113 protein-coding genes, 6 tRNA genes and 3 rRNA genes (2 of these 122 running past the window's edge) are annotated in these 113481 nt (G+C 57.7%); 84 read left to right on the top strand and 38 right to left on the bottom strand.

The features are described from left to right. The 3 genes from rpoD to rpsU all read right to left on the bottom strand — a co-directional run. On the bottom strand, positions 1 to 132 hold the start of the coding sequence (rpoD, locus tag POF45_RS13130) for an RNA polymerase sigma factor RpoD (protein WP_259497116.1). 1716 nt of this gene lie to the left of the window's left edge; only the first 132 of its 1848 coding nucleotides appear in the window; the start codon lies at positions 130 to 132; its stop codon lies off the left edge, out of view. A 67-nt stretch (positions 133 to 199) separates the two neighbouring features. Then, entirely contained in the window at positions 200 to 2179 is a 1980-nt protein-coding gene (gene dnaG, locus POF45_RS13125) for a DNA primase (RefSeq protein ID WP_282315816.1), read from the bottom strand. Between the two features lie 482 nt (positions 2180 to 2661). Beyond that, a complete protein-coding gene (gene rpsU, locus POF45_RS13120) occupies positions 2662 to 2877 on the bottom strand; it encodes a 30S ribosomal protein S21 (protein ID WP_002551877.1) in 216 nt (71 codons plus the stop codon). Between the two features lie 199 nt (positions 2878 to 3076). Between rpsU and tsaD the strand changes: the two genes are divergently transcribed. After that, positions 3077 to 4102 (top strand): tRNA (adenosine(37)-N6)-threonylcarbamoyltransferase complex transferase subunit TsaD, encoded by a 1026-nt coding sequence (gene tsaD, locus POF45_RS13115; protein WP_282315815.1) that lies wholly within the window; start codon positions 3077 to 3079, stop codon positions 4100 to 4102. A gap of 23 nt (positions 4103 to 4125) precedes the next feature. Here the strand turns inward: tsaD and plsY are convergent, their stop codons facing one another. Continuing rightward, positions 4126 to 4695 (bottom strand): glycerol-3-phosphate 1-O-acyltransferase PlsY, encoded by a 570-nt coding sequence (gene plsY / locus POF45_RS13110; protein ID WP_259497113.1) that lies wholly within the window; start codon positions 4693 to 4695, stop codon positions 4126 to 4128. Positions 4696 to 4769: 74 nt separating this feature from the next. On the opposite strand from plsY, the gene folB reads away from it, so the two are divergent. Beyond that, positions 4770 to 5126, top strand: a complete 357-nt coding sequence (folB, locus tag POF45_RS13105; RefSeq protein WP_259497112.1) for a dihydroneopterin aldolase — start codon at positions 4770 to 4772, stop codon at positions 5124 to 5126. Beyond that, a complete protein-coding gene (folK, locus tag POF45_RS13100) occupies positions 5117 to 5635 on the top strand; it encodes a 2-amino-4-hydroxy-6-hydroxymethyldihydropteridine diphosphokinase (RefSeq protein WP_259497111.1) in 519 nt (172 codons plus the stop codon). The genes folB and folK overlap by 10 nt, the downstream gene beginning before the upstream one ends. A gap of 93 nt (positions 5636 to 5728) precedes the next feature. Here folK and POF45_RS13095 read toward each other — a convergent pair whose 3' ends face one another. The 11 genes from POF45_RS13095 to POF45_RS13045 form a co-directional block, all read right to left on the bottom strand. Beyond that, complete coding sequence (locus POF45_RS13095; protein ID WP_282315814.1) at positions 5729 to 6958, bottom strand: multifunctional CCA addition/repair protein; 1230 nt, start codon at positions 6956 to 6958, stop codon at positions 5729 to 5731. Between the two features lie 63 nt (positions 6959 to 7021). Then, positions 7022 to 8584, bottom strand: coding sequence for a SpoVR family protein (locus POF45_RS13090; protein ID WP_259497109.1), 1563 nt, complete (start codon positions 8582 to 8584; stop codon positions 7022 to 7024). Next, on the bottom strand, positions 8581 to 9852 hold the full coding sequence (locus POF45_RS13085) for a YeaH/YhbH family protein (RefSeq protein ID WP_259497108.1): 1272 nt from the start codon (positions 9850 to 9852) through the stop codon (positions 8581 to 8583). Before POF45_RS13085 ends, POF45_RS13090 begins: the two co-directional genes overlap by 4 nt. 141 nt (positions 9853 to 9993) lie before the next feature. Then, positions 9994 to 11916: a PrkA family serine protein kinase gene (locus POF45_RS13080; RefSeq protein WP_008027052.1), complete on the bottom strand. Its 1923-nt coding sequence runs from the start codon at positions 11914 to 11916 to the stop codon at positions 9994 to 9996. Between the two features lie 296 nt (positions 11917 to 12212). Continuing rightward, positions 12213 to 12542, bottom strand: a complete 330-nt coding sequence (gene glpE, locus POF45_RS13075; protein WP_259497105.1) for a thiosulfate sulfurtransferase GlpE — start codon at positions 12540 to 12542, stop codon at positions 12213 to 12215. Positions 12543 to 12575: 33 nt separating this feature from the next. Continuing rightward, entirely contained in the window at positions 12576 to 13457 is an 882-nt protein-coding gene (locus POF45_RS13070; RefSeq protein WP_259497103.1) for a symmetrical bis(5'-nucleosyl)-tetraphosphatase, read from the bottom strand. Further along, positions 13457 to 13837 carry a Co2+/Mg2+ efflux protein ApaG gene (apaG, locus tag POF45_RS13065; protein WP_259497102.1) on the bottom strand — a complete coding sequence of 127 codons (381 nt, stop codon included), beginning with the start codon at positions 13835 to 13837 and terminating at the stop codon, positions 13457 to 13459. Before apaG ends, POF45_RS13070 begins: the two co-directional genes overlap by 1 nt. A 123-nt stretch (positions 13838 to 13960) precedes the next feature. Then, a complete protein-coding gene (rsmA, locus tag POF45_RS13060) occupies positions 13961 to 14779 on the bottom strand; it encodes a 16S rRNA (adenine(1518)-N(6)/adenine(1519)-N(6))-dimethyltransferase RsmA (protein ID WP_259497100.1) in 819 nt (272 codons plus the stop codon). Next, a complete protein-coding gene (gene pdxA / locus POF45_RS13055) occupies positions 14776 to 15765 on the bottom strand; it encodes a 4-hydroxythreonine-4-phosphate dehydrogenase PdxA (protein WP_259497098.1) in 990 nt (329 codons plus the stop codon). Before pdxA ends, rsmA begins: the two co-directional genes overlap by 4 nt. Next, positions 15762 to 17084 carry a peptidylprolyl isomerase SurA gene (gene surA / locus POF45_RS13050; RefSeq protein ID WP_259497096.1) on the bottom strand — a complete coding sequence of 441 codons (1323 nt, stop codon included), beginning with the start codon at positions 17082 to 17084 and terminating at the stop codon, positions 15762 to 15764. Before surA ends, pdxA begins: the two co-directional genes overlap by 4 nt. Beyond that, positions 17059 to 19869, bottom strand: a complete 2811-nt coding sequence (locus tag POF45_RS13045; RefSeq protein WP_282315813.1) for an LPS-assembly protein LptD — start codon at positions 19867 to 19869, stop codon at positions 17059 to 17061. The genes surA and POF45_RS13045 overlap by 26 nt, the downstream gene beginning before the upstream one ends. Positions 19870 to 19999: 130 nt before the next feature. Here POF45_RS13045 and POF45_RS13040 point away from each other — a divergent pair, with 130 nt between their 5' ends. From POF45_RS13040 to POF45_RS13030, 3 genes are read left to right on the top strand one after another with little or no spacing between them, the layout of a single operon-like run. Continuing rightward, positions 20000 to 21019 (top strand): aminoglycoside phosphotransferase family protein, encoded by a 1020-nt coding sequence (locus POF45_RS13040; protein WP_259497093.1) that lies wholly within the window; start codon positions 20000 to 20002, stop codon positions 21017 to 21019. Beyond that, positions 21016 to 21687: an N-acetylmuramate alpha-1-phosphate uridylyltransferase MurU gene (murU, locus tag POF45_RS13035; protein ID WP_282315812.1), complete on the top strand. Its 672-nt coding sequence runs from the start codon at positions 21016 to 21018 to the stop codon at positions 21685 to 21687. Before POF45_RS13040 ends, murU begins: the two co-directional genes overlap by 4 nt. A 1-nt stretch (position 21688) precedes the next feature. Beyond that, entirely contained in the window at positions 21689 to 22456 is a 768-nt protein-coding gene (locus tag POF45_RS13030) for a TerB family tellurite resistance protein (protein ID WP_259497090.1), read from the top strand. A 128-nt stretch (positions 22457 to 22584) separates the two neighbouring features. Here POF45_RS13030 and POF45_RS13025 read toward each other — a convergent pair whose 3' ends face one another. Then, positions 22585 to 23583 (bottom strand): alpha/beta hydrolase family protein, encoded by a 999-nt coding sequence (locus POF45_RS13025; RefSeq protein ID WP_259497087.1) that lies wholly within the window; start codon positions 23581 to 23583, stop codon positions 22585 to 22587. Positions 23584 to 23656: 73 nt separating this feature from the next. Between POF45_RS13025 and POF45_RS13020 the strand changes: the two genes are divergently transcribed. The 10 genes from POF45_RS13020 to trpE all read left to right on the top strand — a co-directional run bounded on the left by POF45_RS13020 (position 23657) and on the right by trpE (position 36151). Continuing rightward, positions 23657 to 26053, top strand: a complete 2397-nt coding sequence (locus POF45_RS13020; RefSeq protein WP_282315811.1) for a PAS domain-containing sensor histidine kinase — start codon at positions 23657 to 23659, stop codon at positions 26051 to 26053. Positions 26054 to 26172: 119 nt separating this feature from the next. Then, entirely contained in the window at positions 26173 to 26826 is a 654-nt protein-coding gene (locus POF45_RS13015; protein WP_259497081.1) for a response regulator, read from the top strand. A gap of 336 nt (positions 26827 to 27162) precedes the next feature. Then, a complete protein-coding gene (locus tag POF45_RS13010) occupies positions 27163 to 28287 on the top strand; it encodes an ABC transporter ATP-binding protein (protein WP_259497079.1) in 1125 nt (374 codons plus the stop codon). Positions 28288 to 28329: 42 nt separating this feature from the next. Continuing rightward, positions 28330 to 29373, top strand: coding sequence for an ABC transporter substrate-binding protein (locus POF45_RS13005; RefSeq protein WP_259497077.1), 1044 nt, complete (start codon positions 28330 to 28332; stop codon positions 29371 to 29373). 209 nt (positions 29374 to 29582) lie between these two features. Continuing rightward, complete coding sequence (locus tag POF45_RS13000) at positions 29583 to 30830, top strand: ABC transporter permease (RefSeq protein WP_259497075.1); 1248 nt, start codon at positions 29583 to 29585, stop codon at positions 30828 to 30830. Positions 30831 to 30842: 12 nt separating this feature from the next. Then, positions 30843 to 31667 (top strand): ABC transporter permease, encoded by an 825-nt coding sequence (locus POF45_RS12995; protein ID WP_259497071.1) that lies wholly within the window; start codon positions 30843 to 30845, stop codon positions 31665 to 31667. 213 nt (positions 31668 to 31880) lie between these two features. Beyond that, complete coding sequence (locus tag POF45_RS12990; RefSeq protein ID WP_282315810.1) at positions 31881 to 33029, top strand: iron-containing alcohol dehydrogenase; 1149 nt, start codon at positions 31881 to 31883, stop codon at positions 33027 to 33029. Between the two features lie 79 nt (positions 33030 to 33108). Next, positions 33109 to 33783, top strand: a complete 675-nt coding sequence (gene rpe, locus POF45_RS12985) for a ribulose-phosphate 3-epimerase (RefSeq protein ID WP_259497069.1) — start codon at positions 33109 to 33111, stop codon at positions 33781 to 33783. Then, on the top strand, positions 33780 to 34598 hold the full coding sequence (locus POF45_RS12980) for a phosphoglycolate phosphatase (RefSeq protein WP_259497067.1): 819 nt from the start codon (positions 33780 to 33782) through the stop codon (positions 34596 to 34598). The genes rpe and POF45_RS12980 overlap by 4 nt, the downstream gene beginning before the upstream one ends. Positions 34599 to 34669: 71 nt before the next feature. After that, positions 34670 to 36151, top strand: coding sequence for an anthranilate synthase component I (gene trpE, locus POF45_RS12975; protein WP_282315809.1), 1482 nt, complete (start codon positions 34670 to 34672; stop codon positions 36149 to 36151). 171 nt (positions 36152 to 36322) lie between these two features. On the opposite strand, the gene estP is transcribed toward trpE, so the two are convergent. Further along, a complete protein-coding gene (estP, locus tag POF45_RS12970; protein WP_282315808.1) occupies positions 36323 to 38233 on the bottom strand; it encodes an esterase EstP in 1911 nt (636 codons plus the stop codon). Positions 38234 to 38643: 410 nt separating this feature from the next. On the opposite strand from estP, the gene POF45_RS12965 reads away from it, so the two are divergent. The 4 genes from POF45_RS12965 (at position 38644) to POF45_RS12950 (ending at position 41988) form a co-directional block, all read left to right on the top strand. Then, positions 38644 to 39237: an aminodeoxychorismate/anthranilate synthase component II gene (locus POF45_RS12965; protein WP_259497061.1), complete on the top strand. Its 594-nt coding sequence runs from the start codon at positions 38644 to 38646 to the stop codon at positions 39235 to 39237. Between the two features lie 9 nt (positions 39238 to 39246). Then, positions 39247 to 40296 (top strand): anthranilate phosphoribosyltransferase, encoded by a 1050-nt coding sequence (gene trpD, locus POF45_RS12960; RefSeq protein WP_259497059.1) that lies wholly within the window; start codon positions 39247 to 39249, stop codon positions 40294 to 40296. Then, entirely contained in the window at positions 40293 to 41129 is an 837-nt protein-coding gene (gene trpC, locus POF45_RS12955; RefSeq protein ID WP_259497051.1) for an indole-3-glycerol phosphate synthase TrpC, read from the top strand. The genes trpD and trpC overlap by 4 nt, the downstream gene beginning before the upstream one ends. A 160-nt stretch (positions 41130 to 41289) precedes the next feature. Further along, complete coding sequence (locus POF45_RS12950; protein WP_259497049.1) at positions 41290 to 41988, top strand: lipoyl protein ligase domain-containing protein; 699 nt, start codon at positions 41290 to 41292, stop codon at positions 41986 to 41988. On the opposite strand, the gene crp is transcribed toward POF45_RS12950, so the two are convergent. After that, complete coding sequence (gene crp, locus POF45_RS12945; protein ID WP_259497048.1) at positions 41985 to 42629, bottom strand: cAMP-activated global transcriptional regulator CRP; 645 nt, start codon at positions 42627 to 42629, stop codon at positions 41985 to 41987. The two genes, POF45_RS12950 and crp, sit on opposite strands and share 4 nt — an antisense overlap. A gap of 249 nt (positions 42630 to 42878) precedes the next feature. On the opposite strand from crp, the gene POF45_RS12940 reads away from it, so the two are divergent. Next, entirely contained in the window at positions 42879 to 43301 is a 423-nt protein-coding gene (locus POF45_RS12940) for an OsmC family protein (RefSeq protein WP_259497045.1), read from the top strand. Positions 43302 to 43539: 238 nt separating this feature from the next. Further along, positions 43540 to 44334, top strand: a complete 795-nt coding sequence (gene speD, locus POF45_RS12935) for an adenosylmethionine decarboxylase (protein ID WP_259497043.1) — start codon at positions 43540 to 43542, stop codon at positions 44332 to 44334. Between the two features lie 118 nt (positions 44335 to 44452). Here the strand turns inward: speD and coq7 are convergent, their stop codons facing one another. The 6 genes from coq7 to hemJ form a co-directional block, all read right to left on the bottom strand. After that, positions 44453 to 45100 carry a 2-polyprenyl-3-methyl-6-methoxy-1,4-benzoquinone monooxygenase gene (gene coq7 / locus POF45_RS12930; RefSeq protein ID WP_123410512.1) on the bottom strand — a complete coding sequence of 216 codons (648 nt, stop codon included), beginning with the start codon at positions 45098 to 45100 and terminating at the stop codon, positions 44453 to 44455. Between the two features lie 208 nt (positions 45101 to 45308). Beyond that, positions 45309 to 45647, bottom strand: a complete 339-nt coding sequence (locus POF45_RS12925) for a histidine triad nucleotide-binding protein (protein WP_259497033.1) — start codon at positions 45645 to 45647, stop codon at positions 45309 to 45311. A gap of 30 nt (positions 45648 to 45677) precedes the next feature. Then, on the bottom strand, positions 45678 to 46466 hold the full coding sequence (locus POF45_RS12920; RefSeq protein ID WP_259497032.1) for an SDR family NAD(P)-dependent oxidoreductase: 789 nt from the start codon (positions 46464 to 46466) through the stop codon (positions 45678 to 45680). A gap of 61 nt (positions 46467 to 46527) precedes the next feature. Beyond that, positions 46528 to 47505, bottom strand: coding sequence for a DUF805 domain-containing protein (locus POF45_RS12915; RefSeq protein ID WP_282315807.1), 978 nt, complete (start codon positions 47503 to 47505; stop codon positions 46528 to 46530). 75 nt (positions 47506 to 47580) lie between these two features. Then, positions 47581 to 48555 (bottom strand): NAD(P)H-dependent flavin oxidoreductase, encoded by a 975-nt coding sequence (locus POF45_RS12910; protein WP_282315806.1) that lies wholly within the window; start codon positions 48553 to 48555, stop codon positions 47581 to 47583. A gap of 33 nt (positions 48556 to 48588) precedes the next feature. After that, positions 48589 to 49017: a protoporphyrinogen oxidase HemJ gene (hemJ, locus tag POF45_RS12905; protein ID WP_259497025.1), complete on the bottom strand. Its 429-nt coding sequence runs from the start codon at positions 49015 to 49017 to the stop codon at positions 48589 to 48591. Positions 49018 to 49152: 135 nt separating this feature from the next. Here hemJ and argC point away from each other — a divergent pair, with 135 nt between their 5' ends. Next, positions 49153 to 50187: an N-acetyl-gamma-glutamyl-phosphate reductase gene (argC, locus tag POF45_RS12900; RefSeq protein ID WP_259497023.1), complete on the top strand. Its 1035-nt coding sequence runs from the start codon at positions 49153 to 49155 to the stop codon at positions 50185 to 50187. Between the two features lie 168 nt (positions 50188 to 50355). Further along, on the top strand, positions 50356 to 50706 hold the full coding sequence (erpA, locus tag POF45_RS12895) for an iron-sulfur cluster insertion protein ErpA (protein ID WP_007906865.1): 351 nt from the start codon (positions 50356 to 50358) through the stop codon (positions 50704 to 50706). Between the two features lie 76 nt (positions 50707 to 50782). On the opposite strand, the gene POF45_RS12890 is transcribed toward erpA, so the two are convergent. Together POF45_RS12890 and POF45_RS12885 are read right to left on the bottom strand one after the other, a co-directional pair. After that, positions 50783 to 51874: an anhydro-N-acetylmuramic acid kinase gene (locus tag POF45_RS12890; protein ID WP_282315804.1), complete on the bottom strand. Its 1092-nt coding sequence runs from the start codon at positions 51872 to 51874 to the stop codon at positions 50783 to 50785. 3 nt (positions 51875 to 51877) lie between these two features. Further along, positions 51878 to 53296, bottom strand: coding sequence for a peptidoglycan DD-metalloendopeptidase family protein (locus POF45_RS12885; RefSeq protein ID WP_259497010.1), 1419 nt, complete (start codon positions 53294 to 53296; stop codon positions 51878 to 51880). 210 nt (positions 53297 to 53506) lie between these two features. Here POF45_RS12885 and tyrS point away from each other — a divergent pair, with 210 nt between their 5' ends. The 55 genes from tyrS to bfr all read left to right on the top strand — a co-directional run bounded on the left by tyrS (position 53507) and on the right by bfr (position 96027). After that, positions 53507 to 54706, top strand: a complete 1200-nt coding sequence (gene tyrS / locus POF45_RS12880) for a tyrosine--tRNA ligase (protein ID WP_259497003.1) — start codon at positions 53507 to 53509, stop codon at positions 54704 to 54706. A 552-nt stretch (positions 54707 to 55258) separates the two neighbouring features. After that, positions 55259 to 56797 (top strand): 16S ribosomal RNA (locus POF45_RS12875). 82 nt (positions 56798 to 56879) lie between these two features. Next, positions 56880 to 56956: transfer RNA gene (locus tag POF45_RS12870), tRNA-Ile, on the top strand. A gap of 30 nt (positions 56957 to 56986) precedes the next feature. Continuing rightward, a tRNA-Ala gene (locus tag POF45_RS12865) sits at positions 56987 to 57062 on the top strand. Positions 57063 to 57298: 236 nt separating this feature from the next. Then, positions 57299 to 60190, top strand: a 23S ribosomal RNA gene (locus POF45_RS12860). Between the two features lie 168 nt (positions 60191 to 60358). Further along, positions 60359 to 60474: ribosomal RNA gene (gene rrf / locus POF45_RS12855) — 5S ribosomal RNA — on the top strand. The 16S, 23S and 5S rRNA genes sit together here with 2 tRNA genes alongside, the layout of an rRNA operon. A 136-nt stretch (positions 60475 to 60610) precedes the next feature. Continuing rightward, on the top strand, positions 60611 to 61570 hold the full coding sequence (gene birA / locus POF45_RS12850; RefSeq protein ID WP_282315802.1) for a bifunctional biotin--[acetyl-CoA-carboxylase] ligase/biotin operon repressor BirA: 960 nt from the start codon (positions 60611 to 60613) through the stop codon (positions 61568 to 61570). Further along, entirely contained in the window at positions 61560 to 62309 is a 750-nt protein-coding gene (locus POF45_RS12845) for a pantothenate kinase (protein WP_282315801.1), read from the top strand. Before birA ends, POF45_RS12845 begins: the two co-directional genes overlap by 11 nt. Positions 62310 to 62316: 7 nt before the next feature. After that, the gene (locus POF45_RS12840; protein WP_282315800.1) at positions 62317 to 62757 is read left to right on the top strand and encodes a hypothetical protein; all 441 of its coding nucleotides are present in this window, start codon (positions 62317 to 62319) and stop codon (positions 62755 to 62757) included. Between the two features lie 142 nt (positions 62758 to 62899). Next, positions 62900 to 62984: transfer RNA gene (locus POF45_RS12835), tRNA-Tyr, on the top strand. 23 nt (positions 62985 to 63007) lie between these two features. Further along, positions 63008 to 63081 (top strand) — tRNA-Gly (locus POF45_RS12830). 26 nt (positions 63082 to 63107) lie between these two features. Then, positions 63108 to 63183: transfer RNA gene (locus tag POF45_RS12825), tRNA-Thr, on the top strand. A 159-nt stretch (positions 63184 to 63342) separates the two neighbouring features. After that, a tRNA-Trp gene (locus tag POF45_RS12820) sits at positions 63343 to 63418 on the top strand. Between the two features lie 45 nt (positions 63419 to 63463). Then, positions 63464 to 63832, top strand: coding sequence for a preprotein translocase subunit SecE (secE, locus tag POF45_RS12815; protein ID WP_003194658.1), 369 nt, complete (start codon positions 63464 to 63466; stop codon positions 63830 to 63832). A 9-nt stretch (positions 63833 to 63841) separates the two neighbouring features. After that, complete coding sequence (gene nusG, locus POF45_RS12810) at positions 63842 to 64375, top strand: transcription termination/antitermination protein NusG (protein ID WP_007896622.1); 534 nt, start codon at positions 63842 to 63844, stop codon at positions 64373 to 64375. Positions 64376 to 64491: 116 nt separating this feature from the next. Beyond that, positions 64492 to 64923 carry a 50S ribosomal protein L11 gene (gene rplK / locus POF45_RS12805; protein ID WP_003228756.1) on the top strand — a complete coding sequence of 144 codons (432 nt, stop codon included), beginning with the start codon at positions 64492 to 64494 and terminating at the stop codon, positions 64921 to 64923. Next, the gene (rplA, locus tag POF45_RS12800; RefSeq protein WP_007896626.1) at positions 64923 to 65618 is read left to right on the top strand and encodes a 50S ribosomal protein L1; all 696 of its coding nucleotides are present in this window, start codon (positions 64923 to 64925) and stop codon (positions 65616 to 65618) included. The genes rplK and rplA overlap by 1 nt, the downstream gene beginning before the upstream one ends. A gap of 198 nt (positions 65619 to 65816) precedes the next feature. Beyond that, on the top strand, positions 65817 to 66317 hold the full coding sequence (gene rplJ / locus POF45_RS12795) for a 50S ribosomal protein L10 (protein WP_259496991.1): 501 nt from the start codon (positions 65817 to 65819) through the stop codon (positions 66315 to 66317). A gap of 80 nt (positions 66318 to 66397) precedes the next feature. Continuing rightward, complete coding sequence (gene rplL, locus POF45_RS12790; RefSeq protein ID WP_010467258.1) at positions 66398 to 66763, top strand: 50S ribosomal protein L7/L12; 366 nt, start codon at positions 66398 to 66400, stop codon at positions 66761 to 66763. Between the two features lie 220 nt (positions 66764 to 66983). Further along, positions 66984 to 71057: a DNA-directed RNA polymerase subunit beta gene (gene rpoB, locus POF45_RS12785; RefSeq protein WP_259496988.1), complete on the top strand. Its 4074-nt coding sequence runs from the start codon at positions 66984 to 66986 to the stop codon at positions 71055 to 71057. 64 nt (positions 71058 to 71121) lie between these two features. Continuing rightward, a complete protein-coding gene (gene rpoC, locus POF45_RS12780) occupies positions 71122 to 75321 on the top strand; it encodes a DNA-directed RNA polymerase subunit beta' (RefSeq protein ID WP_008145492.1) in 4200 nt (1399 codons plus the stop codon). Positions 75322 to 75537: 216 nt separating this feature from the next. Continuing rightward, on the top strand, positions 75538 to 75909 hold the full coding sequence (gene rpsL / locus POF45_RS12775) for a 30S ribosomal protein S12 (protein WP_002555494.1): 372 nt from the start codon (positions 75538 to 75540) through the stop codon (positions 75907 to 75909). Between the two features lie 118 nt (positions 75910 to 76027). Continuing rightward, on the top strand, positions 76028 to 76498 hold the full coding sequence (gene rpsG / locus POF45_RS12770) for a 30S ribosomal protein S7 (protein WP_002555493.1): 471 nt from the start codon (positions 76028 to 76030) through the stop codon (positions 76496 to 76498). A 30-nt stretch (positions 76499 to 76528) separates the two neighbouring features. Continuing rightward, positions 76529 to 78634 (top strand): elongation factor G, encoded by a 2106-nt coding sequence (gene fusA, locus POF45_RS12765; RefSeq protein ID WP_259496985.1) that lies wholly within the window; start codon positions 76529 to 76531, stop codon positions 78632 to 78634. 30 nt (positions 78635 to 78664) lie between these two features. Beyond that, on the top strand, positions 78665 to 79858 hold the full coding sequence (gene tuf, locus POF45_RS12760; protein WP_007896660.1) for an elongation factor Tu: 1194 nt from the start codon (positions 78665 to 78667) through the stop codon (positions 79856 to 79858). Between the two features lie 157 nt (positions 79859 to 80015). After that, positions 80016 to 80327 (top strand): 30S ribosomal protein S10, encoded by a 312-nt coding sequence (gene rpsJ / locus POF45_RS12755; RefSeq protein WP_003186070.1) that lies wholly within the window; start codon positions 80016 to 80018, stop codon positions 80325 to 80327. An 80-nt stretch (positions 80328 to 80407) separates the two neighbouring features. Further along, positions 80408 to 81043, top strand: coding sequence for a 50S ribosomal protein L3 (gene rplC / locus POF45_RS12750; protein ID WP_003186059.1), 636 nt, complete (start codon positions 80408 to 80410; stop codon positions 81041 to 81043). A gap of 12 nt (positions 81044 to 81055) precedes the next feature. Next, positions 81056 to 81658: a 50S ribosomal protein L4 gene (rplD, locus tag POF45_RS12745; RefSeq protein WP_007896707.1), complete on the top strand. Its 603-nt coding sequence runs from the start codon at positions 81056 to 81058 to the stop codon at positions 81656 to 81658. Further along, complete coding sequence (gene rplW, locus POF45_RS12740; RefSeq protein ID WP_002555488.1) at positions 81655 to 81954, top strand: 50S ribosomal protein L23; 300 nt, start codon at positions 81655 to 81657, stop codon at positions 81952 to 81954. Before rplD ends, rplW begins: the two co-directional genes overlap by 4 nt. Before the next feature lie 14 nt (positions 81955 to 81968). Beyond that, complete coding sequence (gene rplB, locus POF45_RS12735; protein WP_003176423.1) at positions 81969 to 82793, top strand: 50S ribosomal protein L2; 825 nt, start codon at positions 81969 to 81971, stop codon at positions 82791 to 82793. Between the two features lie 16 nt (positions 82794 to 82809). After that, positions 82810 to 83085, top strand: coding sequence for a 30S ribosomal protein S19 (gene rpsS / locus POF45_RS12730; RefSeq protein WP_002555486.1), 276 nt, complete (start codon positions 82810 to 82812; stop codon positions 83083 to 83085). A 13-nt stretch (positions 83086 to 83098) separates the two neighbouring features. Further along, the gene (gene rplV, locus POF45_RS12725) at positions 83099 to 83431 is read left to right on the top strand and encodes a 50S ribosomal protein L22 (protein ID WP_003103908.1); all 333 of its coding nucleotides are present in this window, start codon (positions 83099 to 83101) and stop codon (positions 83429 to 83431) included. A gap of 13 nt (positions 83432 to 83444) precedes the next feature. Beyond that, a complete protein-coding gene (gene rpsC, locus POF45_RS12720; protein WP_003176422.1) occupies positions 83445 to 84131 on the top strand; it encodes a 30S ribosomal protein S3 in 687 nt (228 codons plus the stop codon). A 12-nt stretch (positions 84132 to 84143) separates the two neighbouring features. Beyond that, complete coding sequence (gene rplP / locus POF45_RS12715; protein ID WP_259496974.1) at positions 84144 to 84557, top strand: 50S ribosomal protein L16; 414 nt, start codon at positions 84144 to 84146, stop codon at positions 84555 to 84557. Then, entirely contained in the window at positions 84557 to 84748 is a 192-nt protein-coding gene (gene rpmC, locus POF45_RS12710; protein WP_259496973.1) for a 50S ribosomal protein L29, read from the top strand. Before rplP ends, rpmC begins: the two co-directional genes overlap by 1 nt. A gap of 2 nt (positions 84749 to 84750) precedes the next feature. Next, a complete protein-coding gene (gene rpsQ, locus POF45_RS12705; RefSeq protein WP_003176419.1) occupies positions 84751 to 85017 on the top strand; it encodes a 30S ribosomal protein S17 in 267 nt (88 codons plus the stop codon). 23 nt (positions 85018 to 85040) lie between these two features. Then, on the top strand, positions 85041 to 85409 hold the full coding sequence (gene rplN / locus POF45_RS12700) for a 50S ribosomal protein L14 (protein ID WP_002555479.1): 369 nt from the start codon (positions 85041 to 85043) through the stop codon (positions 85407 to 85409). Positions 85410 to 85420: 11 nt separating this feature from the next. Continuing rightward, on the top strand, positions 85421 to 85735 hold the full coding sequence (gene rplX / locus POF45_RS12695; RefSeq protein WP_003176416.1) for a 50S ribosomal protein L24: 315 nt from the start codon (positions 85421 to 85423) through the stop codon (positions 85733 to 85735). 20 nt (positions 85736 to 85755) lie between these two features. After that, the gene (rplE, locus tag POF45_RS12690) at positions 85756 to 86295 is read left to right on the top strand and encodes a 50S ribosomal protein L5 (RefSeq protein WP_003176415.1); all 540 of its coding nucleotides are present in this window, start codon (positions 85756 to 85758) and stop codon (positions 86293 to 86295) included. Positions 86296 to 86308: 13 nt separating this feature from the next. Continuing rightward, the gene (gene rpsN, locus POF45_RS12685) at positions 86309 to 86614 is read left to right on the top strand and encodes a 30S ribosomal protein S14 (RefSeq protein ID WP_003176414.1); all 306 of its coding nucleotides are present in this window, start codon (positions 86309 to 86311) and stop codon (positions 86612 to 86614) included. Positions 86615 to 86822: 208 nt separating this feature from the next. Further along, entirely contained in the window at positions 86823 to 87215 is a 393-nt protein-coding gene (gene rpsH, locus POF45_RS12680) for a 30S ribosomal protein S8 (protein ID WP_003186040.1), read from the top strand. Between the two features lie 12 nt (positions 87216 to 87227). After that, positions 87228 to 87761, top strand: coding sequence for a 50S ribosomal protein L6 (gene rplF, locus POF45_RS12675; protein ID WP_003176412.1), 534 nt, complete (start codon positions 87228 to 87230; stop codon positions 87759 to 87761). Positions 87762 to 87771: 10 nt separating this feature from the next. Next, positions 87772 to 88122: a 50S ribosomal protein L18 gene (gene rplR / locus POF45_RS12670; protein WP_003186037.1), complete on the top strand. Its 351-nt coding sequence runs from the start codon at positions 87772 to 87774 to the stop codon at positions 88120 to 88122. A 3-nt stretch (positions 88123 to 88125) separates the two neighbouring features. Beyond that, the gene (rpsE, locus tag POF45_RS12665) at positions 88126 to 88626 is read left to right on the top strand and encodes a 30S ribosomal protein S5 (RefSeq protein WP_007943782.1); all 501 of its coding nucleotides are present in this window, start codon (positions 88126 to 88128) and stop codon (positions 88624 to 88626) included. 2 nt (positions 88627 to 88628) lie between these two features. Further along, positions 88629 to 88805, top strand: coding sequence for a 50S ribosomal protein L30 (gene rpmD, locus POF45_RS12660; protein WP_003186033.1), 177 nt, complete (start codon positions 88629 to 88631; stop codon positions 88803 to 88805). Positions 88806 to 88808: 3 nt separating this feature from the next. Continuing rightward, positions 88809 to 89246 (top strand): 50S ribosomal protein L15, encoded by a 438-nt coding sequence (gene rplO, locus POF45_RS12655; protein ID WP_007896782.1) that lies wholly within the window; start codon positions 88809 to 88811, stop codon positions 89244 to 89246. Further along, positions 89247 to 90575, top strand: coding sequence for a preprotein translocase subunit SecY (gene secY / locus POF45_RS12650; RefSeq protein ID WP_003228718.1), 1329 nt, complete (start codon positions 89247 to 89249; stop codon positions 90573 to 90575). It abuts the gene before it with no gap. Between the two features lie 28 nt (positions 90576 to 90603). Further along, positions 90604 to 90720: a 50S ribosomal protein L36 gene (rpmJ, locus tag POF45_RS12645; protein WP_002555468.1), complete on the top strand. Its 117-nt coding sequence runs from the start codon at positions 90604 to 90606 to the stop codon at positions 90718 to 90720. Between the two features lie 130 nt (positions 90721 to 90850). Continuing rightward, positions 90851 to 91207, top strand: a complete 357-nt coding sequence (rpsM, locus tag POF45_RS12640) for a 30S ribosomal protein S13 (protein WP_003186020.1) — start codon at positions 90851 to 90853, stop codon at positions 91205 to 91207. Positions 91208 to 91237: 30 nt separating this feature from the next. Next, on the top strand, positions 91238 to 91627 hold the full coding sequence (gene rpsK / locus POF45_RS12635; protein WP_002555466.1) for a 30S ribosomal protein S11: 390 nt from the start codon (positions 91238 to 91240) through the stop codon (positions 91625 to 91627). Positions 91628 to 91645: 18 nt separating this feature from the next. After that, positions 91646 to 92266 (top strand): 30S ribosomal protein S4, encoded by a 621-nt coding sequence (gene rpsD / locus POF45_RS12630; RefSeq protein ID WP_003210056.1) that lies wholly within the window; start codon positions 91646 to 91648, stop codon positions 92264 to 92266. Positions 92267 to 92288: 22 nt separating this feature from the next. Beyond that, entirely contained in the window at positions 92289 to 93290 is a 1002-nt protein-coding gene (locus tag POF45_RS12625) for a DNA-directed RNA polymerase subunit alpha (protein ID WP_003186012.1), read from the top strand. A 42-nt stretch (positions 93291 to 93332) separates the two neighbouring features. Next, positions 93333 to 93719, top strand: coding sequence for a 50S ribosomal protein L17 (gene rplQ, locus POF45_RS12620; protein WP_007896790.1), 387 nt, complete (start codon positions 93333 to 93335; stop codon positions 93717 to 93719). 239 nt (positions 93720 to 93958) lie between these two features. Then, positions 93959 to 95413 (top strand): catalase, encoded by a 1455-nt coding sequence (locus POF45_RS12615; protein WP_282315799.1) that lies wholly within the window; start codon positions 93959 to 93961, stop codon positions 95411 to 95413. A gap of 149 nt (positions 95414 to 95562) precedes the next feature. Further along, positions 95563 to 96027: a bacterioferritin gene (bfr, locus tag POF45_RS12610; RefSeq protein WP_259496958.1), complete on the top strand. Its 465-nt coding sequence runs from the start codon at positions 95563 to 95565 to the stop codon at positions 96025 to 96027. Between the two features lie 63 nt (positions 96028 to 96090). On the opposite strand, the gene uvrA is transcribed toward bfr, so the two are convergent. Continuing rightward, positions 96091 to 98925, bottom strand: coding sequence for an excinuclease ABC subunit UvrA (gene uvrA, locus POF45_RS12605; RefSeq protein WP_259496956.1), 2835 nt, complete (start codon positions 98923 to 98925; stop codon positions 96091 to 96093). Positions 98926 to 99116: 191 nt separating this feature from the next. Between uvrA and POF45_RS12600 the strand changes: the two genes are divergently transcribed. Both POF45_RS12600 and POF45_RS12595 read left to right on the top strand, forming a co-directional pair. After that, positions 99117 to 100514, top strand: coding sequence for an MFS transporter (locus POF45_RS12600; RefSeq protein ID WP_282315798.1), 1398 nt, complete (start codon positions 99117 to 99119; stop codon positions 100512 to 100514). A 9-nt stretch (positions 100515 to 100523) separates the two neighbouring features. Continuing rightward, entirely contained in the window at positions 100524 to 101054 is a 531-nt protein-coding gene (locus POF45_RS12595) for a single-stranded DNA-binding protein (protein ID WP_259496953.1), read from the top strand. Positions 101055 to 101132: 78 nt separating this feature from the next. Here POF45_RS12595 and POF45_RS12590 read toward each other — a convergent pair whose 3' ends face one another. From POF45_RS12590 to POF45_RS12560, 7 genes are all read right to left on the bottom strand, one after another. After that, a complete protein-coding gene (locus tag POF45_RS12590; RefSeq protein WP_282315797.1) occupies positions 101133 to 102290 on the bottom strand; it encodes a glutathionylspermidine synthase family protein in 1158 nt (385 codons plus the stop codon). 12 nt (positions 102291 to 102302) lie between these two features. Next, the gene (locus POF45_RS12585; protein WP_259496951.1) at positions 102303 to 103031 is read right to left on the bottom strand and encodes a DUF1190 domain-containing protein; all 729 of its coding nucleotides are present in this window, start codon (positions 103029 to 103031) and stop codon (positions 102303 to 102305) included. Between the two features lie 19 nt (positions 103032 to 103050). Beyond that, positions 103051 to 103479, bottom strand: a complete 429-nt coding sequence (locus POF45_RS12580) for a DUF350 domain-containing protein (RefSeq protein ID WP_259496950.1) — start codon at positions 103477 to 103479, stop codon at positions 103051 to 103053. Between the two features lie 16 nt (positions 103480 to 103495). Beyond that, the gene (locus POF45_RS12575) at positions 103496 to 104146 is read right to left on the bottom strand and encodes a YjfK family protein (RefSeq protein ID WP_259496949.1); all 651 of its coding nucleotides are present in this window, start codon (positions 104144 to 104146) and stop codon (positions 103496 to 103498) included. 159 nt (positions 104147 to 104305) lie between these two features. Further along, positions 104306 to 105004, bottom strand: a complete 699-nt coding sequence (locus tag POF45_RS12570) for a PspA/IM30 family protein (RefSeq protein WP_259496948.1) — start codon at positions 105002 to 105004, stop codon at positions 104306 to 104308. Positions 105005 to 105026: 22 nt separating this feature from the next. After that, on the bottom strand, positions 105027 to 105716 hold the full coding sequence (locus tag POF45_RS12565; protein ID WP_409077907.1) for a YjfI family protein: 690 nt from the start codon (positions 105714 to 105716) through the stop codon (positions 105027 to 105029). A 249-nt stretch (positions 105717 to 105965) separates the two neighbouring features. Next, positions 105966 to 106520 (bottom strand): cysteine hydrolase family protein, encoded by a 555-nt coding sequence (locus POF45_RS12560; protein ID WP_282315796.1) that lies wholly within the window; start codon positions 106518 to 106520, stop codon positions 105966 to 105968. A gap of 101 nt (positions 106521 to 106621) precedes the next feature. On the opposite strand from POF45_RS12560, the gene POF45_RS12555 reads away from it, so the two are divergent. The 3 genes from POF45_RS12555 (at position 106622) to POF45_RS12545 (ending at position 109717) form a co-directional block, all read left to right on the top strand. Further along, complete coding sequence (locus POF45_RS12555; protein WP_282315795.1) at positions 106622 to 107617, top strand: GlxA family transcriptional regulator; 996 nt, start codon at positions 106622 to 106624, stop codon at positions 107615 to 107617. Between the two features lie 242 nt (positions 107618 to 107859). Beyond that, complete coding sequence (locus POF45_RS12550) at positions 107860 to 108969, top strand: DUF3182 family protein (protein ID WP_282315794.1); 1110 nt, start codon at positions 107860 to 107862, stop codon at positions 108967 to 108969. After that, positions 108959 to 109717, top strand: coding sequence for an alpha/beta hydrolase family protein (locus POF45_RS12545; RefSeq protein ID WP_259496942.1), 759 nt, complete (start codon positions 108959 to 108961; stop codon positions 109715 to 109717). The genes POF45_RS12550 and POF45_RS12545 overlap by 11 nt, the downstream gene beginning before the upstream one ends. A gap of 141 nt (positions 109718 to 109858) precedes the next feature. On the opposite strand, the gene POF45_RS12540 is transcribed toward POF45_RS12545, so the two are convergent. The 4 genes in view from POF45_RS12540 to POF45_RS12525 are tightly spaced (each overlapping or abutting the next) and all read right to left on the bottom strand, a layout consistent with a single transcriptional unit that may run on beyond the window. Beyond that, positions 109859 to 110845: a lysylphosphatidylglycerol synthase domain-containing protein gene (locus POF45_RS12540; protein WP_282315793.1), complete on the bottom strand. Its 987-nt coding sequence runs from the start codon at positions 110843 to 110845 to the stop codon at positions 109859 to 109861. Continuing rightward, positions 110832 to 112121 (bottom strand): cardiolipin synthase ClsB, encoded by a 1290-nt coding sequence (gene clsB / locus POF45_RS12535; RefSeq protein WP_282315792.1) that lies wholly within the window; start codon positions 112119 to 112121, stop codon positions 110832 to 110834. Before clsB ends, POF45_RS12540 begins: the two co-directional genes overlap by 14 nt. Beyond that, positions 112118 to 112906: an endonuclease/exonuclease/phosphatase family protein gene (locus POF45_RS12530; protein ID WP_282315790.1), complete on the bottom strand. Its 789-nt coding sequence runs from the start codon at positions 112904 to 112906 to the stop codon at positions 112118 to 112120. Before POF45_RS12530 ends, clsB begins: the two co-directional genes overlap by 4 nt. Further along, on the bottom strand, positions 112903 to 113481 hold the 3' portion of the coding sequence (locus tag POF45_RS12525) for a DUF72 domain-containing protein (protein ID WP_282315789.1). The gene runs 348 nt beyond the window's last position; only the last 579 of its 927 coding nucleotides appear in the window; the start codon falls outside the window, past its right edge; its stop codon occupies positions 112903 to 112905. Before POF45_RS12525 ends, POF45_RS12530 begins: the two co-directional genes overlap by 4 nt.

Raw genomic sequence — 113481 nt, 5'->3', positions numbered from 1 at the left:
TTCCACCTGTTCCGGATCTGAAATATCCTCCGGCAGGTGGTCGTTGACCTCCGCGTAAGTCAGGTAACCCTGCTCACGACCAAGTGTGATCAACTCTTTGATACGAGACTGCTGTTGCGCTTTTCCGGACATAACACCCTATCCACTGAAGGTCTTGGCGGGCAAAAAACAAGCCGAGGATTATACCTGAGCTATGACCTCACGCGCCAGTTGAGGTCGGGTTTGATACAGCCATATTGCGTTTTAATAGGTCGCGCATCTGATTTGCGATCTGATTTGCTTCCTCTGCAGTCAATCCTGGCTGCCTTGCCTTTCTGATAAGTACTTCCAGGCTATCCGTGTGTTGACTGGCCGATAACCTAGTAATGGTGTCTAAAAACTGTTGTTCAAGGTTGTCGCCTTCAATCAGCCATTCCTTTTCCGCCAGGGCCTTGAGTAAACGGCCTTGTTCGGTCCCATGCCAGCGAGAGATCAGCTGAATAGAGTTTAGCTTAGGATTTTTCTGTACAGCCCCGATAAGGGCGACCAGCAACTGCGCGTAAGTGTTGCTCTCATTGGCGAAGTGATCGGCGGTTTCTACCTTGCCGGCCAGTTGCGGATGATGAATTAGGGTGCGCAGTGCAATGAGCGTTGGCGCTTCGACAGCAATCGGGGTGCGCGGAGCGTTCTGTCGGTCATGATCACCGCCGCGCTTGCCATTCTTGTCCCAAGGCTTTTTATCCCACTTCTTGCCGCCGGCACCGGGTTTCTTCGGTGTCCATTCCTGCTGCGGCGCATACATTTCCTGTGCCTGCGGCTGATGGTAGTCGCTGTAGTCCGGCATGGCGTCGTAATCGATGCCCGGATCGTAGGCCGGTGGCGCTTCCTGGGGGGCGCTGTGCACCAGTTGGCTCACGGCTTCGCCGCTAAGGCCGGTGATTTCCGTCAGGCGCTGGCGCATCAGGATGCGCAAGTTGGCACCCGGGACTTTATCGATCAACGGCGCAGCAAGGGTGGCCATGTGGGCCTTGCCTTCGAGCGAGCGCGGGTCTGACTCTTCGGTCAGTTGCTGAAAGAAATAATCCGCCAGCGGTTGGGCGTGCTGGTTGATGCGGGCGCGGAAGGCGTCAGTGCCCTCGGAGCGTACAAGCGTATCCGGGTCTTCGCCTTCGGGCAGGAACAAAAAGCGTGCCCGTCGACCGTCCTGCAAGCACGGCAGCGTCGCTTCCAGTGCTCGCCAGGCGGCATTTCGACCCGCCTGGTCGCCGTCAAAGCAGAACAGCACGTTGGGTACGACGCGAAACAGGCGCTTCAAGTGCTCTTCGCTGGTGGCGGTGCCCAGGGTCGCGACGGCATTGCGCAGGCCTTGTTGGGCGAGGGCGATGACGTCCATGTAGCCTTCGACGACGATGATTTCGTCGAGATTGCGGTTGTTCTTGCGTGCTTCATAGAGGCCATAGAGTTCCTGGCCTTTGTGAAATACCGGTGTTTCCGGTGAGTTCAGGTATTTCGGCTTGTCGTCGCCCAGCACTCGGCCGCCGAAAGCAATGATGCGCCCACGGCTGTCGCGGATCGGGAACATCACGCGATCACGAAAGCGATCATAGCGTTTGCCGGTTTCGGCGTTCTCGATCAACAGGCCGGCGTCGACCATGGCCTTTTGTTGCAGGGTGTCGCTGCTCAAATGCTTGAACAGATTGTCCCAGCCAGGCGGGGCGAAGCCGAGGCCGAAGTCGCGGGCGATTTCGCCCGTCAGGCCGCGTCCTTTCAAATAATCCACGGCGGCTTTGCGCGAGGGATGGCTTTTCAGCGCCTGACGGTAAAAGTCGGCGGCGGCGGTGAGCAGCGGGTACAGCGGCGAATCGGTCGGCTGGCGCGGTTTGTGCGGCCGGCCACTTTCTTCGCGGGGGATTTCCATGCCGGCGGCTTTGGCGAGCTCTTCGACAGCCTGGACGAAATCCAGGTTGTCGTGGTCCATCATGAAGCCGAGGGCGTTGCCGCCAGCACCGCAGCCGAAGCAGTAATAGAACTGCTTGTCGGGGCTGACGCTGAAAGACGGGGTTTTCTCTTTATGAAACGGGCAGCAGGCGGTGTAGTTCTTGCCGGCCTTTTTTATTTGCAGGCGCGAGCTGACCACATCGACGATGTCGGTGCGGTTCAGAAGGTCGTCAATGAAGCTCTGGGGAATTAGCCCGGCCATGGCGTTCTCGTCATCTGCGCTGAAAGAGGCCCAAAACGATGGGCTAACGAACGCAGGTCGTTGTTTGAGGCGCGCAAGGTGTGCGGCTCGACCGGTGTCGTAAGCGTTATCGCTGTCGGGGAGTGTATCTGCCGAAATTGCACTGACGTTAATTCCAATCAGTATTCGACTATTTGAAAGTATTGCGCTGAAATCCGCTACGGCCTGTCGATGGCCTCGGATAGCTCATAAGCGGGCACGCAAGCAGGTGCCTTGGGCTGATCGTCGCAAGAGGAATCAGTGGGTGTGCTCGTCAGTAGCCTTGGAAGGCTCGTCAGAAAAGACGTGCACCGCTGGCAAAAGAGCCAGGTCTGACGCTGTGAAGCAGGTTTGTCTCGGTCGCGTCTGCGGCTTTGACGGTGAAGCATCAAGCGTTTTCCGCAAATGCCATAAGCCCGGCTGAGGGCCGGGCTTGGCAGAAGCTTGCTACGAACGTCTGTGTATTAGTACAGACGAACGGCGCGGCGCTGTTCGCGCTGTACTTTCTTGGCGTGACGCTTAACAGCGGCTGCTGCTTTACGCTTACGCTCAGAAGTTGGCTTCTCGTAGAATTCGCGGCTACGAACTTCAGCCAGTACACCGGCTTTTTCGCAGGAGCGCTTGAAACGACGCAGAGCTACGTCGAAGGGTTCGTTCTCTTTTACTTTGACGGCTGGCATCCAGAGCTACCTTCATTCATTACCGGGGTCAACATCCTCGCGGCAAAAGAGCACTTGAAGACGTCGGTTTTTAAGGGTTGCGGATGTTAACTCCTCATCGACCGGAATGCAAAGCCTCTGATCGAAAACCGCTAGTCGGGGCATCCCATGGAGACTATTATGCGCGCCTTCGAATTCAGCCTAAACAAGGCGCAAACCCATGCTAGTACTGGGCTTAGAAACCTCCTGCGACGAAACCGGTGTCGCATTATACGACAGTGAACGCGGCCTGCTGGCCGACGCGCTGTTCAGTCAGATCGACCTGCATCGCGCCTATGGCGGTGTGGTGCCGGAGCTGGCCTCCCGTGACCACGTCAAACGCATGCTGCCCTTGATCCGTCAGGTGTTGGCTGAAGCTGACTGCGTGCCGACCGAGATCGACGCCATCGCCTACACCGCGGGTCCTGGCCTGGTCGGTGCGCTGCTGGTGGGTGCGTCGTGCGCCCAGGCGCTGGCCTTTGCCTGGGGCATTCCAGCGCTCGGCGTGCATCACATGGAAGGCCACTTGCTGGCGCCGATGCTGGAGCCGCAACCGCCGGAATTTCCGTTCGTCGCTTTGTTGGTGTCGGGCGGTCATACGCAGTTGGTTCAGGTCGACGGGATCGGCCAGTACACGTTGCTGGGCGAGACCCTTGACGATGCTGCCGGTGAGGCGTTCGACAAAACCGCGAAGATGATGGGCCTCAATTATCCGGGTGGCCCGGAGATCGCACGTCTGGCTGATCAAGGGGTTGCAGGGCGCTTCACTTTCCCGCGTCCGATGTGTGATCGCCCGGGTCTGGCGTTCAGTTTCAGCGGTTTGAAAACCTTCGCCTTGAACACCTGGCAGCAATGCGTCAGCGCCGGGGACGACGGCGAGCAAGCCCGTTGCGACATCTCGCTGGCGTTCCAGCAGGCGGTGGTGGAGACTTTGACCATCAAGTGCAAGCGTGCCCTGAAGCAGGCGGGGATGAAGCGCCTGGTGATTGCTGGCGGCGTCAGTGCCAACAAGGCTTTGCGCACGTCGCTGGAAAAAATGCTCGGTGACATGAACGGCGATGTGTTTTATGCCCGTCCGGAATTCTGCACCGACAATGGCGCGATGATTGCGTTTGCCGGGTGTCAGCGTTTGCAGGCCGGTCAGCACGAAAGCCTGGCTATCAGCGTGCAGGCGCGCTGGCCGATGGAGCAGCTGTCGGCGCTGTGATGAGCGCCGCTCACGTGCGGTATTTAAAAATGCCGTTCGCGCCCGGCAAACAGGTCGCGTAGATTGCCGCGGTGGCGCCAGACGATCAGTCCGGTGAGTGCGCTCATGGGCAGCAGGGCCGCAGGCTCTTGCCAAGCCAGCAATGGCAGGGTCAATGGTGTGGCGATCAAGGCAGCCAGCGAGCTGGTGCGGGTCAGGTAGAACGTCAGCAGCCAGGCGCAGACCGCCAGCAAGGCTGCCGGTGGATACAGCCCCAGCAACATGCCAGCCGCCGTCGCGACGCCCTTGCCGCCGCGAAAACGAAAGTACAGCGGGTACAAGTGGCCGATGACGGCGCAAATGCCGACCCAGGCCTGTTCTTGCAGCGAAAGACCGCTAACTTCTGCGATCAGTACGGGTAGAAGGCCTTTGCACAGATCGCCGATCAAGGTCAGTACGGCGAGTTTTTTGCCGGCCAGCCGCAGCATGTTGGTGGCGCCGGCATTGCCCGAGCCACTCATTCGCGGATCGGGATGACCGGTCAGGCGGCTGAGCAAAATGGCGAAGGACAGCGAGCCGAGCAGGTAGGCGAGAGTCGCCAGTAACCAAAACATGCTAACTATTCCGGGCGAGGACGCCCTGATTCTAACGGCGCATTGCGCCCTTGTCGTGCAGCGGAGAGAAGTGCTTGGACAGAGTGTTTATCGAGGGCCTGGAAGTCGACACCGTGATCGGTGCCTACGACTGGGAACGAGGCATCCGACAATGCCTGCGTCTTGATCTGAGCTTTGCTTGGGATAATCGCCCGGCAGCCGCCGGCGATGATCTGACCCTGGCACTGGACTATGCCAGCGTTTCGTCGCGAATCCAGGCCTTTGCCGAGCAGGCGCAGTTCCAGCTGGTCGAGACATTCGCCGAACGGCTGTGCGAAGTGTTGATGAGCGAGTTCAAGATCACCTGGATGCGCCTCAAGCTGACCAAGCCGGGTGCCGTTCCGGCGGCCACGGGTGGTGTGGGCGTGGAGATCGAGCGCGGATGTCGCTGACTCAGGTTTATCTTGGTCTCGGTAGCAATATCGAGCGCCATTCCCATTTGCAGGCGGGCCTTGAAGCCCTCGCGGGTTTTCTGGTGGATATCCGCTGTTCGGCGGTATTCGAAAGTCAGCCGGTGGGGATCAAGAGCGGGCCGTTCTTCAATTTTGTAGTGTCGGCGTTTACCGACTTGCCATTGATGGAACTGGATCGTCGGCTTAAGTTTATCGAGGCGGATAACGGACGTTATGCGCCGGATCGGAGAGGTTTGCCGCTGGATATCGACGTGCTGTTGTACGGCGATCTGGTGGGCAATTTCGACGGGCTTGTTTTGCCTCGGGCCGAAATACTGAAAAACGCCTTTGTGCTGTGGCCGTTGTCGCTGATTGCGCCGGACCGAGTGCATCCGGGTGTGGGCAAAAGTTTTGCGACGCTATGGGGTGAGGCACAGATTGAACAGGTGCTGGCGCCGGTGGCGTTTGAGTGGCGCGGGGAGCCGTTAACGCCATTCAATTTGTTGTGAGGTGACTGACGCCTTCGCGAGCAAGCCCGCTCCCACACTGGATTGTGCAAGCGCCAAAGATCCATGTGGGAGCGAGCTTGCTCGCGATGCTTTTCAGGCTGATGCAGTGTCTTTGTAGGCCTTCAGGGCTTTCAGCCGTTCGCGCTTTATCGCCTCGCCCAGCTCCGGCCCTTTGAACCCTTTCTCCAGCAATGGCTGAACCGCCACGCCGCGTGCAGTATTCGCCGCCCCGCGCAGATAATCCGCCTGTGGATAACTTCTCTGCTCAAACCCTTTGCGCCCGCGAGCGTCCATTTCGCATGCAGCAATGAATTCTTCAAAACGCTGCGGGCGACGGTACACGTCAAAGCTTTGCAGCAACTCCAGCAGCGTCGAGGCCTTAAGCTCCAAGGCCCGGTGACCATGGGTGTGGTACTGACCCACTAACAGCGCCAATTCCTGGCAATCCTTCGGCGCCTTGAACCGCTCGTTCACCGCTTTGATCGGCTTCAGCCCCTTGTACTCATGGGCGATGTGCCGAGGCCACTCCTCTTCCGGCGTCAGGCCTTTGCCCAGATCATGCAGCAGGCAAGCCCAGCGCACCGTCAATGGTTGTTTGTGCAGCGCCGCTTGCTCCAGCACGCTCAGGGTGTGTACGCCCGTGTCTATTTCCGGGTGATGGGCCGCAGGTTGTGGCACGCCGAACAAGGCGTCGACTTCCGGCATCAGCACCTTGAGCGCATCACAGTCGCGCAACACCTGGATAAATACCTGCGGCTGATCTTCCATCAGGGCGCGGGAAATTTCCTTCCAGCTGCGTTCTGCGGTCAGGGCTTGCAGCTCGCCTGATTCGCTGAGCTGGCGCATCAGTTCGAGTGTCTCTGGCGCCACGGTGAAACCCAGCGAGGCATAGCGCGCAGCGAAGCGGGCAACACGTAGCACCCGTAGCGGATCTTCGGCGAATGCGGGGGAAACGTGGCGAAGTACGCGAGCTTCAAGGTCTCGTTGGCCGTGGTAAGGATCGGTCAGGTTCAACTGATCGTCCTCGGCCATGGCGTTGATCGTCAGGTCGCGGCGAATAAGGTCTTCTTCGAGGGTGACTTCGGGGCTGGCGTGGAAGGTGAAGCCACCATAACCGCGTCCGCTTTTGCGTTCGGTGCGGGCGAGGGCGTATTCCTCGCCGCTTTTGGGGTGCAGGAACACCGGAAAGTCCGAACCCACCGGACGAAAGCCCTTGGCGAGCATGTCTTCGGTGCTGGCGCCCACCACCACCCAGTCGATATCGGTAACCGGTTTGCCCAACAGGCGATCACGCACCGCGCCACCGACTTTATAAATCTGCATAAAAAACCTCCGTGAGCTCGACAGAATAACCGTTGCGTCGAACTTGCGGAGGCACAAACAGAATCAAAGATGAATGACTGCCAGATCCAGGCGGCCGTAATCCCCTTCGCTGTGCTCGCTTCTTGGCGGAACGTGATGGGTTTTCATCACCTGGTCCCCTTGCAGGGTTTCCAGATGAATATCGAAGCCCCATAGTCGATGGAGGTGCTTGAGCACTTCTTCGGTGGACTCGCCCAGCGGTTTGCGGTCGTGTTGCTGGTGGCGCAGGGTCAGCGAGCGGTCGCCGCGCCGGTCGATGCTGTAGATCTGCACGTTCGGCTCACGATTACCCAGATTGTACTGGGCCGCCAGGGTTTCACGGATGATCCGGTAGCCGGGTTCGTCATGGATGGCGGGCACCAGAAGATCGTCTTTCTGATCGTCATCGAGAATGCTGAACAGTTTCAGATCGCGAATGACCTGGGGCGACAGGTATTGCAGGATGAAGCTCTCATCCTTGAAGCTGCTCATCGCGAACTTGATGGTCGACAGCCAGTCCGTGCCGGCAATGTCGGGGAACCAGCGATAGTCCTCTTCGGTGGGGTGTTCGCACATGCGCCGGATGTCCCGGTACATCGCAAAACCAAGGGCATAAGGGTTGATGCCGCTGTAATAGGGGCTGTCGAATCCTGGCTGCATGACCACACTGGTGTGGGACGTCAGGAACTCCATCATGAAACCGTCGGTCACCAGGCCTTCGTCGTACAGGTCGTTCATCAACGTGTAATGCCAGAACGTTGCCCAGCCTTCGTTCATGACCTGGGTCTGGCGCTGTGGATAAAAATACTGGGCGATCTTGCGCACAATGCGCACGATTTCCCGTTGCCACGGCTCCAGCAATGGTGCGTGTTTTTCGATGAAGTACAGGATGTTTTCCTGAGGTTCGGCGGGAAAGCGTGCATTGTCCTTGTCGCTGTACTTGTCCGCGCCTTTGGGAATGGTGCGCCACAGATCGTTGATCTGCTTTTGCAGATGCTCTTCACGGTCCTTCTGCCGCCGCCGTTCTTCTTCGGCAGAAATCGGGTAGGGGCGTTTGTAGCGGTCAACGCCATAGTTCATCAGGGCGTGGCAGGAATCGAGCAAGTCTTCCACCGCGTCGATGCCGTGGCGCTCCTCGCATTGCATGATGTACTGCTTGGCGAACACCAGGTAATCGATGATCGAACTGGCGTCGGTCCAGGTGCGGAACAGGTAGTTGCCCTTGAAGAAACTGTTATGCCCATAGCAGGCGTGCGCAACCACCAGGGCCTGCATGCAGATAGTGTTTTCTTCCATCAGGTAGGCGATGCACGGGTCCGAGTTGATCACGATCTCGTAGGCCAGCCCCATCTGTCCCCGGCTGTAGGACTTCTCGGTGCTGAGGAAGTGTTTGCCGTACGACCAATGGTGATAGCCCAATGGCATGCCGACCGAGGCATAGGCATCCATCATCTGCTCGGCGGTGATCACTTCGATCTGGTTGGGATAGGTGTCGAGGGCGTAACGAGCCGCGATACGACTGATTTCGCGATCGTAGGCCTGGATCAGCTCGAACGTCCATTCGGAGCCAGTGGAAATGGGTTGGCGCTTCTGCTCTTTGGCGGTCATGTCACTAACCTGCGCTGGAAGAGTTCACGGAAGACCGGATAGATATCCCCGGCCGAGACCAGTTGTTGCTGGGCAAACGTGTCGGAGAACGCTTCAGCAATGCGCTCGTACTCGAACCACAGGGCCTGGTGTTCGCGCGGGGTAATCTCCACATAAGTGTAGTACTGCACGAACGGCATGATCTGGTTGATCAGGATGTCGCGGCAGATCGGCGAGTCGTCGTTCCAGTTGTCACCGTCGGAAGCCTGCGCCGCGTAGATGTTCCATTCGTTGCTCGGATAGCGTTCGGCCATGATCTCCTGCATCAGTTTCAAGGCGCTGGAAACGATGGTGCCGCCAGTTTCCCGCGAATAGAAAAACTCTTCCTCATCCACTTCCCGGGCGCTGGTGTGGTGGCGAATGAACACCACATCGATCTTGTCGTAGTTACGCTTGAGGAACAGATACAGCAGGATGAAGAAGCGCTTGGCGATGTCCTTGGTCGCCTGGGTCATGGAGCCGGAGACGTCCATCAGGCAGAACATGACTGCCTTGGAGCTAGGGTTGGGTTGCTTGATCAGCAGGTTGTATTTGAGGTCGAACGTGTCGAGAAAAGGCACGCGATGGATCCGCGCACTGAGTTTCTCGATTTCAATCTCGATTTCCTGAATATCGCCGAAGTTGTCCGGTTCTTCGCGTTTGAGGCGTTCCAGTTCCTCCTTGGCTTCACGTAATTTCGCGCGACTGCTGCCCGACAGCGCGATCCGCCGCGCATGGGCGGAACGCAGGGTGCGGATGATGTTGATCCGCGACGGATTGCCTTCGTTGCTGATGCCGGCGCGCACGGTCTTGAAGGTGTCGGTGCCGGTCAGGTTGCGCTTGACCAGGTTGGGCAGCTCAAGGTCCTCGAACATGAATTCGAGAAACTCTTCCTGGGTGATCTGGAAGACAAATTCGTCCATCCCTTCACCTGAGTTACCGGCCTTGCCGGGCCCTTTGCCACCGCCGCCACCGGGTGGACGGGCAATGTGCTCGCCGCTGGTGAACTCCTTGTTGCCCGGATGCACCACGGTCTGCTTGCCGCCACGGCCATGATGAAGCACCGGCTCGTCGATATCGCGGCCAGGAATGCTGATCTGTTCGCCATGCTCCATATCGGTAATGGAGCGCCGGCTGACCGCCTCTTCGACGGCCTTTTTGATGTGATCACGGTAGCGCCGCAGAAACCGCTGGCGGTTCACCGTGCTCTTGTTCTTGCCATTGAGGCGTCGGTCGATCACATAGCTCATAGGCCCTCCGGGGAGCTTCGAGTCATAAGCTTCAAGCTGCAAGACAGAAGCTTCAGAAACAAGCGGCGCGCGACATATGGCCACAATGACGCAAATAACACGTGTGTGGCGGTGGGGCGTCGTGTGTCGCTTGCCGCTCCCTTACTGGGATTTCCTGACCCGCAGGTACCACTCGGACAGCAGTCGTACCTGTTTGTCGGTGTAGCCGCGCTCGACCATTCGTGTGACGAAGTCGTTGTGCTTCTGTTGATCCTCCTTGCTGGCCTTGGCGTTGAAGCTGATAACCGGCAGCAGGTCTTCGGTGTTGGAGAACATTTTCTTCTCGATGACCACCCGCAGTTTTTCGTAGCTGAGCCAGGTCGGGTTCTTGCCGTTGTTGTTGGCGCGGGCGCGCAGGACGAAGTTGACGATTTCGTTGCGGAAATCCTTCGGATTGCTGATGCCAGCCGGTTTTTCGATTTTCTCCAGCTCTTCGTTCAGGGCCACGCGGTTGAGAATCTCGCCGGTTTCCGGGTCGCGATATTCCTGATCCTGAATCCAGAAATCTGCATACAGCACGTAGCGGTCGAAGATGTTCTGGCCGTACTCGCTGTAAGACTCGAGGTAGGCGGTCTGAATCTCCTTGCCGATGAATTCGATATAACGCGGTGCCAGGTACTCCTTCAGGAAGCGCAGATAACGCTCGCGGGTCTCGGCCTGGAACTGCTCCTGTTCGATCTGTTGTTCCAGCACATAGAGCAGGTGTACCGGGTTGGCGGCGATTTCGTGCGGGTCAAAGTTGAAGACCTTGGACAGGATCTTGAACGCAAACCGGGTCGACAGGCCGTTCATGCCTTCATCCACGCCCGCGTTGTCGCGGTACTCCTGGATCGATTTGGCCTTAGGGTCGGTGTCCTTGAGGTTCTCGCCGTCGTACACCCGCATCTTGGAGTAGATGTTGGAGTTTTCCGGCTCTTTGAGGCGCGAGAGCACGGTGAACTGGGCCAGCATCTTCAAGGTGTCGGGCGCGCAATGGGCCTTGGCCAGGGAGCTGTTGAACAGCAGTTTGTCGTAGATCTTCACTTCGTCGCTGACCCGTAGGCAGTACGGCACTTTGACGATGTAGATCCGGTCGATGAAGGCTTCGTTGTTCTTGTTGTTGCGGAAAGTGTGCCACTCGGATTCGTTGGAGTGCGCCAGCAGGATCCCGGTAAACGGAATCGCGCCCAGGCCTTCGGTGCTGTTGTAGTTGCCTTCCTGGGTGGCGGTCAGCAATGGGTGCAGCACCTTGATCGGTGCCTTGAACATTTCGACGAATTCCATCAGGCCCTGGTTGGCCCGGCACAGCGCGCCCGAGTAGCTGTAGGCGTCGGCGTCGTTCTGCGGGAATTCTTCCAGTTTGCGGATATCGACCTTGCCCACCAGCGCCGAAATATCCTGGTTGTTTTCATCGCCCGGTTCGGTTTTGGCCACGGCGATCTGGTTGAGGATCGATGGATAGAGTTTCACCACGCGGAACTGGCTGATGTCACCACCGAACTCGGCCAGGCGTTTGGTAGCCCATGGCGACATGATGGTGTTGAGGTAGCGGCGGGGGATGCCGAAGTCTTCTTCGAGGATCGCGCCATCTTCGGTGGCGTTGAACAGACCCAGGGGGGACTCGAACACCGGTGAGCCCTTTATTGCGTAGAAGGGCACTTTTTCAATGAGCTGTTTGAGCTTCTCGGCCAGGGATGATTTACCACCGCCGACGGGACCGAGCAGATAAAGGATCTGTTTCTTCTCTTCCAGGCCCTGGGCCGCATGGCGGAAGTACGACACGATCTGGTCGATGCATTCTTCCATCCCGTGGAAGTCTTCAAAGGCCGGATAGCGGCGGATCACCTTGTTGGAAAAGATGCGCGACAGTCTCGAGTTGGTCGAGGTGTCGAGCAGCTCCGGTTCACCGATGGCCAACAACAGACGCTCGGCGGCGGAAACGTAGGCGCTGCGGTCCTTTTTGCACAGCTCCAGGTACTCTTGCAGTGAGAGTTCTTCCTGGCGTGTGGACTCGAAGCGTTGTTGGAAGTGGCTAAAGATACTCATGACGTCACCTCGCTCGATACGTGGAGCCGACGCCGGATCACTCAGTCGATGCTGGCAGCAACCGAACAGGCGGTTGCTGTTTACCCCCCAGAACACTTGCAGGGCTTAAAGCCCCGAAAGCTACTCCCGATGACCCGCACGCCGGTGTACCGGCTCTCCCCTGTTTTGGATGGCCTGAGGCTAAGGATAGTTGGGAATTCGGCAGGTAAAGGGCGGATACGTAATTAGTTGTGGCAGACCGTTCGTCTGCCACCTTGCAAGCCCGCAGGAGTCGGGGCTTGGGCGTTACAAAAAAATTATTCGGACGTGCCTTGCGCTGTTTCCGAAGGATAAGTCGTACGCCACAGTTCGAAACCGCCATCCATGCTGTAGACGTCGGAGAAGCCCTGGCTGATCAGGTAGGCCGCGGCGCCCTGGCTGGAATTGCCGTGATAGCAGACGACCACCGTGGGGGCGTCGAGGTCGGCAGCCTGAATGAAAGCGTGCAGGGAATGATTGTCCAGATGCCTGGAGCCGCTGATGTGCAGCGCCGCGTAAGTTTGCGGGTCACGGACATCGACCACGACTGCACCTTGTTCGCGCAGGGACTGGGCCTGTTCCGGGGGGATACGTTTGAATTCGCTCATGGCGGGCTCCTGTGGCTCGGCTGAAAGCGCAGTCTAGCGCGGGGCGCTGGCTGACGTTGGTTCGGGAATATGTGGGGCGACTGGCGGTGCGGCGTGGCCATGCTCGTCGCATTTGCACAACAGGCGCTCGCCGGTGTCGACGTTCATCAGGGTCATGGACCCGCCCCACACGCAACCGGTGTCCAGGGCGAAAATGCCGGGCTCATCGCATCGGCCTTCCAGTGCCGCCCAGTGGCCGAAGATGATCTTCAGGCCTTTGGTCTTGCGGTCCTGATATTTGAACCAGGGAGCGTAACCCGGTGGCGCGGTGTCGGCGCCTTCCTTGCCCTTGAGGTCGAGTTTGCCTTCGCTGGTGCAGAAACGCATGCGGGTGAAATAGTTGGTGATCACTCGCAGGCGATCTACGCCCGTGAGGTCGCTGTTCCATTTGGTCGGCTCGTTACCGTACATGCCGTCCAGATAGGGTGCGAACAGGTTGTCGTCACGCAGGGCGGCTTCAACCTCGGCTGCACACTTCAACGCTTTGCGCAGTGACCACTGGGGCGGGATGCCCGCGTGTACCAGGGCGATATCGCGCTGTTCGTCGTAGTGCATGAGTTTTTGCTGGCGCAACCACTCCAGCAGCTCCGCGCGGTCCGGGGCCTCGAGAATTTCACGTAGCGTGTCGGATTTTTTCAGGCGTTCGATGTTGTGCCCGGCAGCGAGCAAATGCAGGTCGTGGTTACCGAGCACGCAGACCAGCGACTCACGCATGCCATACAGGAAGCGCAAGGTCTCCAACGACTGCGGGCCACGGTTGACCAGATCTCCCACCAGCCACAGCCGATCCCGTGCAGGATCGAAGGCGACTTGCTTGAGCAGGCACTGCAGCGGTTCGAGGCAACCTTGCAGGTCGCCAACGGCATACGTCGCCATCAGTGCAGTGCTCCGGGCACCGCCAGGCGGAATGGCGCGATGACGGCATCGAAGTGCTTGCCGTCGTCGGCGATCATTTCGTAGGTGCCCTGCATCGTGCCGACCTTGGAGGTCATGACCGTCCCGCTGCTGTAAGTGTGGTTTTTGCCCGGTTCGATCAATGGTTGCAAGCCTACGACGCCAGCACCGCGAACCTCTTCCACGTGCCCGTCACCGTCGGTGATGACCCAGTGCCGCGACAGCAGTTTGGCCGGTAACTCGCCATTGTTGTGCACAGTGATGGTGTAGGCGAAGGCAAAGCGGCTGTGCTCGGGTTGCGATTGTTCTGCCAGATAGCGAGTGACGACGCTGACGTCGACCTGATAACGAGGATCGGACATGCAAGAGGCCTTAAAAACGGAGCGGGACGCGGGGCGTAGCTGATGCAGCTCAGTCTAGGCCAAGTATCGGGTAGTAAACCAGACATCGCGTCTGGCGTCCTACCCGATAATGCTCGTCGTCTGTCAGTCGGCGGCAGGAGTTTGCAGGACTTGTTCGCTGAGCTTGTCGGCCAGGCGCACGAAGGCGGCCAGATCGAGCTGTTCAGGGCGCAGACTGCCATCGACGCCGGCGGCTTCGATTTCGTCATTGCTGAGCAGCAACTTGAGGGTGTTACGCAGGGTCTTGCGGCGCTGGTTGAAAGCTTCGCGCACGACGCGTTCCAGCAGTTTGTGATCCTTGGCCGGGTGTGGCAACACCGCGTGAGGCACCAGGCGCACGATCGCCGAATCGACTTTAGGCGGTGGATTGAACGCGCCCGGGCCAACGTTGAACAGATGCTCAACCCGGCAGTGGTACTGAACCATGATCGACAAACGGCCCCAGTCACCGCCACCAGGGCCTGCGGCCAGGCGTTCGACCACTTCTTTTTGCAGCATGAAGTGCATGTCGCGGATGATGCCGGCGTTGTTCAGCAGGTGGAAAATCAGCGGCGTGGAGATGTTGTACGGCAGATTGCCGACCACTCGCAGGCTGTTCGGCGCGGCATTCAGGCTGTTGAAGTCGAACTTCAGCGCATCGCCCTGATGCAGGTTGAAATTGCTCTTGCCGGCGAACTGCTGGTTGAGGATCGGGATCAGGTCTTTATCCAGTTCCACCACGTCCAGTTGGGCGCCGCTGTTGAGCAGGCCGGCAGTCAATGCGCCTTGTCCCGGCCCGATTTCCAGCAGGCGGTCTTCAGGTTTGGCGCGGATGGAGCGCAGGATGCGGTCGATAACGCCGGCATCGTGCAGGAAGTTCTGGCCAAAACGCTTGCGCGCCTTGTGTTGGTAGTGCTCGGTCATAAACGGGTCTCGGCCATCTGATAGGCGGTTTCCAGGGCGACTTGCAGGCTGCCGGTGTCGATTTTTCCGCTGCCGGCCAGGTCCAGGGCAGTGCCGTGGTCCACCGACGTGCGGATGATCGGCAAGCCGAGGGTCACATTGACTGCCGCGCCGAAGCCTTTGTATTTCAGCACCGGCAGGCCCTGGTCGTGGTACATCGCCAGCACCGCGTCGCAGTGCTCCAGATATTTGGGGGTAAACAGAGTGTCTGCTGGCAGGGGGCCACGAAGGTCCATGCCCTCACCGCGCAGACGCTCCAGGGTTGGTTCGATGATGTCGATTTCTTCATGGCCCAGATGACCGCCTTCACCGGCATGGGGGTTGAGCCCACAGACCAGGATACGGGGTCGGGCAATGCCGAATTTTTCTTGCAGGTCGGCATGCAGGATTCGCGTGACTCGTTCCAGCCGCTCTGGCGTGATGGCGTCGGCAATCTCGCGAAGGGGCAGGTGGGTGGTGACCAGCGCCACGCGCAATCCGCGAGTCGCCAGCATCATCACCACTTGCGCGGTGTGGGTCAGGTCAGCGAGAAATTCCGTATGCCCGGAAAAGGCGATCCCGGATTCGTTGATCACGCCCTTGTGGACCGGCGCGGTGATCATGCCGGCGAAATGCCCGTCCATGCAGCCTTGGCCAGCACGGGTCAGGGTTTCCAGGACGAAAGCGGCATTGGCCTTGTCCAGTTGCCCGGCGATGACCGGCGCGCTGAGCGGCGTATCCCAGACATACAGGCTGTTGGCCGGCGCCGGGGCGTCTGGCCAGCTGTCGGGGGTGACGGGCAGCAAATCGACAACCACACCCAGCTGCGCGGCCCGCTCAAGGAGCAGGTCGCGGCTGGTAATGGCAATCAGGGGGTGTGGCTGGGCTTGCGAGGCGAGCAGCAGGCACAGGTCAGGACCTATGCCGGCCGGCTCGCCCGGCGTCAGCGCGAAGCGCCGGGGTTTCACTTCTCTGCCTGGTCTGCACCAGGGAGTTTGATCTCTACGTATGCTTCGTCGCGGATCTGACGCAGCCAGGTTTGCAGCTCTTCGTCGTATTTGCGGTTACGCAGTACGGTCATGGCTTGCTGCTCACGGGCCTGGGTGGTGCTGTCAGTGGCGCGGCGGCCAAGGACTTCCAGAACGTGCCAGCCATATTGGGTCTTGAACGGCTTGGACAGCTGACCTTGTGGGGTCTTGGCCATCACTTCGCGGAACTCAGGAACCAGTACATTCGGGTCGACCCAGTTCAGGTCGCCGCCGTTGAGGGCGGAACCCGGATCTTCCGAGTAGCTTTTCGCCAGGTCGCCGAAGTCTTCGCCCGCTTCGATACGGGTATAGAGCGACTGAGCCAGAGCCTTGGTTTTTTCTTCGTCGCGAATCGGGCTCGGTTTGACCAGGATGTGACGCACATGCACTTCATCGCGCATCTGGGTCTCGCCGCCGCGTTTCTCCAGGATCTTCAGAATGATGAAGCCGCCTGGCGTGCGCATTGGCTGGGTCACGTCGCCGATCGCCATGGTGCTGAGCAGATGATCGAAGGGTGGTGGCAACTGAGCCGCTTTACGCCAGCCCATGTCGCCGCCTTCCAGTGCGTTGTCGCTGCCGGATTTGGCAATCGCCAACTGACCGAAGTCAGCACCTTGCTTGAGCTGCTGGTAAACCGCGTCCGCTTGTTTGGCGGCAGCCTGAAGTGCTTCGGTATTGGCGCTTTCCGGCACGGAAATCAGGATGTTGGCCAGATGAAACTCTTCGGAGAGCTGCATTTTGCCCAGGTCGGAGGCGAGGAAGTTCTTCACTTCCTGCTCGGACACCTGAATGCGTTCGGCTACACGGCGCTGACGTACACGGCTGATGATCATTTCGCGGCGAATCTGGTCACGGGCGTCGTCGTAATTGAGACCGTCGTGAGCCAGTGCGGCGCGGAATTGATCAAGCGTCATGTTGTTGCGCTGGGCAATAGTGCCCACGGCCTGGTTCAGTTCTTCATCGGTAATGCGGATGCCGGAACGCTCGCCGATCTGCAATTGCAGGTTTTCGACGATCAGGCGTTCCAGTACCTGCTGGTCCAGCACGCTGGTCGGCGGAACGCCGCCGCCGCGCTTGGCGATGGTTTGCTGAACTTCGTGGACCCGTTGGTCCAGTTGGCTCTGCATGACCACGTCGTTGTCGACGATGGCCACCACTTTATCGATGGACTGTACTGCGGCGCTCGCCGCAGTACCCAGGAACAGCGCGCCCAGCATCAGCGGGCGCAGACAATCAGAAAGCTTGGTCTTCACGTTCACGATAACCTTGAATGCCTTTGTCGAGGAAACTCTCTACTTTGGCGCCAGTGACGCCGCCGAGTCCCTTCAGAACGATTTGGAGGAAGACGCCGTGGTCGCCTTTTTCGTTTTGCGGGGTTTGCTGACTGATTTCATCAGTAGCAACCCAGTAACGATTGATCAAGCGCAGTTTCCAGCAGCAGTTGTCGTACTCGATACCACCGAAGGCTTCCAGGGTACGGTTGCGGTTGTAGTCGTACTGCCAGCGGCTGATGGCGTTCCATTGCGGCACGATCGGCCAGATCACCGAGAAGTCGTGCTGTACGATTTTGTAGTAATCCTTGATGAAACCAGGCTGGCCCGGGGAGAGGTAGTCACCACCGAACTGCCATTGACCGGTGTTCGGGTTGTAGACCACCTGGTCATTGCGATAGCGATAACCAGCGTTGATAACCTTGTTCGGGTTGTCTTCAGGCTGGTAGTGGAACATCGCGCTGCCCGAGCGCGGGCTGTGACTTACCGGGTCCCAGTTGTAATCGGCGGTGGTGCGCCAATCGTGGTTCCAGCGGTACTCGTATTCCAGCGCGTAAGGTGAAACATTGGTGTTTGCATCGGCGCGGGTGGCTGGATTGATGCCCGGCAACTGCACTTCACGGTCCTTGAAGTAATAGGCCTGGCCGACGCTGATGCGTTGACGCTCGAAACCATTGTCTTCGATCCAGCGACTGGTCACGCCCAGGGACAGCTTGTTCTCGTCACCGACACGGTCGGAGCCGGAGAAGCGATTGTCACGGAACAACGACGCATAGTTGAAGGTGTATTCGCTGGTGTCGAATACCGGAATGTCTTCCTGATTGACCTCTGGTACGTAGAGGTAGAACAGGCGTGGCTCGAGGGTCTGGCGATAGTTTTTACCAAAGAACTGGGTATTGCGGTCGAAGTACAGGCCGCTGTCGATACTGGCAATCGGAACGCCACGGTTCTGGTTACTGCCGAATTCGCCGCCAATGTACTTTTCACCCTGTGATAAAGCAAAAGCTTGGTTCTGGACAATTTCGCCCTTACCGGTGCCGTCCAAATCAAGCTGATACTGGGTGTACTGATACTTGAGTGTCGGTTTCAGGAAACCATACGTCCAGTTCAGAGGCAGGCTGACGGAAGGCGCCAAGTTTAGACGGTCACCTGTGGCACGAGCCAAGCCGTTAACGTTGGTATCAAGCTGATTGGAGACGTTGCCGTCTTCATCCGTAAACGAGCCGTTTTTCAAATCCCGGTCAAACCGCACGATCTCGGTGTTATACGAGAAGTCCAGCCCGCCCGGGTGATACGGTAGGGCACCATTGAAGGTGATCTGCGGCAGACGGTTATACGGCGTGATGGCTGCTACTGTCGCCAATTGATAAGCCTGGGCATTGATCGCCGCAGTGTAGGTATCACCACGGTAAGTCACGGAACCCTGCTGATTCACATAGTCAGCGGTCTTCACACCAATCTGGTCAGTCTGCAGATCCTGGAAGTAGTACGGATCGCTGATCTTGGTGAAGTCGACTTGTGTGGCCACACGCGAGTCGAGCCCACCCTTGTGCTGCCAGTTGTACATGTAGCGCTCACGGGTGTAATCGGTCTGCTTGCTGCGATCGGTGTCTTCGTCATTGAGGAACGCGCCACCAAACTGACCTTCGCTGGATTTGGTCAGGTAGCGGAATTCGCCTTCCATCAACAGGCCGCGCTTGCTCATGTAACGCGGGTACAACGTGGCATCGTAGTTCGGTGCCAGGTTGAAGTAGTACGGAGTGACCAGGAAGAAGCCGGTATCGGAGCCGGTGCCGAAACTCGGCGGCAGGAAGCCGGACTGGCGACGGTCATCGATCGGGAAATAGATGTACGGCGTGTACAGGACCGGAATGTCCTTGACCCGCAGCGTCACGTTGGTCGCCGTACCGAAACCGGTGGCCGGGTTCAATGTGACGTTGTTGCCCTTGAGCTGCCAGGCGTTGCTGTTTGGCTCGCAGGTGGTGTACGTACCATCCTTGAGGCGGATGATCGCGTTCTCGGCACGTTTAGCGTACAGCGCGCTACCGCGGATGCGCGATTTGTGCAGCACGTATTCGGCGTTGTCGACCTTGGCTTCACCGGTGTCGAGCTGCACATCGGCGTGGTCGCCGACGATCAGTGCACCGTTGTCGCGCACGCGCACATTGCCGCTCAATTCGCCACGGCTCTCAGCCTGATACAGGCTCGCCTCGTCGGCTTCGACCTGCATGCTGCCCTGGCGCATGACGACGTCACCGGCCAGCGTGCCGACCTGACTTTCGGTGTTATAGCGCGAGGCTTTGGCGCCGATATAGGTTGGAGCGTCACTTTTATTCGTCGTGTCATTCATGCCAGGACGAATCGGTTCGATATAGGAACCAGAGCAGTAAGGGCCGGTTTCGGCCAACTGCGCAGCGGTGAGCTTCTCGCGCGGAACCCAGTCAAGGTGGCTGTAGTCAGCACTGCGCGACTTCAGACCGCGGCCCTTGGCTTCGGTGACCAGTGCAGGTTTGGCCTCAGCGGTTTCGCTGGTGCCGCTTTCTGGGGCTGGTTCGCCGTTCGCGGTGACTGCGCTGCCGTCATGGACGGGACGCGGCGGCAAAACAGCTGCCGGCGTCTTGGGTGCACAGTCCCAGGCACCCGAAGCAGAGACTGAGCAGTCATACTGTTCCGCGGCGACCACGAATGAAGTGGCTAGAGGTTGCAGGGCCAGCAGACTGCCGGTAACCAACAACGGAAATTTTTTACGAAACGCGGGGGATTTCAATGCCATCTTATTAGTCCGGGCTTCCTGCGTGCCATCTGCCCGCGGTGTGGGCCGCACGCCTCTCGATGGTCTGAAAAAGATGCTGGATAATAAAGCATGACCCGCTTGACGGCTAGCGCCGTCGGAGACCCTTGCAATGCCCGACCAAGATGTACGTTTGCAACACCTGAAAGTTTGGCTCGATGAGCAGTTGACTGTGCTTTTTGCAGAACAGAAATGGGGTGCCGTACCCCCGGCCACATTGATCGCGGCCAGCAGCGACGCGAGTTTCCGCCGTTACTTCCGTTGGGAAGCTGAAGGCCGCAGCTTCGTCGTCATGGACGCGCCGCCACCTCGGGAAAACTGCAAACCCTTCGTGGATATCGCCTTTTTGCTGGCGAAATCCGGAATAAATGTGCCGAAAATTTTTGCAGAAGACCTCGAACGTGGTTTTCTTTTGCTCAATGACCTTGGCAACCAGACGTATCTGGACGTGATCGACAACGAAAATGCCGACGATTTGTTCCGCGATGCCCTGCAAGCCTTGCTGGCTTTCCAGCAATTGCCGATGGTTGCGCCGTTGCCAGGTTATGACGTGGCGTTACTGCGCCGTGAGCTGGAATTGTTCCCCGAGTGGTACGTAAAACACGAACTGGGCATCGAATTCGACGCAGCGCAGCAGGTGTTGTGGCAAAACGTCACTGATCTGCTGATCAACAGTGCCCTGGCTCAGCCCAAAGTGCTGGTGCACCGCGACTACATGCCGCGCAACCTGATGCTCAGCCAGCCGAATCCCGGCGTGCTGGACTTTCAGGATGCGGTCTATGGTCCGGTCACGTACGACATCACCTGCCTGTTCAAGGACGCCTTCCTCAGTTGGCCCGAGGAGCGCGTACACGCGTGGCTCGAAGACTACTGGCAACAGGCCGGCGCGCTGGGGATACCGGTTCAGCCGGACTTTGACGAGTTCCTGCGCGCCAGCGATCTGATGGGCGTGCAGCGGCATCTGAAAGTCATCGGCATCTTCGCCCGTATCTGCCACCGCGATGGCAAGCCACGCTACCTGGCCGATGTGCCGCGCTTCTTTGCTTATATAGAGGCAGTGATCGCCCGTCGTCCTGAGCTGGCAGAGCTGGACGTATTGCTCGCCAGCCTGCGTGCCGGAGCCAGCGCATGAAGGCGATGATTCTGGCGGCAGGCAAAGGCGAGCGCATGCGCCCGCTGACCCTGACCACTCCAAAACCACTGGTGCGCGTTGGCGGCGTGCCGTTGATCGAGTATCACCTGCGTGCTTTGGCCGCGGCAGGCTTCAGTGAGATCGTGATCAACCATGCCTGGCTCGGTCAGCAGATTGAAGAATACCTGGGTGACGGCTCGCGCTATGGCGTGAGCATCCAGTACTCGCCGGAAGGCGAGCCGCTGGAAACCGGTGGCGGGATTTTCCGCGCGTTGCCGTTGTTGGGTGACGAGGCGTTCGTGGTGGTCAACGGAGACATCTGGACCGACTACGATTTTGCCGCGTTGCGTCAGCCCATCGCCGGGCTGGCTCATCTGGTGCTGGCGGATAACCCGGCCCATCACCCGGCCGGGGATTTCATTCTGCTGGACGGGCAAGTGCGCGACGCACAGCCAGGCTCACCGACCCTGACCTACAGCGGGATTGCAGTGCTGCATCCGGCGTTGTTCAACGGCTGTACCGAGGGGGCCTTCAAGCTGGCGCCGCTGTTTCGCAGGGCCATGACCCAAGGGCAAGTCACTGGTGAACGGTTGGACGGGCTCTGGGTGGATGTTGGCACCCACGAGCGTCTGGCCGAAGTTGAAACTCTGATAGAAGCGAGACACTGAGATGTTGTGGCCAGGGACTCTGATTGGAGCCGGGGCGGGCTTTGCCATAGCCAGCATTCCGGGGGCCATGCTTGGCGCTTTGTTGGGCCAGGCGTTGGACCGGCGTCTGCACGTGCAGAGCTGGGCGCATTTGCGCGAAAAACTGGGCGGTCGTGCGGTGTTGCGCAATGACGAGCTGTTGTTCGTATTGCTCGGCCGTATGGCCAAGTGTGATGGTCGGGTGGTGGACGGTCACATCCAGCAAGCACGTCAAGAAATGCGTGCGCTGGAAATGACCGAGTCGGCGCAGCGTCGCGCCATTGCCGCGTTCAATCGCGGCAAGTCGGGACATGACCGGTTGCGCGGCTATCTGCGCCGCCTGAGTACGCAACCCCATGCGTCTGAAGGCGTGTTGCGCGCCTGTTGGCGGATGGTCTGGGCGGATGGTCGCGCCGGCAGTGCCGAGCGCGAGCTGCTGACTCAGTGGGGCAAATGGCTGGGCTGGACGCCGCAACAGGTGCAGGCACTGGCCAGCGATTACGAGCCGCAGAAGCGCCCGCTGGCCGTTAGTGGTGCGAGTTATCAGGATGCGTTGCGATTATTGGGTGTGTCGGCGACCAGCGAGCCGGCGCAGATCAAGCGCGCGTATCGACGCCTGCTCAGTCGTCATCACCCGGACAAGGTTGCGGGGACGGGAGCGACGGCGTTGCAGGTGCGCGAGGCAACCGAGAGGACTCGTGACTTGCACAATGCGTATACGTTGATCAAGGCGCGGCGGGATTTTCGTTAGTCGGGGAGATATTTGTTGGCTGTAAAGCCGTCTTCGCGAGCAAGCCCTCTCCCACAGTTGATTGCATTCTCATAAGAGAACTCGGTCACCTGTGGGAGCAGGCTCGCTCGCGAAGGGCGCGGCGCGGTCTATTGCTCAGCGACCGGCTGCGGATTCAACCAGCCACGCACCCGGCGAAACAGCTGCTCCTGCTCGGCCTTGGTATTGCCGGGCAGTGCCTTGAGCGACACCTGGCTGAACGCCGAGCTCTTCAGGCGCTTGCTGGCCTGCATCCGTTCCAGCGCCGCGCTGCGATCCAGCGGCTTGTCCATATAGAAGAGGTCGGCGGTTGGCAGCTTCAGCGTCGGCGTCAGTTCGGCCAATGGCGGTTTGGCCGTGACCGGCGTTTGCGCCGCGACCATCACAAACTTCTCCACCTGCGACGGCTGTTTTTCGCTGAGGTAGCGTGCTGCCCAATAAGCACCGGTGCCATGGCCCAGCACGACGATACGACGGGCACTTTGCTGGCTGGCAAAGGCAATGGCTGCATCGATTCGGGCGAAGATGTGCTCGGCGTCGGCCTTGGCTTGTTCCTCGGTGGTTTCTGCAACGACCTTGTCTGCTACGTCGGCTTCACCACCGGCGGCCTGCTCGATGGGGGGGGCGGTAGTCGAGTCTTTGTTGCCGGCGGTCGGTTTGGGCGCGGGCGCCACTTCGACAACGCGTGGCGCAATGGCATCGCTTTGCAGGTCGGGCAAGGTGATACTCAGGCTGCTCCATTCGACGTCCGGTAATTTGTTGCGCAACGGACCGACGGCTTGCGGCCAGTCAGCGGTTTCGCCAGCGCCCGGTACGATAATCACCGCACCTTTGGGGTCAGCGGTGTTGGCCGGTTTCCACAGGGCAAGAAAAGTGTCGGCGCCGGCTTGCAGTTGTTGCTGTTCCTGGGCGGGGATCTGGCGCTCAAGTGCGCTGGCATCTTCCTGACTACGCTCAAGCAGCGGCTGGCGCTCGACCGGTTTCTCTGCGGCGGTTTTTTGCGCAGCGCCAGGTGCTGGTGCAGGGTCGGCGGCCTCGACAGAAAAGGCGCAAGGCAGGATCAGCGACAGGCACAAGGCTGGCAGCGCCAGGCGGTAGACAGGGGGCATCGGATATTCCAGGCCAGAAGTTATTCCGGCAGCCTAATGGGTTGGTCAGTATTTGTCAGTGGTGAGACTTCGAATGATGCGTTTTTGCTGCCTGTGGGTTATCGGCTGTTTGTGGTTTCCCTTGATGAGCTGGGCGTCGTCGGCGCCACCGGCGCATGCTGCGCAGCTATCGGCGGCTCAGCAACAATGGCTGGCGCAGCATGGCGAGTGGCGGGTCGGGGTGGTTTTGCAGGCGCCCTATGCACAATACGACCGACGTTTGCAGCGCTTGTCCGGGGTCAACGTCGAGCTGATGAAGTGGCTGGCCAAGTCCCTGCAGGTCGAACTCAGCTGGCGTAACTTTCCTGACGTGGAGCAACTGGAAGCGGCGGTGCGTGAAGGCGAAGTCGATATTGCCCCCGGCTTGACGCAAACCCCTGGCGGTTTGCGTCTGTGGCAGTTTTCCGACCCGTACATGCGCGTGCCGCAGCTGATCGTCGGCGACCAGAAGGGCGCAGGTGTGGTGGAGCTGGAAAAACTCGACAGCCAGACCCGCGTTGCCGTGCGTATGCCCAGTGCCACCGCCGATTACCTGCGCGGCAACTTTCCCCATCTGAATATTCAAGGCGTACCGCTTGAACGCCAGGCCCTGCAATTGCTGGTGAGTCAGCAGGCGGGTTACGCGGTGATCGATGAGGCGCAGCTGGGACGCTTGTCTGCCGAGCCGGAGTTCGCCGGACTAGTGGTGGTGGGCGATATCGGCTTGCCGCAATTGTTGCGGGTTGCAACGCGTCGTGACTGGCCGGAGCTGGCCGGTATTGTCGAGAGTGCGCTGCGAACGATTCCGGCCAAGGACCTGGAACACCTGCACAATCAATGGCTGCAACCCAAATACCCAAGGCTTTCCGAGTCGCCGGGGTTCTGGCAGAACCTCAGCCTGTTACTGGTGGTGTTGCTGCTGAGCAGCATGGCGATCGTCTTCTGGCAGCGCCGTCAGCAACACAGTCTGGAGCAGCGGTTGTTGGCCGCGCGCGAGGACATTGCCCTGCGCGCCGCCAGTGAAGAAGCGTTGCGCTTGACGCAATTTTCCATCGACCAAAGCACGGTCGGCATTCTTTGGGTCAATTGGGACAGCCATGTGCGTTACGCCAACCGTGCCGCCGAAGTCATGCTCGGTTACCCGGCGGGCGGGATCATTGACCGTCCCCTCATCGACTTCGAGCCCGGCCTGCATATGGACCGCTGGCTGAATCTGTGGAAGCGCGCCCGGGCCAGCGAAGATGGGCCGCAAAGTTTCGAAACCAGCTGTGTGCGGGCCGATGGCAGCATCCTGCCGACGGACGTGTCGCTGAGCTTCCTGCGTTTTCGCGACAGCGAGTACCTGGTGGTCTACCTCAACGATGTCACCGAGCGCCGTCGCGCCCTGGCCGCGTTGCAGGAAAGCGAGGCGCGGTTGCAAGGGATTGCTGCCAATGTCCCGGGGCTGGTCTTTCGTCTGGAACGGGCACCGGTGACGGGGCAGATCGATTTCGCCTACATCAGTGAAGGCAGTGAGAGTCTGGTCGGTTATGCGCCGGCTACCCTGGCTCATCGCGACATGGGCCTGCGCAGTCTGGTGCATCCTGACGACAGGGCCAGCTATCACCAGACCCAGGATCATGCGCTGGATACCGACAGCGACTGGTCGTGGCAGGGTCGCATCCTCACCCGTCAGGGCGAGCAGCGCTGGGCCGAGATCAAGGCCATTACCCGGCGGCTCGATGATGGCGCCTATGTCTGGGACGGGATTGTCTGGGACATCAGCGAGAGCAAACGCATCGAACTGGAGCTGGCCAGTTCCCGTGAGCAGTTGCGCGAGTTGTCCGCGCACCTGGAAAGCGTTCGGGAAGAGGAAAAGGCCCGGATCGCTCGTGAGGTGCATGACGAGTTGGGGCAGATGTTGACGGTGTTGAAACTGGAGACGTCGATGTGTGAATTGGCCTATGCGCAGCTCGACCCCGGTCTTAATGAGCGCTTGAACAGCATGAAACGCCTGATCGCCCAGTTGTTCCAGCTGGTGCGTGATGTAGCGACTGCGTTGCGGCCACCAATTCTAGATGCCGGCATCGCTTCAGCCATCGAGTGGCAGGCCCGGCGTTTTGAGGCGCGCACGCAGATTCCGTGTCTGGTGCAGGTGCCGGACAATTTGCCGATACTCAGTGATGCCAAGGCAATTGGTCTGTTCCGCATCCTTCAGGAGGCGCTGACCAATGTCATGCGCCATGCCCAGGCGCATACTGTCGAACTGACACTGGCGCTGGAAGGCGATGAATTGTGTCTGACGGTGAGTGATGATGGCGTGGGATTTGTTCCTGCTATGGGTCGGCCGACTTCGTTTGGAGTGGTAGGCATGCGTGAGCGGGTGCTGATCATGGGCGGGACGTTGACGCTTGAGAGTGAGCCGGGGGAGGGCACGACCCTGAGTGTGCGGGTGCCGTTGGATGAGGTCTGAGGTTTTTGGGTGGCTGTACTGACGCCTTCGCGAGCAGGCTCGCTCCCACAAGGGATTTTTGGGTAGGTGCACAGGTATCTGACACACCCTGATCACAGTGGGAGCGAGCCTGCTCGCGAATGATCTTTAATCTGGAGAAAAATGTGATCCGTGTACTGGTAGCCGAAGACCACACCATCGTTCGCGAAGGCATCAAGCAATTGATCGGTCTGGCCAAGGATCTGCTGGTGGTAGGGGAGGCGAGCAATGGCGAGCAGTTGCTTGAAACCCTGCGTCACGTTCCCTGCGAAGTGGTGCTGCTGGACATTTCCATGCCCGGTGTTAACGGCCTGGAGGCGATCCCGCGGATTCGTGCGTTGAACAATCCGCCGGCGATTCTGGTGTTGTCGATGCACGACGAAGCGCAAATGGCCGCCCGCGCCCTGAAGGTCGGTGCCGCCGGTTACGCGACCAAGGACAGCGACCCGGCGCTGCTGCTGACCGCCATCCGCAAGGTCGCGGCGGGCGGGCGCTACATCGACCCGGACCTGGCCGACCGCATGGTTTTCGAAGTCGGCCTGACCGACTCACGGCCGCTGCACTCCTTGCTGTCGGAGCGCGAGTTTTCGGTGTTCGAGCGTCTGGCCCAGGGCGCCAATGTCAACGACATCGCCCAGCAACTGGCCCTGAGCAGCAAGACCATCAGCACCCACAAGGCGCGGCTGATGCAGAAGCTCAACATCACCTCGCTGGCGGAGCTGGTGAAATACGCGATGGAGCACAAGCTCCTCTGAGACCGTGCACTACCCCTGTGGGGGCTTGCTCGCGAAGCGCAGTGTCAGTCGCCATTAATGTTGCCTGACAAACTGCATTCGCGAGCAAGCCCGCTCCCACAGGGATCGTGGTGGCATGTCTGTTTGCGACATGCCGAAAAGCCATTTTTGCCATGATCTGCGGCTTGCAGCCTGAATCTTGTGGTCACCCTGCCTATCCCCGCCATCCCTGTAGGGCAATCCCTACCCCCAACCTTCCATCCGGCTGAGGCGAATCTCTCCTGCACCCCGATTTGCGCGGCTCCCAGTGTCCACTAGGCTTGATCCACAGCAGTCATCAACAAAAAAGGTGTGGGTATGAGTGAGGTCGATTCGAGCGTTGGGGCCAGTGACATTCTGGTCAGCTTTCGTGGTGTGCAAAAAAGCTACGACGGCGAGAACCTGATCGTCAAAGACCTCAACCTGGACATTCGCAAGGGCGAATTCCTCACCTTGCTCGGGCCATCGGGCTCCGGCAAAACCACCAGTCTGATGATGCTCGCCGGTTTCGAAACGCCAACTGCGGGTGAAATTCTGCTGGCTGGTCGCTCGATCAACAACGTGCCGCCGCACAAGCGCGACATCGGCATGGTGTTCCAGAACTACGCGCTGTTCCCGCACATGACGGTGTCCGAGAACCTGGCGTTCCCGCTGACCGTGCGCGGCTTGAACAAAAGTGATGTGAGTGACCGCGTCAAGCGGGTGCTGAGCATGGTCCAGCTCGACAGCTTCGCCCAGCGCTACCCGGCGCAACTGTCCGGCGGTCAGCAGCAGCGTGTGGCGCTGGCCCGGGCGCTGGTGTTTGAACCACAACTGGTACTGATGGACGAACCCCTCGGTGCGCTGGACAAGCAACTGCGTGAACACATGCAGATGGAGATCAAACACCTGCACCAGCGCCTCGGCGTGACCGTGGTCTATGTGACTCACGATCAGGGCGAAGCCCTGACCATGTCCGACCGGGTGGCAGTGTTCCATCAGGGCGAAATCCAGCAGATCGCGCCGCCCCGTACGCTCTACGAAGAACCGAAAAACACCTTCGTCGCCAACTTCATCGGTGAGAACAACCGCCTCAACGGTCGCCTGCACAGCCACACCGGCGACCGCTGTGTGGTCGAGTTGGGGCGCGGGGAAAAGGTTGAAGCCCTGGCGGTCAACGTCGGCAAGACCGGTGAGCCGGTCACGTTGTCGATTCGCCCGGAACGCGTGAGTCTCAATGGCGCCAGTGGTCAATGCGTCAACCGCTTCTCAGGGAGGGTGGCGGAATTCATCTATCTGGGCGACCACGTCCGGGTTCGTCTGGAAGTCTGTGGCAAGACCGACTTTTTTGTGAAACAGCCGATTGCCGAGCTCGATCCTGCGCTGGCGGTCGGTGACGTGGTACCGCTTGGCTGGCAAGTCGAACACGTTCGCGCGCTCGACCCACTTCTAGAGGCGAACTGATCGCCCCGGCAACACCAACCCTGCACGTGGAGAGAACAATAAATGTTGAGATCCCTGAAATTTACGGCCCTGGTGATGGGCATGATCGGTGCGTCGCACGCGATGGCGGCGGGTCCGGACCTGACCGTGGTGTCCTTTGGCGGGGCAAACAAGGCGGCGCAGGAAAAAGCCTTCTACGCACCGTGGGAAGCGGCGGGCAATGGCAAGATCGTTGCCGGCGAGTACAACGGTGAGATGGCCAAGGTCAAAGCCATGGTCGACACCAAGAGCGTGTCCTGGGACCTGGTGGAAGTTGAATCGCCCGAACTGTCCCGTGGTTGCGACGAAGACATGTTCGAGCCTTTGGACCCGGCGCTGTTCGGCAAGTCCGAAGACTACGTCAAAGGTGCGATCCAGCCGTGTGGCGTCGGTTTCTTCGTGTGGTCCACGGTACTGGCCTACAACGCCGACAAGCTGAAGAGCGCACCCACCAGTTGGGCGGATTTCTGGGACACCAAGAAATTCCCGGGCAAGCGTGGCCTGCGCAAGGGCGCCAAGTACACCCTGGAATTCGCTTTGATGGCCGACGGCGTGGCGCCGAAAGACGTCTACAAAGTGCTGGCCAGCAAAGATGGCCAGGACCGTGCCTTCAAGAAACTTGATGAACTCAAGCCAAGCATTCAGTGGTGGGAAGCCGGTGCACAGCCGCCGCAGTACCTTGCTTCCGGCGACGTGGTCATGAGTTCGGCCTACAACGGCCGGATCGCTGCCGTGCAAAAAGAAAGCAACCTGAAGGTGGTGTGGAACGGCGGGATCTACGACTTCGACGCGTGGGCGATTCCAAAAGGCCTGGACAAGGCGCGGGCTGAAGCGGCGAAGAAATTCATCGCGTTCTCGGTGATGCCACAGCAGCAGAAGACCTACTCGTCAAACATCGCCTACGGCCCGGCCAACACCCAGGCTGTACCGTTGCTGGCCAAGGACGTCCTGAAAGACATGCCGACCACCCCGGAAAACATCGCCAACCAGGTGCAGATCGACGTCAGCTTCTGGGCTGACAACGGCGAGCAACTGGAACAACGCTTCAACTCCTGGGCTGCGAAGTAAAAGCACGACCCGGTGGGAGCGAGCCTTTGTGGCGAGGGGGCTTGCCCCCGTTGGGTCGCGAAGCGGCCCTGAAAACCTGAAGCCCCGGTGTCTCAGAGACACCGCATGCAATGGTTTGACGACTGCTTTGCAGCCGAGCGGGGGCAAGCCCCCTCGCCACAAGTTCGCTTGCACATTCAATGATCGATAAAAGATTTCCGGAGTACGCCATGGCTATCGCCGTTCCCTTGAACGCGGGCAGCAGTCCCACCTTGAAGCAGCGCCTCAAGCGCGCCGAGCGGGTCAATCGCTGGAAGGCCCAGGCCCTGATTGCGCCGCTGGTGCTGTTTCTGTTGCTGGTGTTTCTGGTGCCGATCGTGGCGCTGCTCTACAAAAGCGTGGGCAACCCGGAAGTGGTCGGCGGCATGCCGCGCACCGTGGCGGCCATCGCCAGCTGGGACGGCCGAGGCCTACCGGCTGAGCCGGTTTACAAGGCGGCCAGCGACGACCTCGCCGAAGCCCGCAAAAACCAGACGCTGGGCGATCTGTCCAAGCGCTTGAACATGGAACTGGCCGGCTACCGCAGCCTGCTGACCAAAACCGCCCGTGCCTTGCCGTTCGCCACCGAACCGGCTTCTTATAAAGAAGCGCTGGAAGGTCTCGACGAGCGCTGGGGCGACCCGGCTTACTGGCAGGCGGTACGGCGCAACACCAGCAGCATCACGCCTTACTATCTGCTGGCAGCGGTCGATCATCGTATCGACGACCTCGGCGAAGTGGCCCCGGCCACCCCGGACCAGGCGATCTACCTCGACATCTTCGCCCGCACGTTCTGGATGGGCCTGGTCATTACCGTGATCTGCCTGTTCCTGGCGTATCCGCTGGCTTATCTGCTGGCGAACCTGCCGTCGCGGCAAAGCAACCTGCTGATGATTCTGGTGCTGCTGCCGTTCTGGACCTCGATTCTGGTGCGAGTCGCGGCATGGATCGTGTTGCTGCAGTCCGGTGGACTGATCAACAGCGGGCTGATGGCGATGGGCATCATCGACAAGCCGCTGGAGCTGGTGTTCAACCGCACCGGGGTCTACATCTCGATGGTGCACATCCTGCTGCCGTTCATGATTCTGCCGATCTACAGCGTGATGAAAGGCATCTCGCCGACCTACATGCGTGCGGCCATTTCCCTGGGCTGCCATCCGTTCGCCAGTTTCTGGCGGGTGTACTTCCCGCAGACCTATGCCGGGGTCGGCGCCGGGTGCCTGTTGGTGTTCATCCTCGCCATCGGCTACTACATCACCCCGGCGCTGCTGGGCAGCCCGAACGATCAGATGGTCAGCTACTTTGTCGCCTTCTACACCAACACCAGCATCAACTGGGGCATGGCCACTGCACTCGGCGGGCTGCTGCTGTTGGCGACCGTGGTGCTTTATCTGATCTACAGCTGGCTGGTGGGCGCCAGTCGCCTGCGTCTGAGCTAAGGGGAGAACGAAATGCTGAGTCCTTATATGTCGCCCGTCGAGCGGGTGTGGTTCTACAGTTTGCGGATTCTCTGCGGCTTGATCCTGCTGTTCCTGATTCTGCCGGTGCTGGTGATCATCCCGCTGTCGTTCAACTCCGGCAGTTTCCTGGTGTACCCGCTGCAAGGGTTTTCGCTGCACTGGTATCAGGATTTCTTCGCCTCGGCAGAATGGATGCGTTCGTTGAGAAACAGCATCATCGTCGCCCCGGCGGCAACGGTGCTGGCAATGGTCTTCGGCACGTTGGCGGCGATTGGGCTGACCCGTGGCGACTTCCCCGGCAAGGCCCTGGTGATGGCCCTGGTGATTTCGCCGATGGTGGTGCCGGTGGTGATCATCGGCGTGGCGAGTTATCTGTTTTTCGCACCGTTGGGTTTGGGCAACAGCTTCTTCTCGCTGATCGTGGTGCATGCGGTGTTGGGCGTGCCGTTTGTGATCATCACGGTGTCGGCGACCTTGCAGGGGTTTAACCACAATCTGGTGCGCGCCGCCGCCAGCCTTGGGGCGTCGCCGCTGACGGCATTTCGCCGCGTGACCCTGCCGCTGATCGCGCCGGGAGTGATTTCCGGGGCACTGTTTGCGTTCGCTACTTCGTTCGATGAGGTGGTGGTGACGTTGTTTCTTGCCGGGCCTGAGCAAGCAACCTTGCCACGGCAGATGTTCAGCGGCATCCGCGAAAACCTCAGCCCGACGATTGCGGCTGCTGCGACGTTGCTGATTGCCTTTTCGGTGATATTGCTGCTGACGCTGGAGTGGTTGCGGGGGCGAAGCGAGAAGTTGCGTACTGCACAGGTTTGAAGTCGAGCGCGGTCAAATGTGGGGGCTGGCTTGCCTGCGATGCAGGCAACTCGGTCTGTCAGAGGGCTGAGTTGGTTCTTTCGCAGGCAAGCCAGCTCCCACATTAACCGCGCCCGCCTTGGGGCCAGGGCCATTCACACCCTGAATAGCAGACAAACCCCAATCCCCAGCTACGCTTGTGCCCAGCTCCGCTATCTATAAGAGGCTGCGTACATGGCTATTTCCTCTTTCAAAATTGCTCACAAATTACTCACCGGCGCCGGCGCCATCGAGCAGTTGGCCGCCGAGCTGACACGCCTGGATGTGGATAACCCGCTGATCGTCACCGATGCCGCGCTGGTCAAATCCGGCACCGTTGAGCTGGCGCTGGCGCATCTGGGCGAGCGCACCTATGAGATCTTTGACCGCGTGTTACCGGACCCCGAAATTGCCATCGTCGAAGACTGTATGCGCGTGTACCGCGAGGGCGGGCATGACGGCTTGATCGGACTTGGTGGTGGCAGCGCCATCGACATCGCCAAAAGTGTTGCCGCCTATGCCGGCTACCACGGCGTGCTGGAAGATCTGTTCGGCGTCGATCAGGTGCCGCGCAAGGGGCCGCCGCTGATCGCCATTCCGACCACTGCCGGCACTGGCTCGGAAGTCACTAACGTGGCCATCCTCTCGGACAAAGTCGCGCAATTGAAGAAAGGCATCGTCAGCGACTATCTATTACCAGACGTGGCACTGGTCAGCCCGCAGATGACCCTGACCTGCCCGCGCAGTGTCACGGCGGCCAGCGGCGTCGATGCTCTGGTGCACGCCATCGAGTCTTATTTGTCACTCAATGCTTCGCCGATCACCGACTCGCTGGCCATCGGCGCCATCAAGTTGATCGCCACATCCCTGCCCAAGGCTTATGCCAACCCTGCCAACCTGCAAGCCCGGGAAGACATGGCCACCGCCAGCCTGATGGCCGGCATGGCGTTCGGTAATGCCGGGGTTGGTGCGGTGCATGCGCTGGCGTATCCGCTGGGTGGGCGCTTCAACATCGCCCATGGCGTCAGCAACGCCTTGCTGCTGCCGCATGTCATGCACTGGAACAAAATGGCCTGCGTGGAACGTATGCAGGATATTGCCGAGGCCATGGGGGTAAAGACCGCTCATCTGAGCGCTAATCAAGCAGCGGACAAAGCCGTGGAGGCGATGACCGAGCTGTGTACGGCGGTAGAGATTCCCCTGGGGTTGCACAGCTTCGGTGTGCCCGAAGAGGCAATTCCGGCCATGGCTGTGGAAGCGGCAGGGATCGAGCGTCTGATGCGCAACAACCCGCGCAAATTGAGTGCCGTCGATATCGAGAAGATCTACCGAGCGGCCTACTGATTATCGCGTCACCGTGCGCGCGCCAAAGCATGAGGTATACAATGCGCGCCATCGTGATTCTGCTCAAAAAAGGTGCGTCATGCAGCCCTTCGTCATTGCTCCGTCGATTCTCTCCGCCGACTTCGCCCGCCTGGGTGAAGAAGTGGACAACGTCCTGGCCGCCGGTGCCGACTTCGTGCACTTCGATGTCATGGACAACCACTACGTGCCCAACCTGACCATCGGCCCGATGGTTTGCGCGGCATTGCGCAAGTACGGCATCACGGCGCCGATCGACGCGCACCTGATGGTCAGCCCGGTGGACCGCATCGTCGGCGACTTCATTGAAGCCGGCGCGACGTACATCACCTTCCACCCGGAAGCCACCCAACACGTTGATCGCTCCCTGCAACTGATCCGCGAAGGCGGCTGCAAGGCCGGCCTGGTGTTCAACCCGGCGACTCCGCTGAACGTACTCGAATACGTGATGGACAAGGTCGACATGATCTTGCTGATGAGCGTCAACCCGGGCTTCGGCGGACAGAAATTCATTCCAGGTACCCTCGACAAACTGCGTCAGGCGCGTGCGCTGATCGACGCTAGCGGCCGTGACATTCGCCTGGAAATCGACGGCGGCGTCAACGTGAACAACATCCGTGAAATCGCCGCTGCCGGTGCTGACACGTTTGTTGCAGGTTCGGCGATCTTCAATGCCCCGAACTATCAGGAAGTGATCGAGAAGATGCGTTCCGAACTGGCTCTGGCCCGCCCATGAGTGGCTTTGAGCAGCTGTTCCCGGGGCGCTTGCCGCGGCTGGTGATGTTCGATCTGGATGGCACGCTGATCGATTCGGTCCCTGACCTCGCGGCGGCTGTGGATAACATGCTGCTCAAACTCGGGCGCGAACCGGTGGGTATCGAGTCGGTGCGTGAGTGGGTCGGCAACGGTGCGCCGGTGCTGGTTCGACGGGCGCTGGCCGGCGGCATTGATCATTCGACTGTCGATGACGGCGAGGCTGAGGCCGCACTTGAGATGTTCATGGAGGCTTATAGCGAGAGCCATGAGCTGACCGTGGTCTATCCCGGTGTGCGCGACACCCTGAAGTGGCTGCACAAGCAGGGTGTCGAGATGGCACTGATCACCAACAAGCCGGAGCGCTTTGTCGCGCCGTTGCTGGATCAGATGAAGATCGGCCGTTATTTCCGCCTGATCATCGGCGGCGATACGCTGCCGCAGCAAAAGCCCGACCCGGCGGCGCTGTTTTTCGTGATGAAAATGACCAACATCCCGGCGTCGCAATCGTTGTTCGTCGGCGATTCGCGCAGCGATGTGCTGGCCGCGAAAGCAGCGGGGGTCAAATGTGTGGCCTTGAGTTACGGCTACAACCATGGCCGGCCAATTGCCGAAGAATCACCGGCGCTGGTTATCGATGATCTGCGCCAGTTAATTCCCGGTTGCCTGGACCCGGCGGCTGAGATAACGTTGCCCGACGCTGTTCAACCCCCTTCTGGAAACGCCATCGTGGTGGTCACTCGCAAACTCTGGATGAAAGTCATCAAGGCCCTGGCCCGCTGGCGTTGGCGCGCCTGACTTGTTCCTGGCCGGTTATCCGGCGCGTTTGCATACCTGACCGTTAGACCCTCAAGCCACGAGGCTACCCCATGATCCGCGAAGAATTCCTGCGTTTGGCCGCTGCCGGCTACAACCGCATCCCGATGGCCTGCGAAACCCTGGCCGACTTCGACACGCCGCTGTCCATCTACCTGAAACTGGCCGATGAGCCGAACTCCTACCTGCTGGAGTCAGTGCAGGGCGGCGAAAAGTGGGGCCGTTACTCGATCATCGGCCTGCCGTGCCGCACCGTGTTGCGCGTGCATGATCATCACGTCAGCGTGACCCATGATGGCGTCGAGATCGAAAGCCATGACGTTGAAGATCCGCTGGCCTTCGTCGAAGCCTTCAAGGCCCGCTACAACGTGCCGACCATCACCGGACTGCCGCGTTTCAACGGTGGTCTGGTCGGTTATTTCGGCTACGACTGTGTGCGTTATGTGGAGAAGCGTCTGGGCAAGTGCCCTAACCCCGATCCGCTGGGTGTGCCGGACATTCTGCTGATGGTCTCGGACGCCGTGGTGGTGTTCGACAACCTCGCCGGCAAGATGCACGCGATTGTCCTCGCCGACCCGGCGCAGGACGATGCATTCGAGCAAGGTCACGCACGTCTGGAACAGCTGCTGGAGAAACTCCGCCAGCCGATCACCCCGCGCCGTGGCCTGGATTTCAGCAAGCAACAGTCGGCTGATCCGGTATTCCGTTCGAGCTTCACCCAGGGCGATTACGAAAAAGCGGTCGACACCATCAAGGAGTACATCCTGGCGGGTGACTGCATGCAGGTCGTGCCGTCCCAGCGCATGTCGATCGATTTCAAGGCCGCGCCGATCGATCTGTACCGTGCGCTGCGTTGCTTCAACCCGACGCCTTACATGTACTTCTTCAACTTTGGCGACTTCCATGTCGTCGGCAGTTCGCCGGAAGTGCTGGTGCGGGTCGAAGACAATCTGATCACCGTGCGCCCGATTGCCGGCACCCGTCCACGCGGAGCCAACGAAGAGGCTGATCTGGCGCTGGAAAAAGATTTGCTTTCGGACGACAAGGAAATCGCCGAGCACTTGATGCTCATCGATCTGGGACGTAACGATACCGGTCGGGTCTCGGAAATCGGCTCGGTGAAACTCACCGAGAAGATGGTCATCGAGCGTTACTCCAACGTGATGCACATCGTGTCCAACGTCACCGGGCAATTGAAGGCCGGGCTGACGGCGATGGACGCACTGCGGGCGATTCTGCCAGCGGGCACCTTGTCGGGTGCACCGAAGATTCGGGCGATGGAAATCATCGACGAACTGGAGCCGGTCAAGCGTGGCGTCTATGGCGGGGCCGTTGGCTACTTCGCCTGGAATGGCAACATGGACACCGCGATTGCGATCCGCACGGCGGTGATCAAGAACGGCGAACTGCACGTGCAGGCCGGGGGCGGCATTGTCGCCGACTCGGTGCCGGCGCTGGAATGGGAAGAAACCCTGAACAAGCGTCGGGCGATGTTCCGGGCGGTAGCGTTGGCTGACCAAACCCCGGATTTCTGAATTCACGCAAAACCTGTGGGAGGGAGCCTGCTCGCGAAGAGGGCTCAGGGTCTACATTGATGTTGCTGACCTACCGCTTTCGCGAGCAGGCGCGCTCCCATAAGGGATGGTGTGTACAGCATAAAAAAACGCGGCGCCTTCAAGGGCGCCGCGTTTTTTATTGCCTGCTGTTTAAAAGTCGAGACTGACACCGACGTTGACGCCCTGCTGCGTAAAGTCATCATCCCGGCGGATGTTGTAGCTGGCGCGCAGTGCCAGGTCCTTGGTGATGTTGTGGCTCACACCCAGATTCACACGGTTGAGGTTGGTCTGCGGTGTATAGCCTTCGAGGGTGAAGCTGTTGTTCGGCAGACTGTTAAGGTTGATGGTCAGGTCCTGGGTGTCGTTGTTGTACTCATGCTCGTGAGCGATTTCGCCAAACACCTGGGTTTGCGGGGTAATCTGATATTTGCCCTGCAAGCCAATGCCCAAGCGCCGCGAGTTACGCGACTGGTCACCAAAGGTCAGAGCGGTTGAGTCAGCACCGTTCTCCGAGTAGCCGTCCACTTCTACCTTGCTGAAATCGGCACTGACGAATGGCGACAGGTGCCACGGGCTGCTCACTTGCTGAGCGATGTCGTAACCCAGGCGGCCGCTGAACGCCAGCACGTAGCCGTCGGTGTCGCCTTTCTCGCCGCGCTCGTTGACCCCCAACTGGAATTTACGTTTGAGGCTGTCGTAATCCAGATGCCCGGCAGTCATCGACAGATCGCCCCACCAGCGGTTCTGTTGATACTGGGCAAACGCGGTGCCCATGTAGGAATTGAGCTTGTAGTCCGAATCGCTCTGGCCGGCCTCGATTTTCTGGTTGTAGAAACCTGCCGCCACACCGAGGCGCCAGGCCTCGTTAAGACGGTAGCTGCCACCAACGTTCAAGTTGTAACCATTACCGTCGGCACTTGCGGCGCTGTGTTGGTCGTCGAAATCCTGATGTTGGCCGCCGCCGGAGACGATGGCCCGCCATTGGCCGATGCCTTGCCAGTTTTCCCAGTCAGCCAGCCACTGGTTGCGCAGTTCATCCTGATGCGAGCGCAGTGCGCCTTGCGCCATTTCCGGCAGCAGGGTCAGCTCCCATGGCGCTGCCAACAGCGAGTAGGCGTAGTCGGCGATCAGGCGTTGCCCGGCTTCGGTCGGGTGAACCGAGTCGTTGTAGATCAGCTTGTACGGATCTGGCGTGGCGCTGTGGATGCCGTATTTGGCGTTCTCGGTGCAGCTGTCGCCGCTGAAGCAGGTAGCGGTCAGGTTCTGGTCGGTGGCCAGGCCGAATTGCGCCGGGTTGGCGAACGTCTCTTTGAGCAGCAGCGGAATATTGAGTGGAATGACTTCGGCGTTGACCGTCTGCAGCTTGCTGACCAGCTCGGTGTTGAACTGCTCGCTGAGCTGGGTGAACAAGCCCTGCGCTGGCGAGCCGTTGATGGCCGGGGTCAGGCCGATGTCTGGCAGAAGCCAGACCATGATGTATTTGGCGCCTGCGCTTTGCAGGGCCTGGACGCTGTTGGCCAGGCGATCGGCGGAGGCGTTGGCTTGAGCCGGGGTGAGTACCTGACCTTGCAGGAAGTCGTTGCCACCGCCCGACAGGTAATACAGCGCGTTCGGATCGGCGCGCAAGTTGTTGCTCGGCAGATAGCCGGCGCGGGTGCGGTCCCCGGTGGCGGATGTGGTGGTGATCGAGTCGAGAATCTGGTCGGTGCGATAGCCGCCAACCGCCCAGTTATTACCGTCGGGCAAGCCTTCGCTGGCGCGCACTGCCGAGGACGACGACGCAGTCTGGGCCGGTGAGAATCCCAGTTTTGCACCCAGAACCTGGGTGGAGTTCAGGTCGCGGTTCTCACCGCTGCCATCCAGGTAGATCGGCCCGGTGCGGTTGGTATAACGCTGAGTGGCGCCGGCCGGGCCGCCCGGATCGGCAAATGTCCCGGCGTCGTTGAGGCTGTCGCCGAATACCACGAAACTGGAATAGGGATTGGGCGCGGCGTTCGCCTGGGCGCAGGCCATGGCGAGCAAGCATCCGGCGAGGGGGATAAACAACGTCTGTTTGATCATGAGCAAGTCCGTTTATTTATTGTTGTATGGAACGAAACGACAGTACCAAAAACTTCCGGCCTTTTGCCATCTGTCGCTAACTCTTCGATTGATTCACCCGGTGTCACACCGGCCATATTGCACGCTCAGCCCGGCTAAGTTACTGTGCCTGAACGTATGAATGAGACCTTCCCCGTGTTGATCGTCAGCAAACTCCTGGATCAAGTCATCAAGGCACACGCCCGTTGGCGTTGGCGCGCCTGAATCTTTTTTGCCGGCCCCGCCGGTCCTGTACCGCTTTGCCTTCTTTACCCGTTGCACCTGCCGCTTTGCCGGCGCGATTCCAGCGCCTGACACAGTGCAGCAAACTGCGGGTAAATCATTCGAAGGCCATCCTGAAAAGTCAGTGAATTCAAGAGGTTCTAAACGCCATGTTGCTGATGATCGACAACTACGACTCTTTTACCTACAACGTTGTGCAATACCTCGGTGAGCTGGGCTCCCAGGTCAAAGTCGTGCGCAACGATGAGCTCACCATTGCCGAAATCGAAGCCCTCAATCCTGAGCGCATCGTCGTTTCCCCTGGCCCGTGCACACCGACCGAAGCCGGTATTTCCATCGAAGCGATCAAGTATTTCGCCGGCAAACTGCCCATTCTCGGGGTTTGCCTCGGTCACCAGTCCATCGGTCAGGCGTTTGGTGGTGATGTAGTCCGCGCCCGACAGGTAATGCACGGTAAGACTAGCCCGGTATTCCACGAGGACAAGGGCGTTTTCGCTGGTTTAAACAAGCCGTTGACTGTTACCCGCTACCACTCGCTGATCGTCAAGCGCGAGACCTTGCCCGACTGCCTGGAACTGACCGCCTGGACCCAGCTTGAAGACGGCTCCGTGGATGAAATCATGGGCCTGCGTCACAAGACGTTGAACATCGAGGGCGTGCAGTTTCACCCCGAATCGATCCTCACCGAACAGGGCCATGAGCTGTTCGCCAACTTCCTCAAACAAACCGGCGGCACGCGCTAAGGACTTTCCATGAATATCAAGACAGCCCTGAGCCGTATCGTCGAACACCTCGACCTCAGCACCGAAGAAATGCGCGATGTGATGCGCGAAATCATGACCGGGCAATGCACGGATGCGCAGATTGGCGCCTTCATGATGGCCATGCGCATGAAGAGCGAGAGCATCGACGAAATCGTCGGCGCCGTGTCGGTGATGCGCGAGTTGGCGGATACCGTCGAACTCAAGACCCTGGACGGTGTGGTCGATGTGGTCGGTACCGGCGGTGACGGCGCGAACATTTTCAACGTGTCCACGGCGTCCTCGTTCGTGGTCGCGGCGGCGGGTTGTACCGTGGCCAAGCATGGCAACCGTGCTGTTTCGGGCAAGAGCGGCAGTGCCGACTTGCTGGAAGCGGCCGGCATCTATCTGAATCTGACTCCCGTCCAGGTGGCGCGCTGCATCGACAACGTCGGCATCGGCTTCATGTTCGCCCAGACCCATCACAGCGCCATGAAATACGCGGCGGGTCCGCGTCGTGATCTGGGCCTGCGTACCTTGTTCAACATGCTTGGCCCGCTTACGAATCCGGCCGGCGTTAAACATCAGGTTGTAGGCGTGTTTACCCCTGCGCTGTGCCGGCCACTGGCCGAAGTCTTGCAGCGTTTGGGCAGCAAACATGTGTTGGTGGTGCATTCCAAGGATGGGCTCGATGAGTTCAGCCTGGCGGCGCCGACCTTTGTTGCCGAGCTGAAGAACGACCAGATCACCGAGTATTGGGTCGAGCCGGAAGACCTGGGCATGAAGAGCCAGAGCCTGCACGGTTTGTCGGTGGACAGCCCGGCTGCTTCCCTTGAGTTGATTCGCGATGCCCTGGGCAAGCGCAAGACCGAGAACGGCCAGAAAGCCGCAGAAATGATTGTGCTCAATGCTGGCGCAGCGCTCTATGCCGCCGACCATGCTACAAGCTTGAAAGAGGGCGTTGCCCTGGCGCACGACGCGCTGCACACCGGTCTTGCTCGGGAAAAGCTTGAGGAGTTGGGTGCATTTACCGCGGTATTCAAAGTGGAGAATGAGGGATGAGTGTACCGACGGTTCTGGAAAAAATTCTGGCACGCAAGGTTCAGGAGGTTGCCGAGCGCAGCGCCCGTGTGAGTCTGGCCGAGCTGGAAGCGCTGGCAAAGGCCGCCGATGCACCCCGTGGTTTCGCCAAGGCGTTGTTGACGCAGGCCAAGCTGAAGCAGCCGGCAGTCATTGCTGAAATCAAAAAGGCGTCGCCGAGCAAAGGCGTGATCCGCGAGCATTTCGTTCCTGCCGAGATCGCCAAAAGCTACGAGAAGGGCGGCGCCACCTGTCTGTCGGTACTGACAGATATCGATTATTTCCAGGGGGCCGACGCGTATCTGCAACAGGCGCGCGCCGCATGCAAGTTGCCGGTGATCCGCAAGGACTTCATGATCGATCCGTATCAGATCGTTGAAGCCCGTGCCCTGGGCGCCGACTGTGTGCTGCTGATCGTCTCCGCACTGGACGACGTGAAAATGGCTGAACTGGCAGCGGTGGCGAAAAGCGTCGGCCTCGATGTGCTGGTGGAAGTCCATGACGGTGATGAGCTGGAGCGGGCCCTGAAAACCCTCGACACACCTTTGGTGGGCGTGAACAACCGCAACCTGCACACCTTCGACGTCAGCCTGGAAACCACCCTGGATCTGTTGCCGCGTATTCCGCGTGACCGACTGGTGATTACCGAAAGCGGCATCTTCAACCGTGCCGATGTCGAGCTGATGGAAATCAGCGATGTGTATGCGTTCCTGGTGGGCGAGGCGTTCATGCGTGCGGAAAGCCCGGGTACCGAGTTGCAGCGCCTGTTCTTCCCGGAGCGGGGCGTGGCGGTGAGTGGTTCTACGCTCGACTGATTGCTCCTGGACCGAGTCGACCCCTTCGCGAGCAAGCTCGCTCCCACATTGGAATGTATTCCCCTGTGGGAACAGGCTAGCTCCCAACCCTGTGGGAGCTAGCCTGCTCGCGAAGGCAGCATAAGATGCACCATAGATTGAATGTCTTCTGGATGACCTTATGACTCCAACCTCCCTGACCATCGAAGCCGGCTTGCTCGCCGAGCAAGATCTGCTGGCCTCCGTCTGCGCCGGACATTGCGAATTCGGCCTGCTGTTCTGGCAACCCAGTGATCAAGCGCTGGTCATGCCGCGCCGTTTAAACCGTCTGCCACAGTTCGAAGCCGCCTGTGAAGCCTCAGCCGCCGCCGGTTGGCCGGTGCTGTTGCGCGAAACCGGTGGTGAGCCAGTACCGCAATCGGCCTCGACGATCAACATCGCGCTGGTCTATGCCCCGCCACGCAGCGAGGGCGATCTGAACCGCATCGAAACAGCTTATCGCCGACTCTGCGACCCGATTTGCCAATTGCTCGACGAACTGGGCGGCACTTCGTCGCTGGGGGAAATCGAAGGCGCGTTTTGCGATGGCCGCTTCAACGTCAACCTCGACGGTCGCAAGATGGTCGGCACGGCTCAGCGCTGGCGCCAGAGTCAGGGCGGCCAGCGTCCGGTGGGTCTGGTGCATGGCGCGATGTTGCTGGAGAACGAGCGGGAATCGATGGTTGCGGCGGTCAATCGCTTCAACGAGGTGTGTGGCCTGGAGCAGCGGGTTCGTGCCGACAGCCACATCGCCCTGCATGAGAAGTTCGCCGCGCCGGATGCGCTGACGCGACTGGATGCGCTTTATCGGCAGATGCTGACAGCGATGTTCGCGGCTTAGCGCGTCCCGAAGACGACCATTGTCTTGCCTTTGACGTCCACCAGGTTGCGTTCTTCAAGATCCTTGAGCACGCGGCCGACCATCTCCCGGGAACACCCGACAATCCGTCCGATTTCCTGACGGGTCACCTTGATCTGCATGCCGTCCGGATGGGTCATGGCGTCTGGCTGTTTGCACAGTTCCAGCAGGCAGCGGGCGACACGACCGGTGACGTCGAAGAACGCCAGGTCGCCGACCTTGCGTGTGGTATTGCGCAGGCGTTGTGCGATTTGTCCGCTGAGGACGTAAAGAATATCCGGATCTTGCTGAGACAATTCGCGGAACTTCGCGTAGCTGATTTCTGCGACTTCACATTCAATCTTTGCCCGTACCCAGGCGCTACGTTCCTGTTCCTGGCCCGCCTGTTCGAACAGGCCCAGCTCACCAAAAAAATCCCCGGCGTTCAGGTAGGCGATGATCATCTCGCGGCCGTCGTCATCTTCGATGAGGATGGTGACTGAGCCCTTGATGATAAAAAACAGCGTTTCCGACCGGTCGCCCGCACAGATGATGTTGCTCTTGGCCGTATAGCGCCGGCGCTGGCAATGCATCAACAGTTTGTCGAGGTTCTTGATCTTGGGTGTGGGGGTAATAGCAACCATGGTTGTATCCCGAAAAGACTGCACGGTGTGATTGGCTTTTTTGTAGGAGCTGGCAGAGCCTGCGATCTCTTTGTTCGCTACGCAGCTGGCTATGCGCCATTGTATTGGCGCCAGCTTAACAGACACTTCCTTCAATATTCGAAGAAATTACCTACACAGTCGGTACGTTCGTCCCAGGAAGGCGAAACGCTGTCATAGCGGGGCCCTGTGCTAAGCTGGCGACCCTTTTTAGACAGTGGAGTCTTGGCGATGAAGGCACGCATCCAATGGGCTGGCGAAGCCATGTTCCTCGGTGAATCCGGCAGTGGTCACGTCGTGGTCATGGACGGTCCGCCGCAAGCCGGTGGCCGCAACCTGGGTGTCCGCCCGATGGAAATGCTCCTGCTGGGTGTCGGCGGTTGCAGCAACTTCGACGTGGTCAGCATCCTCAAGAAGTCCCGTCAGGCAGTCGAAAGCTGCGAAGCGTTCCTCGAAGCCGAGCGTGCCACCGAAGATCCGAAGGTTTTCACCAGGATCCACATGCACTTCGTGGTCAAGGGCCGCGGGCTGAAAGAAGCCCAGGTCAAGCGCGCCATCGAGCTGTCCGCCGAGAAGTATTGCTCGGCCTCGATCATGCTCGGCGCGGCTGGCGTGGCGATTACCCACGACTACGAGATCATCGAACTCGGTTGAGTCGACATTCAACTATCATAAAAGCAGTACAGACTCTGGCGATCCATAGCTGACGTCTGCATAATGCGCCACTTTTTTCAGGGCAGTGGCCGGTCAGCCGGCAGGCCGCTTACCCGAACAGATAACCAAAATCGCCATCGCGAAGAGGTGTTAACCGTCCTACGCAGGTGTGTTGTTCACATCTGACGGGCATGCTTGATCACGCGGCTTGGGCCGCATACATAGAGAGTTTTTAACGGTGAAAAGCAAACTCAAGCTCCATGGGTTCAATAACCTGACAAAGACCTTGAGCTTCAACATCTATGACATCTGCTACGCGGAAACCCCGCAAGACCAGCAGGCTTACGTCGAGTACATCAATAAAGAGTACAACGCGAAACGCCTGACGCAGATACTCACGGAAGTTGTCGAAATCATTGGTGCCAACATCCTGAACATCGCAAGTCAGGACTATGAACCCCAGGGTGCCAGCGTCACGATCCTGATCTCCGAAGAGCCGGTGACCCCGACCGAGAGTCAGATCGAAGAGTCCCCGGGCCCATTGCCCGAGATTATCCTGGCCCACCTCGACAAAAGTCATATCACGGTGCACACCTACCCGGAAATCCATCCGGTGGACGGTATTGCGACGTTCCGTGTGGACATTGACGTGTCGACCTGTGGCGTTATTTCACCGCTTAAAGCGCTCAATTTCCTGATTCACCAGTTCGAGTCGGACATCGTGACCGTGGATTATCGCGTGCGCGGGTTCACTCGTGACGTTGAAGGCAAAAAGCACTTCATCGATCACGAGATCAACTCGATTCAGAATTACCTGTCCGAAGACACCCGCGACGATTACCAGATGACCGACGTGAACGTGTACCAGGAGAACCTGTTCCACACCAAAATGTTGCTGAAAAACTTCGAACTGGATAACTACCTGTTCGGCGACGCCACCAACAATCTGTCCTCTGAGCAACGCGCCCAGATGACCGAGCGGGTGAAGCACGAAATGCTGGAAATCTTCTACGCGCGCAACATGTCGAGTTAAGATTGTCGGGCACAAAAAAGGCGACTACTTTGCGGTAGTCGCCTTTTTTATTGGCTGTCGCAAGACTCCTGCGGGAGTGGGCCTGCTCGCGAAGATGGCCATGCCGACGCTGCAATGCCTAGATCCGATAAGTACTCTTGGTCATCACCTTGGCCAACAGACTCATCCCGAACTTCACCGGCGCCGGAAAGCGGAACCCGCCCGCATCCAGTGCACTCTCGGCGTGATGTTCTTCATCAATACGCATCTGCTCAAGAATCGCCCGGGACTTTTCGTCTTCAGCCGGCAATTGCTCCAGATGCTCGTTCAAGTGCTTGCACACCTGATGCTCGGTCGCTGCCACGAAACCCAGGCTGACCTTGTCGCTGATCAGTCCGGCCACCGCGCCAATCCCGAACGACATGCCATAGAACAGTGGGTTGAGAATGCTGGTATGGCTGCCCAACTGGTGAATGCGTTGTTCGCACCAGACCAGATGGTCGATTTCTTCTTCGGCGGCATGCTCCATGGCAGCGCGCACATGCGGCAGCTTGGCGGTCAGGGCCTGACCCTGGTACAGCGCCTGGGCACAGACTTCACCGGTATGGTTGATGCGCATCAGACCGGCAACGTGCCGGGTGTCTTCGTCGCTCATTTGCGTTTCCGGCTGCACGATGGCGGGTGACGGGCGGTACGGTTGGCCACTGAAGGGCAACAAGGTACGCATCGCGGCATCGGCTTGCAGCAGAAGACGGTCAATCGGCGAGTAGTGACGTTGGGTAGTCATGCTGACCTCCGGGAAGAATCTCGAGGGCCAGTTTAACTGAATCGGCCGGGGAAGGTTTGCGCTGGGTCATGCGGGGTTAGGGAATGCCGTTGTTTTTGTGGGAGCGAGCTTGCTCCAGGCGGCGTTCCGACGAATACAGATGTTCAGTCGACATGAATGCTGCCTGACACGACGCCCGGAACAAGCCCACTCCCACAGGGTTTGCCAATCAGCCCGGCGGCCAGTTCATCTGGCGTTGACCCAGCACATGCATATGAATGTGATAGACGGTCTGGCCACCTTCTTCATTGCAGTTCATGACCACGCGAAAGCCTTTCTCGCAACCCAGCTCCAGGGCCAGGCGCTGGGCGGTGAACAGAATATGCCCGGCCAGTGCCTTGTCGTCCTCGGTCAGGTCGTTCAGGGTGCGCACCGCTTTCTTCGGGATCACCAGGAAATGCACCGGTGCCTGTGGGGCGATGTCGTGGAAGGCCAGGACCTGGTCGTCCTCGTAAATGATCTTGGCCGGGATTTCCCGGCTGATGATCTTGCTGAACAGAGTATCCACAGCTGTTTTCTCCATTGTTTAGAGTGAGTGTCAGCGCGGGCAATAAGCCTTGTTGACCATGCCTGTGATTGTCCGGGTCAGCCAGCGTGAGCCAAGCCTTGGCAGGAAGGCGAACCAGCGGTTCATGCGCCCGGGAATAATGATTGCGCGGTTTTTTTCCAGCGCGCGTACGGTGTACAGCGCCACTTCTTCCGGGCTCATCAGCAGTTTGCTGTTGGCCAGCTTGCTGGTATTCAACTGTGCGGTCTGGAAGAACGCCGTGCGCGTCGGGCCAGGGCAAAGTACCGAGACCTTGACCGCACACTTCTTCAACTCGACGCGCAGGCCTTCGGAGAAGTGCAGCACATAAGCCTTGCTGGCGTAATAGGTGCTCATCCACGGGCCGGGGTGGAACGCCGCCACCGAGGCGACGTTCAGAATCTGTCCGCCACCCTGAAGCGCCATGCTGTTGCCGATGGCGTGACACAGGCGGGTGAGGGCGAGGATGTTGACTTCGATCAGGTCCTGTTCGGTCATCCAGTCCTGCGCCAGGAACGGACCGCAGGTGCCCATGCCGGCACAGTTGACCAGCAAGTCGATCTGCCGGTCGCCTTCCTCCAGCTCCAGCAGGAACCCCGACAACCGAAGCGGCTCGCCAAGATCGCAGGCGCGGAACAACACTTCCACGCCAAACCGTTGGGTCAGTTCAATCGCAATGCTTTCCAGCTGATCACGCTGTCGGGCCACCAGAATCAGGCTGCGGCCGCGCCGGGCCAGCGCTTCGGCCAGCGCCAGGCCGATGCCGCTGGAAGCGCCAGTGATCAGAGCGTAACGGGTCATGCAGTTCTCCATCGCAACAGCTCCGCGCCGGCGACGCAGTGTCACGGACGGGGAGCGCTGTTCATTCTTTTGCAGAGTCTACAGGGGGCTGGGCGGGTTCGGCTGCATCGTCGGCCGAATTTGGCGCTTGTTCTACGGTGGCAGCCGGTTCGGTCTCCACTTCATCGGTGGTCACGGAGCCGCTTTCGTAGCTGCTCTCGGTGACGCTGTCGTATTCGTTCTGCAGAGCGCCGATGCCGCCGGTCAAGGCGCCAAGGAAAACAACCGCGAAAAACAGCACCCATAGCGACGACAGGACTTTCACGCCTGTGCTGTTCGGCGGCGGTGGAGATCCGTAGCGGTTGGCGGTGGCATTGCCTGGCAACACCATCAATAGGAACGGGAAGAGGCTGCCCACAAATGGCACCAGTGTCAGCAGGTACAGCCAGCCGGACCAGCCAAGGTCATGCAGGCGTTGAACGCTGATCTGAATGGCGACCACCGCGAAGGCGACACAGACCAGTACGCCGAGCAGCCCGCCAATCACCAGGCCGACGGTCGACGTCAGCGCAATCAGCGAAAAGCCAATGGACACGAAAGATCCGGTCACGCCTATCAGTACGAGCATCAGCGCCATCATCCACGCCAGGTAACGCAGACGACCGATTCGTCCTTCAACGGTGAATGCCTTGAGCGTGCCGAATTCCGGCAGGGTTTCACCCACTGCCGCTCGGGGCGGTGCATAAGGGGACTCGGGGTCTGCCGTCGCCGGCTGGGCGCTGATCGGGGTGTGTTCTTGAACGTCGGACAGATTCAGCTCCAGCGCCGGTTCTGCCTCGATGCGGGCATTGATACCGGTTTTGGTGAGCGCCTGGAGATAAGTTTGTGCATCGGCGTGCGTCAGGTCGCGTTTGAGTGCAACCGGCTGGCCGCTGAACAGCCGTTCGATGGCGGCTACATCGCTTTTGAACAGCTCGGCGAGATTGAGTTTGGCGGTGGTCGCGTCAACTCCTGGCAGCAGAGCGCCGTCGAAGACAATCTTGTAACGGTTTTCGCTCATGGCCGAGGCATCCTTGTCGCGAGTCTTTGAATGAGAGTGGCAGTGTAGGGCCCGCCACGAATGACTGGCCAGGATTTACTGTCTGCGCGGCCAGCGTTTGGGCAACTGCGCCGCCAGTTCCAGGGCCTTGCGGTACTCGGCGTCCAGGCGTGCGACCAGTTGATCGACACTCGGCAAGTCATCGATGCCACCCACGCCTTGCCCCGCGGACCACACGGTTTTCCACGCCTTGGCTTCATCGCTCAGCGGCTTGAGCTTGGAACCGAAGTTCACCTCGCCCTTGCCCTGCAGCGCCGCCAGGTCGAAACCGGCCGCCTCCAGGCTCTGGCGCATGAAACTTGCCGGAACGCCTGATACCGCTGGAGTATGCACGATGTCGGCCGCTCTGGAAGTCAGCAACATGTCTTTGTAAGCGTCAGGCGCATGACTTTCGGAGGTGCCGATAAATCGCGTGCCGAAGTAGGCCAGATCCGCGCCGAGCAACTGCGCGGCAAGAATTTCGTGGCCATGGTTGAGGCAGCCGGCCAGCAGCAACGTCTTGTCGAAGAATTGGCGGATTTCCGCGATCAGCGAAAACGGACTCCAGGTGCCGGCGTGTCCTCCGGCACCTGCCGCCACGGCAATCAGACCGTCCACACCGGCTTCGGCTGCTTTCTCGGCATGGCGACGGGTTGTCACGTCGTGAAATACAAGACCGCCATAGCTGTGCACCGCGTCCACCAGTTCTTTCACGGCGCCCAAGCTGGTGATGACGATCGGCACTTTGTGCTCGATGCAAATCTCCAGGTCCGCTTGCAGTCGTGGGTTGCTGTTGTGGACGATCAGGTTCACCGCATAAGGTGCCGGGTTCTCCAGTGTCGCCAAACCTGCTTCGATTTCTTCCAGCCAGGCCTTGAAGCCGCTGCTTTCGCGCTGGTTCAGTGCAGGAAAACTGCCTACTACGCCGTTACGGCAGCAGGCGAGTACCAGTTGCGGGTTGGAAATCAGGAACATCGGCGCTGCCACCACGGGCAGACGCAGGCGTTGTTCGAGCAGAGCGGGCAGCGACATTGGAAGTACCCCGGTAAGTTGTGCCTGTTGGATTTAGAACGGCCGAACGACGACCAGAATTACGATAGCCAGCAATATCAGAACCGGCACTTCATTGAACCAGCGATAAAAGACATGGCTGCGGGTGTTTTCGCCACGGGCAAAACGTTTTATCTGCGCGCCGCACATGTGGTGGTAGCCGATCAGGATCACTACAAGGGTCAGCTTGGCGTGGATCCAGGCGCCCTGGCTGAAGATGCCGGGGTTGAGGGCGATCAGCCAGATGCCGAACACCAGTGTGGCGATCATCGCTGGCCCCATGATGCCGCGGTACAGCTTGCGCTCCATGAGGCTGAAGCGTTCCTTGCTGACGGTGTCCTCGCTTTGGGCGTGGTAGACGAACAGCCGTGGAAGATAAAACAGCCCGGCAAACCAGCAGACCATGCTGACGATATGAAAGGCTTTGACCCATAGATAAAGCATTTTTAGTTATTCCCAGGTTCACGGTAGCCCGAATAGTAGAGGCTTGAGCGTCCGCACGTCACCTTGACGGTTGTCGCAGGGGCGCGCGGCCCCTATTATCGACGGCTTTCCAGTGGGTTCGTTGAGGGCAGGTTTATGGTCAAGGTCGGTATCGTCGGCGGCACGGGTTACACCGGTGTCGAACTGCTGCGTCTGTTGGCACAGCATCCGCAAGCAGAAGTGGTGGTCATCACTTCCCGATCCGAGGCAGGCCTGCCTGTGGCCGACCTGTACCCGAACCTGCGAGGCCACTACGACGGCCTGGCATTCAGCGTTCCGGACATCAAGACCCTGGGAGCTTGCGACGTGGTGTTCTTCGCCACGCCGCACGGTGTTGCCCATGCCCTGGCAGGCGAGCTGCTGGCAGCTGGCACCAAGGTGATCGACCTGTCGGCGGACTTCCGTCTGCAAGACGCTGATGAATGGGCCAAGTGGTATGGTCAGCCGCACGGTGCGCCGCAATTGCTGGAAGAGGCGGTTTACGGGCTGCCGGAAGTCAATCGTGAGCAAATCAGGCAGGCGCGTCTGATTGCCGTGCCGGGTTGCTATCCGACTGCAACGCAATTGGGTTTCCTGCCGCTGCTTGAAGCCGGGCTGGCCGATACCACTCGCCTGATCGCTGACTGCAAGTCCGGTGTCAGCGGTGCCGGTCGTGGCGCTTCTGTAGGTTCGCTGTACTCCGAGACATCGGAAAGCATGAAGGCGTATGCGGTCAAAGGGCATCGCCATCTGCCGGAAATCCGTCAGGGGCTGCGTCGTGCGGCAGGCAAGGATGTTGGCCTGACCTTCGTTCCTCATCTCACACCGATGATTCGTGGCATTCACTCGACGCTGTACGCAACCGTTGTCGATCGCTCAGTCGATCTGCAAGCGCTGTTTGAAAAGCGTTATGCCAATGAACCGTTCGTCGATGTGATGCCGGCGGGCAGCCATCCGGAAACCCGCAGCGTGCGCGGTGCCAACGTTTGCCGTATTGCCGTGCATCGTCCGCAGGATGGTGATTTGGTGGTGGTATTGTCGGTGATCGATAACCTGGTCAAAGGGGCTTCGGGTCAGGCGGTACAGAACCTGAACATCCTGTTTGGTCTGGACGAGCGCCTGGGCCTGTCCCATGCCGGCATGCTGCCGTAAGGCATCACCGCGCACAGTAAAAAGGCCCGTTGAACGGGCCTTTTTACATTGTTGGCTGAGCATGGGTTCGATTGATATACCGTAACAATAGTTGACCGATTTTCTAGGAGAAGCGGATAATGCGCGTCATCACGCATTATGGCGGCGTAACGCCGGGAGATAGTCAGCATGAGCGTCGAATCCTTCACCCCCACGGCTTTGCAATTCACTCACGGTGCTGCGCACAAGGTGAAGAGCCTGGTCGATGAAGAGGGGAATGATCGCTTGAAGCTGCGCGTATTCGTTACGGGCGGCGGTTGTTCAGGTTTTCAGTACGGCTTCACCTTCGATGAAGAAGTGGCCGATGACGACACCATCGTTGAGCGCGAAGGCGTCAGCCTGGTGGTAGACCCGATGAGTTTCCAGTACCTGGCAGGTGCCGAGGTGGATTATCAGGAAGGTCTGGAAGGCTCGCGTTTCGTGATCAAGAATCCGAACGCCACCACCACCTGTGGTTGCGGCTCTTCGTTCTCGATCTGATCGCGTATCGGCAACATCAAGCGCCGCAGGGTCTCAGGGCCCTGCGGCGTTTTGCTGTCTGTGATTTGGTGGTGGTTCAGGCGGGGTAGATGGCGCCAAGTACGCGCAAACCCCGTGCCCCGGTGACGCTCGGGCGATTGGCTGCAATGCCTTGCAGGCAGCAATGGGCCAGCCATGCGAAGGCCATGGCTTCGACCCAGTCCGGATCGACGCCGTACGCCGCTGTGCTGCTGACGGGGGCGTTCGGCAGCAGGCTCGCAAGACGGTTCATCAATGTAGCGTTGTGCGCGCCGCCACCGCAGACCAGTACTTCCTGGGTGTCCGATTGAGCGCTTTGCAGCGACTCGACGATGGTCAGGGCTGTCAGCTCCAGCAGCGTCGCTTGTACATCCTCGGCAGCAAAGGCCGGCAAGCTCGACAGGTGTTGCATCAGCCAAGGCAGGTTGAACACCTCGCGACCGGTGCTTTTCGGGCCTTTAGTCACGAAGAACGGATCGCTGAGCAGCGTTTTCAGCAGGCGAGGTACAACCTGTCCGCTGGCAGCCCATTGGCCGTCGCGATCAAAGTTGTCGCCGCGCTGTTGGTGAATCCAGGCATCCAGCAACACATTCCCGGGGCCGCAGTCGAAACCGGCCACGGGTTTGCCCGGCTCGATCAGGCTGAGATTGCTGAAGCCGCCGATGTTCAGGACCGCGCGGTTGCCTGGCTGCTGTTCAAACAGGGTCTCGTGAAAGGCTGGAACCAGCGGGGCGCCTTGTCCGCCAGCGGCCACGTCGCGGCTGCGGAAGTCACTGACGACGGTGATGCCGGTCAGCTCCGTCAGCAGCGCCGGGTTGCCGATCTGCACGGTGAAACCCCGGGCCGGCTCGTGGCGGATGGTCTGGCCGTGGCTGCCAATGGCGCGAATGTCTTCTGGCTTGAGTTGCTGTTGGTCAAGAAGGGAGTGAATGCCCTGTGCGGCCAGTTTCACCCAGTGTTGCTGGGCGATGGCGCAGCGGGCTATCTCGTCCGGGCCGCTGGCGCACAAGCCAAGCAGTTCGGCGCGCAGGGATTCAGGCATGGGGATGTAGTGCGTGGCGATCAGTTTGATCGCCGGGCTTTGTTCGATGAGCGCGATGTCCAGGCCATCGAGACTGGTTCCGGACATCACACCAATATAGAGGGCCATGGCTTAGCGCTTGCTCGAAGCCAGCATGGTGGCTTTCTCTTGGTCCATGCGCGCCATCAGCGGCTGGCTTTGTGCCAGGAAGCGGGCGCGTTCGGCCTTGGCAATCGGATCAGCCATTGGCAGTTTCTGACCCAGCGGGTCGACGTGTACGCCGTTGACCTGGAACTCGTAGTGCAGATGCGGTCCGGTAGACAGGCCGGTGGTTCCGATATAACCGATCACCTGGCCCTGCTTGACGGTGCCGCCAGTCTGCACGCCTTTCGCGAAGCCCTGCATGTGGCCGTACAGCGTGCGATAGGTGTTGCCGTGCTGGAGGATGATGGTGTTGCCGTAGCCGCCCCGACGACCGGCCAACAGAACCTTGCCATCGCCGGTCGCCTTGATCGGCGTGCCGCGCGGGGCTGCGTAATCGACGCCTTTGTGGGCGCGGATCTTGTTGAGGATCGGGTGTTTGCGGCCCATCGAGAATTTCGAGCTGATGCGGGCAAAGTCCACCGGAGTGCGGATGAATGCCTTGCGCATGGCGTTGCCATCAGCCGTGTAGTAACTGCTGTTGCCCTGTTTGTTGGTGTAACGCACGGCGGTGTAGGTCTTGCCGCGGTTGGTAAAGCGTGCGGACAGGATTGGGCCATTGCCAACGGCCTTGCCATTGACGACTTTCTGTTCGTAGATCACATCGAACTCGTCGCCCTGGCGAATATCCTGGGCGAAGTCGACGTCGTAGCCAAACACGCTGGCCATGTCCATGGTCAGGCTGTGGGACAGGCCGGCGCGTGCAGCGGACTGCGACAGCGAGCTGTTGATCACGCCGTGCACATAGGCGGAGCGCACGGTGGGCTTGGCGGTAATGCGGTTGAAGACATAACCCTTGTCATGTTTGGTCAGGGTGATGCTTTCGAGGTCGCTGACCTTGCTGTGCAGGTTGGTCAGCTGGCCGTCGGGGTTCAATTCGAATTCAAGTTTCTGGCCATGCTTGAGCTGGCTGAACTGCTTGGCCTGTTTGTCGCTGGCCAGCACTTCGTGCACGGCGGCCGCCGGCAAGCCGACTTTCTCGAACAGTGTGGACAGCGTGTCGCCTTTGGAAACAATAACTTCCCGGTGGTTTGGCGCTTTCTTCTCTACAGCCGCAGGTGCAGGGGCTGCCTGAGCGGTTTGAGCGGTGTCTTCGTCGCTGTTTTCGATCTGCGCAAAAGGAGAGGCTGTCGGCTCATTTGTGGCCTGGACGTCGTCGGCAGCGTCTTGATCTTGTGTCAGTTGTTCAGCAGGGCTTTCCAGTTCCAGGCTCAGGGTCGTCTTTTTGGCTTCAACATCACTGGAAGGGAATACCAGGAGCGCCAGACTTAGAAGGGCGGCGATACCACTTGCAGCGAGCAGGTGGGTCTTCGGGTAAAGCGGGGGCGCTTTAGACGGTTCTGTGGTCATAAGTAATTTTGACTTTGAAAAGATGAATTGGAAAAGATGAATGACATGATGAAGATGAAATAACTGTATAAAATATAACCAAATCATCGCTGAAGCAAGTCTGCGGACGTATCGTCTGTGGATTGGCGTCCGTACGCCGGGCAAAACTTGTATTTGGTGTGCGTTCTTGTATGGTTGGTTCCCTTTGAATCTGAGCCTTGCGGGTCTGTTATGAAGTCGGTTGAAGAGCAGCTAGCGCTGATCAAACGTGGTGCGGAAGAACTGTTGGTCGAGTCCGAGCTGATCGAGAAGCTCAAGCGCGGCCAGCCGCTGCGTATTAAGGCGGGCTTTGATCCGACTGCGCCGGATTTGCACCTGGGCCACACCGTGCTTATTAATAAGCTGCGCCAGTTCCAGGAGCTGGGTCATCAGGTGATCTTCCTTATAGGTGACTTCACCGGGATGATCGGCGACCCGAGCGGCAAGAGCGCAACGCGTCCTCCGCTGACCCGCGAGCAGGTGCTCGATAATGCCGAGACCTACAAGACCCAGGTCTTCAAGATCCTGGATCCGGCCAAGACCGAAGTGGCATTCAACTCCACCTGGATGGATCAGATGGGGCCGGCGGACTTCATTCGCCTGACCTCTCAGTACACCGTTGCGCGGATGCTCGAGCGCGACGACTTCGACAAGCGCTATACCACCAATCAGCCAATCGCCATTCACGAGTTTCTCTATCCGCTGGTTCAGGGGTATGACTCGGTGGCGTTGCGCGCGGATGTCGAGCTGGGCGGGACCGACCAGAAATTCAACTTGCTGATGGGGCGTGAGCTGCAGCGTGGTTATGGTCAGGAGCCTCAGTGCATTTTGACCATGCCGTTGCTCGAAGGTCTGGATGGCGTGAAGAAGATGTCCAAGTCCTTGGGCAACTACGTCGGCATCCAGGAAGCGCCTGGCGTCATGTACAGCAAGCTGGTTTCCATTCCTGATGCGCTGATGTGGCGCTACTTCGAATTGCTCAGCTTCCGTTCCATGGATGAGATCAACGCATTCCGTGCCGATGTTGAAGCCGGTGCGAACCCGCGCGACATCAAGATCAGGCTGGCTGAGGAAATCGTTGCGCGTTTCCATGGTGAGGAGGCTGCGGCCAACGCTCATCGTGCGGCGGGTAACCGTATGAAGGAAGGCGAACTGCCGGACGATCTGCCAGAGATTGAACTGATCGCTACTGAAGACATGCCGATCGCGGCCGTCCTTAATAAGGCGGGCCTGGTGAAGAACTCGGCAATGGCTCGGGATCTGCTGGCGTCGGGCGGTGTGCGTATAGATGGTGAGGTTGTAGATCGCACCTTTATATACGTACTGGGCGCGACCCATGTTTGCCAGGCCGGAAAGAAGGCATTTGCCCGTATTACGCTCAAATCCGAATAAAGCTGAAATCAGTGCTTGACGGCAGATTCTGGAAGTCTATAATTCGCCCCACTTCCGGCGCAGTCGAAACGGAAAACTCCTTGGTAAACAAAGAGTTACGCAGTTTTCGACAGCGAGTTGCTTCAGGTCATCGAAGCCCAGAAGGAGTTGAAAGAGTGGTGTTGTTTTGCTCTTTTAACGGTTCGATCTTCTCGGTCGAAAGCGGAGAAAAAGAGGTGTTGACAGCAGCGTGTAACGCTGTAGAATTCGCCTCCCGCTAACGAGAGATCGGAAGCGCAAGTGGTTGAAGTTGCAAAGGAAACTTTGAAAGCTTCTGAAAATAACCGCTTGACAGCAACAGAGGCTGCTGTAGAATGCGCGCCTCGGTTGAGACGAAAGATCTTAACCAACCGCTCTTTAACAACTGAATCAAGCAATTCGTGTGGGTGCTTGTGGAGTCAGACTGATAGTCAACAAGATTATCAGCATCACAAGTTACTCCGCGAGAAATCAAAGATGTAACCAACGATTGCTGAGCCAAGTTTAGGGTTTCTTAAAAACCCAAAGATGTTTGAACTGAAGAGTTTGATCATGGCTCAGATTGAACGCTGGCGGCAGGCCTAACACATGCAAGTCGAGCGGCAGCACGGGTACTTGTACCTGGTGGCGAGCGGCGGACGGGTGAGTAATGCCTAGGAATCTGCCTGGTAGTGGGGGATAACGCTCGGAAACGGACGCTAATACCGCATACGTCCTACGGGAGAAAGCAGGGGACCTTCGGGCCTTGCGCTATCAGATGAGCCTAGGTCGGATTAGCTAGTTGGTGAGGTAATGGCTCACCAAGGCGACGATCCGTAACTGGTCTGAGAGGATGATCAGTCACACTGGAACTGAGACACGGTCCAGACTCCTACGGGAGGCAGCAGTGGGGAATATTGGACAATGGGCGAAAGCCTGATCCAGCCATGCCGCGTGTGTGAAGAAGGTCTTCGGATTGTAAAGCACTTTAAGTTGGGAGGAAGGGCATTTACCTAATACGTAAGTGTTTTGACGTTACCGACAGAATAAGCACCGGCTAACTCTGTGCCAGCAGCCGCGGTAATACAGAGGGTGCAAGCGTTAATCGGAATTACTGGGCGTAAAGCGCGCGTAGGTGGTTCGTTAAGTTGGATGTGAAATCCCCGGGCTCAACCTGGGAACTGCATTCAAAACTGACGAGCTAGAGTATGGTAGAGGGTGGTGGAATTTCCTGTGTAGCGGTGAAATGCGTAGATATAGGAAGGAACACCAGTGGCGAAGGCGACCACCTGGACTGATACTGACACTGAGGTGCGAAAGCGTGGGGAGCAAACAGGATTAGATACCCTGGTAGTCCACGCCGTAAACGATGTCAACTAGCCGTTGGGAGCCTTGAGCTCTTAGTGGCGCAGCTAACGCATTAAGTTGACCGCCTGGGGAGTACGGCCGCAAGGTTAAAACTCAAATGAATTGACGGGGGCCCGCACAAGCGGTGGAGCATGTGGTTTAATTCGAAGCAACGCGAAGAACCTTACCAGGCCTTGACATCCAATGAACTTTCCAGAGATGGATTGGTGCCTTCGGGAACATTGAGACAGGTGCTGCATGGCTGTCGTCAGCTCGTGTCGTGAGATGTTGGGTTAAGTCCCGTAACGAGCGCAACCCTTGTCCTTAGTTACCAGCACGTTATGGTGGGCACTCTAAGGAGACTGCCGGTGACAAACCGGAGGAAGGTGGGGATGACGTCAAGTCATCATGGCCCTTACGGCCTGGGCTACACACGTGCTACAATGGTCGGTACAGAGGGTTGCCAAGCCGCGAGGTGGAGCTAATCCCAGAAAACCGATCGTAGTCCGGATCGCAGTCTGCAACTCGACTGCGTGAAGTCGGAATCGCTAGTAATCGCGAATCAGAATGTCGCGGTGAATACGTTCCCGGGCCTTGTACACACCGCCCGTCACACCATGGGAGTGGGTTGCACCAGAAGTAGCTAGTCTAACCTTCGGGAGGACGGTTACCACGGTGTGATTCATGACTGGGGTGAAGTCGTAACAAGGTAGCCGTAGGGGAACCTGCGGCTGGATCACCTCCTTAATCGACGACATCAGCTGCTCCATAAGTTCCCACACGAATTGCTTGATTCATTGAAGAAGACGATAAGAAGCAGCCCGAAATTGGGTCTGTAGCTCAGTTGGTTAGAGCGCACCCCTGATAAGGGTGAGGTCGGCAGTTCGAATCTGCCCAGACCCACCAATTTTGTGTGGGAAACGCCTGTAGAAATACGGGGCCATAGCTCAGCTGGGAGAGCGCCTGCCTTGCACGCAGGAGGTCAACGGTTCGATCCCGTTTGGCTCCACCACTAACTGCTTCTGCCGTTTAAAGCTTAGAAATGAGCATTCCATCATTGTGATGGTGAATGTTGATTTCTAGTCTTTGATTAGATCGTTCTTTAAAAATTTGGGTATGTGATAGAAAGATAGACTGAACGTTACTTTCACTGGTAACGGATCAGGCTAAGGTAAAATTTGTGAGTTTAATCGCGAATTTTCGGCGAATGTCGTCTTCACAGTATAACCAGATTGCTTGGGGTTATATGGTCAAGTGAAGAAGCGCATACGGTGGATGCCTTGGCAGTCAGAGGCGATGAAAGACGTGGTAGCCTGCGAAAAGCTTCGGGGAGTCGGCAAACAGACTTTGATCCGGAGATGTCTGAATGGGGGAACCCAGCCATCATAAGATGGTTATCTTAAGCTGAATACATAGGCTTAAGAGGCGAACCAGGGGAACTGAAACATCTAAGTACCCTGAGGAAAAGAAATCAACCGAGATTCCCTTAGTAGTGGCGAGCGAACGGGGACTAGCCCTTAAGTGGCTTTGAGATTAGCGGAACGCTCTGGAAAGTGCGGCCATAGTGGGTGATAGCCCTGTACGCGAAAATCTCTTAGTCATGAAATCGAGTAGGACGGAGCACGAGAAACTTTGTCTGAATATGGGGGGACCATCCTCCAAGGCTAAATACTACTGACTGACCGATAGTGAACTAGTACCGTGAGGGAAAGGCGAAAAGAACCCCGGAGAGGGGAGTGAAATAGATCCTGAAACCGTATGCGTACAAGCAGTGGGAGCCCACTTTGTTGGGTGACTGCGTACCTTTTGTATAATGGGTCAGCGACTTATTTTCAGTGGCGAGCTTAACCGAATAGGGGAGGCGTAGCGAAAGCGAGTCTTAATAGGGCGTCTAGTCGCTGGGAATAGACCCGAAACCGGGCGATCTATCCATGGGCAGGTTGAAGGTTGGGTAACACTAACTGGAGGACCGAACCGACTACCGTTGAAAAGTTAGCGGATGACCTGTGGATCGGAGTGAAAGGCTAATCAAGCTCGGAGATAGCTGGTTCTCCTCGAAAGCTATTTAGGTAGCGCCTCATGTATCACTGTAGGGGGTAGAGCACTGTTTCGGCTAGGGGGTCATCCCGACTTACCAAACCGATGCAAACTCCGAATACCTACAAGTGCCGAGCATGGGAGACACACGGCGGGTGCTAACGTCCGTCGTGAAAAGGGAAACAACCCAGACCGTCAGCTAAGGTCCCAAAGTTATGGTTAAGTGGGAAACGATGTGGGAAGGCTTAGACAGCTAGGAGGTTGGCTTAGAAGCAGCCACCCTTTAAAGAAAGCGTAATAGCTCACTAGTCGAGTCGGCCTGCGCGGAAGATGTAACGGGGCTCAAACCATACACCGAAGCTACGGGTATCACTTAGGTGATGCGGTAGAGGAGCGTTCTGTAAGCCTGTGAAGGTGAGTTGAGAAGCTTGCTGGAGGTATCAGAAGTGCGAATGCTGACATGAGTAACGACAATGGGTGTGAAAAACACCCACGCCGAAAGACCAAGGTTTCCTGCGCAACGTTAATCGACGCAGGGTTAGTCGGTCCCTAAGGCGAGGCTGAAAAGCGTAGTCGATGGAAAACAGGTTAATATTCCTGTACTTCTGGTTATTGCGATGGAGGGACGGAGAAGGCTAGGCCAGCTTGGCGTTGGTTGTCCAAGTTTAAGGTGGTAGGCTGGAATCTTAGGTAAATCCGGGATTCTAAGGCCGAGAGCTGATGACGAGTGTTCTTTTAGAACACGAAGTGGTTGATGCCATGCTTCCAAGAAAAGCTTCTAAGCTTCAGGTAACCAGGAACCGTACCCCAAACCGACACAGGTGGTTGGGTAGAGAATACCAAGGCGCTTGAGAGAACTCGGGTGAAGGAACTAGGCAAAATGGCACCGTAACTTCGGGAGAAGGTGCGCCGGTGAGGGTGAAGGACTTGCTCCGTAAGCTCATGCCGGTCGAAGATACCAGGCCGCTGCGACTGTTTATTAAAAACACAGCACTCTGCAAACACGAAAGTGGACGTATAGGGTGTGACGCCTGCCCGGTGCCGGAAGGTTAATTGATGGGGTTAGCTAACGCGAAGCTCTTGATCGAAGCCCCGGTAAACGGCGGCCGTAACTATAACGGTCCTAAGGTAGCGAAATTCCTTGTCGGGTAAGTTCCGACCTGCACGAATGGCGTAACGATGGCGGCGCTGTCTCCACCCGAGACTCAGTGAAATTGAAATCGCTGTGAAGATGCAGTGTATCCGCGGCTAGACGGAAAGACCCCGTGAACCTTTACTATAGCTTTGCACTGGACTTTGAATTTGCTTGTGTAGGATAGGTGGGAGGCTTTGAAGCGTGGACGCCAGTTCGCGTGGAGCCAACCTTGAAATACCACCCTGGCAACTTTGAGGTTCTAACTCAGGTCCGTTATCCGGATCGAGGACAGTGTATGGTGGGTAGTTTGACTGGGGCGGTCTCCTCCTAAAGAGTAACGGAGGAGTACGAAGGTGCGCTCAGACCGGTCGGAAATCGGTCGTAGAGTATAAAGGCAAAAGCGCGCTTGACTGCGAGACAGACACGTCGAGCAGGTACGAAAGTAGGTCTTAGTGATCCGGTGGTTCTGTATGGAAGGGCCATCGCTCAACGGATAAAAGGTACTCCGGGGATAACAGGCTGATACCGCCCAAGAGTTCATATCGACGGCGGTGTTTGGCACCTCGATGTCGGCTCATCACATCCTGGGGCTGAAGCCGGTCCCAAGGGTATGGCTGTTCGCCATTTAAAGTGGTACGCGAGCTGGGTTTAGAACGTCGTGAGACAGTTCGGTCCCTATCTGCCGTGGACGTTTGAGATTTGAGAGGGGCTGCTCCTAGTACGAGAGGACCGGAGTGGACGAACCTCTGGTGTTCCGGTTGTCACGCCAGTGGCATTGCCGGGTAGCTATGTTCGGAATAGATAACCGCTGAAAGCATCTAAGCGGGAAACTAGCCTCAAGATGAGATCTCACTGGGACCTTGAGTCCCCTGAAGGGCCGTCGAAGACTACGACGTTGATAGGTTGGGTGTGTAAGCGCTGTGAGGCGTTGAGCTAACCAATACTAATTGCCCGTGAGGCTTGACCATATAACACCCAAGCAATTTGCTGACTCGAAAGAGCACCAGATTGCGGTGTGTGAAGACGAAACGAACCGAAAGTTCGAAGGCTATACTCACAAGAGCAACACACAAATCTATCGCATACCCATTCGCTGGAGCGTGGTCCGTAAGGAACACGAGCTGGCTACCGAATTTCTTGACGACCATAGAGCATTGGAACCACCTGATCCCATCCCGAACTCAGCAGTGAAACGATGCATCGCCGATGGTAGTGTGGGGTTTCCCCATGTGAGAGTAGGTCATCGTCAAGATTAAATTCCGAAACCCCTATCTGCGTATGCAGGTAGGGGTTTTGTTTTGCCCGAAGAAAAATCCGAGCGACAGGGTTTCTATGCAACGGCTCGGGGCATGGCTATTATTCGGGCCTCATTGTGAGGCGAGACTTGCATGCTGACGTTGTTAAAGCTTCTAAAGGATGGTCGCTTCCATTCAGGTCAGGCCTTGGGCGAAGCCCTGGGCATTAGTCGTAGCGCTGTCTGGAAACAGCTTCAGCTCCTGGAGGCTGAGCTGGGCCTGTCCATCCATAAAGTGCGTGGTCGTGGGTATCAGTTGGCTACTCCATTGACACTACTTGACCCTGTGGAAGTGAGGGCACATTCGCCCGCTTGCGATTGGCCAGTCCATGTCTTTGACTCGATTGATTCGACCAATGCCGAGGCTCTGAGAGCTATAGATCGCGGACAGGCTGCGCCTTTTCTGGTGCTCGCTGAGCGGCAGACAGCAGGTCGCGGAAGGCGTGGTCGGAAGTGGGTAAGCCCATTTGCAGAAAACATCTACTACAGCCTGGTATTGCGCATTGAAGGCGGGATGCGCCAGTTGGAGGGCTTGAGTTTGGTTGTAGGGCTTGCCGTGATGCATGCCTTGCGCGAGCAAGGTGTGGCTGGCGTCGGGCTGAAGTGGCCAAATGATCTTCTGGTTGGACAGAAAAAAATCGCCGGCATACTCCTGGAGTTGGTAGGTGACCCGGCCGACGTGTGTCACGTGGTGCTCGGTGTGGGCATCAATGTGAACATGCAAATGGCTGACGAGGTAGACCAGCAGTGGACCTCCATGCGACTGGAGGCGGGCAGGATGTTTGACCGCAATCAGCTGGCTGCTGGATTGAGCGTGACGCTTGAGTCATACCTGGCCCGTCATCGGGTAAGTGGTTTTTCAACCATTCATGCTGAGTGGGAGCAAAATCACCTGTGGCAGGGGCGGGCGGTGTCATTGATTGCCGGTGTTAACCAGATAGATGGTGTGGTGATGGGGATCGATAGTCAGGGTGCCCTGCGCTTGAAGGTGGATGGCGTGGAAAAGGTCTTTAGTGGTGGTGAGCTCAGCTTGAGGTTGCGTAATGATTCTTGAGCTCGACTGTGGAAACAGTTTCATCAAATGGCGTGTGCTCGGTGCAGACATTCGACTGGTGGTCGCTGAGGGTGTAGTCGACTCGGACCTTGCGTTGCTCGAGAGTCTGAATGGGCTGGATGAGTTAACACTGCAGCACTGTCGAATGGTCAGTGTCAGAACCGCAGATGAGACGGCGGCGCTGATGTCGCTTCTTGCGGGGGCCTTTGGTGTATCGGTGGCCTGTGCTGCGCCCGCTCGTGAAATGTCTGGCGTACGCAATGGTTATGACGATTACGAGAAGCTTGGCCTTGATCGCTGGCTTGCGATGCTGGGTGGATTTCATCTGGCTGCAGGCGCTTGTCTTGTACTGGATTTCGGTACCGCGGTGACTGCCGACTTCATCGCCAATGATGGTGAGCACCTTGGCGGATTCATTTGTCCAGGGATGCCATTGATGCGTAATCAGTTGCGTACTCATACCCGAAGAATCCGCTACGGTGATGTTGCGGCCGAGCGCGCTCTGGAAAGCCTGGTTCCTGGGCGTGCCACTGTCGAAGCGGTTGAGCGAGGGTGTTCGTTGATGCTCAGGGGGTTTGTACTGACTCAGCTCGAATTGGCTCGTAACTATTGGGGAGAGGACTTTACGGTGTTTCTCACTGGTGGGGATGCGGATCTGGTTGCGGAGGTCGCGCCGCAAGCCAGGGTGGTTCCCGATCTGGTATTTGTAGGTTTGGCTATGGCCTGCCCCTTGCCCTGAGGTCTTTATGCGTTGGTTGTTCCTGCTGTTGCTTGTACTCAATGGGTTCTATTACGTCTGGCACCAACAAGAGACGCCGCTTCGTGCGAAGGATGTGACGCCTTTGAGTTTGTATCGAGGATCTCAGCAGGATATTCGCTTGTTGAGTGAGGCTCCTGAGGCGGCTCGCTCAAAGGACGCGAATTCTGCGTCTGGCACTGAATGCCTCTATATAGGAGGGAGTTCACGCCCGGAAATCGCTCAAGCCATCGAGCGGCGATTGAATGGCATGGGAATCAAGTTTCAGTCGCTGCCCAGGGATGTCGGCGCAAGCAGTGCTTATTGGCTTCGGGTGGCGCCTGAAAGCCGGCGTTTGCTGGACGAGCCGAAGCTCCAGAACCTTTCTAAAGAATTCAATGAGTTAAAAGATAAAATAATGCCTTGCGAGGGGGTTGCACCCGCTGAATAGTTTGCATAGAATGGCGCCCGCTTCGCAGTGAATGCCTTTATCGGCAAGCAGTGTGAAGCGAGGTCAACGCAGCTAAGCTCAGGTTTTTAATGAGAAAATGCTTGACAGAAGGCTGGCATGATGTAGAATGCCGGCTCGCTTAGGAGGGGTTCCCGAGCGGCCAAAGGGATCAGACTGTAAATCTGACGTCTACGACTTCGAAGGTTCGAATCCTTCCCCCTCCACCATTTTTAGCGAGAGCTGCAAGCTCGCGGGTATAGTTTAGTGGTAGAACCTCAGCCTTCCAAGCTGATGATGCGGGTTCGATTCCCGCTACCCGCTCCAAGTTTGCAGGTCCTGCACAGTGTTTCGCTCTTGTAGCTCAGTTGGTAGAGCACACCCTTGGTAAGGGTGAGGTCAGCGGTTCAAATCCGCTCAAGAGCTCCATATAACAAGGCAGATATGAAAATATCTGCCTTTGTTTTAACAGCTGCCTCGGCTTGATTGCGTGGTGTCTGATGTAAATCAGGTGCTTTCAAGTCTTCAGGGGTTGGTTGTTGTAAAGTCTTTTTCAGATCGGCATAATGGTCGGCCTGATTTTGTTTTAGGTCAGTAGCTCAATTGGCAGAGCGACGGTCTCCAAAACCGTAGGTTGGGGGTTCGATTCCCTCCTGACCTGCCAGATTCACTTAATGTGTCTGGCTTTCTTTTCACAGGATCTTCATAGATGACTCCTAAGGCTGAAGCTCAAAGCTCTCGTTTCGATCTGGTCAAGTGGCTCGCTGTCGTCGCTTTGGTGGTCGTGGGCGTTGTTGGCAATCAGTATTATTCTGCTTCGCCGATCCTGTACCGTGTACTCGCTTTGCTTGCGCTTGCTGCTGTAGCTGCCTTTGTCGGCCTGCAGACCGCCAAGGGCAAGTCTTTCGCGGTCCTGGTTAAGGAAGCTCGTACCGAAATTCGTAAAGTCGTATGGCCAACTCGCCAAGAAACCACGCAGACCACGTTGATTGTTGTGGCTGTTGTTCTGGTTATGGCGTTGCTGTTGTGGGGGCTTGATTCCCTGCTCGGCTGGCTTGTTTCCTTGATTGTCGGCTAAGGGTGTCCCGTGGCTAAGCGTTGGTACGTTGTGCATGCTTACTCCGGTTACGAGAAGCATGTCATGCGCTCGTTGGTAGAGCGCGTAAAGCTGGCTGGCATGGAAGATGGCTTCGGCGAAATTCTGGTTCCCACTGAAGAAGTGGTTGAAATGCGTAATGGCCAGAAACGCAAAAGCGAGCGCAAGTTCTTCCCAGGTTATGTGCTGGTTCAGATGGACATGAACGAGGGTACTTGGCACTTGGTCAAGGATACACCTCGGGTGATGGGCTTTATCGGCGGTACAGCTGATAAGCCTGCACCGATCACAGACAAAGAAGCGGAAGCGATTCTGCGTCGCGTCGCTGACGGTAGCGACAAGCCGAAGCCGAAGACTCTCTTCGAGCCAGGTGAGTCGGTTCGTGTCAACGATGGGCCGTTTGCCGATTTTACCGGTACGGTTGAAGAAGTTAACTACGAAAAGAGCCGGATCCAAGTGGCAGTGCTCATTTTCGGTCGCTCTACTCCGGTAGAGTTAGAGTTCAGCCAGGTCGAAAAGGTCTAGCCGAACAAGCATCCCAACCCCGCAGCTTAGGCTGTGGGGTTTTGTCGTCACTGGGATAAACGCGCAAGTAACCGGGGAGCCTTTCGAGGCGTTTGAACCCGTAATTGGAGTGCCTCATGGCCAAGAAGATTACCGCTTACATCAAGCTGCAAGTGAAGGCCGCTCAGGCTAACCCAAGCCCACCTGTTGGTCCTGCTCTGGGTCAGCACGGCGTGAACATCATGGAATTCTGCAAGGCTTTCAACGCCCGTACTCAGGGTCTTGAAGCTGGTCTGCCGACTCCAGTGATCATCACTGTCTATAGCGACCGTAGCTTCACTTTCGAAACCAAATCCACACCTGCTTCGGTTCTGCTGAAGAAAGCTGCTGGTCTGACTAGCGGTTCCGCTCGTCCGAACACCGTTAAGGTTGGCACCGTTACCCGTGCTCAGCTGGAAGAAATCGCGAAAACCAAAAACGCGGATCTGACTGCAGCTGATATGGACGCGGCCGTGCGTACTATCGCCGGTTCTGCTCGTAGCATGGGCCTTAACGTGGAGGGTGTGTAATGGCTAAGTTGACCAAGCGTCAAAAGGCTATCGCCGGCAAAATCGAAGCAGGCAAGTCCTACAACTTTGTAGACGCTGCTGCTCTGCTGGCTGAGCTGTCGACTGTCAAGTTCAGCGAGTCGTTTGACGTTGCTGTAAACCTGGGTGTTGACCCGCGTAAATCCGACCAGGTTGTTCGTAGCGCTACTGTGCTGCCACACGGCACTGGCAAGACTGTTCGCGTTGCTGTGTTCACCCAGGGTCCAGCTGCCGAGGCCGCTCTGGCTGCCGGCGCTGACCGTGTAGGTATGGATGATCTGGCTGCCGAAATGAAAGGCGGCGACCTGAACTATGACGTAGTTATCGCATCCCCGGATGCCATGCGCGTTGTAGGTCAGTTGGGTCAGATTCTCGGCCCACGTGGCCTGATGCCTAACCCTAAAGTCGGCACCGTAACTCCAGACGTAGCTACCGCGGTTAAAAACGCCAAGGCTGGTCAGGTTCGTTATCGCACCGACAAAAACGGCATTATCCACACTTCCGTTGGCAAGGTCGGCTTCGACGCTGTCAAGCTGAAGGAAAACGTTGAAGCCCTGATCGCTGATCTGAAGCGTATCAAGCCAGCTTCCTCGAAAGGTATTTACGTCAAGCGCGTTACCCTGAGCACCACCATGGGTCCAGGTCTGGTCATCGACCAAGGCTCGCTCGACGCGTAAGACAAAGATTGGTGCGAGTGATCGCGCCAATTGAAAGATTGGGGTCCCTGCCTGGCGGGGGCTATCCAAGACCGTAGGCGACGCAAGTCTTAAACCTCAAGCCTACGCAGATGGTGCTCCCGGTTCCTTACCGAATCAGACACCAAAACGACATCCGGCTCCGGTTGGATGAAACGGTAACAAGCAGGAGTTAAACCCGTGGCAATTAAACTCGAAGACAAGAAGGCCATCGTCGCTGAAGTCAACGAGGCTGCCCAAGTTGCCCTGTCCGCTGTTGTGGCTGATGCCCGCGGTGTGACAGTAGGCGCTATGACCGGACTCCGTAAAGAGGCTCGTGAAGCTGGCGTTTACGTACGCGTTGTACGTAACACCCTGCTCAAGCGCGCCGTTGCTGGCACTCAATATGACGTGCTCAACGACGTGTTCACTGGCCCGACCTTGATTGCATTCTCCAAAGAACATCCGGGCGCTGCTGCCCGTATCTTCAAAGAGTTCGCAAAAGGTCAGGATAAGTTCGAGATCAAGGCAGCTGCGTTCGAGGGCAAGTTCCTCGCAGCTAATCAGATCGACGTACTGGCAAGTCTGCCGACCCGTGACGAAGCAATTTCTCAGCTGATGAGCGTGATTCAAGGCGCAACCAGCAAATTGGCTCGTACTCTGGCGGCCCTTCGCGACCAGAAAGAAGCTGCCGCAGCCTAAGGCTGAGCGACTCCTTTCAGCGTTTATTGTTTATTTCGATGGCCGCGTAGGCTGTCACCCCAATACAGGAATTTATAGTCATGTCTCTGACTAACGACCAAATCATCGAAGCAATCGGCGAAAAATCCGTTCTGGAAATCGTTGAGCTGATCAAGGCCATGGAAGAGAAGTTCGGCGTTTCTGCTGCCGCTGCTTCCGCTGGTCCAGCTGCTGTCGCTGCTGTTGTTGAAGAACAAACTGAATTCAACGTCATGCTGCTGGAAGCTGGCGAGAAGAAAGTTAACGTGATCAAGGCAGTACGTGAGCTGACCGGTCTGGGCTTGAAAGAAGCCAAGGCTGTAGTTGACGGCGCTCCTGGCATGGTTCTGGAAGCTGTTTCGAAAGACGCAGCTGACAAAGCCAAGGCCACTCTGGAAGAAGCAGGCGCTAAAGTCGAGCTGAAGTAAGCATCGACTTTGCGTCTCCAGCCCGAGCGTTAAGCGAAAGGCTGATGGCTGGTGGCTCTTGCCACCGGCCTTTTTCCGTTATTGGCAGCCGACTGGGTCGGTGCTGATAACGAGCGGTAACCACCCGATGCGGTGGCGCAAACCATGGGGTTTGCACGATTTTCTGGCTGCTCCCGTCGGGAGGGGCCAAACAAGCAGGTGACCAAGCTGGGGAACGCTGATGGCTTACTCATATACTGAGAAAAAACGTATCCGCAAGGACTTTAGCAAGTTGCCGGACGTCATGGATGTGCCGTACCTCCTGGCCATCCAGCTGGATTCGTATCGTGAATTCTTGCAAGCGGGAGCGACTAAAGATCAGTTCCGCGACGTGGGCCTGCATGCGGCCTTCAAATCCGTTTTCCCGATCATCAGCTACTCCGGCAATGCTGCGCTGGAGTACGTCGGTTATCGCCTGGGCGAACCGGCATTTGATGTCAAAGAATGCGTATTGCGCGGTGTAACTTACGCCGTACCGTTGCGGGTAAAAGTGCGCCTGATCATTTTCGACAAAGAATCGTCGAACAAAGCGATCAAGGACATCAAAGAGCAAGAAGTCTACATGGGTGAAATCCCCCTGATGACTGAGAACGGTACCTTCGTAATCAACGGTACCGAGCGTGTAATCGTTTCCCAGCTGCACCGTTCCCCGGGCGTGTTCTTCGACCACGACCGTGGCAAGACGCACAGCTCCGGTAAACTGCTGTACTCCGCGCGCATCATTCCTTACCGCGGTTCGTGGTTGGACTTCGAGTTCGATCCGAAAGACTGCGTGTTCGTGCGTATCGACCGTCGTCGCAAGCTGCCTGCATCCGTATTGCTGCGTGCGCTCGGCTATACCACTGAAGAAGTGCTGGACGCGTTCTACACCACCAACGTCTTCCACGTGCAGGGTGAAAACCTCAGCCTGGAACTGGTGCCTCAGCGCCTGCGTGGTGAAATTGCTGTCCTGGATATCCTGGATGACAAAGGCAAGGTTATTGTCGAGCAAGGTCGTCGTATCACTGCTCGCCACATCAACCAGCTGGAAAAGGCAGGGATCAAAGAGCTGCAAGTGCCTCTGGACTACGTCCTGGGTCGCACTACAGCCAAGGTCATCGTGCATCCGGCAACCGGCGAAATCCTGGCAGAGTGCAACACCGAGCTGAACACCGAGATCCTGGCAAAAATCGCCAAGTCTCAGGTTGTTCGCATCGAAACTCTGTACACCAACGATATCGACTGCGGTCCGTTCGTCTCCGACACTCTGAAGATCGACTCCACCAGCAACCAATTGGAAGCGCTGGTCGAGATCTATCGCATGATGCGTCCAGGCGAGCCGCCAACCAAAGACGCTGCCGAGACTCTGTTCAACAACCTGTTCTTCAGCCCTGAGCGCTATGACCTGTCTGCGGTCGGCCGGATGAAGTTCAACCGTCGTATCGGTCGTACCGAGATCGAAGGTTCGGGCGTGTTGTGCAAAGAAGACATCGTCGCGGTTCTGAAGACTCTGGTCGACATCCGTAACGGTAAAGGCATCGTCGATGACATCGACCACCTGGGTAACCGTCGTGTTCGCTGTGTAGGCGAGATGGCCGAGAACCAGTTCCGCGTTGGCCTGGTACGTGTTGAGCGTGCGGTCAAAGAGCGTCTGTCGATGGCTGAAAGCGAAGGCCTGATGCCGCAAGACCTGATCAACGCCAAGCCAGTGGCTGCGGCGGTGAAAGAGTTCTTCGGTTCCAGCCAGCTGTCCCAGTTCATGGACCAGAACAACCCGCTGTCCGAGATCACCCACAAGCGTCGTGTATCTGCACTCGGCCCTGGCGGTTTGACTCGTGAGCGTGCTGGCTTTGAAGTTCGTGACGTACACCCGACTCACTACGGTCGTGTATGCCCGATTGAAACGCCGGAAGGTCCGAACATCGGCCTGATCAACTCCCTGGCCGCTTATGCGCGCACCAACCAGTACGGCTTCCTCGAAAGCCCGTACCGTGTGGTGAAAGACGCTCTGGTCACCGACGAGATCGTGTTCCTGTCCGCCATCGAAGAAGCTGATCACGTGATCGCTCAGGCTTCGGCCACGATGAACGACAAGAAAATGCTGATCGACGAGCTGGTAGCCGTTCGTCACTTGAACGAGTTCACCGTCAAGGCGCCGGAAGACGTCACCTTGATGGACGTATCGCCGAAGCAGGTAGTTTCGGTTGCAGCGTCGCTGATCCCGTTCCTCGAGCACGATGACGCCAACCGTGCGTTGATGGGTTCGAACATGCAGCGTCAAGCTGTACCCACCCTGCGCGCTGACAAGCCGCTGGTCGGTACCGGCATGGAGCGTAACGTAGCCCGTGACTCCGGCGTTTGCGTCGTGGCTCGTCGTGGCGGCGTGATCGACTCCGTTGATGCCAGCCGTATCGTGGTTCGTGTTGCTGATGATGAAGTTGAAACCGGTGAAGCCGGTGTCGACATCTACAACCTGACCAAATACACCCGCTCCAACCAGAACACCTGCATCAACCAGCGTCCGCTGGTGCGTAAAGGTGATCGGGTCCAGCGTAGCGACATCATGGCTGACGGTCCGTCCACCGATATGGGTGAGCTGGCGCTGGGTCAGAACATGCGCATCGCGTTCATGGCCTGGAACGGTTACAACTTCGAAGACTCCATCTGCCTGTCGGAACGAGTTGTTCAAGAAGATCGCTTTACCACGATCCACATTCAGGAACTGACCTGTGTGGCGCGTGACACCAAGCTTGGGCCAGAGGAAATCACTGCAGACATCCCGAACGTGGGTGAAGCTGCACTGAACAAGCTGGACGAAGCCGGTATCGTTTACGTAGGTGCTGAAGTTGGCGCAGGCGACATCCTGGTGGGCAAGGTCACTCCGAAAGGCGAGACCCAGCTGACTCCGGAAGAAAAACTGCTGCGTGCCATCTTCGGTGAAAAAGCCAGCGACGTTAAAGACACCTCCCTGCGCGTGCCTACCGGCACCAAAGGTACTGTCATCGACGTACAGGTCTTCACCCGTGACGGCGTTGAGCGTGATGCTCGTGCACTGTCCATCGAGAAGACTCAACTCGACGAGATCCGCAAGGATCTGAACGAAGAGTTCCGTATCGTTGAGGGTGCCACTTTCGAACGCCTGCGTTCCGCTCTGGTCGGTCACAAAGCCGAAGGCGGCGCCGGCCTGAAGAAAGGTCAGGAAATCACCGACGAAGTTCTCGACGGTCTTGAGCATGGTCAGTGGTTCAAACTGCGCATGGCTGAAGATGCTCTGAACGAGCAGCTCGAGAAGGCTCAGGCCTATATCGTTGATCGCCGCCGTCTGCTGGACGACAAGTTCGAAGACAAGAAGCGCAAACTGCAGCAGGGCGATGACCTGGCTCCAGGCGTGCTGAAAATCGTCAAGGTTTACCTGGCAATCCGCCGCCGCATCCAGCCGGGCGACAAGATGGCCGGTCGTCACGGTAACAAAGGTGTGGTCTCCGTGATCATGCCGGTTGAAGACATGCCGCACGATGCCAATGGCACCCCGGTCGACGTTGTCCTCAACCCGTTGGGCGTACCTTCGCGTATGAACGTTGGTCAGATCCTTGAAACCCACCTGGGCCTCGCGGCCAAAGGTCTGGGCGAGAAGATCAACCGGATGATCGAAGAGCAGCGTAAAGTTGCTGAACTTCGCACCTTCCTCGACGAGATCTACAACCAGATCGGCGGTCGTAACGAAGATCTGGATAGCTTCTCCGACCAGGAAATCCTGGATCTGGCGAAGAACCTGCGTGGCGGTGTTCCAATGGCCACTCCAGTGTTCGACGGCGCCAAGGAAAGCGAAATCAAGGCCATGCTGAAACTGGCAGACCTGCCAGAAAGCGGCCAGATGCAGCTGACCGACGGCCGTACCGGCAACAAGTTCGAGCGCCCGGTTACTGTTGGCTACATGTACATGCTGAAGCTGAACCACTTGGTAGACGACAAGATGCACGCTCGTTCTACCGGTTCGTACAGCCTGGTTACCCAGCAGCCGCTGGGTGGTAAGGCACAGTTCGGTGGTCAGCGTTTCGGGGAGATGGAGGTCTGGGCACTGGAAGCATACGGTGCTGCATACACTCTGCAAGAAATGCTCACAGTGAAGTCGGACGATGTGAACGGCCGGACCAAGATGTACAAAAACATCGTGGACGGCGATCACCGTATGGAGCCGGGCATGCCCGAGTCCTTCAACGTGTTGATCAAGGAAATTCGTTCCCTCGGCATCGATATCGATCTGGAAACCGAATAACACGTGACGCGAATCGAGAGCGGGGCAGGATTGCCCGCTCTCTGCTCCGCCAGGAGGAAAGGCCTTGAAAGACCTACTGAATTTGCTGAAAAACCAGGGTCAAGTCGAAGAGTTCGACGCCATCCGTATTGGATTGGCATCGCCTGAGATGATCCGTTCGTGGTCGTTCGGTGAAGTTAAAAAGCCGGAAACCATCAACTACCGTACGTTCAAACCTGAGCGTGACGGCCTGTTCTGCGCCAAGATCTTTGGCCCGGTAAAGGACTACGAGTGCCTGTGCGGTAAGTACAAGCGCTTGAAGCACCGTGGTGTGATCTGCGAGAAGTGCGGCGTTGAAGTCGCGCTGGCTAAAGTTCGTCGTGAGCGCATGGCGCACATCGAGCTGGCCTCGCCAGTTGCCCACATCTGGTTCCTGAAATCGCTGCCGTCCCGTATCGGCTTGCTGATGGACATGACCCTGCGTGATATCGAGCGCGTTCTCTACTTCGAGAGCTATGTCGTTATCGATCCAGGCATGACCACCCTTGAAAAAGGTCAGCTGCTGAACGACGAGCAGTACTTCGAAGCGCTGGAAGAGTTCGGCGACGATTTCGATGCCCGTATGGGTGCCGAAGCTGTCCGTGAACTGCTGCACGCTATCGATCTGGAGCACGAGATTGGCCGTCTGCGTGAAGAAATTCCGCAAACCAACTCCGAAACCAAAATCAAGAAGCTGTCCAAGCGTCTGAAGTTGATGGAAGCCTTCCAGGGTTCCGGCAACCTTCCTGAATGGATGGTGCTGACCGTTCTGCCGGTTCTGCCGCCAGATCTGCGTCCACTGGTCCCGCTGGATGGTGGTCGTTTCGCGACTTCCGACCTCAACGATCTGTATCGTCGAGTGATCAACCGTAACAACCGCTTGAAGCGCCTGCTTGATCTGTCCGCTCCGGACATCATCGTGCGCAACGAAAAGCGTATGTTGCAGGAAGCCGTCGATGCACTGCTCGACAACGGTCGTCGTGGCCGCGCTATCACCGGTTCGAACAAGCGTCCTCTGAAATCCCTGGCTGACATGATCAAGGGTAAGCAGGGTCGTTTCCGTCAGAACTTGCTCGGTAAGCGTGTTGACTACTCGGGTCGTTCGGTAATTACCGTAGGTCCGACCCTGCGTCTGCACCAGTGCGGTCTGCCAAAGAAAATGGCTCTCGAGCTGTTCAAGCCGTTCATTTTCGGCAAGCTGGAAATGCGCGGTCTTGCGACCACCATCAAAGCTGCCAAGAAGATGGTCGAGCGCGAGCTGCCGGAAGTTTGGGACGTTCTCGCTGAAGTCATTCGCGAACACCCGGTTCTGCTCAACCGTGCACCGACCCTTCACCGTCTGGGTATCCAGGCGTTTGAACCGGTACTGATCGAAGGTAAAGCTATCCAGCTGCACCCTCTGGTCTGTGCTGCGTACAACGCCGACTTCGACGGCGACCAAATGGCCGTGCACGTACCGCTGACGCTGGAAGCCCAGCTGGAAGCGCGTGCGTTGATGATGTCGACCAACAACATTCTGTCGCCAGCCAACGGTGAGCCAATCATCGTTCCGTCGCAGGACGTTGTATTGGGTCTGTACTACATGACGCGTGAAGCGATCAACGCCAAGGGCGAAGGTCGTGTGTTCGCGGATCTGCAAGAAGTTGACCGTGTGTTCCGTGCCGGCGAAGCCGCACTGCACGCCAAGGTCAAAGTGCGGATCAACGAAACCGTAAACGATCGTGATGGTGGCAGCGTCAAGAACACCCGTATCGTCGACACCACTGTCGGCCGTGCGCTGTTGTTCCAGGTTGTTCCACCTGGTCTGTCGTACGACGTCGTCAACCAGCCGATGAAGAAAAAGGCGATCTCCAAGCTGATCAACCAGTGCTACCGCGTGGTTGGTTTGAAAGAGACCGTGATCTTCGCTGACCAGTTGATGTACACCGGCTTTGCCTATTCGACCATTTCCGGCGTTTCCATCGGTGTTAACGACTTCGTTATCCCGGATGAAAAAGCCCGCATCATCAATGCTGCTACTGATGAAGTGAAAGAGATCGAAAGTCAGTACGCCTCCGGCCTGGTAACCCAGGGCGAGAAGTACAACAAAGTGATCGACCTTTGGTCCAAGGCGAACGACGAAGTTTCCAAGGCGATGATGGCCAACCTCTCGAAAGAGAAAGTCATCGACCGTCATGGCGTCGAAGTCGACCAGGAGTCTTTCAACTCGATGTACATGATGGCCGACTCGGGCGCACGGGGTTCTGCTGCGCAGATCCGTCAGCTCGCCGGTATGCGTGGCCTGATGGCCAAGCCGGACGGTTCCATCATCGAAACGCCGATTACCGCGAACTTCCGTGAAGGTTTGAGCGTACTTCAGTACTTCATCTCTACTCACGGTGCTCGTAAAGGTTTGGCGGATACCGCGTTGAAAACTGCGAACTCCGGTTACCTGACTCGTCGTCTGGTAGACGTGGCGCAGGATCTGGTTGTGACCGAGATCGATTGCGGCACCGAGCATGGCCTGGTAATGACTCCGCACATTGAAGGCGGTGACGTTGTCGAGCCACTGGGTGAGCGCGTATTGGGTCGTGTCATTGCCCGTGACGTGTTCAAGCCAGGTACTGAAGAAATTATCGTTCCTGCCGGCACATTGGTAGACGAGAAGTGGGTTGAGTTCATCGAGCTGAACAGCATCGATGAAGTGATCGTGCGTTCGCCGATCAGTTGCGAAACTCGCTATGGCATTTGCGCCAAGTGCTACGGCCGTGACCTGGCTCGTGGTCACCAGGTGAACATCGGTGAAGCGGTCGGCGTTATCGCTGCCCAGTCCATCGGTGAGCCGGGTACCCAGCTGACCATGCGTACGTTCCACATCGGTGGTGCGGCAAGCCGGACCTCCGCAGCTGACAGTGTTCAGGTGAAGAATGGCGGTACCGTCCGTCTGCACAACCTGAAGCACGTTGAGCGAGTGGATGGCTGCCTGGTTGCTGTGTCCCGTTCCGGTGAGCTGGCAATCGCTGATGACTTCGGTCGTGAGCGCGAGCGTTACAAGCTGCCGTACGGTGCTGTGATTTCGGTTAAAGAAGGTGACAAGGTCGACGCTGGCGCAATCGTGGCCAAGTGGGATCCGCACACTCACCCAATCGTTACCGAAATGAAAGGTACCGTGACCTACGTGGGCATGGAAGAAGGCATCACGATCAAGCGTCAGACTGACGAATTGACCGGTATGACCAACATTGAAGTACTCGACGCCAAAGACCGTCCAGCTGCCGGTAAAGATATCCGTCCTGCTGTGAAGATGGTTGATGACAACGGCAAGGATCTGTTGCTGCCAGGCACTGACGTTATCGCTCAGTACTTCCTGCCAGCCAACGCCCTGGTCGGTGTTGCGGATGGTGCGAAGATTGCGATCGGTGATGTTATCGCTCGTATCCCGCAAGAGACTTCGAAGACCCGTGACATCACCGGTGGTCTGCCACGTGTTGCCGACTTGTTCGAAGCACGTCGTCCGAAAGAAGCCTCGATTCTGGCTGAAGTCAGCGGCACCATCGCGTTCGGTAAAGAGACCAAGGGCAAGCGCCGTCTGGTGATCACTCCGAACGACGGTACCGATCCGTACGAAGAGCTGATTCCGAAGTGGCGTCACCTGAACGTCTTCGAAGGCGAACAGGTAAACCGCGGCGAAGTTATCTCCGACGGCCCGAGCGATCCACACGACATCCTGCGTCTGCTGGGTGTGAGTGCGCTGGCCAAGTACATCGTGAACGAGATCCAGGACGTTTATCGTCTGCAAGGCGTGAAGATCAACGACAAGCACATCGAGACCATCCTGCGTCAGATGCTGCGTAAAGTTGAAATCGCTGAATCCGGCGACTCGACTTTCATCAAGGGCGACCAGATGGAGTTGACTCACGTTCTGGTAGAGAACGAGCGTCTGGCTGGCGACGAGAAATTCGTTTCCAAGTTCACTCGCGTGCTGTTGGGTATCACCAAGGCGTCGTTGTCCACCGAATCGTTCATCTCGGCGGCTTCCTTCCAGGAAACCACTCGTGTACTGACCGAAGCGGCGGTAACCGGCAAACGCGATTACCTGCGCGGCCTGAAAGAAAACGTGGTCGTGGGTCGTCTGATCCCGGCGGGTACCGGCCTGGCCTATCACAGCGAGCGCAAGCGCCGTCGTGATGCTGACAAGCCGTTGCGCGTAAGCGCCAGTGAAGTGGAAGCTGCACTGACCGAAGCACTGAACTCGAGCGGTAACTGAGTTCTGCGGTAAATGAGCGTGGGGCCCCGGTCACTCCGTTCGTCGAATCGAGACAATTTGTCGAGATTGGATGAGCGGGGAGATCGGGGCCTTGCCTTGACTGGGGACAAGATCCTCTTTAGACTCTTGTACCCCTAAATTTGGCGGGAATTCGTTCCTGCCATTTTGCTTTTCTTGCAAGACAATAGCGTCGCAAGACAACAGTGGAGCTAGTAGATGGCAACTATCAACCAGCTGGTACGTCAGCCGCGTAAGCGTATCGTCGAGAAATCCGACGTACCTGCGCTGCAGAACTGCCCGCAACGTCGTGGCGTATGCACCCGTGTGTATACCACCACGCCGAAAAAACCTAACTCGGCACTGCGTAAAGTATGCCGTGTGCGCCTGACCAACGGTTTCGAGGTTTCCTCGTACATCGGCGGTGAAGGCCACAACCTGCAAGAGCACAGCGTGGTACTGATCCGCGGCGGTCGTGTAAAAGACTTGCCAGGTGTTCGTTACCACACCGTTCGCGGTTCTTTGGATACTTCCGGCGTTAAAGGTCGTAACCAGGGTCGTTCGAAGTACGGTACCAAGAAGCCTAAGTAGTAGTGGCTTTTTGTAAAAACTGATTTTCTATTTTTCTGAGTCGATAAGAGTAAGGTCGGAGGCGTCCCGAAAGGGGACCGATTCCGAGCGAACCTGAAGACCGTTTGAGGGCTTATCCATGCCAAGAAGACGCGTAGCAGCCAAGCGCGAAGTGCTTGACGATCCAAAATACGGAAGCCAAATTCTGGCCAAGTTCATGAACCACGTGATGGAAAGCGGCAAGAAAGCCGTTGCCGAGCGTATCGTTTATGGCGCGCTGGAAAAGGTTAAAGAACGCAAGAACAGCGACCCCCTGGAAATCTTCGAGAAAGCTCTCGACGCCATCGCTCCGCTGGTCGAAGTAAAGTCGCGCCGTGTAGGCGGTGCTACTTACCAGGTTCCGGTTGAAGTTCGCCCGTCCCGTCGTAACGCTCTGGCAATGCGCTGGTTGGTAGACTTCGCCCGTAAGCGCGGCGAGAAGTCTATGGCTCTGCGTTTGGCTGGCGAACTGTTGGACGCTGCTGAAGGTAAAGGTGCTGCTGTTAAGAAGCGTGAAGACGTGCACCGTATGGCTGAAGCTAACAAAGCTTTCTCGCACTACCGCTTCTAATTCCAGCGTCACTAATTTTGCGAGGGCTTTATGGCTCGTACTACTCCGATTAACCGCTACCGTAACATTGGTATCGTTGCTCACGTGGATGCTGGTAAAACCACCACCACCGAGCGCGTCCTTTTTTACACGGGCGTAAACCACAAAATGGGCGAGGTGCATGACGGCGCCGCGACCACAGACTGGATGGTGCAGGAGCAGGAGCGTGGTATTACCATTACCTCTGCTGCCATCACCACCTTCTGGCAGGGTTCCGAGAAGCAATACGCTGACAAGCACCGCTTCAACGTCATCGATACCCCGGGCCACGTTGACTTCACTATTGAAGTTGAGCGTTCCCTGCGCGTACTCGACGGCGCTGTTGTTGTGTTCTGCGGCACCTCGGGCGTTGAGCCTCAGTCGGAAACCGTATGGCGTCAAGCCAACAAATACGGCGTTCCGCGTCTTGTTTACGTAAACAAGATGGACCGTGCTGGTGCGAACTTCCTGCGCGTGATCGAACAGATCAAGAAGCGTCTGGGTCACACTCCAGTGCCTATCCAGTTGGCGATCGGTGCAGAAGACAACTTCCAGGGTCAGATCGATCTGATCAATATGGAAGCGGTATTCTGGAACGATTCCGACAAAGGCATGGTCCCTGTTCGCAAGCCTATTCCTGAAGATATGCAGGAATTGGCTGAAGAATGGCGCGACAACATGGTTCAGGCTGCTGCCGAAGCCACTGAAGAGCTGATGAACAAGTACCTCGAGGGTGAAGAACTCACCATCGCGGAAATCAAGGCCGCTCTGCGTCAGCGTACTATCGCTGGTGAGATCGTTCTGGCTGTTTGCGGTTCTTCCTTCAAGAACAAGGGTGTTCCCCTGGTTCTCGACGCCGTTATCGACTACCTGCCTGCACCTACCGATATTCCAGCCATCAAGGGTACTGACCCGGATGACGAGACTATCGAGCTGGAGCGTCATGCAGACGACAGCGAGCCGTTCTCGGCTCTGGCGTTCAAGATCGCTACCGACCCATTCGTGGGTACCTTGACCTTCGTCCGCGTTTACTCGGGCGTGTTGAGCTCCGGCGACGGCGTGATCAACTCGGTTAAAGGCAAGAAAGAGCGCGTGGGTCGTATGGTGCAAATGCACGCAAACGCCCGTGAAGAAATCAAGGAAGTGCGCGCTGGTGACATCGCGGCCTTGATCGGCATGAAGGACGTCACCACTGGTGAAACCTTGTGCACCGCTGACAAGCCAATCATCCTGGTTCGCATGGACTTCCCGGAGCCGGTTATTTCGGTTGCCGTAGAGCCTAAGACCAAGGATGACCAGGAAAAAATGGGTATCGCTCTGGGCAAACTTGCTCAGGAAGACCCGTCTTTCCGCGTAAAAACTGATGAAGAGACTGGTCAAACGATCATCTCCGGCATGGGCGAGTTGCACCTGGACATCCTGGTTGACCGGATGCGCCGTGAGTTCAACGTCGAAGCCAACATCGGTAAGCCTCAGGTCTCCTATCGTGAGCGCATCACGAAGAGCTGTGAGATCGAAGGCAAGTTCGTTCGTCAGTCCGGCGGTCGTGGCCAGTTCGGTCATTGCTGGATTCGTTTTGCTCCTGCTGACGAAGGTCAGGAAGGTCTGCAATTCGTGAACGAAGTAGTGGGTGGTGTGGTTCCTAAGGAATACATCCCGGCTATCCAGAAGGGTATCGAAGAGCAGATGAAGAACGGTGTTGTTGCCGGCTATCCGCTGATCGGCCTGAAGGCAACCGTGTTCGATGGTTCTTACCACGACGTCGACTCCAACGAGATGGCGTTTAAAGTGGCTGCTTCCATGGCGACCAAACAACTGGCTACCAAAGGTGGTGGTGAGTTGCTTGAGCCGATCATGGCGGTAGAGGTTGTTACGCCTGAAGACTATATGGGTGATGTGATGGGCGACCTTAACCGTCGTCGTGGCATGATCCAGGGTATGGAAGACACGGTCTCCGGCAAAGTAATTCGTGCCGAAGTTCCGTTGGGCGAGATGTTTGGTTATGCAACCGACGTCCGTTCCATGTCCCAGGGTCGCGCAAGCTACTCTATGGAATTCAAAAAATACGATACCGCTCCGTCGCACGTCGCCGAAGCTGTTACCAAAAAACAAGGCTGATTCAGTCCTTTAGGCAAGGAGTTAATTGTCGTGGCTAAAGAAAAATTTGACCGTACCCTCCCGCACGTCAACGTTGGCACCATTGGTCACGTTGACCACGGTAAAACCACGCTGACCGCAGCACTGACTCGCGTCTGCTCCGAAGTTTTCGGCTCGGCCGTTGTTGCTTTCGATAAAATCGACAGCGCTCCGGAAGAGAAGGCTCGTGGTATCACCATCAACACCGCGCACGTTGAATACAACTCGCTGATCCGTCACTACGCTCACGTTGACTGCCCAGGTCACGCTGACTATGTGAAGAACATGATCACCGGTGCTGCTCAGATGGACGGCGCTATTCTGGTTTGTTCGGCCGCTGATGGTCCGATGCCACAAACCCGTGAGCACATCCTGCTGTCCCGTCAGGTTGGCGTTCCGTACATCGTTGTCTTCCTGAACAAGGCTGACATGGTTGACGACGCTGAGCTGCTGGAACTGGTTGAGATGGAAGTGCGCGATCTGCTGAGCACTTACGACTTCCCAGGCGACGACACTCCGATCATCATCGGTTCCGCTCTGATGGCTCTGAACGGCCAAGATGACAACGAAATGGGCACCACTGCCGTTCGTAAACTGGTTGAGACCCTGGACAGCTACATTCCAGATCCAGTTCGTGTTATCGACAAGCCGTTCCTGATGCCAATCGAAGACGTGTTCTCGATCTCCGGTCGCGGTACTGTTGTAACTGGCCGTATCGAGCGCGGTATCGTCAAGGTTCAGGATCCACTGGAAATCGTTGGTCTGCGTGACACTACCGTCACCACCTGCACCGGTGTTGAAATGTTCCGTAAGCTGCTCGACGAAGGTCGTGCTGGCGAGAACTGCGGCGTTCTGCTGCGTGGTACCAAGCGTGACGACGTTGAGCGTGGCCAGGTTCTGGTTAAGCCAGGTTCGGTTAAGCCGCACACCAAGTTCGAAGCTGAAGTCTACGTTCTGAGCAAAGAAGAAGGCGGTCGTCACACTCCGTTCTTCAAAGGCTACCGTCCACAGTTCTACTTCCGTACTACTGACGTGACTGGTAACTGCGAGCTGCCAGAAGGCGTTGAAATGGTAATGCCAGGCGACAACATCAAAATGGTTGTCACCCTGATCAAAACCATCGCAATGGAAGACGGTCTGCGTTTCGCTATCCGTGAAGGCGGTCGTACCGTCGGCGCTGGCGTCGTAGCCAAAATCATCGAGTAAGCTCTTTTTTGAGTAAGCTTTGATGAGTTGAAAAAGCCTCCGCCTAGCGGGGGCTTTTTTATTGGGTTGACACCCATCTGGGGCGTCTATAGAATTGCGCCTCCTTTTAACGGGCGTATTGCGCTCGCTGGGAATAGCAGCCGGAGTCTGAAATCCAATGCAAAATCAGCAAATCCGTATCAGGTTGAAGGCTTTTGACCATCGCCTGATCGACCAATCCACCCAGGAAATCGTGGAAACCGCGAAACGTACTGGTGCTCAAGTGCGTGGTCCAATTCCACTGCCTACCCGTAAAGAGCGGTTCACCGTTCTGGTCTCCCCGCACGTCAACAAAGACGCGCGTGACCAGTACGAGATCCGTACTCATAAGCGCGTTCTGGACATCGTCCAGCCAACGGATAAAACCGTTGATGCTCTTATGAAGCTTGATCTTGCGGCCGGTGTGGAAGTGCAGATCAGCCTCGGCTAAGACTCGGTCTTAGTCGTGTAACGCTCTGAAATGGGCGGCCATAGCGGGTGAAAGCCCCGTACACTCATGAGGTTTACAACATGACTATTGGTGTAGTCGGTCGTAAATGCGGTATGACCCGTATTTTCACCGAAGAAGGTGTCTCCATTCCGGTCACGGTCATTGAGATCGAGCCGAATCGCGTCACCCAGTTCAAAACTGAAGAGACCGATGGCTATCGTGCAGTGCAAGTCACTGTAGGCGAGCGTCGTGCTTCGCGTGTTACAGCTGCTCAGGCTGGCCACTTCGCTAAAGCGAACGTTGCCGCTGGTCGTACCGTAATGGAATTCCGCCTTGAAGAAGGCGAGTACCAGGCCGGCGATCTGATCAACGCTGAAATCTTCGCCGCTGGTCAACTGGTTGATGTAACCGGTCAGTCCAAAGGTAAAGGCTTCCAGGGTACGATCAAGCGTTGGAATTTCCGCGGGCAAGATAACACCCACGGTAACTCCGTATCCCACCGCGTCCCAGGCTCTATCGGCCAGTGCCAGACTCCTGGTCGTGTATTCAAGGGCAAAAAAATGTCCGGTCATATGGGCGCTGAGCGCGTGACCGTGCAGTCCCTCGAAGTAGTGCGCGTGGACGCTGAACGCAATCTGTTGTTGGTCAAGGGCGCTGTTCCTGGCGCTACTGGCGGCAACTTGGTTGTACGTCCAGCAGCCAAGGCTCGCGGTTAAGGGGAAGCTGACATGCAATTAAATGTAAATGACGCTCAAGCGATCGAAGTTTCCGAACTGACATTTGGCGGCGAATTCAACGAGACGCTCGTTCACCAAGCAGTCGTGGCCTACATGGCCGGCGGCCGTCAAGGTAGCAAGCAGCAAAAGACCCGTTCCGACGTTCGTGGTGGCGGTAAGCGCCCATGGCGTCAGAAAGGTACTGGCCGTGCTCGTGCCGGTACTATCCGTAGCCCAATCTGGCGTGGCGGCGGTACCACTTTCGCAGCTCGTCCTCAGGATCACACCCAGAAGCTGAACAAGAAGATGTATCGCGCAGCAATGCGTTCCATCCTTGCTGAGCTGGTGCGTACTGATCGTCTGGTTGTGGTTCAGGACTTCGCTGTTGATGCACCGAAGACCAAAGATCTGCTGAACAAACTGACCGGCATGGGCCTGACTGACGTCTTGATCGTGTCTGAAGTGGTTGATCAGAACCTGTACCTGGCTGCTCGCAACCTGCCACACGTTGATGTACGTGACGTGCAAGGTTCCGATCCAGTTAGTCTGATCGCATACGACAAGGTGTTGATCACCGTGTCGGCCGTGAAGAAATTCGAGGAGCTGCTGGGATGAACCAGGAACGCGTATTTAAAGTTCTGCTTGGCCCGCACGTTTCCGAGAAGGCTACGGTTCTGGCTGACAAGAAAGGCCAGTTCGTTTTCAAGGTTGCGACTGACGCAACCAAGCTGGAAATCAAGAAGGCCGTCGAAAGCCTGTTCAGCGTGAAAGTAGAGCGTGTTACTACCCTGAATGTTCTGGGTAAGAGCAAGCGCACTGCTCGCGGTCTGGGCAAGCGTAATGACTGGAAGAAGGCAGTTATCTCCCTTCAGCCAGGCCAAGATCTCGATTTCAGCAGCAGTGCTGAGTAAGGAAGGGGTGCATCATGGCAATCGTTAAATGCAAACCGACTTCCCCTGGCCGCCGTTTTGTGGTCAAGGTGGTCAACCAGGAGCTGCATAAAGGCGCTCCTCACGCACCGCTGCTCGAGAAAAAATCGAAGACTGGTGGTCGTAACAACAATGGTCGTATTACCACTCGTCACATCGGTGGTGGCCATAAGCAGCATTATCGTCTGGTCGATTTCCGTCGCAACGACAAAGATGGCATCTCTGCCACTGTCGAGCGTATTGAATACGATCCAAACCGTACTGCTCACATCGCTCTGCTGCTGTACGCAGATGGCGAGCGTCGCTACATCATCGCCCCTAAAGGCGTGAGTGCTGGTGACCAGCTGATCGCAGGTGCTTTGGCGCCGATCAAGCCGGGCAACGCTCTGCAACTGCGTAACATTCCAGTTGGTAGCACCGTACACGGCATCGAATTGAAGCCAGGTAAAGGCGCACAAATCGCTCGTTCCGCTGGTGCTTCGGCTCAGCTGATCGCTCGTGAAGGTGTCTACGTGACCCTGCGTCTGCGTTCTGGTGAGATGCGTAAAGTGCTGGCTGAATGCCGCGCGACCCTGGGTGAAGTCTCGAACTCCGAGCACAGCCTGCGTTCGCTGGGTAAAGCTGGTGCCAAACGCTGGCGTGGCGTTCGCCCAACCGTTCGTGGTGTTGCCATGAACCCGGTTGACCACCCACATGGTGGTGGTGAAGGTCGTACCTCTGGTGGTCGTCATCCGGTATCGCCATGGGGCTTCCCGACTAAGGGCGCGAAGACTCGTGGTAATAAGCGTACCGACAAAATGATCGTCCGTCGTCGCAAGTAAATAGAGGGATACGACAGTGCCACGTTCTCTGAAAAAAGGTCCTTTTATTGATCTTCACCTACTGAAGAAGATCGAAGTGGCGGCGGAAAAGAACGATCGCAAACCAGTTAAGACCTGGTCGCGTCGTTCGATGATCCTGCCACAAATGGTCGGTCTGACCATCGCAGTACACAACGGTCGTCAACATGTCCCAGTTCTCGTGAACGAAGACATGGTCGGCCACAAACTGGGCGAGTTTGCCGGTACCCGCACTTATCGTGGGCACGTGGCAGACAAGAAAGCCAAGCGTTAAGGGGTAAGGAACGATGGAAGTAGCCGCTAAGTTGTCGGGCGCTCGAATCTCCGCCCAGAAAGCCCGCTTGGTCGCCGACCAGATCCGCGGGAAGAAGGTGGGCGAAGCGCTCAACCTGTTGGCTTTCAGCAGTAAGAAAGCCGCCGAGATCATGAAGAAAGTGCTGGAGTCGGCCGTAGCCAACGCCGAGCATAACGAAGGCGCAGACGTTGATGACCTTAAAGTCAGCACCGTTTTCGTCAACGAAGGGCGTTCGCTGAAGCGCATCATGCCACGTGCCAAAGGCCGTGCTGATCGCATCGTCAAGCGGTCTTGCCATATCACTGTCAAGGTTGCTGACAAGTAACGGAGTCGAAGAGATGGGTCAGAAAGTACATCCCATTGGCATTCGCCTGGGAATCGTCAAGGAGCACACCTCCGTCTGGTACGCAGACGGTCGGACTTATGCGGACTATTTGTTCGCTGATCTGAAGGTGCGTGAGTATCTCCAAGACAAACTAAAAAGCGCGTCCGTAAGCCGTATCGATATCCATCGTCCGGCCCAAACTGCACGTATCACCATCCACACCGCTCGTCCAGGTATCGTTATCGGGAAGAAAGGTGAAGATGTTGAGAAACTGCGTCAGGACCTGACCAAGCAAATGGGTGTGCCTGTGCACATCAATATCGAAGAGATCCGCAAGCCGGAGCTTGACGGTATGCTGGTTGCGCAGAGCGTAGCTCAGCAGCTGGAGCGTCGTGTAATGTTCCGTCGCGCTATGAAGCGCGCTGTTCAGAACGCCATGCGCATTGGTGCCAAAGGCATCAAAATCCAAGTGAGCGGTCGTCTCGGCGGTGCTGAAATCGCACGTACTGAATGGTATCGCGAAGGTCGTGTGCCACTGCACACCCTGCGTGCCGACATCGACTATGCCAACTACGAAGCTCACACCACTTACGGTGTGATCGGTGTAAAGGTTTGGATCTTCAAAGGCGAAGTAATTGGTGGTCGCCAAGAAGAACTGAAACCACAAGCACCAGCGCCTCGTAAAAAAGCTGCTAAGTAAGGGGTACGCCAAATGTTGCAACCAAAGCGTACGAAGTTCCGCAAGCAGATGACAGGCCACAACCGTGGTCTGGCACAGCGCGGTAGCAAAGTCAGCTTCGGCGAGTTCGCGCTGAAGTCTGTAGCTCGTGGTCGTCTCACCGCTCGTCAGATCGAGTCAGCGCGTCGTGCACTGACCCGTCACGTTAAACGTGGCGGCAAGATCTGGATCCGTGTATTCCCGGACAAGCCTATTTCCAAAAAGCCCCTCGAAGTTCGTATGGGTAAAGGTAAGGGTAGTGTGGAGTACTGGGTTGCCCAGATTCAGCCAGGCAAAGTCCTGTATGAAATCGAGGGTGTTTCTGAAGAGTTGGCGCGTGAGGCTTTCGCCCTGGCTGCTGCAAAGCTGCCTCTCGCCACCTCGTTCGTTAAACGGACGGTGATGTGATGAAAGCGAAAGAACTTCGTGAACAAACCGCAGAGCAGCTGAACGAGCGCAAGCTTGGCCTGCTGCGCGACCAGTTCAATCTGCGTATGCAGAAAGCAACTGGCCAGTTGGGGCAGTCTCACCTGCTCCGGCAAGTTAAGCGCGACATCGCTCGCGTGGAAACTGTGCTCACACAGCAGGCAGGTAAGTAATCATGGCTGAAGCCGAAAAAACCGTCCGTACGCTGACTGGCCGTGTTGTCAGCGACAAAATGGACAAGACCATCACCGTTCTGATCGAGCGTCGCGTAAAGCACCCGATCTACGGTAAATACGTTAAGCGTTCGACTAAGCTGCACGCGCACGACGAAACCAATCAGTGCCACATCGGCGACAAAGTCACTATTCGTGAAACTCGTCCTTTGGCCAAGACTAAGTCTTGGGCGCTGGTTGATGTTCTCGAACGCGCTGTGGAAGTCTAAGGACTAGGGGTCGGAGAAATTATATGATTCAGACTCAATCCATGCTCGATGTGGCCGATAACAGCGGCGCTCGCCGTGTTATGTGCATCAAGGTGCTGGGTGGCTCCCATCGTCGTTACGCTGGTATCGGTGACATCATCAAGGTTACCGTGAAGGAAGCAATTCCTCGCGGTAAAGTGAAAAAAGGCCAAGTGATGACTGCTGTTGTAGTCCGCACTCGTCACGGCGTACGTCGTGCTGATGGCTCCATTATCCGCTTTGATGGCAACGCTGCTGTTCTTCTGAACAACAAGCAAGAGCCGATCGGCACCCGTATCTTTGGGCCAGTGACCCGTGAACTTCGTACTGAGAAGTTCATGAAGATCGTCTCGCTCGCCCCAGAAGTGCTGTAAGGAGATCCGACATGCAAAAGATTCGTCGTGACGACGAGATCATCGTGATCGCCGGCAAAGACAAAGGTAAGCGCGGTAAGGTGCTTAAGGTTCTCGCGAATAACCGTCTGGTTATTGGCGGTCTGAACCTGGTTAAGCGTCATACCAAGCCTAACCCGATGTCGGGCGTACAAGGCGGTATCGTCGAAAAAGAAGCTCCACTGGACGCTTCTAACGTCGCCATTTTCAACGGCGAAACCAACAAGGCTGATCGCGTTGGTTTCAAGGTAGAAGACGGCAAGAAAATTCGTGTCTTCAAGTCGACCCAAAAAGCGGTTGATGCTTGAACACTGCTAGGTAGAAGACCATGGCACGACTAAAAGAGATTTACTGGAAGGAAATCGCACCGAAGCTTAAGGAAGAACTTAAGCTTTCGAACGTGATGGAAGTTCCACGCGTTACAAAGATCACCCTGAACATGGGTCTGGGCGAAGCGGTCGGTGACAAAAAAGTCATCGAGCACGCTGTTGCTGACCTGGAAAAGATCACCGGTCAGAAAGTCGTTGTGACTTACGCTCGGAAATCCATCGCTGGCTTTAAAGTCCGTGAAGGTTGGCCGATCGGCGTCAAAGTGACCCTGCGCCGTGAGCGTATGTATGAATTCCTGGATCGTCTGCTGTCGATCTCCCTGCCTCGGGTTCGCGACTTCCGCGGCCTGAATGCCAAGTCCTTCGATGGTCGTGGTAACTACAGCATGGGCGTTAAAGAGCAGATCATCTTCCCGGAAATCGACTACGACAAGATCGATGCTCTCCGCGGTCTGGACATTACCCTGACCACCACTGCCAAGAACGATGATGAAGGTCGCGCTCTGCTGCGCGCTTTCAAATTCCCGTTCCGCAACTGATTGGAGTAGGAAAATGGCCAAGATGAGCATGAAAAACCGCGAGCTGAAGCGTCAGCTCACGGTTGCCAAGTACGCCAAAAAGCGTGCAGCACTGAAAGCTATCATCGTTGATCTGAACGCAAGTCCAGAAGCGCGTTGGGAAGCTACAGTAGCTCTGCAGAAGCAGCCACGTGACGCAAGCGCTTCGCGCATGCGTAACCGCTGCCGCCTGACCGGTCGTCCACACGGCGTTTACCGCAAGTTCGGCCTTGGCCGTAACAAACTGCGTGAAGCGGCAATGCGTGGTGACGTACCTGGTCTGGTTAAAGCCAGCTGGTAAGCACTATCAAAGTCTCGGTGGTCGGATTCGCAAGATACTGACCATCGGTGACCTTGAACTTGAATCAAGCCCCTTTTGGGGCTTGATTCATTTGTGGGGTGTGTCTAGAATACCCGGCTCGCCTGAGCCCGTGCTTTTTTCGTGCGGATGCCTCGGCGACACGTAGTAGCCGCAAGGCTAATTTTTTTGTATTAGGAGCGTCTAGCCCATGAGTATGCAGGACCCGTTAGCGGACATGCTAACTCGAATCCGTAATGCCCAGATGGCTGAAAAGTCCGTCGTAAGCATGCCATCTTCTACTTTGAAGGTAGCTGTTGCCAAAGTCCTGAAGGACGAAGGTTACATCGCGGGTTATCAGATCAGCAGCGAAATCAAACCACTGCTGTCTATCGAGCTGAAATATTTCGAAGGCCGTCCGGTCATCGAAGAAGTGAAGCGCGTTAGCCGTCCAGGCCTGCGTCAGTACAAGTCCGTCGATGATCTGCCGAAAGTTCGTGGCGGTCTCGGTGTGTCTATCGTCTCCACCAACAAAGGTGTGATGACGGATCGTGCTGCGCGCGCTGCCGGTGTCGGCGGCGAAGTTCTTTGCACTGTGTTCTAAGGGGGGATAAGCATGTCACGCGTCGCTAAGAACCCCGTTAAGCTGCCAGCCGGTGTCGAAGTCAAATTCGCAGGCCAACAGCTTTCGGTGAAGGGTGCCAAGGGCACTCTCGAACTGAACATCCATTCGTCCGTTGAGATCGTTGAAGAAGCTGGTGAGCTGCGTTTCGCTGCTCGCAATGGCGATCAACAAACTCGCGCAATGGCTGGTACCACTCGTGCGTTGGTAAACAACATGGTCCAAGGCGTAAGCCAAGGCTTCGAGCGCAAGCTCCAGCTGGTCGGTGTTGGTTACAAAGCGCAAGCAAAAGGCACAGTGCTGAACCTGGCTCTTGGCTTCTCGCACCCAGTGGATTATGAACTGCCGGAAGGCATCACCGCTGAGACTCCTAGCCAGACCGATATCCTGATCAAGGGCATCGATAAGCAGCTGGTAGGTCAAGTGGCCGCCGAGATCCGCGACTTCCGTCCACCAGAGCCGTACAAAGGCAAAGGTGTGCGCTACGCGGACGAAGTCGTCCGTCGTAAAGAAGCCAAGAAGAAGTAGGGCATAGCAAATGACCGACAAAAAAGTTACTCGACTGCGTCGCGCTCGCAAAGCACGCCTGAAAATGCACGAACTCGAAGTCGTGCGTCTCTGCGTGTTCCGTTCGTCGCAGCACATCTACGCCCAGGTCATTTCGGCCGACGGCAACAAAGTCCTGGCATCTGCCTCGACTTTGGATAAAGAACTGCGTGATGGCGCCACTGGCAACATCGACGCGGCCACTAAGGTTGGCCAGCTGGTCGCTACGCGTGCAAAAGCCGCTGGCGTCTCGCAGGTGGCTTTCGACCGCTCTGGCTTCAAGTACCACGGCCGCGTCAAGGCGCTGGCTGATGCTGCTCGTGAAGCTGGGCTGGAGTTCTAAGTTATGTCAAATAACGACCAAAAGCGCGACGAAGGCTACATTGAGAAGCTGGTTCAAGTTAACCGCGTAGCCAAAACCGTAAAAGGCGGCCGTATCTTCACTTTCACCGCGTTGACCGTGGTTGGTGATGGTAAAGGGCGTGTTGGCTTCGGCCGTGGCAAGTCACGTGAAGTGCCTGCCGCGATCCAGAAGGCAATGGAAGCTGCTCGTCGCAACATGATCCAAGTTGATCTGAACGGCACCACGCTGCAGTACGCAATGAAGTCCGGTCACGGCGCTTCGAAGGTGTACATGCAGCCTGCTTCTGAAGGTACCGGTATCATCGCTGGCGGCGCTATGCGTGCTGTCCTCGAAGTTGCTGGCGTTCAGAACGTTCTGGCCAAGTGCTACGGCTCGACTAACCCGGTAAACGTGGTTCACGCCACTTTCAAAGGTTTGAAAGCTATGCAGTCTCCTGAGTCCATTGCCGCCAAGCGTGGCAAAAGCGTCAAGGAGATCTTCTGATCATGGCTACCGTTAAAGTTACGCTGATCAAAAGCATGACCGGCCGCATCCCTAACCACAAATTGTGCGTTAAGGGTCTGGGTCTGCGTCGCATCGGTCACACTGTAGAAGTACTTGATACTCCCGAGAATCGCGGGATGATCAACAAGGCTTACTACATGCTGCGTGTCGAGGGTTAATCGATGAAACTCAATGATCTGAGTCCAGCGCCGGGTTCCCGTCGCGAAAAGCATCGTCCGGGCCGTGGTATCGGTAGTGGTTTGGGCAAGACCGGTGGCCGTGGCCACAAAGGTCAGTCCTCCCGCTCCGGTGGCACCATTGCTCCAGGCTTTGAAGGCGGTCAACAGCCGCTGCATCGTCGCCTGCCGAAGTTCGGTTTCGTTTCCCTGAAAGCCATGGACCGCGCAGAAGTGCGTCTGTCCGAGCTGGCTAAAGTGGAAGGCGACATCGTCACCGTGCAGTCCCTGAAAGATGCCAACGTGATCAACGTCAACGTACAGCGTGTGAAAATCATGCTGTCCGGCGAAGTTACTCGCGCTGTCACAATCGGCAAGGGAATCGGCGCCACCAAAGGTGCGCGTGCGGCTATCGAAGCAGCTGGCGGCAAGTTCGAGGAATAAATGGCTAAGCAAGGTGCTCTCTCTGCGCTCGGCAAAGGCGGTATGTCTGAACTCTGGGCTCGTCTGCGTTTTCTGTTCCTGGCGATTATCGTCTACCGAATAGGCGCACACATCCCGGTTCCAGGTATTAACCCGGACCGACTCGCGGACCTGTTTCGACAGAATGAGGGGACCATTCTTAGCTTGTTCAACATGTTTTCCGGCGGCGCGCTGGAACGGATGAGTATCTTTGCACTGGGGATCATGCCGTACATTTCGGCATCGATCATCATGCAACTGATGACCGCCGTCAGCCCGCAGCTGGAGCAGTTGAAGAAGGAAGGTGAAGCTGGCCGTCGCAAGATCAGCCAGTACACCCGCTACGGCACTGTCGTCCTCGCTCTCGTTCAGGCAATTGGCATGTCCATTGGTCTGGCGGGGCAGGGCGTTGCGTTCACTGGTGACTTTGGCTTCCATTTCGTCGCGGTATCCACTTTTGTGGCTGGTGCGATGTTCATGATGTGGCTGGGTGAGCAGATTACTGAGCGTGGTGTTGGCAACGGTATCTCGATGTTGATTTTTTCGGGTATCGTCGCCGGTCTTCCGAGAGCGATCGGGCAGTCTTTCGAGTCTGCACGTCAGGGTGATATCAACATTTTCGCCCTGGTTGCCATCGGTTTGCTGGCAGTAGCGATTATCGGTTTCGTGGTGTTCATTGAGCGTGGTCAGCGTCGTATTGCTGTTCACTACGCCAAGCGTCAGCAGGGCCGCAAGGTGTTTGCTGCGCAGACTAGCCACTTGCCGCTGAAGGTGAACATGGCCGGCGTTATTCCGGCTATTTTCGCGAGCAGCATTTTGCTGTTCCCGGCTTCGTTGGGTGCCTGGTTTGGTCAGTCTGAAGGTATGGGCTGGTTGCAGGACATCTCGCAGTCGATCGCTCCTGGTCAGCCGTTGAATATTCTGCTGTTTAGTGCAGGGATTATTTTCTTCTGCTTCTTCTATACGGCGTTGATGTTCAATCCGAAAGACGTAGCGGAAAACCTGAAGAAGTCCGGTGCCTTTATTCCGGGCATCCGTCCAGGCGAGCAGTCTGCGCGCTACATTGATGGCGTTCTGACTCGTTTGACCATGTTCGGTGCTCTTTACATGACGGCCGTGTGCCTGCTGCCCCAGTTCCTGGTGGTTGCAGCAAACGTACCGTTCTACCTTGGCGGGACCTCGTTGCTGATCGTCGTCGTGGTTGTGATGGACTTCATGTCCCAAGTACAATCGCACCTCGTTTCGCACCAGTACGAATCCCTGATGAAGAAAGCCAACCTGAAGGGCTACGGCAGCGGCATGTTGCGCTGAGTACCCCATAAGGTTCGAGGAGTTGGTGATGAAAGTTCGTGCATCGGTGAAAAAGCTGTGCCGTAACTGCAAGATTATTCGCCGCGAAGGTGTTGTTCGAGTAATTTGCAGCGCGGAACCGCGTCACAAACAGCGCCAAGGCTGAGTGTGATTGTGCTTCAAGCCCGGCAGCTAGTGCGCTGCCGGGTTGATTATTTGTTATTACAGCGATATTATCTCGCGCCCTATTTCTTGGCTTCCGGGGCGTAGGTAGCTGTCAATTGGAGTCCCACTGAATGGCCCGTATTGCAGGCGTTAACATTCCAGATAACAAGCATACTGTTATCTCGCTGACCTACATCTATGGTGTTGGTCGCACTACTGCACAGAAAATTTGTGCAGTGACTGGGGTAAACCCAGCAGCAAAGATCAAAGATCTGAGCGACGAGCAGATTGAACAGCTGCGTGGCGAAGTGGCGAAGTTCACCACTGAAGGTGACCTGCGTCGCGAAATCAACATGAAAATCAAGCGTTTGATGGACCTCGGTTGCTATCGCGGTCTGCGTCATCGTCGTGGTCTTCCAGTGCGCGGTCAGCGTACCAAGACTAACGCGCGTACCCGTAAAGGTCCGCGTAAGCCGATCCGCAAGTAATCGCCCCAGCGAATCGACAGGAAATTAATCATGGCAAAACCTGCTGCTCGTCCTCGTAAAAAAGTTAAAAAGACAGTGGTTGATGGCATCGCCCACATCCATGCTTCTTTTAACAACACCATCGTGACCATTACCGACCGTCAAGGTAACGCTCTTTCCTGGGCTACCTCCGGTGGTTCGGGTTTCCGCGGTTCCCGCAAGTCCACCCCGTTTGCTGCTCAAGTAGCTGCTGAACGTGCTGGTCAAGCTGCGCTGGAATATGGCCTGAAAAACCTCGACGTTAACGTCAAAGGTCCAGGTCCAGGTCGTGAATCCGCAGTCCGCGCTTTGAATGGCTGTGGCTACAAGATCGCCAGCATCACCGACGTGACGCCAATCCCGCACAACGGGTGCCGTCCGCCGAAGAAGCGCCGCGTGTAATCCAGGAGATTGTAAAGAATGGCTCGTTACATTGGTCCAAAATGCAAACTCGCTCGTCGTGAAGGCACCGATCTCTTTCTGAAGAGCGGCGTGCGCGCGATCGAATCGAAGTGCAACATTGAAGCAGCACCTGGTATCCACGGCCAACGCCGCGGTCGCCAGTCCGATTACGGCACCCAACTGCGTGAAAAGCAGAAGGTCCGTCGTATCTACGGCGTTCTCGAGCGTCAATTCAGCGGCTACTACAAAGAAGCTGCTGGCAAGAAAGGTGCAACCGGCGAAAACCTGTTGCAACTGCTCGAATGCCGTCTGGACAACGTTGTATACCGTATGGGTTTTGGCTCTACTCGTGCCGAATCCCGTCAGCTGGTATCGCACAAATCCGTAAGCGTTAACGGTCAGACCGTCAACGTGCCGTCGTACCAGGTTCGTGCTGGTGACGTGGTCGCGATTCGCGAGAAAGCAAAGAACCAACTTCGCATTGTCCAAGCTCTCGATCTGTGTGCCCAACGTGGCCGCGTAGAATGGGTAGAAGTAGACACTGAGAAGAAGTCGGGCGTTTTCAAGAACGTTCCAGCTCGCAGTGATCTGTCCGCCGACATCAACGAAAGCCTGATTGTCGAGCTCTACTCCAAGTAAGGGCTAGAAAATAGGTGCATCCATGCAGATTTCGGTAAATGAGTTCCTGACACCCCGCCATATTGATGTGCAGGTTGTCAGTCCAACCCGCGCCAAGATCACTCTCGAGCCTCTCGAGCGTGGTTTTGGCCACACCCTGGGCAACGCGCTGCGACGCATCCTGTTGTCCTCAATGCCCGGCTGTGCAGTAGTCGAGGCCGAGATTGACGGTGTGCTCCACGAGTACAGCGCCATCGAAGGTGTACAGGAAGACGTAATTGAAATCCTGTTGAACCTTAAAGGTCTGGCTATCAAGCTGCACGGCCGTGACGAAGTTACGCTGACCTTGTCGAAGAAGGGTTCGGGGGTGGTTACCGCTGCCGATATTCAGCTGGATCATGATGTCGAGATCGTTAACCCCGATCACGTAATCGCTAACCTGGCGTCTAACGGCGCCCTGAACATGAAGCTCACCGTAGCTCGTGGTCGTGGTTATGAACCGGCAGACTCGCGTCAGAGCGATGAAGACGAAAGCCGCAGCATCGGTCGCTTGCAGCTTGACTCTTCGTTCAGCCCGGTTCGCCGTATCGCATACGTGGTGGAAAACGCCCGTGTCGAGCAGCGTACTAACCTGGACAAGCTGGTTATTGATCTGGAAACCAACGGTACTCTGGATCCTGAAGAGGCTATTCGCCGCGCTGCAACCATTCTGCAACAGCAGTTGGCTGCGTTCGTCGACCTCAAAGGTGACAGTGAGCCAGTGGTTGTTGAGCAGGAAGACGAGATTGATCCGATCCTGCTTCGCCCGGTTGACGATCTGGAACTGACTGTACGTTCGGCTAACTGCCTTAAGGCGGAAAACATCTACTACATCGGTGACCTGATTCAGCGTACCGAAGTAGAGCTGTTGAAGACTCCGAACCTTGGCAAGAAATCCTTGACTGAAATCAAGGACGTTCTGGCCTCCCGCGGTCTGTCCCTCGGCATGCGCCTCGACAACTGGCCGCCTGCAAGTCTTAAGAAGGACGACAAGGCGACTGCCTGATCGTCGTAATCACCGAACGTTGTGTTTGGTAAGGAATGAACCATGCGTCATCGTAAAAGTGGTCGTCACCTGAGCCGCACCAGCTCGCACCGCAAGGCCATGTTTCAAAACATGGCGGTGTCGCTGTTCGAGCACGAGCTGATCAAAACTACACTGCCGAAAGCTAAAGAACTGCGCCGCGTTGCTGAGCCGCTGATCACTTTGGCCAAGACAGACAGCCTGGCTAACCGCCGTCTGGCTTTCGACCGTACCCGTTCGAAAGCTATCGTTGGTAAGCTCTTCAACGACCTGGGCAAGCGTTACGCTACCCGTGAGGGTGGCTACCTGCGCATCCTCAAGTGCGGCTTCCGCACTGGCGACAACGCGCCTATGGCGTACGTCGAGTTGGTTGATCGTCCAGTTGGCGGTGAAGCTGTATCCGCTGAGTAAGACGTCAGTCTGAAACAAAGAACCGGGCCTAGTGCCCGGTTTTTTGTGTCTGCAAGTAATGCGCTGTTTATACAAGCTTCTCTCCAGTTCGTGCCGTCAGTATGTGAGCGGGATTGTTGTTAGTATTTTTCTATTGATGTCCTCAAATTAATGAATTTGTAGATGCTCCGATCAATGGTCAATACTCCCTCCCAAGCCGATTAGCCGGCAGTTCCATGACTGACTGAGGAAGAGATCGCATGAGCCAAAATAAAACGCTTACCACCGCCAGCGGCGCTCCCGTCGCCGACAACCAGAATTCCCGTTCCGCCGGCCCTCGTGGCCCGCTGCTGCTCGACGACTTTCACCTGATCGAGAAGCTGGCCCACTTCAACCGTGAAAACATCCCTGAACGCCGCGTACACGCCAAGGGTTCGGGTGCTTACGGCACGTTCACGGTTACCCGTGATATCACCCAGTACACCAGCGCCAAGCTGTTCGAATCGGTCGGCAAGCAAACCCCTACGTTCCTGCGGTTCTCCACCGTCGGCGGTGAGCGTGGTTCGGCTGATACCGAACGTGATCCACGTGGTTTTGCCCTGAAGTTCTATACCGAAGAAGGTAATTGGGACATCGTTGGCAACAACACGCCCGTGTTCTTCATCCGTGATCCACTGAAATTCCCGGATTTTATCCACACCCAAAAACGTCTGCCGCAAAGCAACCTGAAAAGTGCGCAGATGATGTGGGACTTCTGGTCGCACTCGCCTGAGGCGCTGCACCAGGTCACTATCCTGTTCTCAGACCGTGGCATCCCTGATGGCTATCGCCACATGCACGGCTTCGGCAGCCACACCTATAGCTTGATCAGCGCGAATGGCGAGCGCCATTGGGTGAAGTGGCACTACAAGACCCGGCAGGGGATCAAGAACCTGGCACCGGCAGAAGCTGCTCGTTTGGCCGGCACTGACCCGGACTACGCCCAGCGCGATCTGTTTGGCGCCATTGAGCGCGGTGATTTCCCGAAATGGCGGGTGTGCATCCAGATCATGACCGAAGCCCAGGCAGCGGCACATTACGAGAACCCATTTGACGTGACCAAGACCTGGTCGCAGAAAGAATTCCCGCTGATCGAAGTGGGTGAACTGGAGCTCAACCGCAACCCACAGAACTACTTTGCTGAAGTCGAGCAAGCGGCATTCGGCCCAAGCAATATGGTCCCTGGCGTCGGCCTGTCACCTGATCGGATGCTGCAAGGTCGCGTATTCGCTTACGCCGATGCGCATCGCTACCGTGTTGGCACCAATCACCAGCAATTGCCGGTGAATGCGCCGCGCAGCCCGGTCAACAGCTACCAGCGCGATGGCTCGATGGCATTCGGCAGTAATGGTGGCGCAGCGCCTAACTATGAGCCCAACAGCTACGTCGAATCGCCGAAGCAGGCGCCTCGTTATGCTGAGCCTGCCTTGGCCCTGAGCGGTGCCGCCGATCGTTACGATCACCGCGAAGACACTGATTACTACAGTCACGCGGGTGCGCTGTTCCGTCTGATGAGCGATGAGCAGAAAAAGCTGCTGGTCAGCAACATTGCCGGTGCCATGGCCGGGGTTTCCAGCGACGTGATTGATCGCCAGTTGCAGCATTTCTACAGGGCCGACCCGGCGTATGGAGAAGCAATCGCAAAGGCACTCAACGTACAGCTTAACGAAGTCTAAACGAGAAGCAGAACCGCCCTCATTTGGGCGGTTTTTGCGTTATTTAAACTACTTTTCTCAGAATATCTTCGCTTTTATCGCGCAATCGGCGTGACCAAACGGTCGGGTTGGTTCAAACTACAGACTTTCAAGCAGGGAGATGTAGGGCGATGCAAGGCCACCCAGACGTAATCGATTACCTCAACACGTTGCTGACCGGCGAGTTGGCAGCGCGTGATCAATATTTCATCCATTCGCGGATGTACGAGGACTGGGGTTTTACCGAGCTCTACGAACGTATCAACCACGAGATGGAAGAAGAGGCGCAGCACGCTGACGCCTTGATGCGTCGCATCCTGATGCTCGAAGGCACGCCACGTATGCGTCCCGACGACCTGGATGTCGGCACCACCGTGCCGGATATGCTCGCTGCCGACTTGCGTCTTGAATACAAAGTCCGCGCTGCTCTGTGCAAAGGCATTGAGCTTTGCGAGCTGCACAAGGACTACGTTAGCCGCGAGATTCTTCGCGTTCAGTTGAACGATACCGAAGAAGATCACACCTACTGGCTGGAGAAGCAGTTGGGTCTGATCAAGCTGATCGGTCTGGAGAATTACCTGCAATCGCAGTTCTGATTCACAGACAACAAAAAGCCCCTGTCACCCATAAAGTGACAGGGGCTTTTTCATGGCCTCGATTCAGGCCTTGTCGCGAGCCAGCAGCGGCTTGAGATAGAAGCCGGTGTGCGACTGCTTCATCTCCGATACTTCTTCCGGTGTACCAACCGCAATGATCTGGCCACCCTTGGAGCCGCCTTCCGGCCCCAGGTCCACCAACCAGTCGGCAGTCTTGATCACGTCCAGGTTGTGCTCGATCACCACCACAGTGTTGCCGTGATCGCGCAGTCGATGCAGTACATCGAGCAGTTGCTGAATGTCCGCGAAGTGCAACCCGGTGGTTGGCTCATCAAGGATATACAGCGTCTTGCCGGTATCACGCTTGGACAGCTCGCGGGACAGTTTCACCCGTTGAGCTTCACCGCCGGACAACGTAGTCGCCGACTGCCCAAGCTTGATGTACGACAGACCGACGTCCATCAGCGTCTGCAGCTTGCGCGCCAGCGCCGGCACCGCGTCGAAGAACTCCCGGGCTTCCTCGATGGTCATCTCAAGGGTTTCGTGGATGTTCTTGCCCTTGTATTTGATCTCAAGGGTTTCACGGTTGTAGCGCTTGCTCTTGCACACGTCGCACGGCACATAGATGTCCGGCAGGAAGTGCATTTCCACCTTGATCAGGCCATCGCCCTGACACGCTTCGCAGCGCCCGCCCTTAACGTTGAAAGAGAAGCGCCCCGGCCCGTAACCCCGCGAGCGAGATTCCGGAACACCGGCGAACAGCTCGCGAATCGGCGTGAACAGCCCGGTGTAGGTGGCCGGGTTCGAGCGCGGTGTACGACCGATAGGGCTCTGGTCGATGTCCACGACCTTGTCCAGATGCTCCAGGCCCTTGATGCTGTCGTGCGCCGCGGCCTCAAGCGTCGTCGCACCGTTCAGTGCGGTCGCGCTCAGGGGGAACAGCGTATTGTTGATCAGCGTCGATTTGCCCGAACCGGATACACCGGTCACGCAAGTCAGCAGGCCCAGCGGGATTTCCAGATCGACATTGCGCAGGTTGTTGCCGCGCGCGCCCTTGAGCGACAGGGTCATTTTTTTGTTACGCGGTGTGCGTTTGGCCGGTACTGCGATTTTCACCCGGCCTGACAAATACTTGCCGGTCAGCGAGTCCGGGTGTGCCATGACTTCGGCTGGCGTGCCTTCGGCGACGATATGCCCACCATGCACGCCGGCACCAGGGCCGATGTCCACGACATAATCGGCAAGACGAATGGCGTCTTCGTCATGCTCGACCACGATCACCGTGTTGCCGATATCCCGCAGATGCTTGAGGGTACCCAGCAAACGGTCGTTGTCTCGCTGATGCAGACCGATCGATGGTTCATCAAGGATGTACAGCACGCCTACCAAACCGGCGCCGATCTGACTGGCCAGACGAATACGCTGGGCTTCACCGCCAGACAGGGTGTCGGCGCTGCGATCCAGCGACAAGTAGTCGAGCCCCACATTGACCAGAAACTGCAGGCGCTCGCGGATCTCCTTGAGAATCTTGTCGGCGATTTCACCGCGACGGCCAGTCAGCTTCAGCACGCCGAAATATTCGCACGCATCGCCAATCGGCAGGTTCGTCACCGCCGGCAGCGTTTTCTCGCCCACCCACACATGCCGCGCCTCACGACGCAGGCGGGTGCCACGGCAATCCGGGCAAGGCTGAGTACTGAGGAACTTGGCCAGCTCTTCACGCACCGAGGCGGACTCGGTCTCGCGGTAGCGGCGTTCCAGGTTGGGCACGATGCCTTCGAACGGGTGAGAGCGCTTGACGATGTCGCCACGGTCATTCAGGTACTTGAAGTCGACATTCTGCGAGCCGCTGCCGTGCAGGATGTATTTCTGCTGATCGGCCGGCAGGTCGTTGAACGGCACTTCCAGGCTGAATTTGTAGTGCGAGGCTAGCGACCCGAGCATCTGGAAGTAATAGACGTTACGCCGGTCCCAGCCGCGTATCGCCCCCTCGGCCAGGGTGAGTTCGCCATTGACCAGTCGCTTGATGTCGAAGAACTGCTTCACCCCCAGGCCATCGCACGTCGGACAGGCGCCGGCCGGGTTGTTGAAGGAGAACAGCTTGGGTTCCAGTTCGCTGATGGCGTGACCGCAGATCGGGCAGGCAAAACGGGCGGAGAAAATCATCTCTTCGCCAGGCTCGTCGTCCATCGGCGCCACCAGGGCAATACCGTCTGCCAGCTTCAGCGCGGTCTCGAACGATTCGGCCAGACGTTGTTGCAGATCGGCGCGAACCTTGAAGCGGTCCACGACGACATCAATCGAATGCTTCTTCTGTTTATCCAGCTTCGGCAACTCGTCCAGCTCGCAGAGCCGGCCGTTGACCCGTGCCCGGACGAAACCCTGGGCGCGCAGTTCTTCGAAGACTGACAGGTGCTCGCCTTTACGCTCACGGATCACTGGCGCCAGCAGCATCAATTTGCTGCCCTCCGGCTGGGCGAGGACCAGGTCGACCATCTGGCTGACAGTTTGCGCTTCCAGCGGAATATCGTGATCCGGGCAGCGTGGAATACCGACGCGGGCATAGAGCAGACGCAGGTAATCGTAGATTTCGGTGATGGTGCCGACCGTCGAGCGCGGGTTGTGCGAGGTCGACTTCTGTTCGATGGAAATGGCTGGCGACAGACCTTCGATGGTGTCGACGTCAGGCTTTTCCATCATCGACAGGAACTGCCGGGCGTAGGCCGACAGCGACTCGACATAGCGGCGCTGACCTTCGGCGTACAGCGTGTCGAAGGCCAGGGACGACTTGCCGGATCCGGACAGGCCGGTGATGACGATCAGCTTGTCCCGTGGCAGGGTCAGGTCGATGTTCTTCAGGTTGTGGGTTCGGGCCCCACGAATCAGGATCTTGTCCAAAGTGGCCTCGCTTGGCGGGCGTCGAAAACGTAGGAGTATACGGCCAAATACTGGATGGATGCACACTATCAAATGAGCCGGGCGCAGCCTTGTATGAAGACTGCGTCATCTATACGCGTCAAAGCGTCGCGATGTACCCCGTCAATCGATGGGACTGGTAGAATCGCCGCCGGTTCACATGAGGTTATTCCATGCACGATCCCCACAGCGAACGCATGAGTGGCAGCGAGACCCGCGCAGCAAGCGGTCTGGCCCTGGTGTTCGCCTTCCGTATGCTTGGCATGTTCATGGTGTTGCCGGTCCTGGCGACCTATGGCATGGATCTGGCTGGAGCGACCCCGGCCCTTATCGGGCTGGCGATTGGCGCTTATGGCCTGACCCAGGCGCTTTTCCAGATTCCGTTCGGGATCATTTCCGACCGTATCGGCCGCCGCCCGGTGATTTACCTGGGGCTGATCGTCTTTGCCCTCGGCAGTGTACTGGCGGCGAATGCCGATTCGATCTGGGGCGTGATTGCCGGGCGCGTCCTGCAGGGCGCCGGGGCGATTTCCGCCGCGGTCATGGCCTTGCTGTCGGACCTGACTCGCGAGCAACACCGGACCAAGGCCATGGCCATGATTGGCATGACCATCGGTCTGTCGTTCGCCGTCGCCATGGTGGTCGGGCCGCTGCTGACCCGCGCCTTCGGCCTGTCGGGGCTGTTCCTGGCCACGGGCGGCATGGCCTTGTTCGGCATCGTCATCGTGATGTTCATGGTGCCCAAGTCCACCGGGCCGTTGCAGCATCGCGAGTCTGGCGTCGCCCGGCAGGCCTTGTTGCCGACGCTCAAACATCCGGACCTGCTGCGCCTGGACCTGGGCATTTTTGTGTTGCACGCGATGTTGATGTCGAGCTTCGTCGCCTTGCCCCTGGCGCTGGTCGAAAAAGCCGGCCTGCCCAAGGAGCAGCACTGGTGGGTGTACCTGACTGCACTGCTGATTTCTTTCTTCGCCATGATCCCGTTCATCATTTACGGCGAGAAGAAACGCAAAATGAAACGAGTTTTATTGGGCGCGGTGCTGACGCTGATGCTCACTGAGCTATTCTTCTGGAAGTTCGGCGACAGCCTGCGCGCTTTGGTGATCGGGACGGTGGTGTTCTTTACCGCGTTCAACTTGCTGGAGGCATCGCTGCCATCGCTGATCAGCAAGGTTTCACCCGCGGGCGGCAAGGGCACGGCGATGGGGGTTTATTCCACCAGCCAGTTCCTTGGTTCGGCACTCGGCGGCATCCTCGGCGGCTGGCTGTTCCAGCACGGCGGTTTGTCGGTTGTGTTCCTTGGATGCGCCGGCCTGGCTGCACTTTGGCTGGCCTTTGCTGTTACCATGCGCGAACCACCCTACGTGACGAGCCTGCGCTTGCCGTTATCGCCCGAGGCGATCCGCGAAGCGGGTCTGGTCGAGCGCCTGAAGGCCGTTGTAGGGGTAACAGATGCGGTTGTGGTTGCTGATGAAGCGGCCATTTACATCAAATTGGACACCGAACTATTGGATCGCACCGCCCTCGAACGCCTGGTGAACAACCCGGCACCGACAGCGTGCGAAGCCTAGGAGAACGTTATGGCCCGTGGGGTTAACAAAGTCATATTGGTCGGCACTTGCGGCCAGGATCCCGAAGTTCGCTACTTGCCTAACGGTAACGCCGTGACCAACCTGAGTCTGGCGACCAGCGAACAGTGGACTGACAAGCAAACCGGTCAGAAGGTCGAGAAGACCGAATGGCACCGTGTATCGATGTTCGGCAAAGTGGCCGAAATTGCTGGCGAATACCTGCGTAAAGGTTCGCAGGTCTACATCGAAGGCAAGTTGCAAACCCGCGAGTGGGAAAAAGACGGCATCAAGCGTTACACCACTGAAATCGTGGTCGACATGCAAGGCACCATGCAACTGCTGGGCGGCCGTCCACAGCAGGGCGACCAACAAGCCGGTGGCAACAACTACCAGCAGTCGGCGCCACGTCAGCAAGCTCCGCGTCCGCAGCAGTCGGCACCGCAACAGTCCGCGCCACAGCAGTCGCGCCCGGCTCCTCAGCAAGCCGCACCGCAACCGGCTCCGGATTTCGACAGCTTTGATGACGATATCCCGTTCTGATTTATAGCTTTAATCGGTAACAAACAAAAAGGCCCGGCGCTCTCAGCGTCGGGCCTTTTTTGTGGGCGAGTGAAGGGGTCAATCAAGAATCAGATGCGGCAAGAACCGGCTCGAATCCTTGGTGATCAGACTGTTGTCCTCGCGCACACCAATTCCCGCGGCCTGATCGCCGATGACCCAGGATCCCACCAAGGTGAAACTCTCGCCAAACTGCGGCAACGGCGCAAATTCCTGAAGGATGAACGGCGCATCGGTGTAGGGGCCGTCCTCTTTTACGGTCAGACCTTCAGTGGTTTGCAACTCGATGTTGGCGCCTTCCCGGGAGAAGAACGGTTTGCGTACCCAGCCTTTGGGCACGGCCTTGTGGATGTCTGGGTCAAGATGTGCCGCCAGCAGGTTTGGATGCCCCTTGTTGAACTCCCACAGTAACGGCAGGATGCCTTTGTTGGAGAGGATGGCCTTCCACGCCGGCTCAAAAAACTGCGTGTCGCACTGCGCAATCGCCGCACCGAAGGGCTCCTGGAAAATGAATTCCCAGGCGTGCAGTTTGAACAGATGTGGAATCCAGCGTTCTTCAAGGTCGACGAAACGGCCTTCGCTATTGAGGCCGATGTCCTCGATGTCGATGTGCCGTGATTCGATGCCGACTTTTTCCGCGATCAGGCGCAAGTAGTCGGTGGTGGCCTTGTCTTCGACCGAGTCCTTTATCGATGAAAAGTAGAACGGCTTCTTCAGTTGCAGTTCGGCGAAGGCCTGGTGCAGCTTGGTGTCGATGCTGTTGAACTGGTCCGCATCCCTGGGCAACAGGCCCCGTTCGATGCATTGCTCCAGCCAGCCCCATTGGAACGCTGCTGCCTCGTAAAGGCTGGTGGGCGTGTCGTAGTTGAGTTCCAGCAGCTTGGCCGGCCCCTGACCGTTGTAGGAAAAATCCATGCGCCCGTACAGATGCGGATGGCCTTCGCGCCAGGAGGTACAGATCATGTCGAAGAACACTGGGGGGATGCTCAGGCGCTCCAGCAGTTGCTCGCTCTGCACCACGCGGGCGACCAGATCCATGCACATCTCGTGGATGTCCGTAGTCGGGTCTTCCAGATCGTTCTCGATCTGCTTGAGCGTGAACTGGTAATACGCGCTCTCGTCCCAATAGGGTTCGCCATCAATGGTGTGGAACACAAAGCCGAGGCTTTCGGCAGTCTGTCTCCAGTCGTGACGTTCGGCGCAGATTATTTTCTTCATGGCACGCCTTCCTTAACTGCTCGAACCGCCAAAACTCCGGCCCGATCCGCCCCAGCCACTTCGTGCGCTGGCCTGACTACCGAAACCGCCACGGGAGGTGGACGAGGCGATGGACACCGGCTTGCTGCCCGACTTGAAGGTTGAGGTGCTGTAGCCCGAGCCGTACTTCGCCTGGTTGGACCGGTTGAAGGTGGAGCCCGTCGATACCCGTTGGCCGAGCGTCGAAGAGCCGTAGTTACCGCGATCATCCCGGTAGCGATAGACCGGTTGCGAGTAATAGCTGTTGCGGTTGTTGCTGAGCATGTTGCCGATCAGCAGTCCGGTCAGCAGGCTGCTACCGGAAAAGCCCGAGCCGCCGTTGGTGGTTTCGGAAGCGGGCAATTGCGCCTTGGCGGCGTCCACCTGGGATTGCGTGACCTCGCCGTCAGCTGTCAGCTCAAAGCCACCCAACTTGGGCAGAAACTTGCCCGCAGAATCCTGCTGGCACCAGCCGGCGACAAAGTCGGCGTCGCAATCGTCCTGGCTGTCGTACACCGGGGCGATACGACGGTGTTCGGCCATGGCGGTCATGTAGGCCTCGGAGCAAACGTCCACCGGGAGTTTTTCATCGGCGCACTGCTGGACCGACTGGAAGTTGTATTTTTTCTGTACCGAGTAGGTTTTTTCCGTTGGCCCGCAGCCGGATATCGCCATGGCGACCGACGCTGCCAGCGAGAGCTGAACGTACTTGCTTCGTTTCATTACAGGCTCCGTGGCGCAATCAGTTCGTTGACGGGGTCATGCACGCGGCATTGAACATGCCGACGCTGATGGCCACCGCTGCCACGTAGATACCGGCGGCGATTTCACCGTTGCGAATGCGCTCGGACGTGCCTTTGAGTACCAGGCTGCTCATCAGGAAACCAAGCAGTTGCACCACGGCGGCAATCACCGCCCAGACAATGAAGTCCAGCACATTGACCGAGTAGGCGATCACGTTGCTGGCCGGGATTGCGAAACCGATGATGGCGCCCGACAAGGCAATGGCTGCGGCGATGTTGCCGGAGCGAATCAGCTCGAACTCCTTGTGTGGAGTGATGCGGGTGTAGACGAACTGGAACAGCGCAAACACCGCGATGGCGCCGATCAGATAGACAACAAAGCCGAGTACCGCGGCTTTGTTCAGCGAAATCGAGAGCGTTTCAAGCATGGCAAACTTCCTTGTATCAAATAGTGTTCAGGTCGGTGGTGTACAGCGAAATGCCCAGCGATGTGCTCAGGCTGATGACGCCTTCTGCGTCCTGTTCCACGGAAAACAGCAGCAGCTCCCGGCGATTGGTCAGGCCGGTTTCCCGTGCATACAGCATCGAGCGATGCTCGATGCTGTAGGACTCGCCTGGATTACGCACGTATTCCGTCAGCGGGACCAGCTCGGTTTGACCGCGTTCGGTGCCCCATTCGCGGCTGTATTCGATGCCGTTGAGGGTGTAGACGGGCAGGCCGATCTGGCTCTGAGGGCCGGCCAGACGGCGCAGTTCGTCTTCACTGTTGATGGTCACGTAACTGAGGTAGTTGAACAGGATCACCGATTCGACCTGGCCATTGACGTCGCCGGTGGTGTGCACCTGCAGCCAGTAGTCTTCGTCGTTCATGTAATAGCGCGACAGCCAGTTCGACTGCCCGAGATCAACCTTGCCCTGGCTCCAGATTTCCTGGGAACCGGGCACGGTGACGGTGCTTTTGCCGTCGAGCAGCAGCCTCAGGGAGCCGTCAAACATGACGCCTTTGCCCGTGGCCAGACCCAGCGGGCCGATGTCCGCCGCAGGCGTGACGACGGCCGGAGCTTCGAGCCCCATCAATTGTTTAAACCATCCCATTGACCATTTCCTTGAGGCGGGTGACGGCAGATATTGAACACTGAACCCATTGTGGGAGCGAGCCTGCTCGCGAAGGCGGAGTGTCAGTCACTGGAAAATCCGGCTGAAACTGCGCCTTCGCGAGCAGGCTCGCTCCCACAGGATTACGCTGCTCGCTGTTTACTCAGCCGACTGCTTCTTCAGGCGTTCCAGAATCGCATTGGCGCTGCCTTGATTCGGCGTGATGCCTGCGTCGCGCAGTTTGCGATCCAGATCATTACCGCTGGAGGCGTCGGCGATTTCGTCGCTGGCTTCCAGCTCGGCCGCGCGTTGCTGCTGCTTGGCTTGCAGGCGGTTCAATGTACCGACCGCTGTTTCCAGCTTGCCGTTGGCACCGCCGCTGGCGATGGAAGCGCTGACCTGGGCTTTCTGCACGCTTTCACGCGCCTTGGCCATGTCCACTTGCTGGCGCAGGCTCTTGATGCGGCTTTCGGCTTTGTTGATGTCCTTGCGCATCTTGTCGGCGTAGGCACCGAACTCGTTGCTCTGGGTTTCTTCAGCCGTCAGGTCGTTGGTCAGGGTCGAAATGGCTTCGGCCACTTCCAGCGCCAGGTCTTCACGGCCGGCCTGGATCGCGGCCAGGGCCTTGGATTCCAGGTCCTGAATCTTGGCGTGGTATTCGGCCACGCGATCAGCGGACAGCTTGTGCTTGGCCATGATGGTGACCAGCTCGCGGCGGGCGTTGGCCAGGGCGCTGTCGGCGTCGCGAATTTCCTGATCGAGGATGCGCAGGGCCTGTTGATCGACGATTGCTTCGCCGACTTCATTGGCGCCGCCGCGCAGTGCAGTGAACAACTTGCTCCAGATGGACTGACTCATTGAATTTTCCTTGTTCCCGAAATTATTTGAAGAAGTGTTCGAAGGCTTCGCTGGCGCGATGGACGTTGTCGACCAGGGTTTTGACCTCGGTCACTACGTTGGTCAGGCTGGAGTCGGAACTCAGCGCGCCGAACATGTTGTAGACGGTTTGCCCGTTCGGCATGGACTCGATACCGATCGACGACAGCGGGAACAGTTCGCGGCTGCGCAGCACGGCTTCATTGAAGGTGCGCACGTCGGTGATCGATTCGATGTCCACCAGCACGGTGTCGACGATGATCTGATCGCCAACCACTGCGATGTAAATCGGCAAGCCGCCGAAGTCGTTCATTTCCAGCTTGATGCTGGATTCGGAGCCTTGGACCAGGGACAGGGTGATGTCTTTGGACGCCACCTCTTCCAGTGCCTGAAGGGCGGTGAACAGGCGGTCGATGTTCCAGTTGTTACCTGCGCTCATGTAATTCTCCGACATGATTGAGCCAGCCTTGATCGGCTGGCGTAGCTGTTTCTCCATCTGCTTGAGCAGGCTTCGGTTTTCGGGCAGCACCCAAGCCTCGTGTTTCACATAGCCGGCAGCACTGAGCCCCGCGCGCATCTGCTTCATGTAGAAGCTCGACGGTTTTTTCACGGGTGGTTTCGAGCGCTCTCCTTGTTGGCTCTTTGAGGCGGTGGCGGATTCGAGCGGCGAACCCGGGGGAGAGCGGCTTTTCATCGTAGTGACTCCGTTATGAAAATCTCACGCGTGGTGGACACTACAGCGAATGTTTGCAGCGCTCAATAGCTCACGCGTGAGATTTTTGTGACGGAAACAAGACCGTCAGCCAGCAAGACCTGCAATCCACTGTGGGAGCGAGCCTGCTCGCGAAGAGGGAGTGTCAGCGATGAATCTGGTTGCTGACATTACGCCTTCACGAGCAGGTTCGCTCCCACAGGGATGTTTGTGTTCTTCCAGGGTTTTAACTTACCGCTGACTCGCCAAAAACTCCTGTGCGGACACCACGCTCGCATACGCGAAACCCAGCGACGACATGAATGCTGCATGCACCAGCGCCGCCGGCACCGTCATACCGTTGAATTCCAGGTCGCGGGTGGCGCAAGCGTCATGAATCACGGTCACGGTATAGCCAAAGTCGGCGGCAGCGCGGGTGACGCCGTCGACGCACATGTGGCTCATGCTGCCGACGATCACCAGATGCTCGATGCGCTGTTCGTCGAGGATGGCTTTGAGATCGGTTTCGCGAAACGCATTGACGAAGTGTTTGAGCACCACGGGTTCGTCGGCGCGATTAACGACCTTGGGGTGCAACTTCGCGCCCTCTGAACCGGGGGTAAAAAACGGTGCATCATCGGACGTGAATTCGTGGCGGATGTGCACCACCGGATCACCGGCTTCGCGGAACGCCTGAATGATCCGCACGGCGTTGTCGGCGGCGGCATCGGCGCCTGCCAGCGGCCACTTGCCGTGGGGGAAGTAGTCGTTCTGGATATCGACTACGATGACTGCTTGCCTGGCCATGGGTGTTTCCTCGAAGTGCTGTTGGGTGTGCAAGCAAGTATCGGGTTCGACGGGCCGTCCGAGGATTGGCCGCACCGACAATAGACGGGGGAAAACTGACAATGGGTGTAGAAAGGGCAATCGTCGAACTGGCCGTGCTGATTTATCCGGGCGCACAGATGGCGGCGGTGCACGGCTTGACGGACTTGTTCGGCGTGGCTGAGCGCATTGCTGCCGAACATCAGGCGCAGCAGTTGCCGTCGCTGCGTGTCAGCCATTGGCAAGCGGACGGCGATCAGTTGCCGGTGCGGGTCTACGACAGTCATCCCGGCCCTGATGTGGGGCTGATCGCAGTGTTGATTCCGCCCTCGATTGGCGGGTTTTCCCAAGCCCAGGCGCCTCAGGGGCTGCTGCGCTGGCTGCGTCAGCAGCACGCGGGTGGCGCGACACTCGGTGGCGTTTGCGTGGGGTCGATTCTGCTGGCGGAAAGCGGTTTGCTCAATGGGCGTAGCGCGACCACGCACTGGACGTCCGCCAAAGCCTTCGCCGAGCGTTATCCGGCGATCAGGCTCAAGGCGGATGTGCCGATTGTCGACGACGGCGACCTGATCACCACGGCAGGGCTGATGGCCTGGTCGGAACTGGGTCTGCGCCTGGTCGACCGCTTGCTCGGACCGAGCATTGCCACTGCCACGGCGCGCTTTCTGGTGGTGGAGCACAGTGACAGCGCCAGCGAGTGCGGCAGCAACTTTGCACCGATTCTCAGCCACGGCGATGCGGCGATTCTCAAGGTCCAGCACTGGCTGCAAGCTAATGGGGCGACCGATGTGTCGCTGACCGCCATGGCCGAGCGGGCAGGATTGGAAGAACGCACGTTTTTGCGCCGGTTCCGTGCGGCAACCGGGCTGAAGCCGACCGAGTATTGTCAGCACCTGCGAGTCGGCAAGGCCCGGGAAATGCTTGAGTTCACCAACGGCACCATCGACCACATTGCCTGGACGGTCGGCTATCAGGACGCGAGCGCATTCCGCGCCACCTTCCGGAAAATCACCGGGCTGGCGCCGAGCGATTACCGGACGCGGTTCGGAGTGACACCGCCGGCGGCCGGGCCACGATAATTCCTGACATCCCAAAAAACCTTGTAGGAGCGGCGGTGCGACGATTCCACATGAGCCCGCATCAGTCTTTAAATCGTGCAAAGTGCCGGGTCTGAGCGGGCATTCGTGCAGAATCAAACAGGCCCCATGCCATCACCCATTCAGCAACTCGCTGATATCAAAGTCATTTCCCCACACCCCCGACTGGCCTGATCCCTGCACCCCTCACACCACATCCATCAAGCGCAGATTGAGGGGGACGCATGACCCCGACAAATCGCAAAAAGCTGGTACTTGCCCATTCCGTGCGTCCCGACGCACCGTTGCACGAAGTCGAAACCAATCGTGCGCTGGCCCGTTGGCTGGCGCAGATTCTGGGGCTCAAGTACGGCGGAAGCTTCGACCCGTTGATGCACAGCAGTCGCGATCTTTACCTGTTGCCGACCCAGACGCTGGTCGGCGCAGAGGCCGCCGGACAATTGGGAATCAAGGGCCCGCAAGACCTGTGGGGCGGCTACGTCGAACACGATTTCATTGCCACCAAAGCCATCAGCCACGGCTTACGCAATCACTACGCCTACGCACCGCAAGGCTGGTCACCCTTATTCTCCGAACGGGTGCGCAACGTGGTGCTGGACGGCCTGAGCGTGTTTTCCCTGGAGGACGCGCGACCGGCCGCCGAACACTTGCTGTACACCGGCCCGATCCGCCTCAAGCCAATCCACGCCTGCGCCGGTCGCGGGCAGCAGGTGATCGGCAGCCTTGACGCATTCGACGCCATTCTCGCCCGGCCCGACGCCGGACAATTGTTTACCGACGGCGTAGTGTTGGAACAGGAGCTGGACCAGGTCATCACCCACAGCGTCGGCCAGTCGTTTATCGGCGATTACGTGTTCAGTTACTGCGGTGAGCAATACTTGACCGAAGACGGTCAGGGCGAGCAGGTCTACGGCGGTTCGAACCTGCAAGCGGTGCGTGGTGGCTACGCGCAGTTGCTGGCGCTGGAGTTGCCCGACGATGTGCGCCTGGCCATTGAACAGGCACAGGTGTTCGACAGTGCTGCCGACGAAGCCTATCCCGGCTTTTATGCCTCGCGGCGCAATTACGACATCGCTCAAGGCCTGGACAGCGATGGCCAGCAGCGCAGCGGCGTACTCGAACAGTCGTGGCGCATGGGCGGTGCCAGCAGTGCCGAAGTGGCGGCGTTGCAGAGTTTCGTCAACGACCCCGGCATGCGTGCGATACGCGTGTCGTCGGTAGAAACCTACCTCGATCAGCCGCTGCCGGCTGACGCCATTGAGGTGTATCGCGGCCCGGCTGAAAACAGCGACTTTCTTCTCAAGTACGTGACGGTCAAATCCTATGACGGCTAGAAGCGAAAGCATTCAAATCGACATCGACGACGAACAGATGAGCGGGACTTTTCTCAGCCCCAAATCGAAAGTCCCCGGCGTGCTGTTTGTGCACGGTTGGGGCGGTAGTCAGGAACGAGACCTGGAACGGGCCAAGGGCATCGCCGGTCTTGGTTGTGTGTGCCTGACCTTCGACCTGCGCGGGCATACCGGCGGGACGGGACTTTCACTGTCCCGCGTGACCCGTGACGACAACCTGCGGGATCTGCTCGCGGCCTATGACCGCCTGCTCTCGCACCCGGCCATCGATACGTCGGCCGTCGCGGTGGTGGGCACCAGTTATGGCGGGTACCTGGCGGCGATCCTGACCTCGCTGCGTCCGGTGCGCTGGCTGGGACTGCGGGTGCCGGCGCTGTATCGCGACGAGCAATGGCACACCGCCAAACGTGATCTGGACAAGGCTGACCTGCGCGATTACCGCAGCACGCTGGTGCACGCCGACAGCAACCGCGCGTTGCACGCCTGTGCACATTTCACTGGCGACGTGTTGCTGGTCGAGTCCGAGACTGACGACCATGTGCCGCATGCCACGATCATGAGTTACCGCGCGGCGTGTCAGCACACGCATTCGCTGACTCACCGCATCATTGATGGCGCCGATCATGCACTGACTGACCCAGTGGCACAGCAGGCTTATACCTCGATCCTGGTGGACTGGATTACAGAGATGGTGGTGGGGGAGCGGTTGAGCATTATTCAATCGAGCTGATAGGGGCGGTGACTTTAAGGCCGCCATCGCGAGCGAGCTCGCTCCCACATTTTTCGGTATCGGTTGCGAAATTTGCGTACACCCCGATCCCCTGCGGGAGCGAGCTTGCTCGCGATGGCGGCATCAGCTACAGCACATACCTCAAGAAGGCTTCTTCTCTATCCGCAACGCCTTCGCCTTGGCCTCCACCAGCAGATACATCACCAGCGTAATCAACAACGGCAAGATGAAATAGATCGCCCGGTACGCCAGCAACCCCGCCACCAGACTCCCGCGCGACGCCTCATGTTGCAGCAGCGCCACGAACACCGCCTCCAGCACCCCGAGCCCCGCCGGGATGTGGGTGATGACCCCGGCAATCGCGCTGATCAACAACACCCCGAGCACCAGCGGATAATCCAGCTTGCTCGGCAACAAGGTGAAAATCACGGCCGCCATCAACGACCAGTTCAACGCCCCGAGGGCCAGTTGCAACACCGCCATGCGCACTGACGGCAGGTTGATTTCAACCCCACGTATCGCCCATTCCCGTCGCCTGGAAAATCGGCACGCTGCCAGATAACCCGCACTGATCAGCAGCAGCAACACGCCCACGGCCTGCAACGCCGCGCTGCTCAGTTTCCAGCCTGGCGGCATTGTCACCAGAGCGCTGCTGAACACCGCGCCGGCAATCACCATGTAGCCAAACCAGTTGGTGGCCAGGCTCAGCCCGAGGATCTTCGCGATGTTGCCTTTGCTTACCCCCAGCCGTGAATACAGCCGATAACGCATGGCGATGCCGCCGACCCAGGCACTGAGGTTGAGGTTGAAGGCGTAGCTGATCACGCCTACTGGCAGGATCTGTCGCCACGTCAGGTCCTGGCGGATGTAGGTGCGGCCGATCAGGTCGAAGCAGGCGTACACCAGAAAACTCGACAGCGTCAGCAGCGACGCAATGACCAGCGTGCGCACCTTGAAATCCGCCAGGGTGTCGAACACCTCGTTCCATTCGATACGCCGGGCGAGCAGCGTGAACAGTACGATCAGCGCCAGAAAGAACAACACTGTCAGCGGCTTTTTCCAGCGGCTCCAACGAGACGTGCGCGGATGCCCGGCCGGGGCTGCCGATTGGGCATCAGGGCGGCTCATGGTGATCGCTCGCGGCGGGATGAGTGAAGGGTTTGAGGCGCGGCTTGTGTGCCGGCAGCCACCCGGCCCAGGCCGGAAAGTGCCGCAGGAAGTGAAACACCAGAAAGCCGACGGTCATGTGCCAGATCCGCCCGCGCGGCGATGTGTCCGTCGCCATCGCCTTGCAGTGGTTGTTGCTCAGGTCTTCGAGGCGTTCGAACAGCAGGCGGTTGAACGCCCGGTCGCGGATCAGCACATTGGCTTCCAGGTTCAGCGACAGGCTCAGCGGGTCGAGGTTGCTGGAGCCGACCGTGCACCAGTCCTCGTCCACCAGCGCCACTTTGCCGTGCAGCGGGCGCTGGCAATATTCGTGAATCTGCACACCTGACTTGAGCAGGTAGTCGTAGGTCATGCGCGCCGCGAGCTTGGCCACCAGCATGTCCGGCTGGCCTTGCAGGATCAGCCGCACCTGCACGCCACGACGCGCTGCGTTACGGATCTCGCGCAGCAGCAGATAACCCGGAAAGAAATACGCGTTGGCGATCACCACCCGCCGCTGCGCACTGCGCAACACTTGCCGATAAACCTCTTCGATGTCGCCGCTGTGATCACCGTTATCGCGATACACCAGACGCACCTGACCGTCGTGATCATTGAACGCCAGCTGCGAACGGCGTTGGCGCCGACGTTGCCACCAGTATCGGGCGCGGGCCGGGCGACCGCTTTGCAGCAGGGCGAAATGATGAATGTCGGCGACCGCCGGGCCCTGTATTTCGACCGCGTAATCCTGCTTGGCCTGGGCACCGAAATCGGCCAGATGATCGCCGGAAAAGTTGATCCCGCCGACGAACGCAATCGTGCCGTCTATCACCACGATCTTGCGGTGCAGGCGGCGGAACCAGTTGGTGCGGATGCCCAGGTGTCGCGGCGCCGGGTCGAAGATTTGCAGGTGCACGCCGGCTTCGCTGAGGGCGGCGAGATAACCGGTGCTCAATTCGCCACAGCCGAAGCCGTCGAGGCTGACCGTGGTGCGTACCCCGCGCCGGGCGGCGTCGATGAGGATTTGCTGCAGCTCGTTGCCGACCTTGTCCTCGAAGATGATGAAGGTCTCCAGCAGGATTTCGCTCTGGGCCGCCCGCAACGCCTCGAATACCCTGGGGAAATACGCTTCGCCGTTTTCCAGTAGCTCGACCCGGTTGTTGCCCTGCCAGCCGTACTCGACATCGACCACACCGGGCTCGCGGACCGGTGCGGTGGTAGACAGGTGCTCGACCGCGGCTTTCGGTGCGCTGCTCATAATTCGATCTCCACCGACAGCGGTGCATGGTCGGACAGGTGGGACCAGGGGCGAGCAGCCAACACTGTCGGACGGCTGGCCTTGAGGTTGCGCACGTAGATGCGGTCAAGGCGCAATGCCGGCCAACGGGCCGGAAACGTGCGGGCGGGTTTACCCAGATGTTCGGCAAACACCTCGCGCAAACCGCTGGGTTCGAGCAGCGCATCGGCGCGCTGGCGCCAGTCGTTGAAGTCGCCGGCGACGATCACCGGCGCATCGTGCGGCAGTTCTGCCAGGCGTTGGCTCAACAGTTCAAGCTGGTCGCGGCGATGACCTTCGTGCAAGCCCAGGTGCACGCAAATCGCATGCACTTCAGGGCCCTCGCCCGGCAGGCGCAGCACGCAATGCAACAGACCACGGTTCTCATGGCCGCTGATGGAGACGTCGAGGTTGTCGTGGCGGATGATCTGGAATTTCGACAGCAGCGCATTGCCGTGATCGCCCGCCGGGTAGACCGCGTTGCGTCCGTAGGCGAATTGCGGCCACAGGGTGTCGGCGAGGAATTCGTACTGCGGCATCGTCGGCCAGTTGCTGTAGCGCTGGGGATGATGTTCGTGGGCGCCATGGACTTCCTGCAAAAACACCACATCGGCGGACACGCTGCGCACTGCTTCACGCAACTCCGGCAGGATGAAACGCCGGTTGAGTGGGGTGAACCCCTTGTGGGTGTTGATCGTCAGCACCGTGAAGCGCCGCACGCGGTCGAGATTCGCTGTCAGTTCCTGCGGCTGCTCGGCGATGTTCATGGCAATACCCCGTCGGCGGCGGGTTCGCCGGGGCGGGTGGCCAGGTCTTTGGCGAGGTCGAAACGCTCCAGCAGACTGCGCGCATCAAAAGGCGCCCGGACTTTGATGTCGTTATCGAAGTAGCAGAACACCTCGCGGGACTTTCTTACACGGGGTTTTAGCCGAGGGGCGATCAGGTGCGCGTCGGCGGGTTGCCGGCCGTGGTGCCAGGCGTCAATCCGGTCGCCCCAGTTTTTCAGCGCTTGCGGGGTATAGCCGCTGGCATAGAGCTGTTCGGCGCCGTGCAGGCGCAAGTAGACGAAATCACTGGTGATGTCTTCGCGGTAGGGCCATTTGCCGGCGGTGTCGGCAATCACAAGGGCGATGTTGTAGCGCTTGAGCAGGCGAACGAAGGCTGGATCGACAAAACTTTCGTGACGGATTTCCACGGCATGGCGCAGCGGCTTTTTGCGGTAGGCGGTCATGCTGGCGCGGCCGTTCAGACGCGGCTCGTGTTGGCGGGCGAGGGCGGCGGCCTGTTCGGTGGTGTGCGGCAATTGTTCGAGAAAACGTTCAAACAGCTCGGCGTCGAATTT

It is taken from the genome of Pseudomonas fungipugnans, from assembly GCF_029955235.1.
GTDB classification, from domain to species: domain Bacteria; phylum Pseudomonadota; class Gammaproteobacteria; order Pseudomonadales; family Pseudomonadaceae; genus Aquipseudomonas; species Aquipseudomonas fungipugnans.
The sequence above is the reverse complement of the archived record's forward strand: the minus strand, read 5'-3'. Positions and strand labels throughout refer to the sequence as shown.

Bases quoted from the DNA above. Each gene is read 5' to 3' on its own strand.
- dnaG (WP_282315816.1), bottom strand. From the start codon at position 2,179: ATGGCCGGGCTAATTCCCCAGAGCTTCATTGACGACCTTCTGAACCGC.
- rpsU (WP_002551877.1), bottom strand. From the start codon at position 2,877: ATGCCAGCCGTCAAAGTAAAAGAGAACGAACCCTTCGACGTAGCTCTG.
- tsaD (WP_282315815.1), top strand. From the start codon at position 3,077: ATGCTAGTACTGGGCTTAGAAACCTCCTGCGACGAAACCGGTGTCGCA.
- plsY (WP_259497113.1), bottom strand. From the start codon at position 4,695: ATGTTTTGGTTACTGGCGACTCTCGCCTACCTGCTCGGCTCGCTGTCC.
- folK (WP_259497111.1), top strand. From the start codon at position 5,117: ATGTCGCTGACTCAGGTTTATCTTGGTCTCGGTAGCAATATCGAGCGC.
- POF45_RS13095 (WP_282315814.1), bottom strand. From the start codon at position 6,958: ATGCAGATTTATAAAGTCGGTGGCGCGGTGCGTGATCGCCTGTTGGGC.
- POF45_RS13090 (WP_259497109.1), bottom strand. From the start codon at position 8,584: ATGACCGCCAAAGAGCAGAAGCGCCAACCCATTTCCACTGGCTCCGAA.
- POF45_RS13085 (WP_259497108.1), bottom strand. From the start codon at position 9,852: ATGAGCTATGTGATCGACCGACGCCTCAATGGCAAGAACAAGAGCACG.
- POF45_RS13080 (WP_008027052.1), bottom strand. From the start codon at position 11,916: ATGAGTATCTTTAGCCACTTCCAACAACGCTTCGAGTCCACACGCCAG.
- glpE (WP_259497105.1), bottom strand. From the start codon at position 12,542: ATGAGCGAATTCAAACGTATCCCCCCGGAACAGGCCCAGTCCCTGCGC.
- POF45_RS13070 (WP_259497103.1), bottom strand. From the start codon at position 13,457: ATGGCGACGTATGCCGTTGGCGACCTGCAAGGTTGCCTCGAACCGCTG.
- apaG (WP_259497102.1), bottom strand. From the start codon at position 13,837: ATGTCCGATCCTCGTTATCAGGTCGACGTCAGCGTCGTCACTCGCTAT.
- rsmA (WP_259497100.1), bottom strand. From the start codon at position 14,779: ATGACCGAGCACTACCAACACAAGGCGCGCAAGCGTTTTGGCCAGAAC.
- POF45_RS13045 (WP_282315813.1), bottom strand. From the start codon at position 19,869: ATGGCATTGAAATCCCCCGCGTTTCGTAAAAAATTTCCGTTGTTGGTT.
- POF45_RS13040 (WP_259497093.1), top strand. From the start codon at position 20,000: ATGCCCGACCAAGATGTACGTTTGCAACACCTGAAAGTTTGGCTCGAT.
- murU (WP_282315812.1), top strand. From the start codon at position 21,016: ATGAAGGCGATGATTCTGGCGGCAGGCAAAGGCGAGCGCATGCGCCCG.
- POF45_RS13030 (WP_259497090.1), top strand. From the start codon at position 21,689: ATGTTGTGGCCAGGGACTCTGATTGGAGCCGGGGCGGGCTTTGCCATA.
- POF45_RS13025 (WP_259497087.1), bottom strand. From the start codon at position 23,583: ATGCCCCCTGTCTACCGCCTGGCGCTGCCAGCCTTGTGCCTGTCGCTG.
- POF45_RS13020 (WP_282315811.1), top strand. From the start codon at position 23,657: ATGATGCGTTTTTGCTGCCTGTGGGTTATCGGCTGTTTGTGGTTTCCC.
- POF45_RS13015 (WP_259497081.1), top strand. From the start codon at position 26,173: ATGATCTTTAATCTGGAGAAAAATGTGATCCGTGTACTGGTAGCCGAA.
- POF45_RS13010 (WP_259497079.1), top strand. From the start codon at position 27,163: ATGAGTGAGGTCGATTCGAGCGTTGGGGCCAGTGACATTCTGGTCAGC.
- POF45_RS13005 (WP_259497077.1), top strand. From the start codon at position 28,330: ATGTTGAGATCCCTGAAATTTACGGCCCTGGTGATGGGCATGATCGGT.
- POF45_RS13000 (WP_259497075.1), top strand. From the start codon at position 29,583: ATGGCTATCGCCGTTCCCTTGAACGCGGGCAGCAGTCCCACCTTGAAG.
- POF45_RS12995 (WP_259497071.1), top strand. From the start codon at position 30,843: ATGCTGAGTCCTTATATGTCGCCCGTCGAGCGGGTGTGGTTCTACAGT.
- POF45_RS12990 (WP_282315810.1), top strand. From the start codon at position 31,881: ATGGCTATTTCCTCTTTCAAAATTGCTCACAAATTACTCACCGGCGCC.
- rpe (WP_259497069.1), top strand. From the start codon at position 33,109: ATGCAGCCCTTCGTCATTGCTCCGTCGATTCTCTCCGCCGACTTCGCC.
- POF45_RS12980 (WP_259497067.1), top strand. From the start codon at position 33,780: ATGAGTGGCTTTGAGCAGCTGTTCCCGGGGCGCTTGCCGCGGCTGGTG.
- trpE (WP_282315809.1), top strand. From the start codon at position 34,670: ATGATCCGCGAAGAATTCCTGCGTTTGGCCGCTGCCGGCTACAACCGC.
- estP (WP_282315808.1), bottom strand. From the start codon at position 38,233: ATGATCAAACAGACGTTGTTTATCCCCCTCGCCGGATGCTTGCTCGCC.
- POF45_RS12965 (WP_259497061.1), top strand. From the start codon at position 38,644: ATGTTGCTGATGATCGACAACTACGACTCTTTTACCTACAACGTTGTG.
- trpD (WP_259497059.1), top strand. From the start codon at position 39,247: ATGAATATCAAGACAGCCCTGAGCCGTATCGTCGAACACCTCGACCTC.
- trpC (WP_259497051.1), top strand. From the start codon at position 40,293: ATGAGTGTACCGACGGTTCTGGAAAAAATTCTGGCACGCAAGGTTCAG.
- POF45_RS12950 (WP_259497049.1), top strand. From the start codon at position 41,290: ATGACTCCAACCTCCCTGACCATCGAAGCCGGCTTGCTCGCCGAGCAA.
- crp (WP_259497048.1), bottom strand. From the start codon at position 42,629: ATGGTTGCTATTACCCCCACACCCAAGATCAAGAACCTCGACAAACTG.
- POF45_RS12940 (WP_259497045.1), top strand. From the start codon at position 42,879: ATGAAGGCACGCATCCAATGGGCTGGCGAAGCCATGTTCCTCGGTGAA.
- coq7 (WP_123410512.1), bottom strand. From the start codon at position 45,100: ATGACTACCCAACGTCACTACTCGCCGATTGACCGTCTTCTGCTGCAA.
- POF45_RS12920 (WP_259497032.1), bottom strand. From the start codon at position 46,466: ATGACCCGTTACGCTCTGATCACTGGCGCTTCCAGCGGCATCGGCCTG.
- POF45_RS12915 (WP_282315807.1), bottom strand. From the start codon at position 47,505: ATGAGCGAAAACCGTTACAAGATTGTCTTCGACGGCGCTCTGCTGCCA.
- POF45_RS12910 (WP_282315806.1), bottom strand. From the start codon at position 48,555: ATGTCGCTGCCCGCTCTGCTCGAACAACGCCTGCGTCTGCCCGTGGTG.
- hemJ (WP_259497025.1), bottom strand. From the start codon at position 49,017: ATGCTTTATCTATGGGTCAAAGCCTTTCATATCGTCAGCATGGTCTGC.
- argC (WP_259497023.1), top strand. From the start codon at position 49,153: ATGGTCAAGGTCGGTATCGTCGGCGGCACGGGTTACACCGGTGTCGAA.
- erpA (WP_007906865.1), top strand. From the start codon at position 50,356: ATGAGCGTCGAATCCTTCACCCCCACGGCTTTGCAATTCACTCACGGT.
- POF45_RS12890 (WP_282315804.1), bottom strand. From the start codon at position 51,874: ATGGCCCTCTATATTGGTGTGATGTCCGGAACCAGTCTCGATGGCCTG.
- POF45_RS12885 (WP_259497010.1), bottom strand. From the start codon at position 53,296: ATGACCACAGAACCGTCTAAAGCGCCCCCGCTTTACCCGAAGACCCAC.
- tyrS (WP_259497003.1), top strand. From the start codon at position 53,507: ATGAAGTCGGTTGAAGAGCAGCTAGCGCTGATCAAACGTGGTGCGGAA.
- birA (WP_282315802.1), top strand. From the start codon at position 60,611: ATGCTGACGTTGTTAAAGCTTCTAAAGGATGGTCGCTTCCATTCAGGT.
- POF45_RS12845 (WP_282315801.1), top strand. From the start codon at position 61,560: ATGATTCTTGAGCTCGACTGTGGAAACAGTTTCATCAAATGGCGTGTG.
- POF45_RS12840 (WP_282315800.1), top strand. From the start codon at position 62,317: ATGCGTTGGTTGTTCCTGCTGTTGCTTGTACTCAATGGGTTCTATTAC.
- secE (WP_003194658.1), top strand. From the start codon at position 63,464: ATGACTCCTAAGGCTGAAGCTCAAAGCTCTCGTTTCGATCTGGTCAAG.
- rplK (WP_003228756.1), top strand. From the start codon at position 64,492: ATGGCCAAGAAGATTACCGCTTACATCAAGCTGCAAGTGAAGGCCGCT.
- rplA (WP_007896626.1), top strand. From the start codon at position 64,923: ATGGCTAAGTTGACCAAGCGTCAAAAGGCTATCGCCGGCAAAATCGAA.
- rplL (WP_010467258.1), top strand. From the start codon at position 66,398: ATGTCTCTGACTAACGACCAAATCATCGAAGCAATCGGCGAAAAATCC.
- rpoB (WP_259496988.1), top strand. From the start codon at position 66,984: ATGGCTTACTCATATACTGAGAAAAAACGTATCCGCAAGGACTTTAGC.
- rpsL (WP_002555494.1), top strand. From the start codon at position 75,538: ATGGCAACTATCAACCAGCTGGTACGTCAGCCGCGTAAGCGTATCGTC.
- rpsG (WP_002555493.1), top strand. From the start codon at position 76,028: ATGCCAAGAAGACGCGTAGCAGCCAAGCGCGAAGTGCTTGACGATCCA.
- fusA (WP_259496985.1), top strand. From the start codon at position 76,529: ATGGCTCGTACTACTCCGATTAACCGCTACCGTAACATTGGTATCGTT.
- rpsJ (WP_003186070.1), top strand. From the start codon at position 80,016: ATGCAAAATCAGCAAATCCGTATCAGGTTGAAGGCTTTTGACCATCGC.
- rplC (WP_003186059.1), top strand. From the start codon at position 80,408: ATGACTATTGGTGTAGTCGGTCGTAAATGCGGTATGACCCGTATTTTC.
- rplD (WP_007896707.1), top strand. From the start codon at position 81,056: ATGCAATTAAATGTAAATGACGCTCAAGCGATCGAAGTTTCCGAACTG.
- rplW (WP_002555488.1), top strand. From the start codon at position 81,655: ATGAACCAGGAACGCGTATTTAAAGTTCTGCTTGGCCCGCACGTTTCC.
- rplB (WP_003176423.1), top strand. From the start codon at position 81,969: ATGGCAATCGTTAAATGCAAACCGACTTCCCCTGGCCGCCGTTTTGTG.
- rplV (WP_003103908.1), top strand. From the start codon at position 83,099: ATGGAAGTAGCCGCTAAGTTGTCGGGCGCTCGAATCTCCGCCCAGAAA.
- rpsC (WP_003176422.1), top strand. From the start codon at position 83,445: ATGGGTCAGAAAGTACATCCCATTGGCATTCGCCTGGGAATCGTCAAG.
- rplP (WP_259496974.1), top strand. From the start codon at position 84,144: ATGTTGCAACCAAAGCGTACGAAGTTCCGCAAGCAGATGACAGGCCAC.
- rpmC (WP_259496973.1), top strand. From the start codon at position 84,557: ATGAAAGCGAAAGAACTTCGTGAACAAACCGCAGAGCAGCTGAACGAG.
- rpsQ (WP_003176419.1), top strand. From the start codon at position 84,751: ATGGCTGAAGCCGAAAAAACCGTCCGTACGCTGACTGGCCGTGTTGTC.
- rplN (WP_002555479.1), top strand. From the start codon at position 85,041: ATGATTCAGACTCAATCCATGCTCGATGTGGCCGATAACAGCGGCGCT.
- rplX (WP_003176416.1), top strand. From the start codon at position 85,421: ATGCAAAAGATTCGTCGTGACGACGAGATCATCGTGATCGCCGGCAAA.
- rplE (WP_003176415.1), top strand. From the start codon at position 85,756: ATGGCACGACTAAAAGAGATTTACTGGAAGGAAATCGCACCGAAGCTT.
- rpsN (WP_003176414.1), top strand. From the start codon at position 86,309: ATGGCCAAGATGAGCATGAAAAACCGCGAGCTGAAGCGTCAGCTCACG.
- rpsH (WP_003186040.1), top strand. From the start codon at position 86,823: ATGAGTATGCAGGACCCGTTAGCGGACATGCTAACTCGAATCCGTAAT.
- rplF (WP_003176412.1), top strand. From the start codon at position 87,228: ATGTCACGCGTCGCTAAGAACCCCGTTAAGCTGCCAGCCGGTGTCGAA.
- rplR (WP_003186037.1), top strand. From the start codon at position 87,772: ATGACCGACAAAAAAGTTACTCGACTGCGTCGCGCTCGCAAAGCACGC.
- rpsE (WP_007943782.1), top strand. From the start codon at position 88,126: ATGTCAAATAACGACCAAAAGCGCGACGAAGGCTACATTGAGAAGCTG.
- rpmD (WP_003186033.1), top strand. From the start codon at position 88,629: ATGGCTACCGTTAAAGTTACGCTGATCAAAAGCATGACCGGCCGCATC.
- rplO (WP_007896782.1), top strand. From the start codon at position 88,809: ATGAAACTCAATGATCTGAGTCCAGCGCCGGGTTCCCGTCGCGAAAAG.
- secY (WP_003228718.1), top strand. From the start codon at position 89,247: ATGGCTAAGCAAGGTGCTCTCTCTGCGCTCGGCAAAGGCGGTATGTCT.
- rpmJ (WP_002555468.1), top strand. From the start codon at position 90,604: ATGAAAGTTCGTGCATCGGTGAAAAAGCTGTGCCGTAACTGCAAGATT.
- rpsM (WP_003186020.1), top strand. From the start codon at position 90,851: ATGGCCCGTATTGCAGGCGTTAACATTCCAGATAACAAGCATACTGTT.
- rpsK (WP_002555466.1), top strand. From the start codon at position 91,238: ATGGCAAAACCTGCTGCTCGTCCTCGTAAAAAAGTTAAAAAGACAGTG.
- rpsD (WP_003210056.1), top strand. From the start codon at position 91,646: ATGGCTCGTTACATTGGTCCAAAATGCAAACTCGCTCGTCGTGAAGGC.
- POF45_RS12625 (WP_003186012.1), top strand. From the start codon at position 92,289: ATGCAGATTTCGGTAAATGAGTTCCTGACACCCCGCCATATTGATGTG.
- rplQ (WP_007896790.1), top strand. From the start codon at position 93,333: ATGCGTCATCGTAAAAGTGGTCGTCACCTGAGCCGCACCAGCTCGCAC.
- POF45_RS12615 (WP_282315799.1), top strand. From the start codon at position 93,959: ATGAGCCAAAATAAAACGCTTACCACCGCCAGCGGCGCTCCCGTCGCC.
- bfr (WP_259496958.1), top strand. From the start codon at position 95,563: ATGCAAGGCCACCCAGACGTAATCGATTACCTCAACACGTTGCTGACC.
- POF45_RS12600 (WP_282315798.1), top strand. From the start codon at position 99,117: ATGCACGATCCCCACAGCGAACGCATGAGTGGCAGCGAGACCCGCGCA.
- POF45_RS12595 (WP_259496953.1), top strand. From the start codon at position 100,524: ATGGCCCGTGGGGTTAACAAAGTCATATTGGTCGGCACTTGCGGCCAG.
- POF45_RS12590 (WP_282315797.1), bottom strand. From the start codon at position 102,290: ATGAAGAAAATAATCTGCGCCGAACGTCACGACTGGAGACAGACTGCC.
- POF45_RS12585 (WP_259496951.1), bottom strand. From the start codon at position 103,031: ATGAAACGAAGCAAGTACGTTCAGCTCTCGCTGGCAGCGTCGGTCGCC.
- POF45_RS12580 (WP_259496950.1), bottom strand. From the start codon at position 103,479: ATGCTTGAAACGCTCTCGATTTCGCTGAACAAAGCCGCGGTACTCGGC.
- POF45_RS12575 (WP_259496949.1), bottom strand. From the start codon at position 104,146: ATGGGATGGTTTAAACAATTGATGGGGCTCGAAGCTCCGGCCGTCGTC.
- POF45_RS12570 (WP_259496948.1), bottom strand. From the start codon at position 105,004: ATGAGTCAGTCCATCTGGAGCAAGTTGTTCACTGCACTGCGCGGCGGC.
- POF45_RS12565 (WP_409077907.1), bottom strand. From the start codon at position 105,716: ATGAAAAGCCGCTCTCCCCCGGGTTCGCCGCTCGAATCCGCCACCGCC.
- POF45_RS12560 (WP_282315796.1), bottom strand. From the start codon at position 106,520: ATGGCCAGGCAAGCAGTCATCGTAGTCGATATCCAGAACGACTACTTC.
- POF45_RS12555 (WP_282315795.1), top strand. From the start codon at position 106,622: ATGGGTGTAGAAAGGGCAATCGTCGAACTGGCCGTGCTGATTTATCCG.
- POF45_RS12550 (WP_282315794.1), top strand. From the start codon at position 107,860: ATGACCCCGACAAATCGCAAAAAGCTGGTACTTGCCCATTCCGTGCGT.
- POF45_RS12545 (WP_259496942.1), top strand. From the start codon at position 108,959: ATGACGGCTAGAAGCGAAAGCATTCAAATCGACATCGACGACGAACAG.
- POF45_RS12540 (WP_282315793.1), bottom strand. From the start codon at position 110,845: ATGAGCCGCCCTGATGCCCAATCGGCAGCCCCGGCCGGGCATCCGCGC.
- clsB (WP_282315792.1), bottom strand. From the start codon at position 112,121: ATGAGCAGCGCACCGAAAGCCGCGGTCGAGCACCTGTCTACCACCGCA.
- POF45_RS12530 (WP_282315790.1), bottom strand. From the start codon at position 112,906: ATGAACATCGCCGAGCAGCCGCAGGAACTGACAGCGAATCTCGACCGC.